Source organism: Streptomyces sp. cg36 (assembly GCF_041080675.1).
Taxonomy (GTDB): Bacteria; Actinomycetota; Actinomycetes; order Streptomycetales; family Streptomycetaceae; genus Streptomyces.
In genome coordinates this window covers 2,557,630-2,670,924 of sequence record NZ_CP163520.1, presented here as the reverse complement: position 1 = coordinate 2,670,924, position 113,295 = coordinate 2,557,630, and the positions used below count along the sequence as shown (strand labels likewise).

Annotated in this window: 103 protein-coding genes and 1 tRNA gene (2 of these 104 cut by a window edge); 59 read left to right on the top strand and 45 right to left on the bottom strand. The window is 72.4% G+C overall.

Translation table 11 applies throughout. From position 1 onward, the window contains the following. On the bottom strand, positions 1-400 hold the 5' portion of the coding sequence (locus tag AB5J87_RS11730; protein ID WP_369376385.1) for a spermidine synthase. Its footprint begins 287 nt before the window's first position; only the first 400 of its 687 coding nucleotides appear in the window; it begins with the start codon at positions 398-400; the stop codon falls past the left edge of the window. Positions 401-1,023: 623 nt separating this feature from the next. Between AB5J87_RS11730 and AB5J87_RS11725 the strand changes: the two genes are divergently transcribed. Continuing rightward, complete coding sequence (locus tag AB5J87_RS11725; protein ID WP_369376384.1) at positions 1,024-1,725, top strand: rhomboid-like protein; 702 nt, start codon at positions 1,024-1,026, stop codon at positions 1,723-1,725. Here AB5J87_RS11725 and AB5J87_RS11720 read toward each other — a convergent pair. After that, a complete protein-coding gene (locus AB5J87_RS11720; protein WP_369376383.1) occupies positions 1,684-2,238 on the bottom strand; it encodes a hypothetical protein in 555 nt (184 codons plus the stop codon). The two genes, AB5J87_RS11725 and AB5J87_RS11720, sit on opposite strands and share 42 nt — an antisense overlap. Further along, a complete protein-coding gene (locus AB5J87_RS11715) occupies positions 2,235-2,942 on the bottom strand; it encodes a GNAT family N-acetyltransferase (RefSeq protein WP_369376382.1) in 708 nt (235 codons plus the stop codon). The genes AB5J87_RS11720 and AB5J87_RS11715 overlap by 4 nt, the downstream gene beginning before the upstream one ends. Before the next feature lie 160 nt (positions 2,943-3,102). Between AB5J87_RS11715 and lon the strand changes: the two genes are divergently transcribed. Beyond that, positions 3,103-5,550, top strand: coding sequence for an endopeptidase La (gene lon, locus AB5J87_RS11710; RefSeq protein ID WP_369376379.1), 2,448 nt, complete (start codon positions 3,103-3,105; stop codon positions 5,548-5,550). A gap of 31 nt (positions 5,551-5,581) precedes the next feature. On the opposite strand, the gene AB5J87_RS11705 is transcribed toward lon, so the two are convergent. Both AB5J87_RS11705 and AB5J87_RS11700 read right to left on the bottom strand, forming a co-directional pair. After that, positions 5,582-6,373, bottom strand: a complete 792-nt coding sequence (locus tag AB5J87_RS11705; RefSeq protein ID WP_369376377.1) for a serine protease — start codon at positions 6,371-6,373, stop codon at positions 5,582-5,584. 158 nt (positions 6,374-6,531) lie between these two features. Further along, on the bottom strand, positions 6,532-7,368 hold the full coding sequence (locus AB5J87_RS11700) for a lysozyme (protein ID WP_369376375.1): 837 nt from the start codon (positions 7,366-7,368) through the stop codon (positions 6,532-6,534). 555 nt (positions 7,369-7,923) lie between these two features. Here AB5J87_RS11700 and AB5J87_RS11695 point away from each other — a divergent pair. Next, positions 7,924-10,677 (top strand): M4 family metallopeptidase, encoded by a 2,754-nt coding sequence (locus AB5J87_RS11695; protein ID WP_369383481.1) that lies wholly within the window; start codon positions 7,924-7,926, stop codon positions 10,675-10,677. A 112-nt stretch (positions 10,678-10,789) separates the two neighbouring features. Further along, complete coding sequence (locus AB5J87_RS11690) at positions 10,790-11,266, top strand: MarR family winged helix-turn-helix transcriptional regulator (protein WP_369376374.1); 477 nt, start codon at positions 10,790-10,792, stop codon at positions 11,264-11,266. Here AB5J87_RS11690 and AB5J87_RS11685 read toward each other — a convergent pair. Further along, positions 11,251-12,036: a hypothetical protein gene (locus tag AB5J87_RS11685; protein WP_369376372.1), complete on the bottom strand. Its 786-nt coding sequence runs from the start codon at positions 12,034-12,036 to the stop codon at positions 11,251-11,253. The genes AB5J87_RS11690 and AB5J87_RS11685 overlap by 16 nt on opposite strands. Before the next feature lie 378 nt (positions 12,037-12,414). Between AB5J87_RS11685 and AB5J87_RS11680 the strand changes: the two genes are divergently transcribed. From AB5J87_RS11680 to AB5J87_RS11660, 5 genes are all read left to right on the top strand, one after another. Next, complete coding sequence (locus AB5J87_RS11680; RefSeq protein ID WP_369376371.1) at positions 12,415-15,147, top strand: nitrate- and nitrite sensing domain-containing protein; 2,733 nt, start codon at positions 12,415-12,417, stop codon at positions 15,145-15,147. Beyond that, positions 15,144-15,629 carry a roadblock/LC7 domain-containing protein gene (locus AB5J87_RS11675; RefSeq protein WP_369376370.1) on the top strand — a complete coding sequence of 162 codons (486 nt, stop codon included), beginning with the start codon at positions 15,144-15,146 and terminating at the stop codon, positions 15,627-15,629. Before AB5J87_RS11680 ends, AB5J87_RS11675 begins: the two co-directional genes overlap by 4 nt. Further along, complete coding sequence (locus AB5J87_RS11670; protein WP_369376369.1) at positions 15,626-16,024, top strand: DUF742 domain-containing protein; 399 nt, start codon at positions 15,626-15,628, stop codon at positions 16,022-16,024. The genes AB5J87_RS11675 and AB5J87_RS11670 overlap by 4 nt, the downstream gene beginning before the upstream one ends. Beyond that, entirely contained in the window at positions 16,005-16,640 is a 636-nt protein-coding gene (locus AB5J87_RS11665) for an ATP/GTP-binding protein (RefSeq protein ID WP_369376368.1), read from the top strand. Before AB5J87_RS11670 ends, AB5J87_RS11665 begins: the two co-directional genes overlap by 20 nt. Positions 16,641-16,708: 68 nt before the next feature. Continuing rightward, on the top strand, positions 16,709-17,968 hold the full coding sequence (locus tag AB5J87_RS11660) for a styrene monooxygenase/indole monooxygenase family protein (RefSeq protein ID WP_369376367.1): 1,260 nt from the start codon (positions 16,709-16,711) through the stop codon (positions 17,966-17,968). Positions 17,969-18,000: 32 nt separating this feature from the next. Here the strand turns inward: AB5J87_RS11660 and AB5J87_RS11655 are convergent, their stop codons facing one another. The 5 genes from AB5J87_RS11655 to AB5J87_RS11635 all read right to left on the bottom strand — a co-directional run bounded on the left by AB5J87_RS11655 (position 18,001) and on the right by AB5J87_RS11635 (position 23,647). Then, positions 18,001-19,137 carry an NlpC/P60 family protein gene (locus tag AB5J87_RS11655; protein ID WP_369376365.1) on the bottom strand — a complete coding sequence of 379 codons (1,137 nt, stop codon included), beginning with the start codon at positions 19,135-19,137 and terminating at the stop codon, positions 18,001-18,003. A gap of 145 nt (positions 19,138-19,282) precedes the next feature. Beyond that, positions 19,283-21,541 (bottom strand): PQQ-binding-like beta-propeller repeat protein, encoded by a 2,259-nt coding sequence (locus AB5J87_RS11650; RefSeq protein ID WP_369376364.1) that lies wholly within the window; start codon positions 21,539-21,541, stop codon positions 19,283-19,285. Positions 21,542-21,600: 59 nt separating this feature from the next. Beyond that, positions 21,601-21,870, bottom strand: coding sequence for a hypothetical protein (locus AB5J87_RS11645; protein WP_369376362.1), 270 nt, complete (start codon positions 21,868-21,870; stop codon positions 21,601-21,603). A gap of 39 nt (positions 21,871-21,909) precedes the next feature. Further along, positions 21,910-22,635: a TetR/AcrR family transcriptional regulator gene (locus tag AB5J87_RS11640; RefSeq protein WP_369376360.1), complete on the bottom strand. Its 726-nt coding sequence runs from the start codon at positions 22,633-22,635 to the stop codon at positions 21,910-21,912. An 82-nt stretch (positions 22,636-22,717) separates the two neighbouring features. Continuing rightward, a complete protein-coding gene (locus tag AB5J87_RS11635) occupies positions 22,718-23,647 on the bottom strand; it encodes a diiron oxygenase (protein ID WP_369376359.1) in 930 nt (309 codons plus the stop codon). Positions 23,648-23,874: 227 nt separating this feature from the next. Here AB5J87_RS11635 and AB5J87_RS11630 point away from each other — a divergent pair, with 227 nt between their 5' ends. Beyond that, positions 23,875-24,981, top strand: a complete 1,107-nt coding sequence (locus AB5J87_RS11630) for a ferritin-like domain-containing protein (protein WP_369376358.1) — start codon at positions 23,875-23,877, stop codon at positions 24,979-24,981. A 103-nt stretch (positions 24,982-25,084) separates the two neighbouring features. Here AB5J87_RS11630 and AB5J87_RS11625 read toward each other — a convergent pair whose 3' ends face one another. From AB5J87_RS11625 to AB5J87_RS11595, 7 genes are all read right to left on the bottom strand, one after another. Further along, positions 25,085-26,536: a penicillin-binding transpeptidase domain-containing protein gene (locus tag AB5J87_RS11625; protein ID WP_369376357.1), complete on the bottom strand. Its 1,452-nt coding sequence runs from the start codon at positions 26,534-26,536 to the stop codon at positions 25,085-25,087. After that, positions 26,533-27,912, bottom strand: a complete 1,380-nt coding sequence (locus AB5J87_RS11620; protein WP_369376356.1) for an FtsW/RodA/SpoVE family cell cycle protein — start codon at positions 27,910-27,912, stop codon at positions 26,533-26,535. The genes AB5J87_RS11625 and AB5J87_RS11620 overlap by 4 nt, the downstream gene beginning before the upstream one ends. Positions 27,913-28,066: 154 nt before the next feature. Next, positions 28,067-28,408: an SH3 domain-containing protein gene (locus AB5J87_RS11615; RefSeq protein ID WP_369376355.1), complete on the bottom strand. Its 342-nt coding sequence runs from the start codon at positions 28,406-28,408 to the stop codon at positions 28,067-28,069. Between the two features lie 156 nt (positions 28,409-28,564). Then, entirely contained in the window at positions 28,565-29,848 is a 1,284-nt protein-coding gene (locus tag AB5J87_RS11610) for an ATP-binding protein (protein WP_369376354.1), read from the bottom strand. After that, positions 29,845-30,579 carry a hypothetical protein gene (locus tag AB5J87_RS11605; RefSeq protein ID WP_369376353.1) on the bottom strand — a complete coding sequence of 245 codons (735 nt, stop codon included), beginning with the start codon at positions 30,577-30,579 and terminating at the stop codon, positions 29,845-29,847. The genes AB5J87_RS11610 and AB5J87_RS11605 overlap by 4 nt, the downstream gene beginning before the upstream one ends. 86 nt (positions 30,580-30,665) lie before the next feature. After that, complete coding sequence (locus tag AB5J87_RS11600) at positions 30,666-31,316, bottom strand: class F sortase (RefSeq protein WP_369376352.1); 651 nt, start codon at positions 31,314-31,316, stop codon at positions 30,666-30,668. Between the two features lie 79 nt (positions 31,317-31,395). Next, the gene (locus AB5J87_RS11595; RefSeq protein WP_369376350.1) at positions 31,396-31,707 is read right to left on the bottom strand and encodes a zinc-ribbon domain-containing protein; all 312 of its coding nucleotides are present in this window, start codon (positions 31,705-31,707) and stop codon (positions 31,396-31,398) included. Positions 31,708-31,814: 107 nt separating this feature from the next. Between AB5J87_RS11595 and AB5J87_RS11590 the strand changes: the two genes are divergently transcribed. Beyond that, positions 31,815-32,612, top strand: coding sequence for a nuclease-related domain-containing protein (locus tag AB5J87_RS11590; RefSeq protein WP_369376349.1), 798 nt, complete (start codon positions 31,815-31,817; stop codon positions 32,610-32,612). Between the two features lie 205 nt (positions 32,613-32,817). On the opposite strand, the gene AB5J87_RS11585 is transcribed toward AB5J87_RS11590, so the two are convergent. Further along, positions 32,818-33,714, bottom strand: a complete 897-nt coding sequence (locus AB5J87_RS11585) for an ATP-dependent DNA ligase (RefSeq protein ID WP_369376347.1) — start codon at positions 33,712-33,714, stop codon at positions 32,818-32,820. After that, a complete protein-coding gene (ligD, locus tag AB5J87_RS11580) occupies positions 33,711-34,595 on the bottom strand; it encodes a non-homologous end-joining DNA ligase (protein WP_369376345.1) in 885 nt (294 codons plus the stop codon). The genes AB5J87_RS11585 and ligD overlap by 4 nt, the downstream gene beginning before the upstream one ends. Before the next feature lie 40 nt (positions 34,596-34,635). Here ligD and AB5J87_RS11575 point away from each other — a divergent pair, with 40 nt between their 5' ends. After that, positions 34,636-35,787: a Ku protein gene (locus AB5J87_RS11575; RefSeq protein WP_369376343.1), complete on the top strand. Its 1,152-nt coding sequence runs from the start codon at positions 34,636-34,638 to the stop codon at positions 35,785-35,787. A gap of 56 nt (positions 35,788-35,843) precedes the next feature. Here the strand turns inward: AB5J87_RS11575 and AB5J87_RS11570 are convergent, their stop codons facing one another. The 5 genes from AB5J87_RS11570 to AB5J87_RS11550 all read right to left on the bottom strand — a co-directional run bounded on the left by AB5J87_RS11570 (position 35,844) and on the right by AB5J87_RS11550 (position 41,393). Further along, complete coding sequence (locus tag AB5J87_RS11570) at positions 35,844-37,604, bottom strand: MFS transporter (RefSeq protein ID WP_369376342.1); 1,761 nt, start codon at positions 37,602-37,604, stop codon at positions 35,844-35,846. 330 nt (positions 37,605-37,934) lie between these two features. Then, complete coding sequence (locus AB5J87_RS11565) at positions 37,935-38,477, bottom strand: cupin domain-containing protein (RefSeq protein WP_369376341.1); 543 nt, start codon at positions 38,475-38,477, stop codon at positions 37,935-37,937. A 364-nt stretch (positions 38,478-38,841) separates the two neighbouring features. After that, on the bottom strand, positions 38,842-40,056 hold the full coding sequence (locus AB5J87_RS11560; protein WP_369376340.1) for an FAD-dependent oxidoreductase: 1,215 nt from the start codon (positions 40,054-40,056) through the stop codon (positions 38,842-38,844). A gap of 172 nt (positions 40,057-40,228) precedes the next feature. Continuing rightward, complete coding sequence (locus AB5J87_RS11555; protein WP_369376339.1) at positions 40,229-40,684, bottom strand: carboxymuconolactone decarboxylase family protein; 456 nt, start codon at positions 40,682-40,684, stop codon at positions 40,229-40,231. A gap of 139 nt (positions 40,685-40,823) precedes the next feature. Further along, a complete protein-coding gene (locus AB5J87_RS11550) occupies positions 40,824-41,393 on the bottom strand; it encodes a hypothetical protein (protein ID WP_369376338.1) in 570 nt (189 codons plus the stop codon). 224 nt (positions 41,394-41,617) lie between these two features. On the opposite strand from AB5J87_RS11550, the gene AB5J87_RS11545 reads away from it, so the two are divergent. The 7 genes from AB5J87_RS11545 to AB5J87_RS11515 all read left to right on the top strand — a co-directional run bounded on the left by AB5J87_RS11545 (position 41,618) and on the right by AB5J87_RS11515 (position 48,230). Further along, positions 41,618-41,806 (top strand): hypothetical protein, encoded by a 189-nt coding sequence (locus AB5J87_RS11545; protein ID WP_369376336.1) that lies wholly within the window; start codon positions 41,618-41,620, stop codon positions 41,804-41,806. Then, positions 41,803-41,892 carry a K(+)-transporting ATPase subunit F gene (gene kdpF, locus AB5J87_RS11540; RefSeq protein WP_055544543.1) on the top strand — a complete coding sequence of 30 codons (90 nt, stop codon included), beginning with the start codon at positions 41,803-41,805 and terminating at the stop codon, positions 41,890-41,892. Before AB5J87_RS11545 ends, kdpF begins: the two co-directional genes overlap by 4 nt. Before the next feature lie 8 nt (positions 41,893-41,900). Then, the gene (kdpA, locus tag AB5J87_RS11535; protein WP_369376335.1) at positions 41,901-43,565 is read left to right on the top strand and encodes a potassium-transporting ATPase subunit KdpA; all 1,665 of its coding nucleotides are present in this window, start codon (positions 41,901-41,903) and stop codon (positions 43,563-43,565) included. Continuing rightward, on the top strand, positions 43,562-45,685 hold the full coding sequence (kdpB, locus tag AB5J87_RS11530) for a potassium-transporting ATPase subunit KdpB (RefSeq protein ID WP_369376333.1): 2,124 nt from the start codon (positions 43,562-43,564) through the stop codon (positions 45,683-45,685). The genes kdpA and kdpB overlap by 4 nt, the downstream gene beginning before the upstream one ends. A gap of 6 nt (positions 45,686-45,691) precedes the next feature. After that, a complete protein-coding gene (locus AB5J87_RS11525; protein WP_369376331.1) occupies positions 45,692-46,375 on the top strand; it encodes a potassium-transporting ATPase subunit C in 684 nt (227 codons plus the stop codon). Positions 46,376-46,671: 296 nt separating this feature from the next. After that, positions 46,672-47,427 carry a response regulator gene (locus AB5J87_RS11520; protein WP_369376330.1) on the top strand — a complete coding sequence of 252 codons (756 nt, stop codon included), beginning with the start codon at positions 46,672-46,674 and terminating at the stop codon, positions 47,425-47,427. 350 nt (positions 47,428-47,777) lie between these two features. Beyond that, complete coding sequence (locus AB5J87_RS11515; protein WP_369376329.1) at positions 47,778-48,230, top strand: nucleoside deaminase; 453 nt, start codon at positions 47,778-47,780, stop codon at positions 48,228-48,230. Between the two features lie 420 nt (positions 48,231-48,650). Here AB5J87_RS11515 and AB5J87_RS11510 read toward each other — a convergent pair. Continuing rightward, positions 48,651-48,722: transfer RNA gene (locus AB5J87_RS11510), tRNA-Arg, on the bottom strand. Between the two features lie 167 nt (positions 48,723-48,889). On the opposite strand from AB5J87_RS11510, the gene AB5J87_RS11505 reads away from it, so the two are divergent. The 25 genes from AB5J87_RS11505 to AB5J87_RS11385 all read left to right on the top strand — a co-directional run bounded on the left by AB5J87_RS11505 (position 48,890) and on the right by AB5J87_RS11385 (position 75,425). After that, positions 48,890-49,318 (top strand): response regulator, encoded by a 429-nt coding sequence (locus AB5J87_RS11505; protein ID WP_369383480.1) that lies wholly within the window; start codon positions 48,890-48,892, stop codon positions 49,316-49,318. A gap of 539 nt (positions 49,319-49,857) precedes the next feature. After that, positions 49,858-51,066 (top strand): ArgS-related anticodon-binding protein NrtL, encoded by a 1,209-nt coding sequence (nrtL, locus tag AB5J87_RS11500; RefSeq protein ID WP_369376328.1) that lies wholly within the window; start codon positions 49,858-49,860, stop codon positions 51,064-51,066. A 36-nt stretch (positions 51,067-51,102) separates the two neighbouring features. After that, positions 51,103-52,494, top strand: coding sequence for a diaminopimelate decarboxylase (gene lysA / locus AB5J87_RS11495; RefSeq protein ID WP_369376326.1), 1,392 nt, complete (start codon positions 51,103-51,105; stop codon positions 52,492-52,494). A 133-nt stretch (positions 52,495-52,627) separates the two neighbouring features. Further along, entirely contained in the window at positions 52,628-53,971 is a 1,344-nt protein-coding gene (locus AB5J87_RS11490) for a homoserine dehydrogenase (RefSeq protein ID WP_369376325.1), read from the top strand. Between the two features lie 6 nt (positions 53,972-53,977). Next, complete coding sequence (thrC, locus tag AB5J87_RS11485) at positions 53,978-55,036, top strand: threonine synthase (protein WP_369376324.1); 1,059 nt, start codon at positions 53,978-53,980, stop codon at positions 55,034-55,036. A gap of 279 nt (positions 55,037-55,315) precedes the next feature. Then, on the top strand, positions 55,316-56,233 hold the full coding sequence (thrB, locus tag AB5J87_RS11480; protein WP_369376322.1) for a homoserine kinase: 918 nt from the start codon (positions 55,316-55,318) through the stop codon (positions 56,231-56,233). A gap of 401 nt (positions 56,234-56,634) precedes the next feature. Next, positions 56,635-58,632, top strand: coding sequence for a transcription termination factor Rho (gene rho, locus AB5J87_RS11475; protein ID WP_369376321.1), 1,998 nt, complete (start codon positions 56,635-56,637; stop codon positions 58,630-58,632). Between the two features lie 222 nt (positions 58,633-58,854). Beyond that, positions 58,855-59,970: an LCP family protein gene (locus tag AB5J87_RS11470; protein ID WP_369376320.1), complete on the top strand. Its 1,116-nt coding sequence runs from the start codon at positions 58,855-58,857 to the stop codon at positions 59,968-59,970. A gap of 161 nt (positions 59,971-60,131) precedes the next feature. Beyond that, on the top strand, positions 60,132-60,353 hold the full coding sequence (gene rpmE / locus AB5J87_RS11465; protein WP_369376318.1) for a 50S ribosomal protein L31: 222 nt from the start codon (positions 60,132-60,134) through the stop codon (positions 60,351-60,353). Between the two features lie 144 nt (positions 60,354-60,497). After that, positions 60,498-61,577, top strand: coding sequence for a peptide chain release factor 1 (gene prfA, locus AB5J87_RS11460; protein WP_369376317.1), 1,080 nt, complete (start codon positions 60,498-60,500; stop codon positions 61,575-61,577). A 74-nt stretch (positions 61,578-61,651) separates the two neighbouring features. Further along, positions 61,652-62,533 (top strand): peptide chain release factor N(5)-glutamine methyltransferase, encoded by an 882-nt coding sequence (prmC, locus tag AB5J87_RS11455; protein WP_369376316.1) that lies wholly within the window; start codon positions 61,652-61,654, stop codon positions 62,531-62,533. Positions 62,534-62,589: 56 nt separating this feature from the next. Further along, entirely contained in the window at positions 62,590-63,237 is a 648-nt protein-coding gene (locus AB5J87_RS11450) for an L-threonylcarbamoyladenylate synthase (protein ID WP_369376315.1), read from the top strand. Continuing rightward, the gene (locus AB5J87_RS11445) at positions 63,234-63,884 is read left to right on the top strand and encodes a protein-tyrosine-phosphatase (protein ID WP_369376313.1); all 651 of its coding nucleotides are present in this window, start codon (positions 63,234-63,236) and stop codon (positions 63,882-63,884) included. Before AB5J87_RS11450 ends, AB5J87_RS11445 begins: the two co-directional genes overlap by 4 nt. A 167-nt stretch (positions 63,885-64,051) precedes the next feature. After that, positions 64,052-65,326: a serine hydroxymethyltransferase gene (gene glyA, locus AB5J87_RS11440; RefSeq protein WP_369376311.1), complete on the top strand. Its 1,275-nt coding sequence runs from the start codon at positions 64,052-64,054 to the stop codon at positions 65,324-65,326. A 93-nt stretch (positions 65,327-65,419) separates the two neighbouring features. Continuing rightward, positions 65,420-66,766 carry an MraY family glycosyltransferase gene (locus tag AB5J87_RS11435; RefSeq protein ID WP_369383479.1) on the top strand — a complete coding sequence of 449 codons (1,347 nt, stop codon included), beginning with the start codon at positions 65,420-65,422 and terminating at the stop codon, positions 66,764-66,766. Positions 66,767-67,027: 261 nt separating this feature from the next. Next, positions 67,028-67,462 carry a hypothetical protein gene (locus AB5J87_RS11430; RefSeq protein WP_369376310.1) on the top strand — a complete coding sequence of 145 codons (435 nt, stop codon included), beginning with the start codon at positions 67,028-67,030 and terminating at the stop codon, positions 67,460-67,462. A 273-nt stretch (positions 67,463-67,735) separates the two neighbouring features. Beyond that, positions 67,736-68,506 (top strand): F0F1 ATP synthase subunit A, encoded by a 771-nt coding sequence (gene atpB, locus AB5J87_RS11425; protein ID WP_369383477.1) that lies wholly within the window; start codon positions 67,736-67,738, stop codon positions 68,504-68,506. A gap of 78 nt (positions 68,507-68,584) precedes the next feature. Continuing rightward, positions 68,585-68,821 carry an ATP synthase F0 subunit C gene (gene atpE / locus AB5J87_RS11420; protein ID WP_067163944.1) on the top strand — a complete coding sequence of 79 codons (237 nt, stop codon included), beginning with the start codon at positions 68,585-68,587 and terminating at the stop codon, positions 68,819-68,821. Positions 68,822-68,859: 38 nt separating this feature from the next. Then, positions 68,860-69,417 (top strand): F0F1 ATP synthase subunit B, encoded by a 558-nt coding sequence (locus AB5J87_RS11415; RefSeq protein ID WP_369376308.1) that lies wholly within the window; start codon positions 68,860-68,862, stop codon positions 69,415-69,417. Then, positions 69,414-70,229 (top strand): F0F1 ATP synthase subunit delta, encoded by an 816-nt coding sequence (locus tag AB5J87_RS11410; protein WP_369376307.1) that lies wholly within the window; start codon positions 69,414-69,416, stop codon positions 70,227-70,229. The genes AB5J87_RS11415 and AB5J87_RS11410 overlap by 4 nt, the downstream gene beginning before the upstream one ends. Before the next feature lie 140 nt (positions 70,230-70,369). After that, positions 70,370-71,962, top strand: coding sequence for a F0F1 ATP synthase subunit alpha (gene atpA, locus AB5J87_RS11405; RefSeq protein WP_369376306.1), 1,593 nt, complete (start codon positions 70,370-70,372; stop codon positions 71,960-71,962). A 20-nt stretch (positions 71,963-71,982) separates the two neighbouring features. Then, positions 71,983-72,903, top strand: coding sequence for a F0F1 ATP synthase subunit gamma (locus tag AB5J87_RS11400; RefSeq protein ID WP_369376304.1), 921 nt, complete (start codon positions 71,983-71,985; stop codon positions 72,901-72,903). Beyond that, on the top strand, positions 72,903-74,345 hold the full coding sequence (gene atpD, locus AB5J87_RS11395; protein WP_369376302.1) for a F0F1 ATP synthase subunit beta: 1,443 nt from the start codon (positions 72,903-72,905) through the stop codon (positions 74,343-74,345). Before AB5J87_RS11400 ends, atpD begins: the two co-directional genes overlap by 1 nt. Before the next feature lie 120 nt (positions 74,346-74,465). After that, entirely contained in the window at positions 74,466-74,840 is a 375-nt protein-coding gene (locus AB5J87_RS11390) for a F0F1 ATP synthase subunit epsilon (RefSeq protein ID WP_369376301.1), read from the top strand. A gap of 138 nt (positions 74,841-74,978) precedes the next feature. After that, entirely contained in the window at positions 74,979-75,425 is a 447-nt protein-coding gene (locus AB5J87_RS11385; protein WP_369376300.1) for a DUF2550 domain-containing protein, read from the top strand. 201 nt (positions 75,426-75,626) lie between these two features. Here the strand turns inward: AB5J87_RS11385 and AB5J87_RS11380 are convergent, their stop codons facing one another. The 3 genes from AB5J87_RS11380 to AB5J87_RS11370 all read right to left on the bottom strand — a co-directional run bounded on the left by AB5J87_RS11380 (position 75,627) and on the right by AB5J87_RS11370 (position 79,467). Further along, positions 75,627-77,486, bottom strand: a complete 1,860-nt coding sequence (locus AB5J87_RS11380) for a glycosyl hydrolase family 18 protein (protein ID WP_369376299.1) — start codon at positions 77,484-77,486, stop codon at positions 75,627-75,629. A gap of 173 nt (positions 77,487-77,659) precedes the next feature. Continuing rightward, complete coding sequence (locus tag AB5J87_RS11375) at positions 77,660-78,304, bottom strand: response regulator (RefSeq protein ID WP_369376298.1); 645 nt, start codon at positions 78,302-78,304, stop codon at positions 77,660-77,662. Then, complete coding sequence (locus AB5J87_RS11370) at positions 78,301-79,467, bottom strand: sensor histidine kinase (protein ID WP_369383476.1); 1,167 nt, start codon at positions 79,465-79,467, stop codon at positions 78,301-78,303. The genes AB5J87_RS11375 and AB5J87_RS11370 overlap by 4 nt, the downstream gene beginning before the upstream one ends. Before the next feature lie 220 nt (positions 79,468-79,687). Between AB5J87_RS11370 and AB5J87_RS11365 the strand changes: the two genes are divergently transcribed. After that, complete coding sequence (locus AB5J87_RS11365) at positions 79,688-80,239, top strand: hypothetical protein (RefSeq protein ID WP_369376297.1); 552 nt, start codon at positions 79,688-79,690, stop codon at positions 80,237-80,239. A gap of 81 nt (positions 80,240-80,320) precedes the next feature. On the opposite strand, the gene AB5J87_RS11360 is transcribed toward AB5J87_RS11365, so the two are convergent. After that, complete coding sequence (locus tag AB5J87_RS11360; RefSeq protein WP_369376295.1) at positions 80,321-80,893, bottom strand: cob(I)yrinic acid a,c-diamide adenosyltransferase; 573 nt, start codon at positions 80,891-80,893, stop codon at positions 80,321-80,323. Positions 80,894-81,064: 171 nt separating this feature from the next. Here AB5J87_RS11360 and AB5J87_RS11355 point away from each other — a divergent pair, with 171 nt between their 5' ends. The 3 genes from AB5J87_RS11355 to AB5J87_RS11345 all read left to right on the top strand — a co-directional run bounded on the left by AB5J87_RS11355 (position 81,065) and on the right by AB5J87_RS11345 (position 85,312). Next, positions 81,065-81,913 (top strand): 3-hydroxyacyl-CoA dehydrogenase family protein, encoded by an 849-nt coding sequence (locus AB5J87_RS11355; RefSeq protein WP_369376293.1) that lies wholly within the window; start codon positions 81,065-81,067, stop codon positions 81,911-81,913. A gap of 160 nt (positions 81,914-82,073) precedes the next feature. Then, entirely contained in the window at positions 82,074-82,397 is a 324-nt protein-coding gene (locus AB5J87_RS11350) for an STAS domain-containing protein (RefSeq protein WP_067163978.1), read from the top strand. A 356-nt stretch (positions 82,398-82,753) separates the two neighbouring features. Beyond that, positions 82,754-85,312: an ATP-binding protein gene (locus AB5J87_RS11345; RefSeq protein ID WP_369376292.1), complete on the top strand. Its 2,559-nt coding sequence runs from the start codon at positions 82,754-82,756 to the stop codon at positions 85,310-85,312. 198 nt (positions 85,313-85,510) lie between these two features. Here AB5J87_RS11345 and nucS read toward each other — a convergent pair whose 3' ends face one another. Next, a complete protein-coding gene (nucS, locus tag AB5J87_RS11340) occupies positions 85,511-86,182 on the bottom strand; it encodes an endonuclease NucS (protein ID WP_369376291.1) in 672 nt (223 codons plus the stop codon). 215 nt (positions 86,183-86,397) lie between these two features. Here nucS and AB5J87_RS11335 point away from each other — a divergent pair, with 215 nt between their 5' ends. Continuing rightward, entirely contained in the window at positions 86,398-86,790 is a 393-nt protein-coding gene (locus tag AB5J87_RS11335) for an SCO5389 family protein (protein WP_369376290.1), read from the top strand. Positions 86,791-86,901: 111 nt separating this feature from the next. On the opposite strand, the gene AB5J87_RS11330 is transcribed toward AB5J87_RS11335, so the two are convergent. Then, entirely contained in the window at positions 86,902-87,933 is a 1,032-nt protein-coding gene (locus AB5J87_RS11330; protein ID WP_369376289.1) for an LLM class flavin-dependent oxidoreductase, read from the bottom strand. Between the two features lie 215 nt (positions 87,934-88,148). Between AB5J87_RS11330 and AB5J87_RS11325 the strand changes: the two genes are divergently transcribed. Further along, positions 88,149-88,475: an ATP/GTP-binding protein gene (locus AB5J87_RS11325; RefSeq protein ID WP_369376287.1), complete on the top strand. Its 327-nt coding sequence runs from the start codon at positions 88,149-88,151 to the stop codon at positions 88,473-88,475. 19 nt (positions 88,476-88,494) lie between these two features. On the opposite strand, the gene AB5J87_RS11320 is transcribed toward AB5J87_RS11325, so the two are convergent. From AB5J87_RS11320 to mce, 7 genes are all read right to left on the bottom strand, one after another. Further along, positions 88,495-89,331 carry an ABC transporter permease gene (locus AB5J87_RS11320; protein WP_369376286.1) on the bottom strand — a complete coding sequence of 279 codons (837 nt, stop codon included), beginning with the start codon at positions 89,329-89,331 and terminating at the stop codon, positions 88,495-88,497. After that, positions 89,328-90,545 (bottom strand): ATP-binding cassette domain-containing protein, encoded by a 1,218-nt coding sequence (locus AB5J87_RS11315; protein WP_369376285.1) that lies wholly within the window; start codon positions 90,543-90,545, stop codon positions 89,328-89,330. Before AB5J87_RS11315 ends, AB5J87_RS11320 begins: the two co-directional genes overlap by 4 nt. A 189-nt stretch (positions 90,546-90,734) precedes the next feature. Continuing rightward, positions 90,735-91,514, bottom strand: coding sequence for an ABC transporter permease (locus AB5J87_RS11310; protein ID WP_369376283.1), 780 nt, complete (start codon positions 91,512-91,514; stop codon positions 90,735-90,737). 1 nt (position 91,515) lies between these two features. After that, entirely contained in the window at positions 91,516-92,523 is a 1,008-nt protein-coding gene (locus tag AB5J87_RS11305; protein WP_369376282.1) for an ABC transporter ATP-binding protein, read from the bottom strand. Positions 92,524-92,627: 104 nt separating this feature from the next. Further along, positions 92,628-93,566: a cellulose-binding protein gene (locus tag AB5J87_RS11300; RefSeq protein ID WP_369376280.1), complete on the bottom strand. Its 939-nt coding sequence runs from the start codon at positions 93,564-93,566 to the stop codon at positions 92,628-92,630. Positions 93,567-93,680: 114 nt separating this feature from the next. Further along, complete coding sequence (scy, locus tag AB5J87_RS11295; protein ID WP_369376279.1) at positions 93,681-97,919, bottom strand: polarized growth protein Scy; 4,239 nt, start codon at positions 97,917-97,919, stop codon at positions 93,681-93,683. Positions 97,920-98,118: 199 nt separating this feature from the next. Next, positions 98,119-98,547 carry a methylmalonyl-CoA epimerase gene (gene mce, locus AB5J87_RS11290; protein WP_369376277.1) on the bottom strand — a complete coding sequence of 143 codons (429 nt, stop codon included), beginning with the start codon at positions 98,545-98,547 and terminating at the stop codon, positions 98,119-98,121. A 136-nt stretch (positions 98,548-98,683) separates the two neighbouring features. Here mce and AB5J87_RS11285 point away from each other — a divergent pair, with 136 nt between their 5' ends. Together AB5J87_RS11285 and meaB are read left to right on the top strand one after the other, a co-directional pair. Beyond that, positions 98,684-99,886, top strand: a complete 1,203-nt coding sequence (locus tag AB5J87_RS11285) for an acetyl-CoA C-acetyltransferase (RefSeq protein ID WP_369376276.1) — start codon at positions 98,684-98,686, stop codon at positions 99,884-99,886. 53 nt (positions 99,887-99,939) lie between these two features. Beyond that, the gene (gene meaB, locus AB5J87_RS11280; protein ID WP_369376275.1) at positions 99,940-100,896 is read left to right on the top strand and encodes a methylmalonyl Co-A mutase-associated GTPase MeaB; all 957 of its coding nucleotides are present in this window, start codon (positions 99,940-99,942) and stop codon (positions 100,894-100,896) included. A gap of 160 nt (positions 100,897-101,056) precedes the next feature. Here the strand turns inward: meaB and AB5J87_RS11275 are convergent, their stop codons facing one another. The 4 genes from AB5J87_RS11275 to AB5J87_RS11260 form a co-directional block, all read right to left on the bottom strand. Then, complete coding sequence (locus AB5J87_RS11275) at positions 101,057-101,533, bottom strand: MarR family winged helix-turn-helix transcriptional regulator (protein ID WP_369376274.1); 477 nt, start codon at positions 101,531-101,533, stop codon at positions 101,057-101,059. 135 nt (positions 101,534-101,668) lie between these two features. After that, the gene (locus tag AB5J87_RS11270) at positions 101,669-102,424 is read right to left on the bottom strand and encodes an AIM24 family protein (protein ID WP_369383474.1); all 756 of its coding nucleotides are present in this window, start codon (positions 102,422-102,424) and stop codon (positions 101,669-101,671) included. A 38-nt stretch (positions 102,425-102,462) separates the two neighbouring features. Continuing rightward, positions 102,463-103,113, bottom strand: coding sequence for an AIM24 family protein (locus AB5J87_RS11265; protein WP_369376273.1), 651 nt, complete (start codon positions 103,111-103,113; stop codon positions 102,463-102,465). Further along, complete coding sequence (locus AB5J87_RS11260; protein ID WP_369376272.1) at positions 103,113-103,751, bottom strand: AIM24 family protein; 639 nt, start codon at positions 103,749-103,751, stop codon at positions 103,113-103,115. The genes AB5J87_RS11265 and AB5J87_RS11260 overlap by 1 nt, the downstream gene beginning before the upstream one ends. A gap of 168 nt (positions 103,752-103,919) precedes the next feature. Between AB5J87_RS11260 and AB5J87_RS11255 the strand changes: the two genes are divergently transcribed. The 4 genes from AB5J87_RS11255 (at position 103,920) to AB5J87_RS11240 (ending at position 108,497) form a co-directional block, all read left to right on the top strand. After that, complete coding sequence (locus AB5J87_RS11255; RefSeq protein WP_369376270.1) at positions 103,920-104,264, top strand: DUF3817 domain-containing protein; 345 nt, start codon at positions 103,920-103,922, stop codon at positions 104,262-104,264. Next, a complete protein-coding gene (locus AB5J87_RS11250; protein ID WP_137993290.1) occupies positions 104,261-104,554 on the top strand; it encodes an MTH1187 family thiamine-binding protein in 294 nt (97 codons plus the stop codon). Before AB5J87_RS11255 ends, AB5J87_RS11250 begins: the two co-directional genes overlap by 4 nt. A 193-nt stretch (positions 104,555-104,747) precedes the next feature. Beyond that, complete coding sequence (locus AB5J87_RS11245) at positions 104,748-106,538, top strand: glycosyltransferase family 2 protein (protein ID WP_369376269.1); 1,791 nt, start codon at positions 104,748-104,750, stop codon at positions 106,536-106,538. A gap of 3 nt (positions 106,539-106,541) precedes the next feature. After that, entirely contained in the window at positions 106,542-108,497 is a 1,956-nt protein-coding gene (locus tag AB5J87_RS11240; RefSeq protein WP_369376268.1) for a galactose oxidase-like domain-containing protein, read from the top strand. Positions 108,498-108,554: 57 nt separating this feature from the next. Here AB5J87_RS11240 and AB5J87_RS11235 read toward each other — a convergent pair whose 3' ends face one another. After that, positions 108,555-109,595 (bottom strand): glycoside hydrolase family 6 protein, encoded by a 1,041-nt coding sequence (locus AB5J87_RS11235; RefSeq protein WP_369376267.1) that lies wholly within the window; start codon positions 109,593-109,595, stop codon positions 108,555-108,557. Positions 109,596-109,757: 162 nt separating this feature from the next. Between AB5J87_RS11235 and AB5J87_RS11230 the strand changes: the two genes are divergently transcribed. The 3 genes from AB5J87_RS11230 (at position 109,758) to AB5J87_RS11220 (ending at position 112,629) form a co-directional block, all read left to right on the top strand. After that, positions 109,758-110,267 carry a MarR family winged helix-turn-helix transcriptional regulator gene (locus tag AB5J87_RS11230; RefSeq protein WP_369376265.1) on the top strand — a complete coding sequence of 170 codons (510 nt, stop codon included), beginning with the start codon at positions 109,758-109,760 and terminating at the stop codon, positions 110,265-110,267. 248 nt (positions 110,268-110,515) lie between these two features. Further along, the gene (locus AB5J87_RS11225) at positions 110,516-110,854 is read left to right on the top strand and encodes a DUF3817 domain-containing protein (RefSeq protein WP_369376264.1); all 339 of its coding nucleotides are present in this window, start codon (positions 110,516-110,518) and stop codon (positions 110,852-110,854) included. A 74-nt stretch (positions 110,855-110,928) separates the two neighbouring features. Further along, on the top strand, positions 110,929-112,629 hold the full coding sequence (locus tag AB5J87_RS11220; protein WP_369376263.1) for a methylmalonyl-CoA mutase: 1,701 nt from the start codon (positions 110,929-110,931) through the stop codon (positions 112,627-112,629). A 288-nt stretch (positions 112,630-112,917) separates the two neighbouring features. On the opposite strand, the gene AB5J87_RS11215 is transcribed toward AB5J87_RS11220, so the two are convergent. After that, on the bottom strand, positions 112,918-113,295 hold the 3' portion of the coding sequence (locus AB5J87_RS11215; RefSeq protein ID WP_369376262.1) for a sensor histidine kinase. Its footprint extends 999 nt past the window's final position; the window shows 378 of its 1,377 coding nt (coding positions 1,000-1,377); its start codon lies beyond the right edge, outside the window; it ends in the stop codon at positions 112,918-112,920.

The following is a 113,295-nucleotide window of genomic DNA, read 5'->3' as shown; positions in this document are numbered from 1 at the left end:
ACGCCACCAGATCGGTGTGCAGGACCTCGGTGCGCGGGTCGGCCAGGGCGGCCCCGGCGAGGTGGGCGAGGGGGCCCGAGCGGTGCCAGTCGATGATGGCCAACTCGCGTTCCACGACGGCGATCCGGCCCCACCGCCCGTCGGCGGCGGCGTGCGCCAGCGAGAAGCCGACGCCCAGTCCGCCGATGAGCACCGAGGGCCGCTCGCGGCCGGCCGGCAGCGCCTCGTGCGCGGCGTCCACCAGGAGCCGCTCCGAGCGGCCGTCGGAGGTGTCCATCAGGAACGTGCCGTTGGCGATGATCTCGAAGTCGGGGCCGCGCCGCCGCAGCACGACCTCTCCGGACGGTCCCTCGCGCCGGTCGAGCACGACCGGTCCGGCGATCGGGTCGGCGATGGACATCCGGTGGCCTCCTCGGAAGCGGAGCGGGACGCTCGACGCCGACGCGCGCTCCACGTGGAAGGTTGTCCGGTGTGGCGCAAGTCATAGACGTGGCGGGGAGCGTTCGCAGAGGGTGAGCGTTGTACAAGGGAAGCGTAAGCAGCACGGCCGGGGGATCACCGGCGCGGCGTGGTGATTCCGGGTGCGGGCGGGCCCGGTGAAAGGGGCCTGAACCGGTGCACCCTGAACAGACGCGGGACACGGCCGGGCTGCTCGGCGGCATCCCGGGCCCACGGCCGACGGCCGATCCGATCACGGCCCGAGGGGCGGACATGGCGACGCCGCCGGACGGGGAGCAGGCCGGGAGCGCGGTGGACGACGAACGCCCGACGGCGGCTCAGCCGACACGGAAGACGGCCGCTCGGCCGGTGCGGGAGAAGGCGGCTCGGCCAGTGCCGGAGTCGGCCGCTCAGCCGCTTCGCGAGACTGCTGTCCGGCCGGTGCCGGAGACGCCTGTCCGGCCGGTACGGGAGACGGCCGCTCGGCCGGTACCGGAGTCGGTCGGCCAGCCGGTACCGGAGTCGGTTGTCCGGTCGGTGCCGGAGACGCCTGTCCGGCCGGCACGGGAGACGGCCACTCGGCCGGTGCGGGAGTGGTCGCGTCGGGCCTTCGAGCTGCTGCCGACGCCCACCGGCACCCCCTTCACCTTCGGCTACACCCTGCTGCTGCTCGGCACCTCGCTCTACATGGAGCTCGGCGACCCGGACACGGTCCGCACACTGATCGAGGGCTCCAGCACCGACGTCCAGCACCTCACCCGCACCCCGGTCCTGGTGCTGCTCGCCAGCGCGCTGTGGATCGCGGGCGGCATCTCCTCGCCGTGGGCGGTCGGCTTCGTCTTCATCCTCACCGCGCTGGAGCGCCGCGTGGGCGGGGTGCGCACGGCCGGGGTGTTCCTGGCCGGGCACGTGCTGGCGACGCTGGCCACCGAGGTGCCGGTCGGCGTCTCCGTACTGGCCGGGAGGCTGCCGGACTCCTCGCTGCACCGGCTGGACTACGGCATCAGCTTCGGTCTGATGGCCAGCCTGGGCGCGCTCGCCGGGCTGCTGCCCCGGCCCGCGCGCTGGTCGCTGCTGGCCGTGATGGTGTTCCTGCTGGGCCAGGACCTGCTGGACATGGTGGACCCGCTGGCCAGTTGGGGCCATCCGCTGGCGCTGCTGGTCGGCGTGGCGAGCTGGCCGCTGCTGCGCCGGGCCGAGGCGGGCCGGGCGCGGATCCGCCGCGCGGCCGTGCCCGCGGTGGCGTCAGCGGTACCCGACGGGCAGGTCGGCGGATACGTCCCGTAGCGCCTGCGGGCGGTGCATCTCGTCGACCAGGACGACGTGCCCGTCGTAGGTGTACTGGTACATGAACGCGTCCGCCACCGGCCGCCCGGTCGGGCTCGGCGGCAGGGCCGCGAAGCCGGCGGCCTTCAGATGGCCGCGCAGCCGGTCCAGGGCGGCGGCGTCGAGGCGGCCCCCGGCGGTGCTCCCGTCGCGCTTCTTCGTGGTGTACGTGCCGTCCTGGCGCACCACGATCTCGTCGTGGCGCCCCGCGAACCCGCCGCTGATCACCACCTTCAGCAGCTGCTCCTTCGGCGCCCCGGTGGGGGCCGTGGCCGGGGCGGACGGCGTGGCCGTGGCGGGCGGGCCGCTGTCGGCCGGGCCCGACGGCGTACCGCTGATCTGGGCGGAGTTGCCGGTCCGCGACGGGGAGGCGCTGTCCGCCGAGGAGTCGGCGGAGTCGCAGCCCGCCGCCGCCAGCAGGGCGGCGAGCAGCAGCAGGCCGGTCGTCGCGCGGTGGGTGACCTTGGGGCTCATGCTCCCGAGGATGCCGGACGGGACGGATCGAAGTACAGGCTCGCCATGGGGGAACGCGTGGTCCAGCCGAGCGATCCGTACAGCGCCCGGCCGTCCGGGGTGCCCACCAGGACGGCCGTCTCGGCCCCGGCGGCCAGGGCGCCGTTCTGCAGGGTGCGCATGACCAGGCTGCCCAGGCCGCGGCGGCGGTGCTCGGGCGCGGTCTCGATCTGGTCGGCGACGGCGGTGGCGCCGGTGGGCGCGAGCTGGCCGCGCGCCGCGAAGTGGCCCGCCCCGGTGCGCACCAGGACGCGCAGCACCCCGCCGGTGGTCCAGCTGGTCAGGGTGTAGCCGGCCGGGACGGCGGGGTCGGGCGCCGGGGCGAGCGGGAGCGTCATGAGGTAGCCGGGCTCGTCCAGGTGCCAGCCGGGGCCGAGCCACGGCAGGACGGTCGCTTCGTCGGCGAAGAGCTTGAGCCAGGTGTGGGGTGCGGTGGTCGCCGCCACGATCTTGCGGACCGAGGTCTCGTCGGGCTCGGGCAGTACGTGCCGGCTCACCTGCCTGACCTGGCCGACGTCGACGGTCCAGCCCCAGGGCTCGGCGACCGGGCGGGCGGCGCCCCGGGAGACGATCCAGCCCTCGATCCACGCCTCGACGGTCGCGGCCACCGAGCCGGTGGCGGTGTCGGCGGCCCCGGCCGCGGCGTTCTCCGTGACGTTCCCCATCGCGTTCCCCTCTCGCGCTGCACTGATGTGCGTAATAGTCCATCTGGCATTGAGACTCTTACAAGAGATGATCGCTCAGAGCGAACAGCCCGCGGGGAACATTCCTGGGCTCACATGCATTGAGTCGGCATAGCTCAACTTGACTGCCGAAGGGGAGATCATGGCTCACTCGTCCGCACCGCTCACCCTGCCTGTGCTGCCGCTCGACGACGAGGTCGTGCTGCCCGGGATGGTCGTGCCGCTGGACCTGTCCGACACCGAGGTGCGGGCCGCCGTCGAGGCCGCCCAGGCGGCCGTCCGGGCCGAGGGCGCCTCGGCCGGCAAGCCCAGGGTGCTGCTCGTCCCGCGCATCGACGGGGCCTACGCGGCGACCGGCGTGCTCGGCACCGTCGAGCAGGTCGGCCGCCTCTCCGACGGCGACCCCGGCGCGCTCATCCGGGGCGTGGCCCGGGTGCGCATCGGCGCCGGCACCACCGGCCCCGGCGCCGCCCTGTGGGTCGAGGGCACCCGGGTCGAGGAGACCGTGCCCGACCCTTCCGCGAGCTCTCCACTCCGTTCGAGCGGAGGCCCCAACCCCGGCCAGGTCGCCGAACTGGTCAAGGAGTACAAGGCGCTCGCCACCGAGTGGCTGAAGAAGCGCGGCGCCTGGCAGGTGGTGGACCGGGTCCAGCAGATCGAGGGCGTCTCGGCCCTCGCCGACAACTCGGGGTACGCGCCGTTCCTCACCACCGCCCAGAAGGTCGCCCTCCTGGAGACCGTCGACCCGGTCGCCCGTCTCAGGCTCGCCATCGAGCAGCTGCGCGAGCACCTGGCCGAGCAGGAAGTGGCCGAGTCCATCGCCAAGGACGTGCAGGAGGGCGTGGACAAGCAGCAGCGCGAGTTCCTGCTGCGCCGCCAGCTGGACGCCGTGCGCAAGGAGCTGCGCGAGATCAACGGCGAGGCGGAGGGCGAGGAGTCCGACGACTACCGGGCCCGGGTGGAGGCCGCCGACCTGCCGGAGAAGGTCCGCGAGGCGGCCCTCAAGGAGGTCGAGAAGCTGGAGCGCTCCAGCGACCAGTCCCCCGAGGGCGCCTGGATCCGCACCTGGCTGGACACCGTCCTGGAGCTGCCGTGGAACGAGCGGAGCGAGGACGTCTACGACATCGGGGGCGCCCGAGCGGTCCTGGACGCCGAGCACGCGGGCCTGGAGGACGTGAAGCAGCGGATCACCGAGTACCTGGCGGTGCGCAAGCGGCGCGCCGACCGCGGTCTCGGCGTGGTCGGCGGGCGGCGCGGGGGTGCGGTGCTCGCCCTGGTCGGCCCGCCCGGCGTCGGCAAGACCAGCCTCGGCGAGTCCGTGGCCCACGCCATGGGCCGCAAGTTCGTCCGGGTCGCCCTCGGCGGCGTCCGCGACGAGGCCGAGATCCGCGGCCACCGGCGTACGTACGTGGGCGCGCTGCCCGGCCGGATCGTGCGGGCGGTCAAGGAGGCCGGGTCGATGAACCCGGTGGTGCTGCTCGACGAGATCGACAAGATCGGCTCGGACTTCCGGGGCGACCCGGCCGCGGCCCTGCTCGAAGTCCTCGACCCGGCGCAGAACCACACCTTCCGCGACCACTACCTGGAGGTCGAGCTCGATCTGAGCGACGTCGTCTTCCTGGCCACGGCCAATGTGCTGGAGGCCATCCCGGAGGCGCTCCTGGACCGTATGGAGCTGGTCCGCCTGGACGGCTACACCGAGGACGAGAAGGTCGTCATCGCCCGCGACCACCTGCTCCCGCGCCAGCTGGAGCGGGCCGGGCTCGACGGCGGCGAGGTGGCCCTGGCGGAGGGCGCGCTGCGCAGGCTGGCGGGGGAGTACACCCGCGAGGCGGGCGTGCGGAACCTGGAGCGTTCGCTGGCCCGGCTGCTGCGCAAGGTCGCGGCCCAGGCCGAGACCGGGGAGCGCGAGCTGCCCGCCACCGTCGGCGCGGACGACCTGCGCGCGCTGATCGGGCGCCCGCACCACGTCCCGGAGTCCGCCCAGGACCCGGCCGAGCGGCGCACCTCGGTGCCCGGGGTGGCCACCGGGCTCGCGGTCACCGGCGCGGGCGGTGACGTGCTGTTCGTGGAGGCGTCGCTGGCCGACCCGGAGACGGGCGCGGCCGGGCTGACCCTCACCGGTCAGCTGGGTGACGTGATGAAGGAGTCGGCGCGGATCGCGCTGAGCTTCCTGCGCTCGCACGGCGCCGAGCTGGAGCTGCCGGTGGCCGACCTCAAGGACCGGGGCGTGCACGTCCACTTCCCGGCGGGCGCGGTCCCCAAGGACGGCCCGAGCGCCGGAATCACCCTGGTGACGGCCCTGTCCTCGCTGCTCAGCGGGCGGCTGGTGCGCACCGACGTGGCGATGACCGGCGAGGTCTCGCTGACCGGCCGGGTGCTGCCGATCGGCGGCCTCAAGCAGAAGCTGCTGGCCGCGCACCGGGCGGGCATCACCACGGTGGTGATCCCCAAGCGGAACGAGCCGGACCTGGACGACGTGCCCGCCGAGGTCCTGGAGAAGCTGTCGGTCCACCCGGTCAGCGACGTCCGCCAGGTCCTGGAGATCGCCCTGGCCCCGGCGGAGCTGGCGGTGCCGGTCGCGGCGTGAGCGGGAGCGGCACGGGAGGGCCGCGCGGGCGTCACGCCCGCGCGGCCCGTTCGTACAGCCCCCGGGCGTGCGCGTCGAAGAGGACGGCGGTGGAGGCGACGTCCGTGTCGCCGCCGCTGAGCACGCCGATGAGCTGCCCCAGCCGGCCGGGCCCCCGGTAGTCGGCGAGCCAGGGGCTGCCGCTGGTGCCGGACCAGAACCCGGCGCAGTCGATCCGCACGTCGCCCGGCTGGTCGGTGTCCGGGCGGGTGTCGGTGGTGCAGGTGATGGCCCGGTTCTCCGGGTTGTGGTCCTCGGCCGGATAGCCGACGACGGTCACGCGCCGGCGCGGCCCCGAGCTCCAGTCGGGGTCGGCGGCCCCCACCACGCTCTGCACGCTGCGGCCCCGGGCGTCCGGCTCCAGGGTGAGGAAGGCGTAGTCGTAGGAGTCGTCGCCGTCGTCGGACCACTTCTTGTCGACCTGGACGGCCTTCACCTTCCAGGTCCCGTACGGGTAGGAGCCCTTCACCGCGCCGGAGAAGCCGGGGGCGAACTCCATCGAGCCGACCGTGCCGGAGTCCGCGCAGTGGGCGGCGGTCGCCACCACGTTGCCCCGGGGGCTGGCGACGACGCTGGCGGTGCACCAGTGCTTGTCGCCGTCGACCAGGACGCCGACCGAGGGGAGCCCGGCGGTCGCGGCGGCCGAGGTCTGCGGGGCGGGCGCGGGCGGCACCTCGTCGGCGATGTCCGGCTGGGGCGCGGACACGGCGGGTCCGGCGCAGCCGGTCGCCAGGGCCAGCAACCCGGTGGCGGAGACCCGCAGCACCTTTCGCAGCACGCGCATGGCGACCATCTTGTCGTACGGCGCGACGGAAAGCGTCCAGGCCCCCGGTGCGCGTCGGCGCGCCGGGGGCCCGGACCGGGGCAGGGTCTGTCCGGCGGGTCTGGCCGCCGTCGAAGTGCCGGCCCCCCGCGTCCCGGACAAGACCCGCCGGACACGTCCTAGCCGTTGGCCAGGGCCTGGAGCCGGTCGTAGGCCCCGTTGAACCGGGAGTGGTCGCCCACCGTCGGGCCGGACGAGGTGTACTGCCACATCGTGTAGTAGCCCCACCCGGCGGGCAGCGCGCCCGGGTCGGTGTTGTAGCGGGCGATCCACAGCGGGTTGGTGGCGCCGAAGGCGGCGGAGTTGCCGGTGCACTGGGTCCACCAGCTGGTGGCGGTGTAGATGACCGCGTCCCGGCCGGTGCGGGCGCGGTAGCGGTTCACGAAGTCGCGGATCCAGTTGACCATCTGGGCCTGGGAGAGCCCGTAGCAGGCGGCGCCGTAGGGGTTCCACTCGATGTCGAGCGCGCCGGGCAGGGTGCGCCCGTCGCGCGACCAGCCGCCGCCGTGGTCGGCGAAGTAGTCGGCCTGGGCGGCGCCGCTCGTGGTGTCCGGCGTCGCGAAGTGGTACGCGCCCCGGATCATGCCCACGTCGTACGAGCCGTTGTACTGCTGGGCGAAGTACGGGTTGGTGTAGTACGTGCCCTCGGTGGCCTTCGCATAGGCCCATCTGACCCCGCTGTTCCACAGCGTGGACCAGGCGACGTTCCCGTTGTGGCTGCTGGTGTCGACGCCTTCGGTCTGGACGGCCTTGGTGCCCGCGGGCGGGCCGCCCCGGCCGTCGTGGGCGACGACGCCCATGCCCATGGCGGCGGTGCCGCGGGCGGGGGGCCGGACGGGGGTGGGGGCCGCGCCGGAGGTGCCGGGCGAGGCGAGCAGCAGGGCGAGGGCCGAGAGGAGGATTCCGGCCGCGGCGAGGGGACCGCGGCGGGCCGTTCCGGGTCTGTGTGCAGGCATTGCGTGCCTCCGAAAGGCGGGGTGGGGGGAGGTGCTGACACAGTGACATGTCGTTGTGGACATGTCATAAGACAAAAGCTACGCACGTAGACCGTGACGCGAAAGCCATTCTGGAACTGCCATTGGCCCAGCCCTCTGGCGGCGCGCCGGGGGCGGTCGCGAGCTGCGCCGACGGCCGGGCCGCGGCCGGAACTTTCAGTGCGCGCCGCCGCCCGCCGCCGCCCGTCCGCGCCGATCCGGCCAACCCGCTCGGCCCCGCACGGCGTCCCGCCTCGCCCCGCACGTCGTGATCACGCCACCGCGCCCCTCTCAACGCACCCGCCCCATTGAGGAGTTCGGATGGAGCCGGGTTGCATGGTCATGACCAGTCGGTGTGCGACCCGTGGAGGAATCACCTTGCGCAAGCCCAGAGCAGGCACGACCCGAGCGGACACGAACACGGCGGCGAGCGAGGCGGGCGGCGGGCGGAGGGCCAGGACCCGGACGGCCGGATCGCCCGCCCGGGGAGCCGGGGCCGCCGCGCTCCTCGGCGCCGCGGCGCTGCTCGGCACCGCGATACCCGCGGCCCAGGCCGCACCCCCGGCGCAGGCGCCCGCCGCCGAGGTGATCCCCGGCACCGGCACCGAGACGCCGTCCCTCGTCGACGGCCTGCGCGAGAGCGCCGACGCCGGGGCCGCCCCGGCCGACGCGGCCCGCGCCCACCTCGCCGCCGAGAAGGGCCGCTACCGCATCGCCGCCCCGGCCCGCGACCTCGCCCCCGTACAGACCCTGAAGCAGGGCGACGAGGAGACCGTGCGGCTCCAGCAGAAGCACCGCGGGGTCGAGGTGCTCGGCGGGCAGTACGTGGTGCGGATGGAGAAGAAGGACGGGCGGCGGGTCGTCACCGGCACCTCCGGCAAGTACTTCACCGGGCTGACCGCCCCCACCACCGCGACCGTGGCCGAGGACCTCGCCGTGCGGCGGGCCGTCTCCTCCGTCGCGGCCCGGCTCGGCGGCGCCACCCTGGGCAAGAAGGACGTGCGGCGCGCCGAGGGCGCCAAGTCCGCCGCGGCGGCCTCGCTCAGCGGCCGGGCGGACGGGCTGGTCGTGATCCCGCGCGGTCCGGGCGTCCTCACCTACCGGGTCACCGTGCGCGGCACCGAGCCGGGCACCGGACGGCCCGTCCTCCAGGACGTGTTCGTGGACGCGCGCGCGGGCTTCCCCGTCCTCCAGTACAGCCTGATCCGGACGATGACCCCGCAGCGGGCACCGGCCGGGACCGCGGACGGGGCCGCGCCGGGGGCCGACGGGCGCCCGGCACCGGCCGCCACCACCCACCCCGGCACCAGCGGCACCGGCGTCAAGTACGGCGGCGCCCAGGTGCCGCTGAACATCTACTACGACGACGCGGCGAAGCAGTACAGCCTGATCGACTACGCGCGCATGGCCGCCACCAGCAAGAACACCCTGCACACCTGGGACGCGCGGGCGGTCGACGTCGACGACGCCTCGGGGCGCTGGCCCGACGGGCTCAAGGAGTTCACCAGCGCCGGCCCCGACTACAGCGGCGACGCCACCGAGTCGGGCGCGGTCGACGCGCACTGGGCGGCCGGGCAGGTCTACGACTACTACAAGAACGTGCACGGCCGGGACAGCCTGGACGGGCGCGGCATGACCATCAACTCGCTGGTCGGCGTCACCTACGGGGGCGGCCCGTTCGTCAACGCCTTCTGGGACGGCCAGAAGATGGTCTACGGGGCCGGGGACGACCAGTACAAGACGCTCTCCGCCGACCTCGACGTGGTCGGCCACGAGATGACCCACGGGGTGGTCGAGAACACCGCCGACCTGGTCTACGCGGGCCAGTCCGGCGCCCTCAACGAGGCGCTGGCCGACTACTTCGGCAACGCCATCGACGTCACCGCCAGCGGGACGCGGATGGACGACCCGGACTCCGGGCTCCTCGGCGAGGACCTCTGCCGCACCGCCAAGCCCCGCGAGTGCGCCTTCCGCGACCTCAACGACGGGCGCACCACGGCCAAGGACTACCTCGGGGTCTCCTTCGGCACCGACAACGGCGGCGTCCACCTCAACTCCACGATCTTCTCCGGCGCCCTGTGGGACATCCGCCAGGACCTCGACCCCAAGGACCCCTTCCTCGCGGACCGGCTGGTCTACAAGGCGCTCTCCACGTACATGACCCCGCTCGACGGCTACACCGAGGCCCGCAACGCGATCGTGGCGGCGGCCAAGGACCTCAAGCTGTCGGCGAAGCAGCTGAACACCGTCAAGCGCTCCTTCAACGCCCACGGCATCGTGCCCGGCTGGGAGAACGCGCTGGGCGTCGACTCCGACCGGCTCTTCGGCAAGCTCAACATCGCCGGTACGGGCACGGCGGCGGGCGGCGGCTGGTGGGCCACCTCCAAGTCCAACGACGACGGCACCGAGGCGTACTCGGTCTACGCGGGCCGGGTCGACGGCCGGGGCGCGGCCAGGCTGATCAGCCCCAACGACGGCCGCTACCACGTGTACCCGGCCACCGACGGCAAGACGGTGGTGTGGGCCGCGTTCGGGACGAGCAGCGTCGACATCCTCTCCCGCCCGGTCACCGGCGGGCCGGTCAGGACGCTCTACACCTCGACCACCAACGTGCAGAACCTGCACGTGGAGAACGGGACGGTGGTCTTCGAGACCTTCGACCCGTTCGGCGGGCGCCACGTCGGATTCCTCAAGCCGGGCGACCGCGAGCCGACCTGGGTGGACGGCGGCAAGTACTACCTGGGCACCGCGCTGCCCTCGCTGAAGGACGGGAAGATCGCGTACGCCAAGCTCTACCCGGGCGAGAACGACTACCGCATCGGCACCGAGACGTACGACCTGGCCACCGGTGCCACGCACCTGGCCCAGCAGCTCGGTGAGCCGCAGGCGGTCGGGCAGACCGGGATCAACGGCAAGAACGTGTTCTGGCTGGCCGACGAGAACACCGCCGACCAGGGACAGATGGCGGTGCGCCGGGCCGGGCTCGACGGCACCGGCGCCAAGGACATCAGCGCCGAGTCCGGCAGCGCCGCGCTCATCCCGTTCGACCTGACCGCCTCGGACGACGCGGTCACCGTGAACACCCTGCTCCCCGACATCCAGTACCGCAATGAGACCCTGCCCAAGCTGTGGCAGCTCAGCACCGACGGCAGCCGCAAGGAGCGGCTCTCCTGCAACCGCGGCGAGCAGCTGTACCCGTCGGCGGCGGCCGGGCGCCAGGTGGTCTGGCTGGACGGCACCACCGGCTACACCGACCTGGTCACCCGGGAGCGTCCGGCCGGCACCTGCTGAACGCGCGACCGCCCGTGCCCCGTAATTGAGCCAAAGGGCCCCCGGCACCCGGTGCCGGGGGCTCCGGCCCACAGGGGACTGGGAAATACTGTCCCGTCGGGACAGCCGTGGGATGGGAGCAGATGTGCACGGTCCGGACCAGGAGTTCCTCGCACTCGAACGCGAGCTGGCGGTGTTCCTCCGGCGCGCCCGCGCGTCCTCGGGGGAGATGGCCAGGGCGGTCCACCCGGAGCTGGAGGCCGCGGCCTACGGGCTCTTCGTGCGGCTGGAGGAGGGCGGACCGCAGCGGGCCACCGAGCTCGCCGGGTACTTCGGCGTGGGCAAGGCGACCATGAGCCGCCAGCTGCGGGCCCTGGAGGACCTGGGGCTGGTGGCCCGCGAGCCGGACCCGGCCGACGGGCGCGCCTCGCTGGTCCGCCTCACCGGCGAGGGGCTGGACCGCTTCCGCCGGGTCCGGGACGCCCGCCGCGCCCAGTACGTCACCAAGCTCGCCGACTGGGACCGCGCGGAGGTCGCGGAACTGGCCCGGCTGCTGCACCAGTTGAACGCGCGGGCGGACATGAAGGAGCCGGGTCAGAGCTCCACGTAGACGGCGGTGGCGTCGTCGTGCGTCTTGCCGCGGCCCAGGTGGCGGCGGCCGGTGTCGGCGAGCTCCAGCTCCCGCACCCGGTCGAGCAGCCCCTGCGGCCCGGCCTTGCGCACCAGCGCCAGGCACCCCGCCCAGTCGCCCTCGTGGAACTTCTCCACCCAGCGGGTGGCGCCGTCGGTGAGCGCGGCCAGCGCCCGCACCTCCCCGGCCGGGGTGCGCCCGGTGACGGCCCGCGCGGCCACGGCGGGGTCCGCGGCGGCGGTGAAGAAGCCGCCCTCCTTGTTGCGGGCCAGCGCGTCGGCCACCTCGTCGCTGACCAGCGAGGAGCGGGGCACCCGGTCCAGCCGGTCGTCCAGGACCGCCCGCACCACGTCGTCGGGGGATTCGAGCAGCAGCGCCGAGTCCGAGAGCACCAGGTGCTCCACCGCCTCCTCGTCCCAGCGCGCCAGGACCACGGTGGCCTGCGGGGTGCGGGGGTGAGAAAGGTCACATGTGCCGCGGTGGGCGTCGGCGGTGCGCCTGATGGACTCGGCGAGGATCCCGGTCAGCGGTATGTCGCGCCGCGAACCGGACAGTTCGGCCAGGGCGCCGCCCAGGCGCGCGGTGAACCAGGGTACGTCGTGCACACAGTCGCCGTTGCCGGGCGGCGGGGTGACCCCGTCGAGCACCACCAGCGTCCCGCCCCGTCCGGCCGCGGGCAGCGCGGTCGCGGCCCAGTCCTCGTTGGGGCGGGCGGGGTCACCGGGGGCCGTGGCGAGTTCGATGCGCATGCGGCCAGTCTGCACGACGGCTCCACAGGGCCTCCATGGCCGCCGAATTGGACTGGACCAGTGCTCCCGACTGGCGTTCCGTCAGGGGCGCGCGGGCCTCGGGGAAGCTGTGGGCGGGCATCCTGCCAAAGCCCGCGCGGAAGTTCCAACCGGCCCCGCACGGGAGCGGGGGCGGGCATTCCGCGGGAGTTGAAGGTCAACTCCTGAGTGTTGTTCACTCGTTCGGGTGGCGGGGTGGATGTTGCATGCCTCCTTCCCAAAACCACTGGAATGGTCGGAAGCCGCGCAGGGGTGAGAGGCGTCGCACAGGACGCGGGAGACGCATGATGGGTCGTCACCTCGGCTTCATGGGTGGACGAGTCAGGATTGAGAGCACCGGTGCAGAAGAAGCGGCCTCGGGGCAAGGGCGGCGCAGCAGCCGAGGGCGCCGGGGGCGCCAAGGACGCCGTGGGCACTGAGGGCGCCGCAGCCACCGTGCGGGTGCGCCGCCGGCTGGTGGCCGGGGTCGCCGTCGTCTCGCTGACCGTGCTCGGCGCGGGCGCCCCCGCCCTGCTGACCGCCTCCTCCGACCTCAACGACTCGCAGAACCTGGTCACCCTCGCCGAGCTCGACCAGCAGGCCGTCACCCTGGCCCACGCGCTGGCCGACGAGCGCGACGACGTCACCGCGTACATCGCGGCCGGCCGCGACCCGCGCGCCGGCGGCGGGCTCAAGGAGCGCGCCACCCGGGTCGACCGGCGCATCGACGAGATGCGCGACACCGCCCCCGCCGCCCTCGGCCGCGACCTCGCGGGCGTGCCGTCCGTGCGCCGCACCGCCCTCACCGGCAAGGGCACCGCCCTGGAGGCGCACCGCACCTACTCCGACGTCATCGCCAAGCTCCTCGGCCTCGCCGACGAACTGGCCGACCGGACGCCGCCGCGCGCCGCCGGGATCACCCGCGCCCCCGCCGACCTCGGCCGCGCCGTCGAGCAGGCGTCCGCCACCCGGGGGCTGCTGGTCGCCGCGCTCTCGGTCCCGTCGAAGTCCACCACCCCGGTCTACGACGCGCTGACCGGGCGGTACGTCGTCAAGGACGCGCCCGACAGCGACGAGGCGCGCACCCGGGACGCGCTGAGCGCCGCCGGGCAGCAGGCCCGGGTGCGCGAGCAGGCGGCGCTGGCCGACTTCGACCAGGCGGCCCCGGCCGCCGCCCGCGAGAAGCTCTCCACCACGGTCACCGGACCCGAGGTGGACGCGGCCGAGCGCTATCTGGCCCGCCTCACCGACCAGCCCCAACTCAGCGCCTCCGACCGCAAGTTGGGCGCCGACAAGGTCGCCGCCGCGCTCAGCGCGCGGATCGAGCGGATGCGCGGCACCGAGTCGGCGCTCGCCACCGCCCAGGTCAAGTCGTTCGAGTCGCTGCGCGACGACGACGTCACCGATCTGGAGATCAAGGTCGCGCTGCTCGGCGCGCTGCTGCTGATCGCCGTCGGCGTCTGTGCCGCCAGTGCCCGCAGCCTCACCCACCCGCTGGCCGTGCTGCGGCGCGGCGCGGCCCGGGTCGCCCAGGCGCCCGAGACCGAGGAGCCGGTCGGCTACACGGGCCGGGCGCGGGAGTTCGCCGAGGTCGTCCGCTCCTTCAACACCCTGCACGGCCGGGTCCGCGAGCTCGGCGCCCGCGCGGACGCCCTGGGCGCGGAGCTGGACGGCGCCCGCTCGGGCCAGGCCGCCCTCGCCGCCGAACGGGCCCAGCTCGCCGACTCCGTACGGGAGTTGACCGCGCAGCTGGAGCGGGCGCGCGGCACCGTGCAGCACACCTTCGTCAACCTCGGGCTGCGCAGCCTCGGCCTGGTCGAGCGCCAGCTGGGCATCATCGAGGGCCTGGAGGAGCGCGAGCAGGACCCGGACCAGCTCGCCACCCTCTTCAAGCTCGACCACATGGCCACCGTGATCCGCCGCCACGGCGAGAACCTGCTGGTCCTCGCGGGCGCCGAGCACCACCACAACCACCCGGGCCCGGTCCCGCTCGTCGACGTCCTGCGGGCCGCCGTCAGCGAGATCGAGCGGTACGAGCGGGTCGTCATCCAGGCCATCCCGCCGCACGCCCAGGTCGCCGGGTTCGCCGCCGACGACCTCAGCCACCTGATCGCCGAACTGCTGGAGAACGCCACCTCGTTCTCGCCGCCGGACGCCCAGGTGCAGCTCTCCGGCTGGCAGCTGGAGAACGGCGAGGTCATGCTCTCCGTCCAGGACGAGGGCATCGGCATCGGCCCGGCCCGGCGCACCGAGCTGAACATCCGGCTCGCCGACCCGTCCGGCCACGAGCCGGGGGAGCCCGGCACCGACGCGGGCGGCCTCGGACTGCACGTGGCCGCGCTGCTGGCCCGGCGCCACGGCGTGCGGATCGAGCTGCGCGAGCAGAAGCAGGGCGGGGTGGCGGCCGTGGTCGTGCTGCCCGAGCCGATCCTGCCCGCGACGCCCCCGGCCGTCCCCGCGCACCCGGTGCCGGTGGCGGGGGACGCGCCCCGGTTCACGCTCCCGGGCGCGCTGGCGGAGGCGAACTCCAACCGGCTGCCCGAGCGGACCGAGCGCACCGCGCAGATCCCGCTGCCCGTACGGCCGGAGGCGGCGCAGCCGGAGCCGGAGCCGCAGTCCGCACCGGAGGCCCGGCCCGAGCCCGCGCCGGAGCCGCGCACCCCGAGGCAGCGCACGCCGGAACCGGACGCGCACGAGCGGATCGACGAGCCGACGTTCGAGATGCGGCTGCCGGACCCGGAGCGCGCGCCGAGGCCCGCGCCCGTGGCGGACCCGGAGCCGGTGGCGGAGCCCGGGGCGGCGCCCGCGGTGGTGGCGCCCGAGGGGGAGCCCACCGTGCCCGCCCAGCGGCTCACCGACAAGGGGTTGCCCAAGCGCACCCCGAAGGTCGTCCGGGCGGGCGCCGCCGCGCCCGCCCCGCGCAAGGGCGGCGCCGAGGCCGCCGACGCGCTGCGCCGCAGGCTCGGCGGGTTCCAGCGGGGCGCCCTGGAGGGGCGCCGGGACGCCGAGAGCGAGATCCAGGAAGCGCACGGCGAAGAGAAGAAGGCATCCAGGCCACAGACGGGGGAGACAGTCGAGGAGGCACGCAGTTGACTGCGACCGGCACCGGCACGTTCGGACTGAGCAGCGAAGCCCGCAATCTGCACTGGCTGTTGCGGAATCTCGTCGAGGAGGTGCCCGGGCTGCTGTCCGTCGCGGTCGTCTCGTCGGACGGCCTGCTGCTGCTCTCGTCCGACCCGGACCAGCGGCAGAACCGTACGGCACCGCGCACCGAGGGCCCGCGCGGCTCCAGCGCCGACCTCGCCACCATCGTCTCGGGCATCGGCAGCCTCACCCACGGCGCCGCGCTCCTGATGGACGGCGGCGGCGTCAAACAGACCATGGTCGCGATGGACCGGGGCAGCGTCTTCGTGATGGCGATCAGCGACGGCTCGCTCCTCGGTGTGCACGCCACACCGGACTGCGACATGACGGTCGTCGCGTACCACATGGCGCTCTTCGTCGGACGCGCCGGACATGTGCTCACCCCCGAACTCCGCAGCGAGCTGCGCCAGTCGATGGAGGCCGTCCAGTGACCTCGTCCGCCCCGAAACTCCCGATACGCGGCGCGGGCGCGAAGGCCGCGCGGGTCCGCCCGTACTCCCTGACCGGCGGACGCACCCGCTTCGGGCACGTGCTGCTGGTCGAGACGTTCGTGGCGGCCATCGAGGCGCCCGAGGAGCGCAAGGCGCTCGGCGGCTCGCCGCTGCGGATGATGCCGGAGATGCGGGCCATCGTGGAGGTCTGCCGGGCCATGCGCACGGTCGCGGAGATCTCCGCGCTGCTGCGGATGCCGCTGGGCGTCGTCCGGGTGCTGCTCAGCGACCTGGCCGACCAGGGAAGGATCCGCGTCTACGGGACGGGGCACGGCTCCGGCCGGCCCGACCGCGCACTGCTCGAAAGGGTCATGAGTGGACTCCGCCGCCTCTGAACTCCTGGCGCCCGAGGCGCTCGCGGCGGCCGACGAGCCGCTCCAGCCCTGGCAGCGGGACCGCACCCGGGCGCCCATCGCCACCAAGGTGGTGGTCGCGGGCGGCTTCGGCGTGGGCAAGACGACCTTCGTCTCCTCGGTCTCCGAGATCACCCCGCTGCAGACCGAGGCGGTGATGACCCAGGCCAGCGAGACCACGGACGACCTCACCGCCACCCCGGAGAAGAACACCACCACGGTGGCCATGGACTTCGGCCGCGTCACGCTCGACGACGACCTCGTCCTGTACGTGTTCGGCACGCCCGGCCAGCAGCGGTTCTGGTTCATGTGGGACGACATCGTGCGCGGGGCGATCGGCGCGGTGGTGCTGGCCGACACCCGCCGCCTGTCCGACTGCTTCCCGGCCCTCGACTACTTCGAGAGCTGCGACCTGCCGTACGTCGTGGCGGTCAACCACTTCGAGGGCACCGAGTCGTTCGAGCCCGAGGACGTCCGGGAGGCGCTCACGGTGGCGGAGCACATCCCCGTCGTGATCATGGACGCGCGGGACCGGATCTCGGTGGTCGAGTCGCTGCTGAGCCTGGTCGGGCACGCGCTGGCGGCGCTGCCCGAGTAATCCGTCACCACCCGCCGCACCCGCCCACCCGCGTCCACGCGTACGCACACGTATCGGAGAAAGCTCGCATGCGGAGAATCCTGATAGTCGGAGCCGGGCAGTCCGGACTCCAGCTGGCCCTCGGACTCCAGTCGAAGGGGTACGAGGTCACCCTGATGTCCAACCGCACCGCCGACGAGATCCGGTCCGGCCGGGTCATGTCGACGCAGTGCATGTTCCACACCGCGCTCCAGCACGAGCGGGACCTGGGCCTGAACTTCTGGGAGTCGCAGGCGCCGCGCATCGAGGGCGTCGGCGTCTCGGTGGCCGCCCCCGACTCCTCCCGCGCCGTCGACTGGGTCGGCCGCCTGGACGGGTTCGCGCAGTCGGTCGACCAGCGGGTCAAGATGGCGGGCTGGATGGAGACGTTCGCCCAGCGCGGCGGTCAGCTGGTCATCCACGGCGCGGCCGTCTCCGACCTGGACTTCTTCGCCCGCACCTACGACCTGGTGCTGGTGTCGGCGGGCAAGGGCGAGCTGGTCTCGATGTTCGCCCGCGACGCCGCGCGCTCCCCGTACGCCGAGCCGCAGCGGGCGCTCGCCGTGGCGTACGTGCACGGGCTCCAGCCGCGCCCGGAGCACCCCGACTTCGACGCGGTGCGCTGCAACCTGGTGCCCGGGGTCGGCGAGCTGTTCGTGATGCCGACGCTGACCACCTCGGGCCGGGCGGACATCCTCTTCTGGGAGGGCGTGCCCGGCGGCCCGCTGGACGTCTTCCAGGGCGTGAGCGACCCGGGCGAGCACCTCTCGCTGACCCTGGAGCTGATGGAGCGCTTCACGCCGTGGGAGTACGCGCGCGCCACCAAGGTCGAACTCACCGACGCGGGCGGCACCCTGGCGGGCCGGTACGCGCCCACCGTCCGCAACCCCGTCGGCCGGCTGCCCGGCGGCGGCCTGGTCCTGGGCGTGGCCGACGTGGTCGTCGCCAATGACCCGATCACCGGCCAGGGCTCCAACTCGGCCTCCAAGTGCGCCGCTTCCTACCTCGCGTCGATCGAGGAGCACGGGGACGGCGCGTTCGACGAGGCGTGGATGCACGCCACCTTCGAGCGCTACTGGGAGACGGCCGGGCCGGTCGTGAAGTGGACCAACGCCATGCTCGGGGTGCCGCCGGAGCACGTCCTGCAGCTGATCGGCGCGGCGGGCGGCCTCCAGCCGGTCGCCGACCGCTTCGCCAACGGCTTCGACGACCCGGCCGACTTCGAGAACTTCTTCTTCGAGGAGGAGAAGGCGAAGGCGTACCTGGCGGAGGTCGCCGAGGCGGCCGGGGCCCAGCCCTCCGACGCCTGACGACCCGCACCCGTCACCCGCCCCTCCCGCGCCTAGACCTCCGGCGCGGTCTCCGTGTCGTTGCCGGTGTCCGGGCCGTCGCCCGTCGCGCCCGGCGGGAGCTTCGGGGGGCGGTAGGTGCTCAGCGGTCCGGCCGTCGGGTCCGGGCGGACCGCGCCGAGCAGCGGGTTGGCGGCGATCGGGGAGACCTTGACGCGGGCCCCCGGGCGGGGCGCCTGCACGACCAGACCGTCGCCCAGGTACATCGCCACGTGCGTGGCCTTCGGGAAGTACACCACCAGGTCCCCCGGCCGCAGCGACCGCAGCGGCACCCGGGGCAGCTCGGCCCACTGCTCCTGGCTGGTGCGCGGGATGGCGCGGCCCGCGTGCGCCCACGCCTGGGAGGTGAGGCCCGAGCAGTCGTAGGAGCCCGGCCCCTCGGCCCCCCAGACGTACGGCTTGCCGAGCTGGCCCACCGCGTACCGCAGGGCCTGCTCGCCCTCCTCGGACGGTGCCCGCACCCCGCTGAGCGCCCCCGTCGCCAGCAGCTCCCGCTGGGCCTTCGCGGTGCCCTCGCCCTCCAGCCGGGCGAGCTCGGCCAGCTGGTCCAGGCTCAGCGAGGCGAGCAGGCCCTCCACGTCCTTCAGCCGCGCCCGCACCTCGTCCCGCGCCGTGCGCTGCCGCGCGGCCAGCACCGTCTGCTCGTCCAGCGCCTTGCGGGCCGCCCGCGCCAGCCCGTCGGCCTGCTGCTCGCTGCGGGCCAGCCGCGCCAGGGTCACCCGGCGCTCGTCGGCCGCGCGGCGCAGCAGATGGCCCTGGTCGAGCGCCCCCTGCGGATCCCGGGCCAGCAACAGCTGGAGGTACGTGGAGAGTTCGGAGCGGCCCTGGTACTGCTCGCGCGCCAGCCGGCCGGCCGCCCGGCGGCTCTCGGCCAGCGCGGTGCGCGCCCGGGCGAGACCGGCCGCCACCTTCTTCTCGTCGGCCCGGCGCACCTTGAGCCGCTCCTCGGCCGCGTTGTACGTCTCGGACGCCTCCTCGGCCTGCCGGTAGAGCGTCTGCAACTGCGTCAGCAGCGTGGCGACCGAGCCGTCGGGCGGAGCGGGCGCGGCGTGCGCCGCCGGGACGGCCGACACCAGCGCCGCCACCACGAGCGCGGTCGCGCACACCGAGCGCGGAGTTCTGTCTGACACGTGCTCACCTCCGGTCGGATGGTGGCACGGTGAAACGGGGGAAAGCCTGCGGAGATGGATGAACGGTGCAAATCCGTCCCCCGTACGGAGGCAGCCCGGTGAGGCCGCTTGCGTCCGCCGCCGCGACCTGCTGCCGGGGCCCGCCCTACGCGACCGGCAGCGCGTACAGCGTCGTCCCGTGCCACACCACCACGGTGTCGGCGCCCGCCACCACGGCCCGGTAGACGCCCCGGTCGGGCGAGGTCTCCTTGGTGCCCGCGTCCTGGAACTTCCACAGCCGCTCGCCGGAGGCCGCGTCGAACGCCGTGACCTGGAACGGGTCGAGCGCCAGGACCGTACGGCCGGAGGCGCTCACCGTCGCGCGGGTGTCCACCGGGCCGGTCAGCGCCAGGTCCGTGGCGCCCACCCACCGCTCCTTGCCGTCCGCCGTGTCGAGCGCGGCCAGCCGGGTGCCGTTGTCCGGCGCGTACACCACGCCCTTGCCCGGCTCGGGCGTCGCGTAGAGCGTGCGGCCCTTGCCGCGCTGCCAGCGCTGGGCGGTGGAGGCGAGGTCGAACGCCTGGAGGCCGCCGCCCGCCGTGGTGAGCAGGGTGCCCTCGGCCGTGAGCGCCGCCGCGTCGTCGGGCAGCACCGCGCCGTACGAGCGGGCCCACAGCTCCTTGCCGGTCTTCGGGTCGAGCGCGAAGAACTGCGCGAGCACCTGCTTGGCGCCCTTGGGCGGGCTGGGCGCGGCCCGCCGGGCCACGAGCTGCCCGCCGTACAGGGTGGCCCACTCGTACGTCTCGCCCCGGCCGAGCCCCCGGCGCCACAGCAGGGTGCGGGTCGCGATGTCGTACGCGTACAGCGAGGTCTCCCTGCCCGCCGTCGCCGTGAACCACACCGTGGTGGCGTCGTGCGCGCGGATCTGCGGGGAGCCGAGGCCCGGCGCCAGCGAGCCGTACGCCACCTGCTGACGCACCGCGCCGTCCGCCACCGCGAACCAGACGAAGCCGGTGGGGCCCGCGCCGAACGCCACCCCCGGCCCGGCGGGCTGGAGCTGGGCGAGCCCGGCGAGCTCCGGCCGGTTCCACCGCTGGACGCCGGAGGCCAGGTCGACGCCGGTCGGGGAGGCGCCGGGGACCACCAGGACCGGGCCCTGGGCGAGCGGGGTGCCGAGCAGCCGGCCGCCGGGCACCGCGTACCCCCAGCGCGCCACCGGCGGCGCTCCGGGCACCGGGCGCGGGCGGGCGGCGGGCTTGGCGTCGGCCACCGGCTCGGCGCCCTTGGCGTCGTCCCCGGTGAACGCCAGCACCCCGGCCGCGCCCACCGCGAGCCCGGCCGCGGCGGCGAGCCCGGCCGTCAGCAGCGAGCGCCGGTCGGCGGCGAACCGGGGTCCGGGCACCCGCGCCGGCGCGGTGAAGGACGGTCGCGGGGGAGCGGTGGGAGGCGCGGCGGGCGCGGGCGGCGGGGCGGGCGCGGGCAGCGGAGCCCCGCCCGCCGGGAGCGGCACCCGGTCGGACACCGGAGCCGCGGCGCCCGGCAACTCCCCGGCCCGCGCGGCCCGTTCGGCGATCGCCGCCGCCACGCGCGGCGGCAGCCAGTCGCCGGAGACCGGGGCGAGGCCGCCGGGCACCAGCTCGGCGGCCACCTCGGCCGGCGTCGGGCGCGTCCCCGGGGTCTTGGCCAGACAGCGGCCGAGCAGCGGGCGCAGCGCGGCCGGGACCGGGGTGAGTTCGGGGACGGAGTGCGCGATGCGGTGGGCGGCGGCGTCGGCCGGGCCCGAGTCGAACGGGCCCGCGCCGCCCGCCGCGTAGGTGAGCAGCATGCCCAGCATGAACACGTCGGCGGCGGGCCCCGGCCGCTCCCCGGCGACCTGCTCCGGCGTCAGATAGCCGACCGTCACCCCGAGCCGGCCGCCCTCCCCGGCGCTCGCCGCACCGGCGGCGCCCAGCACGCCGAACGCGGTCACCAGCGGCCCCTCGGCGGTCAGCAGCACGACATCGGGGGCCAGGCCCTGGAACGCCTCGCCGGTCACCGCGTGCGCCCGCTCCAGGGTGCCGGCGAGCGCCGCGCCCAGGGTGCGCACGGCCGCCTCGGGCAGCGGGCCCGCCAGGGCGACCGCCTCGGCGAGGGTCAGCGCGGCCGTGAACGGGGTGGCCAGCCACGGCAGCCACTCCTCCGGGCCGGTCGCGAGGACCGGCGCCACCCACGGCCCGGCGAGCCGCTCGGCGGCCAGCGCCTCGGCGCGGAAGCGGCTGCGGAAGGCGGGCAGCGCGGCCAGATCGGGGCGGGCGGCGGTGACGCAGACGCCCCGCCCGTCCGCCCCGTGGGCGAGGTAGACGCGGGCGGTGCCGGTCTCGCGCAGTCTGGCCCGCATCCGGTACGGACCGAGCTCGCGCGGTTCCTCGGCGGTCAGCGCCTCCATGGTTCAACTCCCCCTGCGGCACGGCGTGGACCAGCGAGCCTATCGCGCCACGGGGGCCGCTACGCGCGCGGCCAGGGCTTGCTCCACGGCCAGCGGCGCGGCTCGCGGCCCTCGGGGGCGTAGGTGTACTTCCAGCCACGCGGCAGCCCGAGCCGCCTGCTGTGCCCGGCGGGCTCCAGCCGGTAGGCGTGGACGGTCGGCGGGCCGCCGTCGGCGTCCGGGACCGGGACCTCGTACCACTGGGGCGGCTTGCCCGTGGGGCCGATCAGGACGGGCAGGACGCGCCCGTCGAGGGGCCCGCCGACAAAGAGGGTGTTCTCGCTCTGCACGCCTTCAGTGTCACACCCGTACGCCGCACCGCGCGCGCGTCACAGCAGGTGGGCGGTGTCGGTGAGCAGCGGGAGCACCCGGCGGGCGAGCAGTCCGGCCGGGCCGTCGGCCGGTTCCATGGCGAGCGCCGCGCGCACCACGGCCGCCGCCTGCGGGTCGGTGGCGGCCGTCGCGGTGAGCAGCGCGACCAGGTGGTCCACCAGCCAGTCCCGCAGTTCGGGCAGCGGCGGCTGCTTCTCCTCGTCGAGCCAGATGAGGGAGGCGGCCTCGACGGCGGCGATCCAGGTGCGCACCATCAGCCGCAGCCGGGGGCCGGGCGCACGGACCTCCAGGTGGAGCAGGATCTGCTCGGCGGCGGCCCGGCGCACCTCGTCGACTATCGCGGTGGTGCGGGAGGTCTCGGCGACGCTGCCGCCCTGGAGCAGCGCGGAGAACCCGGCGTCGTGCTCGTCGACGAAGGCGAGGTAGCGGTCCAGGGCGCGGGTCAGGCGCTGGGTGAGCGGACCCGACTGCGGCTGGGCGAAGCACTGCTCCAGCTCGTCGGCGGCGGACCGCAGCGCCGCCTCGTACAACTGCTGCTTGCCGCCCGGGAAGTAGCGGTAGACCAGCGGGCGCGAGACCCCGGCGGTCTCGGCGACGTCGTCCAGCGAGACGTCCTCGGGCGCCCGGTGCGCGAAGAGCGACAGCGCCGCGCCGAGGAGCTGGGTGCGGCGCTCCTCGACGCTGAGCCTGCGGTACGCGGGGGTGGCGGCCGGAGAGGTCATACGGGCAGCGTAATCCCCGTACCGGCGCTTGAACCCGGCACATGCGCGCGGTTGGCCGGGAGTGGGGGGCACGCGGCGGCGCTCAGGCCAGCAGCCCGGAGCTCCGCCACAGGCGCCGGCCCACGCCCTGCAGCACGCCTATGTCGTCCAGGAAGTCGGTGAGCCGGCGGGCGCCGTTCTGCATCACCTCGCGGCGGTGGCCGCTCGCCTTGACCTGGGCGACGGCCTCGTGGCGGTCCAGGCCCACGTTCTCGTACACCTTGGGGTTGACGAAGCAGATGGAGAAGACGCGGGCCGCCTGGCCGCAGCTGACCCGGGTCAGCTCGCGCTCCCAGGAGGGGGCGGTGACCATCTGGCGGCGCAACTCCTCGCGCGCGTACCGGACATGGCGGGCCTCCTCCACGACGTGGATGCGGGTGACGCCGCGCATCAGGGTCTGCACCCGGTCGTCCGGGAAGGTGAGGCGCTGCATCCAGTCCAGGATCTCCTCGCCGAGCAGCGTCGCCGCGAACGAGCCGGGGGTGGTCGAGACGGTCTTCAGGACGCGCGCGAGGTTGTGGTAGAGCCGGGGGACGGGGTAGTCGGGGGAGCCGCTCTTCTTGATCATGCGGGCGAACATCATCGAGTGGCGGCACTCGTCCGCGATCTCGGTGAGGGCGTAGCGCACGTGGTTGCTGGTGACGGACTTGTCGTAGATGTGCCGCACCAGCAGCTGCATGAGGATGATCTCGAACCAGATGCCGAGCGAGCCGAGCGAGGCCGCCTCGTGGCGGGACAGCTCCTGGCGCTGCTCCTCGGACATCTTCCGCCACAGCGGGGTGTCGTAGAGGGAGAGCAGCTCCGGCGGCCAGAACCACTTGCCGTCCTCGAACGGCGCCGCCCAGTCGAGTTCCTTGTCGGGGTCGAAGGAGTGCTTGGCGGACGACGCGAGGAGCCGCTCGGCGACCTCCTCGCGGCCCCTGAGCAGGCCGAGCGCGTCGCGCAGCAGTTCGCTTTCGGTGACGGTCGTCATGGCTGGTGGCACCTCGGGTGGGGTCGGTTCCGGCCGGTCCGCGACCGGCCGGGGCGGTCTCCCGGCGGGAGTTACCGGCGGTCGCCTCTTATGAGACTGCTTGTCAGCAAGCTCGTCAATCCCTTGGGACCGACTTGTTGACCCGGCGTCTACCAACGTGTGAGCCTGCCAGGGAACCGGCGGTGTAACGGGCAGTCAGGTGTTACCGCGAGGCGAAGGAGCCGCACGTGTCGACGCAGGACCTGTATGTGAACGGCCCGCACGATCCCCTCTGGACGGTCCCGGCGACCGGGGCCGCCCGCTTCAGCTGGGAGTACGACGACGGCAGAGAACGTCTCCTCGCCCTCTACCAGAAGGGCAAGGACAAGCAGTGGGACGGTGCCAAGCGCATCGACTGGGCCCTGGAGGTCGACCCGTACGACCCGCTGGGCACCCCCGACGAGGCCATGACCCTCTACGGCACCCGCTACTGGTCCAGGATGACCGAGAAGGACAAGGGCGAGCTGCGCAAGCACTACACCGCGTGGCAGTTCAGCCAGTTCCTCCACGGCGAGCAGGGCGCGATGGTGTGCGCGGCGCGGATCGTGGAGTCGGTGCCGGACCTGGACGCCAAGTTCTACTCCGCCACCCAGACCATGGACGAGGCCCGGCACGCCGAGATCTACGGCCGGTTCCTGCACGAGAAGATCGGGATGCTCTACCCGGTCAACGACAACCTCCAGAGCCTGCTGGGCGACACCCTGCGCGACTCCCGCTGGGACATGCCCTACCTCGGCATGCAGGTCCTCATCGAGGGGCTCGCGCTCGCCGCGTTCGGCATGATCCGCGACACCACCGACAAGCCGCTGCCCAAGCAGATCCTCGCGTACGTGATGCAGGACGAGGCCCGGCACGTGGCCTTCGGGCGGATGGCCCTGCGCGACTACTACAAGCAGCTCGGCGACGCGGAGCTGCGCGAGCGCGAGGAATTCGTCATCGAGGGCTGCTACTTGATGCGCGACCGGCTGCGCGGGGTGGAGGTGCTGGAGAACTTCGGCGTCCCCAAGGCGGAGGCCGAGCGGTTCTCGGAGCAGAACGAGTTCCTGCACCTGTTCCGCAAGCTCCTGTTCAGCCGGATCGTCCCCTGTGTCAAGGACATCGGCCTGTGGGGCAAGCGCCTCCAGCAGGCCTACGTGGACATGGGCGTACTCGAACTGGGCGACTCCAACCTCGACCTGCTGATGGCCGAGGACGAGGAGATCGCCGAGCGCCTGGACCGCGAGCGGTTCGCCGAGGAGGAGACGGCGCGGGTGGCGGAGGTGGAGGCGGCGATCGCCCAGGGGGCGGCGGGCTGAGCCCGGCGGCGGCGCGCGGCCACCGCGCCGCGGGCCGTCCCGAGGGGGCGGCCCGGCAGGCCCGTTGGCGCCTTGCCGCCCCCGGTCGGCCCTACGGGACCGGTCAGCCCTTCAGCGCGGCCTCCATCACCGCCTTCGCGAGGGGGGCCGCGTCGCCGCCGCCGCTGATGTCGGCGCGGTTGGCCTCGGCGTCCTCGACCACCACCGCCACCGCCACGGCGGGCTGTCCCGCGTCGGGGGCCTGCGCCCAGGAGATGAACCAGGCGTAGGGCAGGCCGCGGTTGCCGACGCCGTTCTGGGCCGTGCCGGTCTTGCCGCCGACCCGGACGCCGGGGATCGCCGCGTTGGTGCCGGTGCCCTTCTCCACCACGTCCACCATCAGCTGCTGGAGCCGGACGGCGGTCGCCGGGCTCATCGCCTGGCCGTAGTCGTGGTGGTCCGGCTGGGCGACCGTGGTGCCGCGCCGGTCGGTGGAGCGCTCGACCAGATAGGGGCGGCGCAGCTCGCCGCCGTTGGCGACGGCCGCCGCCACCATCGCCATCTGCAGCGGGGTCGCCGTGGTGTCGAACTGGCCGATGGAGGAGAGCGCCAGCTGGTCGGGGCCCATCCTGGTGTCGAAGTTGGACTTGGCGACGGCGGACGGGATCCGCAGCCGGGGGTCGTTGAAGCCGAACCGGCCGACCGCCTCCAGCATCCCGGCGAGCCCCACCTTCACCCCCAGGTGCGCCATCACCGAGTTGCAGGAGACCACCACCGCGTAGGCGAGGGAGGCGTTGGCGCAGCCGCTCGCCTCGTTGGGCAGCGCGGTGCTGGTGCCCGGCAGGACGTACGGGTCGGGCGCGGTGGTCGGCGCGTCGGCGTCGGTGACGGCGCCCGCGTCCAGCGCCGCCGCCGCCGTCACGATCTTGAAGGTGGAGCCCGGGGGATAGGTCTGCCGGATCGCCCGGTTCAGCATCGGCTGGCGGGGATCCGCGTTCAGCGCCGACCAGGCGTCCTTCACCGCCCGCCCGGTCCCCGACAGCCGCCCCGGATCGTAGGAGGGGCTGCTGACCAGGGCCAGGACGCGGCCGGTGGACGGCTCCACGGCGGCGACCGCGCCCCGCCGCCCGGCGAGCCCGTCGAACGCGGCCCGCTGCACGCCCGCCCGGATGGTGGTGACCGCGTCCCCGCCCGGCTGGCGCTTGCGGGTGAGGCCGCCCCACAGCGGGGCGAGCAGGGGGGAGGTGCCGGACAGGACGGGGTCCTCGGCGCCCTCGACCAGCGACGCCCCGTACACCTGGGAGGCGTAGCCGGTCACCGGCGCGTACAGCGGGCCCTCGGTGTACGTGCGCTCGTACCGCAGCGCCTGCCCGCTGTCCCGGGAGCCGGTGACCGCGTCCCCGTCCACCAGGATGTCGCCGCGCGGCTGCTCGTAACGGGCCAGCAGGGTGCGGCGGTTGGCGGAGTTGGCGTTGAGCGCGTCGGCCTGGAAGACCTGGACGCGGGCCGCGTTGACGAGCAGCGCCGCCAGCAGGAGCAGGGCCAGGGCGGCGGCCCGGCGGATGCAGCGGGTCATCGGCTCTCCGTCCGAACGGGTACGGGCGCCCCGGCCGCGACGGCCGGCAGCGGGGCCCGGGCGCGGTCGCTGACCCGGATCAGCAGCGCCACGATGATCCAGTTGGTGACCACCGAGGAGCCGCCCTGGGCCAGGAACGGCATGGCCATGCCGGTCAGCGGGATCAGCCCGGTCACCCCGCCCGCGATCACGAACACCTGGAGGGCGAGGATCGAGGCGAGCCCCACCGCGAGCAGCCGCCCGAAGGGGTCGGTCAGCGCCAGCCCGGTCCGGTAGCCGCGCGCGATCAGCAGCGCGTACAGCAGGAACACGGCGGTCAGCCCCGCCAGGCCCAGCTCCTCGCCCGCCGTCGCCAGGATGAAGTCGGACTTGGCGGCGAACCCGATGAGGACGGAGTGGCCGGAGCCGAGACCGGTGCCGAACATGCCGCCCGCCGCGAAGGCGAAGAGCGACTGGGCCAGCTGGCCGGGGCCCTGGCCCGCTTCGATGGAGGCGAACGGGTGCAGCCAGTCCTCCACCCGGCCGTGCACATGCGGCTCGAACGAGCCGACCGCCGCCGCGCCGACCGCCGCCAGCAGCAGCCCGACCGCGATCCAGCCGGTGCGGCCGGTCGCCACGTACAGCATCACCACGAACAGGCCGAAGAAGAGCAGCGAGGTGCCCAGGTCGCGCTCCAGGACCAGTACGCCGACGCTGAGCAGCCAGATGGCCGCGATCGGGCCGAGCACCCGGCCGGTGGGCAGTTGCAGCCGCCACACCCGGCGGCCGGTATACGCCAGCGCGTTGCGGTTGGCCGCCAGATAGGCGGCGAAGAACAGCGCGAAGAGGATCTTGGCGAACTCGGCGGGCTGGAAGGAGAGCCCGCCCAGCCGGATCCAGATGCGGGCGCCGTTGACGGCGGGGAAGAGGACCGGCGCGACCATCAGGGCCAGCGCGGTGGCGGCGCACAGGTACGCGTACCGCTGGAGCACCCGGTGGTCGCGCACGGCCACCACGACCGCGATGAACAGGCCGACGCCGATCGTGGACCAGAGCAGCTGGGCGGAGGCGGCCCGGGTGTGCGGGGTCTCCAGGTCGAGCCGGTGGATCAGGACCAGGCCGAGCCCGTTGAGCAGGACCGCGATGGGCAGCAGCAGCGGGTCGGCGTAGGGGGCGCGGCGCCGGACCGCGAGATGGGCGAGCAGGGCGAGCAGCGCCAGCCCGGCGCCGTGGCGCAGCGCGTCGCGCGGCAGGGCGCCGCTCCTGGCGAGGCCGACCTCGGCGTATCCGTACCCCGCCACCAGCAGGGCGCCGACGAGCAGGGAGAGTTCGACGCCCCGGCGCCGGGGGAGCCGGAGGGCGGGCGGGGGCTCGTCCGCCGCCGTCGGTGCGGTCATGGACCGCAACGTAGCAAGCCGAGGCCCTTGTGTCCCTTTATGTCATAGTGTGCCGAGAAGTGGGGCTTTTGGCGGACCGTCATTCGCGGCCCCCGAGGAGTTCACGTCCGCGAAGACGTGGCTCCCCGGGGGATGCGCGGGGCGGGCCCGCGGCTCAGCACCAGCGCGGCGCCGCGCCGATGTTGTCGATGAAGGCCGCCGACGCCCAGGCCCAGGTGCCGTCCTCCAGGAGGTACCAGAGGTAGTTGCCCTCGACGCGCTCGCCGCGGGTCTTGCAGAAGATGTGCACGATCGACCCGTACCGCGCGATGCCCACCACCCGGCTGCCGCGGGTCGGCTTGTCCCGCAGCAGCAGGCCCGACTTGGCCGTCACCCGGCCCTTGTAGTCGTTGTGGGCGGACTCCTCGGCGGCGGCGGGACCGGCCGCCGCGAGCGCGGTGACGGTCGTGGCGGCCAGGACGAGGCCGAGCAGGGCGCGGGGGGAGCGGTGCGGCATGGGTGCCTCCTGGGGAAGTGGAGGACCGTGGGGGACGGCCCTTGGCTCGCCCCTCCGACGCTAGGTTCGCTCCTTGACGTACGCAAAGCGCTACGAGGGGGGAGTGCCGCCGGACGGGGGACGGCGGCGGGCCCGCGCCTCCCGCACCGGCCCGCCCTACGCCGGGCCGGGCTCCTCCGCGGCGCCTGACGAACCGTCGGCGTCCCGGTACTCCGGAAGGGTCAGCCAGGCGATCGCGCCGCCGTCCGGCGCGTTGGCGAACCGCAGCCGCGCCCCGAGCACCGCCGCCTGGCCGACCGCGATGGTCAGTCCGAGGCCGTGGCCCTTGCTGCCGCCCTCGGTGCGGAAGCGCTGCGGGCCGTGGTCCAGCAGGTACGCCGGGAAGCCGGCGCCGTGGTCCCGCACGGTCACCACCGGGCCGTCCACGGTCAGTTCGACCGGGGCGGCGCCGTGCTTGTGCGCGTTGCCGACGAGATTGGCCAGCACCCGCTCCAGACGCCGCTTGTCGGTCTCCACACAGGCGTCGCGGACCACCACGACCCGGGCCCCGGTCCCCGACCCGCGCACCACCCGCTCCACCAGCGGGCCCAGGTACTCCAGGTCCAGGTCGACGGTCTCGCTGCCCGCCTCCAGCCGGGAGATCTCCAGCAGGTCCTCGGTGAGCGAGCGCATCGCGCGCACCCGGTCGCGCACCAGCTCCGCGGGCCGCCCCTCGGGCAGCAGTTCGGCCGCCGCGTGCAGCCCGGTGAGCGGGGTGCGCAGCTCGTGCGCCACGTCCGCGGTGAAGCGCTGCTCGCTCAGCAGCTTGTTCTGGAGCGTCCCGGCCATGGTGTCGAGCGCCCCGGCGACCGTGGCCACCTCGTCCTGCGGGCGCGAGGGGTCCTTGGCCCGGGGGTCGTCGACCCGGGCGTCCAGGTCGCCCGCGCCGATCCGGCGGGCCACCGTGGCCGTCTGGTGCAGCCGCCGGGTGACCCGGGTGACGCCGAGGACGCCGACCAGCAGGGTGGCGCCGATGGCGAGGATGGACGAGCCGAGGATCGCCTGGTCCAGGCCGTTGATGGTGCGGGCGCCCTGGCTGTAGTCGATGGTGGCGGCTATCGCCCGCCCGTCCGCCGGGCCCGCCGCCCACATGGTGGGGCGCCCGCGCGCGTCGTCGGCGACGAGCGTGCCGCGCTGGCCGGAGACGGCGAGGGCGCGCAGCGACGGCGGCAGGCCCGTGAGGTCGACGCCGGTGCCGGGCGGCAGCGGCTCGCCCGCCTCGTAGGCGCGGGTGACCTCGGTGAGCCGGTCCAGGGCCTTGTCGCGGGCCTGGCCGACCGTCTGCCGGGTCACCGATACGTGGACGAGCACGCCGAGGAGCGCCGCGAGCGCGCAGCACATGACGGTGATGAAGACGGCGGCCTTCCAGGTGAGCGTCGCCGTCCAGCGGGGCCGCCTCATCGCCGGCCCGCCGAGGAGCTGGGGCGCGGGTGCGGGGCGGGCTTGGCGGAGCCCTGCGGCTCCACCCGGATGATCTCGTCGCGGGTCGGCAGCATCGCGCGCTGGTGGCCGTCCCAGGACCAGGCCGTGCGGTACTCGTAGCCGGGGATGCCCGCCGAGACCGAGTGCAGGATGATGTCCCGCCCGGCCAGCTCCACGCCGATGAGCTGGTCGGAGGTGGACATGATCCGGACCAGGCCGCCCTTGTCGGGCATGTAGCAGCGCACGGCCAGCTGCTGCTCGGGCATCTTGATGCCGAGGATCAGATCGTCCCTGCCGTCGCCGGTCACATCGCGGTAGTACGCCTTGAGCACCGGGCAGGCCCTGGGCTTCGACCCGCACTGATTCAACTGGCGAACCGTTTCCTCATAGAGTCCGTCGGCCCCGGTGTACTGATCGGGGTGGGCCCGCACCTCCGCCTGGACCACCGCCACCGGGTCCAGCCGGTGCACGTCGTCGCCGGGCACCTTCACCCCGGGCACCCGTTCCGTCTGGGTCTCGCCGTAGTCCAGCGGAGTGGTGGTCGGCTTGGGCAGATCGGGCCAGAGGTGGACCGGGCCGATCGCCGTGGGCGTCGCCCCGGCGCCCTCCAGGCCGCCCGCGTTGCCGCAGCCGCACAGCAGCCCGGACAGCGCGGCGGCCCCGGCGGCCAGCAGCAGGGCCGCGCGGGCGGGTCGGCGGTGGCGGGTCAAGGTGCTCCTGTCGTGCGGGCGGTTCCGTGCGGCCCGGGCCGCACGGCCCCGGGCCTGTGTCCCCCGGCTGCCGCCGGGCCTGCGAGCTACTTCGCCTTCATCAGATCCGCGTAGAAAATGATGTTGGCCGAACGGTGGCCGTTCCTGATCGGGCCTCCGCAGGTGATGAGGCGGAGTTCCGGACGGTCGGTCTTCCCATAAACCTTATTCGTTGGGAAGTCGGTTTTGTCCACTTGCTGAATTTCGCGGATCTTGAATACGGCCGTGGAGCCGTCCGCGCGGCCGACCTCGATCACATCCCCCACGTGCATCTTCTTCACCTCGCGCAGCAGCGCGGGACCCTTCGCCGTGTCGTAGTGCGCGACGATCACCGAAGCACCCCGCTCGCCCGGCGTGACGCTGCCGGTGTACCAGCCCGCCAGCTCCGCCTTGTCGACCGGCGGCACCTGGAGCTCCTGCTGGTCGTCGAGCCCGAGGCGCAGCACCGGACTCGCGTCGACCCCCGCCGACGGGATGACCACCCGGGTCGGCTCGGCGGCCTTCAGCGGACCCACCTGCTGGCGGGCCTGGGGGGTGGCCGTGGCGTTCCGCACGTTCACGTCCGGGGCCTTGGCGCCGGACGAGGAGCCGGAGCCGCACGCCAGCAGGCCGCCGCCGAGCGCCAGCGTGAGCGCGGAGGCGGCCGCGAGCCGCGCCGCGCGGCGCGGGCGGGGACGGGAGGGCGGGGAAACGGTCATGTCCACCACCGTAGGCGGCGGGTGTTGCGGACCCTTCCCGGATCTGTAACAGCTCCCCACATGCCCCGTCACCGGGCCATCACCGCTGGTAGGGGTTGTGCCCCTGGGCCTGGACCGGCTGCTGGTGGCCCGGCTGCGGCTGCCCCGGCTGCGGCCCGGCGGCCATCGCGAGCAGCTGCTCGGCCTGCTCCTTGGCGATCTGCTGCTCCAGCCCGCAGAACGTGCACTGCGTACGGAACTTCGTGGACACCGGGAAGAGCGGGACGAAGAACAGCGTGAACTTGGTGACGTACTTGCGCAGCCCGTGCGCGGCCGGGTTGCCGCAGTTCTGGCAGACGAGCGTCATCATGGCCAGCTGGTACAGATATCCCTTGGTGCCCCATATGAGCATCGGACTTCCCCTCCCGAGGCAAAGCGCGTGTGAGGCACGCACTATACGAGCCGCGATATTGCCCTGCGCGGGCGGTGCTGGTCCCATGGTCGTGGGGGTGATGCGGGATGTCGGGACTGCGGGTGACACCGGTCCACCGGCACGGCCGGGCACGGCTGTACGTGAGTCTTGCGGACGGGACGAACGCCGCCTGGTACGACAGGGAGAGCGGGCGGGTCAGCCTGCTCATCGAGGAGCGCCGGGAGGAGGTCCTCGCGGCGCTCGCGCCGTTCGTGACCGGTGACGTCAGCGTGGGCCCGCCCCCCGTGCCGACCGCCGCCGACCTGGCCCGGCTCTCCCTGCACCCGGACGACGACCTCGCCCCCAACCGGCCCGGCGAGGCGCTCCTGGCCGCCCTGGAGCGCCACGGCGAGCAGCGCCGCTTCCGCCAGGACCCGCGCCGCGCCGAGCTCGCCGCGCACGAGCGGGTGGGGGCTCAGCTGGACGCGCTGGAAGGGGCCGGGTGGCGGGTGCTGCACTCGGTGCCGCTGCCCGGGGAGGCCCGGCTCGACCACCTGCTGATCGGCCCGGCGGGCGTGCTGACCGTCCGTACGGTGGCCGCGGCCCGCCACCGGGTCCGGCTGGCCGACCCGCTGGTCACGGTCGGCCGCGCGGCCCCCCAGCCCCTGCTGCGCCGGGCCCGCCACGACGCCGAACGCGCCTCGCTGGCGCTCACGGCGGGCGTGCGGCCCCTGGTGGTGCTGGCCGGGGCGGACCGGGTCGACGGGGCCGGGCCGCACGACGTCCGGGTGGTGCGGGACACCGGACTCGCGGAGCTGGGGCGCCTCGGCGGCGTACTGAAGCCGGGCGACATCGAGGGCCTGTACTGGACGGCCCGCGACCGCAGGACGTGGCTGAAGGCGTGAGGTCCCGCGCGGGCGGACGCGACGAGGGGACGGCCTCCGGGCCGAGCCGGTCGCGGCGGGGTCGCGCGCGGACGGACGCGCACGCGCCCGGGCCGGGGTTCGCCGGTCCCGCGCGGGCACGGTCCCGCGCGGGCACGGTCCCGCGCGGGCACGGTCCCGCGCGGGCACGGGGTGTGCCGGACCCGCGCGCGGGCCCGCCCCCGGCTCAGGGCTCGCCCGGCCGCAGGCGCAGCACCGTCGTCACCGGGTGCCGCACCGTCCCGCGCTCCACCTCCGCCAGCAGCCGGCCCGGCTCCACCGGTACGTACGCCACCTCGCCCCAGCCCGGGGCGATCGCGGTGGGGGAGCCGGGCGCGGGGCGCAGTCCGGCCCGGCCCGCCTCCGCCCGCAGCGCCGGGGTGAGCGGGCTGGACACCGCCACCGCGTCGTCGCCCGGCAGGACCAGCACCAGCGCGGCCGGGCGCCGGGCCGGGCCCACGAACCCCACCACCGCCGCCTCCCAGGTGTCGGTGTGCCGCAGCTTGCGCCACAGCCGGGTGCCGCCCCGGTAGGGGGAGTCCGCGCGCTTGGCCACCAGCCCCTCGATACCGCTCGCGGGCAGGGTCTCGTACCAGGTGAGGGCCGTTTCCACGGAGTCCGTCGACGGCACCGGCTGGAGCGGCGGGCCGAGCGCGCCGAGCAGGGCCAGCAGCCGCGCGCGCCGCTCCTCGTACGGCCGGGCCCGTACGTCCTCGTCCCGGTCGGCCAGCACGTCGAAGGCGGCGTAGGAGGCGGGCAGCCGCTCGGCCAGCGGCCGGGCGCGGGCGGGAGTGGCCGCCGCCCGCCGCTGCACCGCCGCGAAGTCCGTGCGGCCCCCGGTCCACACCACCACCTCCCCGTCCAGCACGCACCCGGCGGGCACCGCGAGGGCCGCCGCCACCAGGTCCGGGAACGCGGCCGTCACGATCCGCCCGGACCGGGCCTGGAGCACCACCGCGCCGGCCTCCCGGAAGACCAGCATCCGGTGGCCGTCGAACTTCGGCTCGTACCTCCAGCCCGGCCCGCGCGGCAGCTCCCGCACCGACCGGGCCAGCGCCACCCGCACCGGCGGCCGGAGCGTCACGGCAGCCGCCCCGCCCGGTTGAGGTTGATCAGCGGGCCGAGCAGATCGCCGTCCCGGGCCAGCCTCGGCCCGATGTCACCCAGGAGGAACACCAGGTCGGAGGGGGAGCGGCAGCCCCCCACCTCGTCCCAGGACACGGGGGCGGACACGGTCGGGCGCTCCCTGGCCCGCAGGGTGTAGGGCGCCGCCGTCGTCTTCGCCGCCGAGTTCTGGCTGTGGTCGACGAACACCTTGCCGGGCCGCAGGTCGCGCGCCATGCGGTGGGTGACCAGCTCCGGCAGCGCGGCCTCGGCCTCCCGGGCCAGCGCCTTGGCGTACCGGGAGACGTGCTCGGAGGCGGTGGGCTCCAGCGGGACCAGCAGGTGCAGCCCCTTGGAGCCGGAGGTCTTGGCGTAGGCGTGCAGCCCGTCCGCCGTCAGCCGCTCCCGCAGCCACCCGGCCACCGCGCAGCACTCCACCACGCTCGCCGGGGCCCCCGGGTCGAGGTCGAAGACCATCCGGTCGGCCCGTGCGGGCGCCCCGGCCCGCCACTGCGGGGTGTGGAACTCCACCACCAGGTTGGCCGCCCACATCAGGGTCGCGAGGTCCGGGACCGTCACCTGGCGGGCCGCGCTGTCCCCGGAGCGCGGCACCGGGGCCGTCTTCACCCAGGAGGGCGTGCCGGGCGGCGGGTTCTTGGTGAAGAAGAGCTGACCTGCGGGGCCGTCCGGATAGCGCAGGAAGGACACCGGGCGGTCGTGCAGATGGGCCAGGAGGGCGCCCGCGACGGAGGCGTAGTAGTGCAGGACCTCGCCCTTGGTGGTGCCGGTCGCCGGATAGAGGACCTTCTCCAGCCGGGAGAGCGCGATCCGCCGCCCCTCCACCCAGGTGATCGGCGTCATAGGATGAGAATCCCACTATTCCTGGCGAAAAGGATGAAGCGTGCGATCCATATGGAACGGTGCGATCTCCTTCGGGCTGGTCAGCATCCCGATCAAGCTCGTGAACGCCACCGAGAGCCACTCGATCTCGTTCCGCCAGATCCACACGGCGGACGGCGGCCGGGTCCGCTACCGCAAGGTGTGCGAGCTCGACGGCGAGGAGCTGGACGCCGCGGAGATCGGCAAGGCGTACGAGGACGCCGACGGCTCGCTGATCCCGATCACCGACCAGGACCTGGCCGCACTGCCGCTGCCCACCGCCAGGACCATCGAGATCGTCGCCTTCGTCCCGGCCGACTCCATCGACCCGCTCCAGATCGACGCGGCGTACTACCTGAGCGCCAACGGGGTGCCGGCCGCCAAGCCGTACACCCTGCTCAGGGAGGCGCTCAAGCGCAGCCGGAAGGTGGCCGTCGCCAAGTTCGCGCTGCGCGGCCGGGAGCGGCTCGGGATGCTGCGGGTGGTGGACGACGTCATCGCGATGCACGGGCTGCTGTGGCCGGACGAGATCCGCGCCCCCGAGGGCGTCGCCCCCGACACCGACGTACGGGTGCGCGACGCCGAACTCGACCTGGCCGACGCCCTGATGGACACGCTCGGCGAGGTCGACGTGGAGTCGCTGCACGACGACTACCGGGAGGCGGTGGAGGCGCTGATCGCCTCCAAGGCGGACGGCGCGCTGCCCCCGGCCGAGGCTCCGGCGGCGGCGGGCGGCGGCCAGGTCATCGATCTGATGGCGGCGCTGGAGAGCAGTGTGCGCGCGGCCCGGCGGGCGCGCGGCGAGGAGGCGGAACCGGCGGAGGCCACCGAGGCGGAGGTCACCGAGCTGAAGCCGCGCGGGACCGCCGCGAAGAAGGGGGCGAAGGCGCCCGCGAAGACGGCCAAGTCCGCCAAGTCGGCCCCGAAGTCCGCCACTTCACCGGCGAAGGCGCGGTCGAGGACGCGGACGGCGGGGTCCGGGACCACGGCCACCAAGACCACCTCCACCAGGAGCGCACCGGCCGGGGCGACGGCCGGGGCCACCGCCAAGTCCACCTCCGCCGCCAAGAAGTCGGCCGCCTCCCCGAAGGCGTCCGGGGCGAAGAAGTCCACCGCCACGACGGCGAAGAAGACGGCCAAGAAGGCGGCTCCCCGCAAGCGCGCCTCGGCCTGAAGGGCCGCGGCGCTCCCGCGGGGAGCCGGGTCGGAGCGGTCGTGGGACCCGCCCCGTCAGGCGCTGCCGCTGCGGGCCACCGGCTCGCCGAGCGCCGCGAGTTCGGCGTCCAGGTCGCGCGCGTGCACCTCGCGGGGCAGCGCGAACATGCCGAGCGCCACCAGGACCAGGATGCCGACCCCGTACCAGAGGCTGAGGTCGAAGCTCTTGACGAAGTTGTGGCTCACCGCCGCCTGGCCCTGCTTGGTCAGGATCGGCTGGACCTTGTCCGCGCCCGGGACCGAGGAGGGCAGGCAGCTGGCCGGGACCTTGGTCGGGTCGGACTCGGCGGAGCGGTCGTGCACACAGGCCCGGAAGCCCTTGACGATGTCGTCGACGCCGTTCGCCGGGACCCCGGCGGCCACCAGCTCCTGGCGCAGCTGCGGCGTCACCTTGTCCACGCCGTGGCCGGAGTCGCTGGAGAGGTGGCCGAAGAAGAGCACCCCGACCAGGGCGACGCCGAGCGCCATGCCGACCTGCTGGGTGGTGCCGAGCAGACCGGAGGCCGAACCCGCGTCCTTGGCGGGCACCTTGGTGAGGATCGCGTCGATCATCGGCGCCACCACCAGGCCGAAGCCGAAGCCGGTGACCACCAGCGGCGCGATCATCTGCCAGGACGGGATGCCCGGTCCGTAGTGGTGGGCGACGAGGATGTACGCGGCGAAGCCCAGCGCGTTCAGGAGCGCCCCGCCGATCAGGGTGAGGCGGCCGATGCGCGGGGTGAACACCTCGACCGCGAGGCCGGAGCCGGCCGCGGCACCGACGGCGAAGGCCGCGCCCGTCAGACCGGCGCGCATCGGCGACCAGCCCAGACCCAGCTGCATGTACAGCGTCCACACCAGGAAGAAGCCGCCCAGCGCGATCCAGAACAGCGTCCACACCAGCATGCCCGCGGTGAACGCCCGCTCCTTGAAGAGGCTGAGCACCACCAGCGGCGATCCCACGGTCCGGGTGCGGTGGCGCTCGAAGGCGACGAGGATGCCGAAGACCACGACGGAGCCCGCCATCAGCGCGTACGTCCAGGCCGGCCAGCCCAGGGTGCGGCCCTCGGCGAGCGGATAGACCAGCATCAGGATGCCGGAGACGGCGATGACCACGCCGATGGGATCGAGCTTGGGCGCGGCGGCCGACTTGGACTCGCCCACGTAGAACCAGGCGGCGATCAGCGCGCCGATGCCGACCGGGATGTTGACCAGGAAGATCGGGCGCCACTCCAGGTCGGCGATGTTCGCGTCGACCAGCACGCCGCCCACGATCAGGCCCGCCACGGACGCGGAGCCGAGGACGCCGCCCCAGATGCCGAGCACCTTGCCGCGCTCCTCGGACGGGAACGTGACGTGGATGATCGCCAGGATCTGCGGGACCATCAGACCGGCCATGGCGCCCTGGAAGAACCGCGCGCCGATCAGCATGCCGGGCCCGCTCGCCACACCGCACAGCGTCGAGGCGATGGTGAAGCCCGCCACGCCGATCAGGAACATCTTCTTGCGGCCGTAGATGTCCCCGAGCCGGCCGCCGGTGATCAGCAGGGCCGCGAAGCCCAGCACGTACCCGGCCACGACCCATTCGATCTGGGTGTAGTCGGCGTGCAGGTCCTTCTGGATGCTCGGGATGACGACGTTGACGATGGTCACGTCGAGCATGTCCATGAACCCGGCGACCAGGACGATGATGAGGGCGAGCCAGCGGCGCGGGTCGAGCGTCGGCGCTTCGCCGGACGCGTCCCCCGCACGGCTTCCGCCGGGCGTGTCGGCTCCGGCGTGCGTGTCGTGAGTCATGGCGTTTCTACCTCTGGCCGATCGTGGTGACCGAGGCCGTCCCAGCCCGGTCGTGACGGATGGAGCGTGAAGGGATGCGTGCCATTCGTGGATCTCCTTGCCGTGGCGGCAGGAAAAAGTGCGTCACCAGGAAGACGAGGCAGGGCTGAGGGGTGTGACTTCTGGCAGGTCAGCCCGTGTCCGCCCGGGTCAGCCCGGGGGCACGCCGGCTCTCCCGCGCGGCGCGTGGCGAGGACCGCGCGGGGGCAGGCGGCAGCCCCGCCCGGCTGGATCGGCCTCGCGGGGCGGGGAGGGGGTGCGGGCGCCGGGTCCCGGTGGGGCCCGGACCGCCTAGGAGACGGGCTGGCCGGTGTGCTCGGCGAGGAGCCGCTGGGCCTCGGCGTCGGCCTGGCCCGCGGGGACGAGGACGCCCTCCGGGGTGAGGCGCAGCGGCTCGGTGCCCGCCATCCGCCAGTCGAACTTGGCGGCCAGCTCGAACAGGTCGGACTGGATCAGCGGGCCGCCCTTCTCGTGCTCGGCGGCGAGCGCGGTCGGGTGGTACAGCTCGTAGCCGCCCGGCAGGTGCAGGGTCAGGAAGTGGCAGCCGCCGGAGAGGGTGGTCGACCAGGTGTGCTCGGTGCCCTTGGAGATGTGCGCCATCCCGCCGGGGCCGAGCGTGGTCACCTCGCCGTCGATGTACATGACGAGCGTGCCCTCCAGGACGAAGTACGTCTCGTCGGACTCGGCGTGCGTGTGCAGCGGCGGTCCGGGCGTCGCGGCGGCTATCTCGCCTTCCACGAGGGCGGCGGCCCCTTCGGTGGCGCCGCTCGGCAGGACGATTTCAAAGCCGCGGCGGCCGGCGGGGCGGTCCTCGGGGAGGATGATGGTCGTCATGAATGCCTCTCTGGCTTGAATTCGTATCAAGGCGTTATGGGTTTAGCACGGGACGGCGGGTGCGGGTCAAGCATCGCTCAACTTGCCCGCCGGGCAGGGCTCCAGCGGCGCTCAGGTCTTTGGACGGCCGCTGAACTGGGGCTGTGGCAATCCTGTGTGCGACCCCGGGAATTCCGCAGTTGCACACTTGTGGATATCCATGGTTGCCGGGTCAACGAAATTGTCGGGAGTGTGTGGAGGGGCAAAGAAAAAGACACGGACCCGTTATGGTCCGTGTCCTTTTCCGGTACCTCTTCTTCCGGTAGCCCTTCCGCCGCCCCGGCCCCTTCCGGTGCCTCCCGCGCGGGCAGCGGGCGCCGGGTCCTCAGTGCCGCTCGGGGATCCGTACGTGCTCGGGGCGCGGCCCGTACCCGATCATCCGGGCGATCAGCATGCGCAGCGGCCGTACGTGCTCGGCGACCGCCAGGAAGCGCGGCGGCTTGGACTCGCGGGTGCCGTGCAGCGTCGGCGCGATCAGCTGGTTCTGCAGCAGGATCTGCATCCGCTGGATCGCCACGGCCGGGGGCAGCCGCCGCCGCTGCACCGCCGCCAGGTGCTCGGTGCCCACCACGCCCCGCCGCAGCGGCTCGGCCAGCAGATTGGCGGCGGCCACCGCGTCCTGGACCGCCACGTTGATCCCGAACCCGCCGACCGGCGACATCGCGTGCGCCGCGTCGCCGATGAAGAGCAGGCCCGGCCGGTACCAGCGCCGCAGCCGCTCGACGCGCACCTCCAGCATCCGGGCGTCCGAGAACTCGATCTTGTCCGGCCGGTCGCCCATCCACGGCAGCAGCTCGCGCACGCTCGCGCGCAGCGACTCGATGCCCTCGGCCCGCAGCTCCGCGTACCGGCCCTTGGGGATGACATAGGCGAACTGCCAGTACGTGTCCCGGCAGATCCCGATGAGCAGGCCCTGCTTGCCCATGCGGATGAAGGTGTCGGTCGGGTCGCTCTCCTCGCGCGGGATGCGGAACCACAGGTCGTCCATCGGCGCCCCGAACGCCTGCGGCACCAGCCCGGCCGGGCGGCGCAGGACCGAGTCGCGGCCGTCGGCGGCGACGGTGAGCACCGCGCGCAGCTCGTGCTCGCCGTCGGCGTCCCGGTAGCGCACGCCCTCGGCCCGGTCGCCCGCCCGGATCAGACCGTGCACCTCCGCGCCCATCTTCAGATGGAAGTGCGGGTACTTGGCGGCCTCCTCGGCCAGCAGGCTGAGGAAGTCCCACTGCGGCACGAACGCGATGTACGGGTAGGTGCCCGACAGCAGGCGCTGGTCGGCGACGAGCACGTCACGGGTGTCGGTGACCATGTTGATCCCCGGCGTGGTGCGGTGCGGAAGCGCCAGGAACCGTTCGGCCAGGCCGAGTTCGGCCAGCACGTCGAGGGTGGAGGGGTGGATCGTGTCGCCCCGGAAGTCCCGCAGGAAGTCCTGGTGCTTCTCCAGGACGGTGACCTCGATGCCCGCCCGGGCCAGCAGCAGGCCCAGCATGGCGCCGGCCGGACCGCCTCCGACAATGCAGCAGGTGGTTGTCTCGGTTCCCATTCGTGCCACCTCGGCGTCGCGCAGTGATGTGTCCTGATTCGATCCCGGCGAGCATGCCCCACGGGTGCACCCGGTGCCAAGGTCGTTCGGGACCGGACGCGGGGTCAGTTTCCGTATGCCGGAAGAGAATTGACGCATGCTCAGGGGAATCCGACGGAGCGGGAGGCTCCGTTCACCAGGTCTGGCCGCCCTGCTGGCGGGTGGCCGCGTTCAGCCGGTTGTAGAAGTTGCTCACGCCTATCCACAGCACGAGCGCCGCCAGCGGCTTCTCGTCGTAGTGGCGGGCCGCCTCGGACCAGACGTGGTCGGGGACCGGCTCGTCGCGGTCGTTGAGGCGGGTGACGGACTCGGTGAGGGCGAGCGCGGCCCGCTCGGCGTCCGTGAAGTACGGCGTCTCGCGCCAGGCGGCCACCGCGAACAGGCGCTCCGCGCTCTCGCCGCCCTTCATCGCGTACCGGGTGCCCGAGTCGACGCAGGCGCTGCATCCGTTGATCTGGCTGGCGCGCAGATGGACGAGGTGCATCGTGGTGGCGGGGACTCCGGCGCTGTGGGTCGCCTTCTGCAGTCCGCGAACGGCCTCCATCGCCCCCGGGACGAGCGTCGCCGGGCTCGGCATCCGTGCTTCCATGGCTGTACTCCTGGCTGCCACTCGGTCGGTGGCGTGGACTGCGACTGTCATGGAGTTGACGAAACCGGACAGAAAAGTGTGACGCGCACGTGGACAGCCCGGCGTGTCGCCCCGCCCGGCCCGCCCCGGGGCCCGGGGATCACTCCAGCCCCGACACCCGGAACACGGCGAGAGCGCTCTCGCGCTCGACCCGGGCCGAGACCTGGCGCAGCGCCGTCTCCCCGCAGCGCAGGGTGGCGCGCGCCACGCTCGTACGGGCGTCGGCGTCCAGGACGTGCCACAGCGGCGGGTTCGCCACCAGGACGCGGGGGTCGAGCTCGGCCCGGCCGCCGTCCGCGTCGCGCAGGACGAGGCGCCGGCTCACCCCGTCCGACCAGCGCACCGAAACCAGCCGGTCGGTGCGGACGCGCCGGGTGCGCAGCAGCCCGCGCACGGTCAGCAGGCCGGGCCCGGCCGAGACCCGCACCGGCCACAGCACCACCAGCAGCAGCCCGGCCAGCCCCGCCCACAGCACGCCCCGCCAGGGGGTGAGGGTGCCCGCGCCGAAGTCGATCAGCAGCAGCAGACCCAGCAGGGTGCCCGCGCAGCCGCACGCCGAGCGCGCCTCACCCGCCCAGGTGCGGTCGTGGGCGGCGGCCGAGGGCGGCCGGGCGGTCAGGGCGGCACTGCCCGCCGCGGTACGGGGGGTCCGTCGTCCCATGGCTCTCATGCCCGTGAAGCTAGGCGCGCGGCCCGCCCGCCCCGGCGCTCGTTGACGAACCGTTGACGGCGCCCGGTGAGTCTTGACGGCGGCCATATGCGTTTCCGCACGCGGCCCTGACGCGGCGGCCCCGCCGGGGCCCGCCGGGAGCCCGGCACCGGCGGAATTCGGCTGCGGGCCGGTATCGGCCGAGCCGCGCGTATGAAAGGCGTCAAGGACCAGCCGGGAGCCGTATGGGGGCCGTCAACGGCGCGTGCGGAGCGCGCAACGGGGGGTTTGCTCTGAGGGTCCGCTCATTTCCGGCTCGATTCCGGGCCTTTCCGTTTCAGGAGTTCGCGATGGCCGACGTGGCCTTCGTCGTCACCACGCTCGCGGTTTTCGCGTTGGTGGCGCTCATTGCCAAGGGGGTGGCGAAGCTGTGACTGCCGAGAACATCGTCGGTCTGATCGTGGCCGTCGCCCTGCTGGGTTACCTCGTCCTCGCCCTCGTGTTCCCGGAGAGGTTCTGAGTCCCGCGATGTCTCCCGTTCTCTCCGGTGTGCTCCAGTTCGCCGCGCTGGCCGCGGCCCTGGCGCTCTCCTACCGTCCGCTGGGCGACTACATGGCCCGCGTCTACTCCTCCGACAAGCATCTGCGGGTCGAGAAGTGGATTTACAAGGCCGTGGGTGCCAACCCGAACACCGAGATGCGCTGGCCCGCGTATCTGCGCGGAGTGCTCGCGTTCTCGGTGGTGAGCGTCCTCTTCCTGTATCTGCTCCAGCGCCTGCAGGGGCATCTGCCGGGCTCGCTGGGCTTCGTGTCGATCCCGCCGGACCAGGCGTTCAACACGGCGGCCTCGTTCGTGGCGAACACCAACTGGCAGTCGTACTCGGGCGAGCAGTCGATGGGCCACATCGTGCAGACCGGTGGTCTGGCGGTGCAGAACTTCGTGTCGGCCGCCGTCGGCATCGCCGTCGCGGTCGCCCTCGTACGCGGCTTCGCCCGCTCCCGCACCGGTGAGCTGGGCAACTTCTGGTCCGACCTGGTGCGCGGCACCGTCCGCATCCTGCTGCCGATCTCGGTGGTCGGCGCGCTGGTCCTGGTCGCCTGCGGCGCCATCCAGAACTTCGCCGGGATCCATGAGGTGGGCCAGTTCATGGGCGGCTCGCAGCAGTGGAACGGCGGGGCGGTGGCCTCGCAGGAGGTCATCAAGGAGCTGGGCACGAACGGCGGCGGTTACTTCAACGCCAACTCGGCCCACCCGTTCGAGAACCCCAACGGGATCTCGAACCTGTTCGAGATCTTCCTGATCCTGGTGATCCCGTTCGCGCTGACCCGCACGTTCGGAAAGATGGTCGGGAGCGTCAAGCAGGGGTACGCGATCCTGGCGACGATGGTCACCATCTGGGTCGGGTTCACGGCGTTGATGATGTGGACCGAATTCGCCCACCACGGACCCGCGTTCGATGTGGCGGGCGGCGCGATGGAAGGAAAGGAGACTCGCTTCGGCATCAGCGGCTCCGCGATCTTCTCGGTCGCCACCACGCTGACGTCCACGGGCGCGGTCAACTCCTTCCACGACTCGTACACCGGCTTCGGCGGCGGAATCCAGCTCCTGGGGATGCAGCTGGGCGAGATCGCGCCGGGTGGTACCGGTTCGGGTCTGTACGGAATGCTGGTCATGGCGATCATCGCGGTGTTCATCGCGGGTCTGATGGTCGGCCGTACGCCGGAGTACCTGGGCAAGAAGATCGGCACGCGCGAGATCAAGTTCGCGGCCTGCTACATCCTGATCACCCCGGCGCTGGTGCTGGTGTTCACGGCGATCGCGATGTCCCTGGACTCGACCGGCGCTTCGATGACGAACTCGGGGGCGCACGGTTTCTCCGAGGTGCTGTACGCGTACACCTCGGGCGCCAACAACAACGGCTCCGCCTTCGGCGGGCTGAACGCCAACACCGAGTGGTTCAACACCTCCATCGGACTGGCGATGCTGCTGGGCCGGTTCCTGCCGATGGTGTTCGTGCTGGCGCTGGCGGGCTCGCTGGCGGAGCAGAAGCCGATCCCGGAGACGGCGGGCACGCTGCGCACCAACAAGCCGCTGTTCACGGGCCTGTTGGTGGGCACGATCCTGATCGTCACCGGTCTGACCTACTTCCCGGCGCTCGCGCTGGGCCCGCTGGCGGAGGGGCTGGCGTCATGAGCACTGAACTGAAGCAACAGGACGCGGCCCCGACCCGGGCACCGCACAGCGACGTACCCTCCGGGCACAAGCCCGAGGGCGGCAAGGTCGGCGGGGGTCTGTTCGACCCGAAGCAGCTGGTCAGGTCGTTCCCGGACGCGGTCAGGAAGCTCGACCCGCGGGTGATGGTCAAGTCGCCCGTCATGTTCGTGGTGGAGATCGGCTCGGTGCTGACCACGGTCCTCGCGGTCAAGGACCCGGGGAACTGGTTCGGCTGGGCGATCGCGGGCTGGCTCTGGCTGACCACGATCTTCGCCAACCTGGCGGAGGCGGTCGCGGAGGGCCGGGGCAAGGCGCAGGCCGACACCCTGCGCAAGGCCAAGACCGACACGGTGGCCCGGCGCCTGTCCGAGGACGGCCGTACGGAGGAGCGCGTACCGGGGACGGAGCTGCGCATCGGCGACCTGGTGGTCTGCGAGGCGGGCGACGTCATCCCCGGCGACGGTGACGTGGTCGAGGGCGTCGCGTCCGTCGACGAGTCGGCGATCACGGGTGAGTCCGCTCCCGTCATCCGCGAGTCCGGCGGCGACCGGAGCGCGGTGACGGGCGGCACGAAGGTCCTGTCGGACCGGGTCGTCATCAAGATCACGACGAAGCCGGGCGAGACGTTCATCGACCGGATGATCAACCTGGTCGAGGGCGCGGCACGGCAGAAGACGCCGAACGAGATCGCCCTGAACATCCTGCTGGCCTCGCTGACGATCGTGTTCCTGCTGGCGGTCGTCACGCTCCAGCCGTTCGCGAAGTACGCGGGCGCCGAGCAGTCCATGATCGTGCTGGCCGCACTCCTCGTGTGCCTGATCCCGACCACGATCGGGGCGCTGCTCTCGGCGATCGGCATCGCGGGCATGGACCGCCTGGTCCAGCGCAACGTCCTGGCGATGTCGGGCCGGGCGGTGGAGGCGGCCGGTGACGTCTCCACGCTGCTGCTCGACAAGACCGGCACCATCACCCTGGGCAACCGCCAGGCGTCCGAGTTCGTGCCCGTAGCCGGGACGACCGAGGCAGAGGTGGCGGACGCCGCCCAGCTCTCCTCGCTGGCCGACGAGACGCCCGAGGGGCGCTCGATCGTGGTCCTGGCGAAGGAGAAGTACGGGCTGCGCGAGCGCCACCAGGGCGAGCTGAGCGGCGCGGAGTGGATCGCGTTCACGGCGCAGACCCGGATGTCGGGCGTGGACGTGGACGGCCGCAAGGTCCGCAAGGGGGCCACGGGTTCGGTGGTCGCCTGGGTGAAGGAGCGGGGCGGCAGTGTCTCGGAGGATGCCCAGGCGCTCACCGACCGGATTTCCCAGGCTGGTGGCACGCCGCTGCTGGTGGCTGTGGAGGACATGGACGGGGCGCGGGTCCTGGGGGTGATCCACCTCAAGGACGTGGTCAAGGAGGGCATGCGCGAGCGGTTCGACGAGCTGCGCCGGATGGGCATCAAGACGGTCATGATCACGGGTGACAACCCGCTGACCGCGAAGGCCATCGCCGAGGAGGCCGGCGTCGACGACTTCCTCGCCGAGGCCACGCCCGAGGACAAGATGGCGCTGATCAAGCGGGAGCAGGCGGGCGGCAAGCTGGTCGCGATGACGGGCGACGGCACCAACGACGCCCCCGCGCTCGCCCAGGCCGACGTCGGCGTCGCGATGAACACCGGCACGTCGGCCGCCAAGGAGGCCGGCAACATGGTCGACCTCGACTCCAACCCGACCAAGCTCATCGAGATCGTCGAGATCGGCAAGCAGCTCCTGATCACCCGAGGCGCGCTGACCACGTTCTCGATCGCCAACGACGTGGCGAAGTACTTCGCGATCATCCCGGCGATGTTCGCGGTGGTCTACCCGGGCCTGGACAAGCTCAACATCATGAGCCTGCACAGCCCCGAATCGGCGATCCTGTCCGCCGTCATCTTCAACGCGCTGATCATCATCGCCCTCGTCCCCCTCGCCCTGAAGGGCGTCCAGTACAAGCCCACCAGCGCCGACAAGATGCTCCGCCGCAACCTCGGCATCTACGGCCTCGGCGGCCTCGTCGCGCCCTTCATCGGCATCAAGCTCATCGACCTCCTCATCTCCCTCATCCCCGGAATCGGCTGAGACACCATGAACAACTCCCTGGGAAACACCGCCCGCCTGCTCGGCGCCGGCCTTCGTGCGCTCCTGGTCCTCACTCTGGTGACCGGGGTCATCTACCCGCTGGTCGTGACCGGCATCGCCCAGGCGGCGTTCGGCGGCAAGGCGAACGGATCGGAGGTCAAGTCCGATGGGAAGGTGGTCGGTTCGGAGCTGATCGGGCAGCGCTACGACCTGCCGAAGAAGAACCCCGACGACGCCGAGGAGGCGGCCCGCCCGGACCTGCACTGGTTCCAGCCGCGCCCCTCGGGCGGCCTCGGCTCCAACAAGGCCAACGGCGTCAACACCCAGTACGACCTGCTGGTGTCGGGCGCGACCAACCTGTCCGGCGACAACGAGAAGCTGATCCAGCAGATCAAGGACGCCAAGGCAGCCGTGGTCAAGGACAACTCCACCCCCACGTACAAGGTGAACCCCTCCGACGTCCCCGCCGACGCGGTCACCTCCTCCGGCTCCGGCCTCGACCCCGACATCTCGCCCAAGTACGCGAAGCTCCAGATCCACCGCGTCGCCGAGGTGAACGGGCTGCCGGTGGCGAAGGTGGAGAAGCTGGTCGACGACAACACCACAGGCCGCGTACTCGGCTTCATCGGCGAACCGAGGGTGAACGTCCTGAAGCTGAACATCGCGCTGAAGGGGCTTGTGGGGGAGTGAGGGGGTTAGGGGGCGGGGGTCGCCGGTCGCCGGGACGGGACGGGGCCTTGGGACGGCCCGGGGCCACGGGGGCCCCGGGCCGCCCCGGGGGGCGTTCCTCGGCCCGGCCGGGGGGCGGGGATGCGGCTCGGCCCGGGGGCGGGGATGTGATCCGGCTCAGGGGTCGGGGCGGGGATGTGGCCCGGCCCGGGGGTGGGGGCGCGGGCAGGCCGCCGGGGCGGGGGGGCGGGCGGCCCGAGGGCAACTCCATGGGCGGGCCCCTGGCCGGGCCCGCGGCGACGAGAAGGGACGGCCCGATGACCCGGGTGCTGGTGGTGGAGGACGAACCGCAGCTCGTACGGGCGCTGGAGATCAACCTCAGAGCGCGCAAGTACGAGGTGGAGGCGGCCCCCGACGGCGAGACGGCCCTCGGCCTCGCCGCCGCCCACCCGCCGGACGCGGTGCTCCTGGACCTGGGCCTGCCGGACATGGACGGCCTCGATGTGATGCGGACGCTGCGCCGCTGGTCGCGGGTGCCGATCCTGGTGGTCTCGGCCCGCAACACCTCCGACGAGAAGGTGGCGGCGCTGGACGCGGGCGCGGACGACTACATCACCAAGCCGTTCAGCATGGCGGAGCTGCTGGCGAGGCTGCGGGCGGCGACCCGCAGGGGGGAGGAGGGGAGTACGGGGACCGGCCGGGCGGAGGCGGGGGCGGCGGGTCTGATGGGGGCGGCCGGGCAGGGGGACCTGGCGGGTCACGGGGTGGGCCCGGCGATGGTGGAGACGCCCACCTTCACCCTGGACCTCCTGGCGAAGAAGGCGACGCGTGACGGCGCGCCGGTACGGCTGACGCCCACGGAGTGGCACCTGCTGGAAACCCTGGTGCGCCACCGGGGCCACCTGGTCACCCAGCGCCAGCTCCTCCAGGAGGTCTGGGGCCCGACCTACCGCACGCAGAGCAACTACCTGCGCGTCTACATGGCCCAGCTCCGCCGCAAACTGGAGGCTGACCCGTCCCACCCGAGATACCTGGTGACGGCGCCGGGAATGGGCTACCGGTTCGAGGTGTGAGGGGGAGGGGCGGACCGTAGAGTGGTCCAAAACGGTGAATAACGGCACGAAGTGGCACGTGTACGCGTACGCGCGGGCGTGCACTGGGCACGCACCCACGCCCTGTGCCGCACCCCCTTCCCCAGGAAGAAGAGGCCCATGTCGAAGCGAGGCAACAAGCGACGCGCCCGGAAGAAGAAGAGCGCGAACCACGGGAAGCGGCCGAACTCGTAGGGGGCGGGGCCGCGGCGGGAGGGACGCGGGGCAGGCCGGGCAGCGGCCGGGCGGTGACGTTCTGAGGCCCTGATGCCGCGGTCCACGGCCCCTGGTCCGTGATGCGGTGAAGGGCCGTATGCGCCCAGAATGGCGTCATGGAACTGGCGGCAGCACGCGCACTGCTCCCCGCGGCGGTACAGGAGGCGCGAGCCGGTCGGGCCGAGGGCGGAATCCCGATCGGCGCGGCGCTGTACGCGGCGAACGGCGAACTCCTCGGCCGGGGCCACAACCGCCGCGTCCAGGACGGCGATCCGACGATGCACGCGGAAACGGCGGCGTTCCGAGCGGCGGGCCGCCGCCGCACCTACCGCGACACCACGATGGTGACGACGCTCTCCCCCTGCTGGTACTGCAGCGGCCTGATCCGCCAGTTCAACATCCCCAGGGTGGTGATCGGCGAGGCGACAACGTTCGGGGGCGGACACGAGTGGCTGGCGGAGTGCGGGGTGGAGGTGGTGGTGCTGGGGGATGCGGAGTGCGTGGCGATGATGCGCGAATTCATCTCTGGGCGGCCGGAGTTGTGGGGGGAGGACATCGGGGAGGGGTGATCCCCGGAAGGCGAGGGGCTTTGCGTAACTGCACGTCACGCGCTGGAAGCGGTATGGACATGACCGCCTGTACGCGAATTACGAGGTCGCACGCGCCGACGTGCAAAGTTTGCACCCAAGCTCCTTACTCGGCATGAGAGTCAAGCCGGCCGGGGAGATGGGACACCCAGGACCGCCCCGGAGGTACGTCCCGACTGCGTGAGCCCCGGGGGGATCCGGGGCTTTTGTCATGCGGGGCGCGCACTCGCAGGGGCCCGAAACGTGCCCCTGCGAGTGCGCCGACACCCTCCAACATCATCACGTCATTGCAACGTGATCACTGTCATGCAGCCGCTCGCGCTGGCGTCTACCTGCACACGCAAGAAGACCCCGCACCCAGCGAAGTGGCTGGTGGCGGGGTCTTTAGGCACCTACTAGAGGTGCCCCCGGCAGGATTCGAACCTGCGCACACGGCTCCGGAGGCCGTTGCTCTATCCCCTGAGCTACGGGGGCGTTCGCCGTCGTTCTTGGCGACGGGTAGAACCCTACCAGCTCCGGCGGGGTGGCTGTGAACAGGGATTTCCGGTGGTCGGCGGGGGCTGGGTCCCCCGCAGGGGGCGGAAGTGGGGAAAACCCGGACGCGGTGGCGTTCGCGGACCTAACCTCAAGATGTGTCAGGCGTGTCCGGCCGGGTGCTTGTTGTCGACGACAACAAGGTCATCCGGCAGCTGATCAGGGTCAACCTCGAGCTGGAGGGCTTCGAGGTCGTGACCGCGGCCGATGGTGCCGAGTGTCTGGAAGTGGTGCACCGGGTCTGTCCGGATGTCATCACCCTGGACGTCGTGATGCCACGGCTCGACGGTCTGCGTACGGCCGCGCGCCTGCGGGCCGACGCCCGTACGCGGGCGCTGCCGCTCGCGATCATCAGTGCCTGTACGCAGTACGAGGTGGAGACCGGGCTCGCCGCGGGCGTGGACGCGTTCCTGGCCAAGCCCTTCGAGCCGGCCGAGCTCGTCAAGGTCGTACGGCAGCTGATGTACCGGGAGGCTCCGCCGTCCGCCGACGGCAACAGGCAGTCCGGACATGCAGGGCGGACGGCCGGACGGTAGCCGCGTGGGGTGCCGGCGGCATCGGGCTCGCCCGTATCCCGGCCGAGGGCCACTTGCCGCCGCACCCGCCCCGCACCTCGCAGAGGGCCACTGCCGTAGTGCCCGCCCCGCACCCCGGCTCAGGGCCACTGCCCGCAGCTCCCGTCCTGCATCCCGGCCGACGGCCGCCGCTGTGGTGCTCGCCTGGTACTCGGCCGAAGGCCACCGCCGCACCCGCCCCGCACCTCGCAGAGGGCCGCCGCCGTAATACCCGCCGCCCCCGGCCGGAGGCCACCTCCGCAGTGCCCGCCCCGCCGCCCCCGGCCGGAGGCCACCTCCGCAGTGCCCGCCCCGCCGCCCCCGGCCGGAGGCCACCTCCGCAGTGCCCGCCCCGCCACCCCCCGGCCGAAGGCCACCTCCGCAGTGCCCCCGGCTCCCTGCGGGCTGCCGTCGCCGCGAGCCCCCGCCGCCCCACCCCACCGCCCGCGCCGGAGGCACCCCCCGCCCACATGCCGAAACCAGTTCGCCGACCCACCCCCCCTCTCCCATACGCTTGGCCCGTGACCCCCGCAGAGCTCTCCCTTGCCGTCGTGCGTGCCGTGCGCGGTGCCGTTGACGCGGGTGTGCTGCGGGTCGACGTGCCCCGGGACGTCAAGGTGGAGCGGACCCGGCCGGGGGGCGCGGGGGAGTACGCCAGTGGGGTCGCCCTCAAGCTCGCCGCCGCCGCCGGGCTCGCGCCCCGTGCCGTCGCCGAGGATCTGCGCGGGCGGCTCGCCGGTACTCCGGGGCTCGCCCGCGTCGACATCAGCGGGCCCGGGTTCCTGAACTTCACGCTCGACGCCGCGCCCGCCCGGGACGAGCTCGTACGGCGGGTGCTCGCGCAAGGGCGGGAGTACGGGTACGGGCGCGCCCTCGCCGGGCAGCACTTCGACTTCGCCCCCGTCACCGAGCCCCGGGCCCTCGTCGTCACCTCCGTCGTCGTGGAGCTCCTGCAGTCACAGGGCGCCACCGCCGCGATCGGTCCGCACGGCGGCGAGCGGCTGCATGTGCTGCCGGATCCGTACGGGGTGGAGTCGGAGTCGGAGGCGGAGTCGGACATGGGCCTGGACCCGGAGCCGGACCTGGACCTGAAGTGGGAGCGGGACCCCGTGCCCCCGGCCGCCACCCCCGCCCCGGGAACCTCCGCCCCGGACGCGCCGGGCACCCCCGCCCCCGGCGCACCCAGCACACCGGCACCCGGCACCCCCAGCACCCCGGCCCCCACCGCCCCCCTCCCCGCCCTCACCGGCCCCTCCGCCGCCCGCTGGGCCTACCTTCGGGCCGCCGCGCACGATCGGCCCGCCCGTGCGGACGAGCTGCTCTCCCAGCGCGACGGCAACCCCTACTTCCGGGTGCGGTACGCGTACTCCCGTACGCGGGCCCTCACCCGTAACGCCCGTGACCTCGGGTTCAGCGGTGAACCCGGTGATCTGGGGGACGGCGTGGGACACCCGCTCCAGCGGGTGTCCCACGCCCCCCTCCTCGCCCTCCTCGCCGACCACCCCGGCGTCCTGCTCGGGGCCGCCCGGCTGCGGGCGCCCGACCGGGTCGCGCGGCAGCTCGAAGCCGTGGCCGACGCCGTGCTGGACACCCAGCACGGCGTGCTGCCCGTCGGGGACGAGAAACCCTCGGCCGCCCACCGTGCCCGGCTCGCGCTCGCCGAAGCCGCCGGGGCGGTGCTCGCCGGTGGCCTGTCCCTGTTCGGCATCGACGCCCCTGAATTCCTGTGAACTCGCAAGAGTCGTAAGAGTTGTGAGAGTGACAGCATGAGCCGTTCCGCCCACCCCGCCGGGCCCCGTCACGCCGATGTCCTTCCCGAGGGGCACTACTCGGCGCCGCCCGCGGACCTCAACTCCCTTGATCCGAAGGTCTGGTCGCGGACCGTCGAGCGCGACGAGGACGGCCGCGTCCGCGTGGGCGGCCTCGATGTCGCCGCGCTGGCCGAGGAGTTCGGCACCCCCGCCTACTTCCTGGACGAGGCCGACTTCCGGGCCCGCTGCCGCGCCTGGGCCGACGCCTTCGGCGAGGACGCCGACGTCTTCTACGCCGGAAAGGCGTTCCTCTCGCGCGCCGTCGTGCGCTGGCTGCACGAGGAGGGGCTCAACCTGGACGTGTGCTCCGGCACCGAGCTCGCCACCGCCCTGCTGGCCGGGATGCCCGCCGAGCGGATCGCCCTGCACGGCAACAACAAGTCCGAGGAGGAGATCCGGCGGGCCGTGGAGGCGGGCGTCGGGCGGATCGTGCTCGACTCCTTCCAGGAGATCGCCCGGGTCGCCCACATCGCCCAGGAGCTCGGCAGGCGCCAGCGCGTCCAGATCCGGGTGACCGTGGGCGTCGAGGCGCACACCCACGAGTTCATCGCCACCGCCCACGAGGACCAGAAGTTCGGGATCGCGCTCGCGGGCGGGCAGGCCGCCGAGGCCGTGCGCCGGGCGCTGAAGCTCGACGGCCTGGAGCTGATCGGGATCCACTCCCACATCGGGTCGCAGATCTTCGACATGGCCGGGTTCGAGGTGTCCGCCCGCCGGGTGGTCCAGCTGCTCGCCGCCGTACGCGACGAGCACGGGGTCGAGCTGCCCGAGATCGACCTCGGCGGCGGCCTCGGCATCGCGTACACCTCCGACGACGACCCGCGCGAGCCGCACGAGATCGCCGGGGCGCTCAACGAGATCGTCACCCGCGAGTGCGAGGCCGCCGGACTGCGCACGCCGCGCATCTCCGTCGAGCCGGGGCGCGCCATCGTGGGGCCGAGCGCTTTCACGCTCTACGAGGTCGGCACGATCAAGCCGCTGGACGGGCTGCGGACCTATGTCAGCGTCGACGGCGGAATGTCGGACAATATTCGTACCGCTCTCTATGACGCCGAATACTCGGTGGCTCTCGTCTCGCGGACTTCGGACGCGGAACCGATGCTGGTACGGGTCGTCGGCAAGCACTGTGAGAGCGGTGACATCGTGGTGCGGGACGCGTTCCTGCCGGCCGATCTCGCGCCCGGTGACCTGATCGCGGTGCCGGCCACCGGGGCGTACTGCCGCTCCATGGCCAGCAACTACAACCACGCGCTCCGCCCGCCCGTCGTGGCGGTGCGCGACGGCGGTGCGCGGGTGATCGTCCGGCGCGAGACCGAGGAAGACCTTCTTCGGCTCGATGTCGGCTGAACCGGCGAATCCGTCGGTCCGATGAATAGATAATGGAATATCTGTCTCAGGATCCGGACGAGGGCGGGAAACCCCCGTCCGGTGAGTGAGACTGGATCGCATTCAAGCTGGTAGAAGGAAACGAGGTCGGATGATGCGTACGCGTCCGCTTAAAGTGGCGCTGCTGGGCTGTGGAGTGGTCGGCTCAGAGGTGGCGCGCATCATGACGACGCACGCCGACGACCTCACGGCGCGCATCGGCGCGCCCGTGGAGCTCGCCGGCGTCGCCGTGCGCCGGCCGTCCAAGGTGCGCGCGGGCATCGACCCCGACCTCGTCACCACCGACGCCACCGCGCTGGTCAAACGCGGTGACATCGACGTCGTCATCGAGGTCATCGGCGGCATCGAGCCCGCCCGCACCCTCATCACCACCGCCTTCGAGCACGGCGCCTCCGTCGTCTCCGCCAACAAGGCGCTGCTCGCCCAGGACGGCGCCGCGCTGCACGCCGCCGCCGACGAGCACGGCCGGGACCTGTACTACGAGGCGGCCGTCGCCGGGGCGATCCCGCTGATCCGGCCGCTGCGCGAGTCGCTGGCCGGGGACAAGGTCAACCGGGTGCTCGGCATCGTCAACGGCACGACCAACTTCATCCTCGACAAGATGGACTCCACCGGCGCCGGCTACCAGGAGGCCCTCGACGAGGCCACCGCCCTGGGGTACGCCGAGGCCGACCCGACCGCCGACGTCGAGGGCTTCGACGCCGCCGCCAAGGCCGCCATCCTGGCCGGGATCGCCTTCCACACCCGGGTGCGGCTCGACGACGTCTACCGCGAGGGCATGACCGAGGTGACCGCCGCCGACTTCGCCTCCGCGAAGGAGATGGGCTGCACCATCAAGCTGCTCGCCATCTGCGAGCGCGCCGCCGACGGCGGGTCCGTCACCGCGCGCGTGCACCCGGCGATGATCCCGCTCGACCACCCGCTGGCGTCCGTGCGCGGCGCCTACAACGCGGTGTTCGTCGAGGCCGAGGCCGCCGGACAGCTGATGTTCTACGGGCCGGGCGCGGGCGGCGCGCCGACCGCCTCCGCCGTCCTCGGCGATCTGGTGGCGGTCTGCCGCAACAAGCTCGGCGAGTCCACCGGACCCGGTGAGTCCGCGTACACCCGGCTGCCCGTGAGCCCCATGGGCGACGTGGTCACGCGGTACCACATCAGCCTCGACGTGGCCGACAAACCGGGTGTCCTGGCCCAGGTCGCGACGGTGTTCGCGGAGCACGGGGTCAGCATCGACACCGTCCGCCAGCAGAGCAGGAATTCAAGCAGCGGTGACGCGGTCGCCGTCGAGCAGGGTGGTGGGCGACGGGAGGGCGGCGAGGCGTCCCTCGTCGTCGTCACCCATCGCGCCGCTGATTCGGCCCTCACCGGGACCGTGGACGCGCTGCGCCAACTCGACACCGTGCGGGGTGTCGCCAGCATCATGCGTGTTGAAGGGGAGTAACGAGCAATGACCCACCAGTGGCGCGGAATCATCGAGGAGTACCGGGACCGGCTCCCCGTCTCCGCTACGACCCCGGTCGTCACCCTCCGCGAGGGCGGTACGCCGCTCGTGCCCGCGCAGGTGCTCTCCGAGCGCACCGGCTGCGAGGTGCACCTCAAGGTCGAGGGGGCCAACCCGACGGGCTCCTTCAAGGACCGCGGGATGACCATGGCCATCACCCGGGCCAAGGAGGAGGGCGCGAAGGCGGTCATCTGCGCCTCCACGGGCAACACCTCCGCCTCCGCCGCCGCCTACGCGGTGCGCGCCGGGATGGTCTGTGCCGTGCTCGTGCCGCAGGGCAAGATCGCGCTCGGCAAGATGGGTCAGGCGCTGGTCCACGGTGCCAAGATCCTCCAGGTCGACGGCAACTTCGACGACTGCCTCACGCTGGCGCGCAACCTCTCGGACAACTACCCGGTGGCGCTGGTCAATTCGGTCAACCCGGTCCGCATCGAGGGCCAGAAGACCGCCGCGTTCGAGATCGTGGACGCGCTCGGCGACGCCCCCGACATCCATGTGCTGCCGGTGGGCAACGCGGGCAACATCACCGCGTACTGGCGGGGGTACCGGGAGTACGCGGCGGACGGGGTGTCCTCCCGCACGCCCCGCATGTGGGGCTTCCAGGCGTCCGGTTCGGCGCCGATCGTGCGCGGCGAGGTGGTCAAGGACCCGTCGACGATCGCCACCGCGATCCGCATCGGCAACCCCGCCTCCTGGGAGTTCGCGCTGGCCGCGCGGGACGAATCCGGCGGCGCCATCGACGAGGTGACGGACCGTGAGATCCTGCGCGCCTACCGGCTGCTCGCCGCCCAGGAGGGCGTCTTCGTGGAGCCCGCCTCGGCCGCCTCGGTCGCCGGTCTGCTGAAGGCCGCCGAGCAGGGGCTGGTGGACCCGGGCCAGAAGATCGTGTGCACGGTCACCGGAAACGGTCTGAAGGACCCGGACTGGGCCGTCGCGGGCGCTCCGCAGCCGGTCACCGTCCCGGTGGACGCGGCGACTGCGGCCCAGCGCCTCGGGCTCGTCTAGCCGGCCCCTCGGGGCCGGTGACCGGTGTCCGGACGGCCCGGTCCGGACACCGACCGGTACGGAAACCCGTACAACTCGGTACGTAGGGGCACAGGGGGCTCGCGACACGCATCGTGCGCCTCCTGTGCGCCCTATGTCGCCACGGAACCTTCCTTCGATAGGCTGTACCCAACCCGCCCCGCCGCATATGCCGCGGTGCAGTTGCCCATGTGGCCGTCGGGTTCCTGGGTACCTCTTCGAAAATCCCGCAGCAGTCTCACAAGGAGAGTCATCAGAGCGATGGCCGGTCCCGCATTCCGCGCCGCCGCCGTACGGGTGCGCGTCCCCGCCACCAGTGCCAACCTCGGCCCGGGCTTCGACTCCCTCGGCCTGTCACTGGGGCTCTACGACGACGTGGTCGTCCGTGTCGCCGACTCCGGCCTGCACGTCGACATCGCGGGCGAGGGCGCCCAGACGCTGCCCCGCGACGAGAGCCACCTCCTCGTACGCTCGCTGCGCACCGCGTTCGACCTGCTCGGCGGGCAGCCGCGCGGACTTGAGGTCGTCTGCGCCAACCGCATCCCGCACGGCCGGGGCCTCGGCTCCTCCTCGGCGGCCATCTGCGCCGGCATCGTGGCCGCCCGCGCGGTGACCATAGGCGGCGACGCGAAGCTCGACGACGCGGCCCTGCTCGAACTCGCCACCGAGATCGAGGGACACCCCGACAACGTCGCCGCGTGCCTGCTCGGCGGTTTCACGCTCTCCTGGATGGAGGGGGGCGCGGCGCGGGCCCTCAGGATGGATCCCGCGGATTCCATCGTTCCGGTGGTCTTCGTGCCCGGCCGGCCGGTGCTGACGGAGACCGCCCGGGGGCTGCTGCCGCGGACCGTCCCGCACGTGGACGCGGCGGCCAACGCCGGACGTGCCGCACTGCTCGTGGAGGCGCTCACCCGGCGCCCCGAGCTGCTGCTGCCGGCCACCGAGGACCGGCTCCACCAGGAATACCGGGCACCGGCGATGCCCGAGAGCGTGGCGCTGGTCAACCGACTGCGGGCGGACGGCGTCCCCGCGGTCATCTCCGGCGCGGGCCCCACGGTCCTCGCGCTGGTCGAGGACGGTGCGGCCGACAAGGTCGCACGACTGGCGGGCGACGGGTGGGCCGCGAACCGGCTCCGCCTCGACGCCTCGGGCGCGAGCGTCCTGCCACTGGGCTCCTAGGGGCCCGCCGGGCGGGACGCGCGGCTTGCCGGTGATTGAGAGGGGGAATGTTTGTTGGATCCGGTAGTGTTAACCTCAAGTCTGCATCGGTCGTCTTTGTGGCGCGGTGCTTCGTGTCCCCTTCAGGGACCGCCATTCTTCCGGGAGCCTCCCAAACCGCCAGTGCAGCCTGCCTGAGCAGTTTCCGAGCACGCTCCGGAACCGGCACGACACCCCCCGCTTTTCCCAGGGGGCCGAGTAGGGGAACTCGGGCCGGACCCCACGCACGTTCATCTTTCCGCCGCACGCGGCGGACCACCGCCCCGGCACGGTCAGTGACCCCAGGTCACGGGCCATGTTCGGACAGCACAACCGGTCGCCGAGCCAGACAGGCCGACGTCCGCTCCAGGGAAGGACCCTTCGTGAGCGACACCACCGATCTGATGGGCGTGACTGCCGACGCTTCCGTCGACAACGCCGCGCCCGCCGCAGGTGCTGCCTCGGGCACCACCTCACGGCGCCGCCGCTCCGGCACCGGCCTCGACGGCATGGTCCTGGCCGAGCTGCAGCAGGTCGCGTCCGGCCTCGGCATCAGGGGCACCGCGCGCATGCGCAAGAGCCAGCTGATCGAGGTCATCAAGGAGGCGCAGTCCGGCTCCGCCTCCGCGGCCCCGGCCAAGGGCGCCGACGCGGCCGAGACCAAGCCGAAGCGCCGCGCCACCTCCAAGGCCCGTACGGGTGACGAGGCCGAGGCCAAGGCCACCGCCCAGCAGCAGATCGAGATCCCCGGCCAGCCCTCGCCCAAGGTCTCCGACCAGGGCGGCGAGGAGCAGCCCGCGGGCGGCGAGCGCCGTCGCCGGCGGGCCACCGCGGCCGCCGGCTCCCCGGAGTCCGCGACCGCCGCCGCCGAGCCGCAGGGCGCCAAGGCCGACGCCAGGGCCGAGCAGAAGACCGAGGGCCAGGCGGAGAACAAGGCCGCCGAGGCGGTCGAGGGCGCCGAGGGCCGCCGGGACCGCCGGGACCGCGGCGAGCGCGGCGAGCGCCAGGGCCGTCAGCGCGGCGACCGCGACCGCGGTGAGCGGGGCGACCGCCGGGGCAAGGGCGGCGACGACCAGCAGGGCCAGCGCCAGCAGCGCCAGGGCGGCCAGGGCCAGCAGAACAACGGCCCGCAGGACGACTTCGACGACGAGGGCCGCCGTGGCCGCCGGGGCCGCTACCGCGACCGCCGGGGCCGTCGTGGCGGGCGCGACGAGTTCGGCGCCGAGCCGCAGGTCAACGACGACGACGTGCTGATCCCCGTCGCGGGCATCCTGGACATCCTCGACAACTACGCGTTCATCCGGACCTCCGGCTACCTGCCGGGCCCGAACGACGTGTACGTCTCGCTGGCCCAGGTCCGCAAGAACGGTCTGCGCAAGGGTGACCACGTCACCGGCGCCGTGCGCCAGCCGAAGGAGGGCGAGCGCCGCGAGAAGTTCAACGCGCTGGTCCGCCTGGACTCGGCCAACGGCATGGCGGCCGACTCCGGCCGGGGCCGCCCCGAGTTCAACAAGCTCACCCCGCTCTACCCGCAGGACCGGCTCCGCCTGGAGACCGACCCGGGCGTGCTGACCACGCGGATCATCGACCTCGTGTCGCCGATCGGCAAGGGCCAGCGCGGTCTGATCGTGGCCCCGCCGAAGACCGGCAAGACCATGATCATGCAGGCGATCGCCAACGCGATCACGCACAACAACCCCGAGTGCCACCTGATGGTCGTCCTGGTCGACGAGCGTCCGGAAGAGGTCACCGACATGCAGCGGTCGGTCAAGGGCGAGGTCATCTCCTCGACCTTCGACCGTCCGGCCGAGGACCACACCACCGTCGCGGAGCTCGCCATCGAGCGCGCCAAGCGTCTGGTGGAGCTCGGCCACGACGTGGTCGTGCTGCTCGACTCGATCACCCGTCTGGGCCGTGCGTACAACCTGGCGGCCCCGGCCTCCGGGCGCATCCTCTCCGGTGGTGTCGACTCGACGGCGCTCTACCCGCCCAAGCGCTTCTTCGGCGCCGCGCGCAACATCGAGGACGGCGGCTCGCTGACCATCCTCGCCACCGCGCTCGTGGAGACCGGCTCGCGCATGGACGAGGTGATCTTCGAGGAGTTCAAGGGCACCGGCAACATGGAGCTCAAGCTCGACCGCAAGCTCGCCGACAAGCGCATCTTCCCGGCGGTGGACGTGGACGCGTCCGGCACCCGCAAGGAAGAGATCCTGCTCGGCAGCGACGAGCTCGCGGTGGTCTGGAAGCTGCGCCGGGTGCTGCACGCGCTCGACCAGCAGCAGGCGATCGAGCTCCTCCTGGACAAGATGAAGCAGACGAAGTCGAACGCCGAGTTCCTGCTCCAGATCCAGAAGACCACCCCGGGCAACGGCAACGACTAGTCACCGCCGCGACCTGCGCGAACGCCCTCGGCACCTCGGTGCCGGGGGCGTTTTCGCGTACCCGGGGCGCGGAGACCTTCGCCACAGCGCGAGGGCGCTCTCACAGGGTTCTTAGAACCCTGTGCAACCCTTTTTGATGCTCTTCCGTCTGACAAGTGTCGACAAACCGTGCCTGAGAGGCAGGGCGGGGGGTACCCAGGAGCTGCGAGGACTGAGGAGAACATGACCGACCGGAGTGACAGCGACAGCGCCCGAATATCCGGCGGTGGCCGGGGCAGGCGCCGCAGGCGTCCGACCGCGCGCCGCCGTGCCGTGAAGATAGCCGCGTGGTCCGCGGCGGGCGTCGTGCTGGCCGGCGGGGCCGGCCTCGGGTACGTGTACTTCAAGCTGAACGGCAACATCAAGGGCGTCGACATCAACGCCCAGCTCGGCACCGACCGCCCCCAGGACGTCGACAACGGGTCGATGGACATCCTGGTGCTCGGTTCCGACTCGCGGGCCGGCGCCAACAAGGCGTACGGCAAGGACGAGGGCGGCGCCCGCTCCGACACCGCGATGATCATCCATGTGTACGAGGGCCACAAGACGGCCAGTGTCGTCTCCATCCCGCGCGACACCCTGGTCACCCGGCCGTCCTGCCCCACCCCGGGCGGCGGCACCGACCCGGGCGGCAAGCGGCAGATGTTCAACACCGCGTACGAGGTCGGCGGGCCCGCCTGCGCGGTGAAGACCGTCGAGCAGATGTCCGGCATCCGGATGGACCACTACATCGAGGTCGACTTCACCGGCTTCAAGAAGCTCATCGACGAGCTCGGCGGGGTGCCCGTCACCACCGCGAAGCCGATCAAGGACACCAAGAGCCACCTCGACCTGCCGGCCGGCAAGCACACCCTCAACGGCGAGCAGGCCCTCGGCCTGGTCCGCACCCGGCACGGCGTCGGCGACGGCTCGGACCTCGGCCGCATCCAGCTCCAGCAGGCGTTCATCAAGGCGCTGATCGAGCGGATCAAGGGCGTCGGCGTCTTCAGCAGCCCCACCAAGCTCTACGGGCTCGCGGACGCGGCCACCAAGGCGATCACCACCGACTCCGACCTGAACTCGATCAACAAGCTGATCGGCTTCGGCAACGGTCTCAAGGGCCTCGGCTCCAACGACATCAAGATGGTCACCCTGCCGGTGATGTACGACCCGGCCGACCCCAACCGCGTACTGCCCCAGGAGGCCCAGGCCCGCCAGGTCTGGGACGCACTGGCCAAGGACCAGCCGATCCCGGCCTCCGCGACCAAGGATTCCGCGGGTGACAAGGGTGAGGCCGGAACCGTGGTTTCAACCGGCTGACCTGCGGTTTCGATCTGCCGGACGGGCCGTGGAATAGATCGGGGCGGTCCCCGGTTTTGGGAGATACGGCCAGTCCTGGCAGACTGGTACGTCGGCCCCGGTTCACGTGCGCGCAGTCCCGCGCGGACGACCCGGAGCCCTCCAGGAACATAGGAGACACCTTGAAGCGCGACATCCACCCCCAGTACGTCGAGACGCAGGTCAGCTGCACCTGTGGCGCGTCGTTCACCACCCGTAGCACCCTGGCCGAGGGCACCATCCGTGCCGAGGTCTGCTCCGAGTGCCACCCGTTCTACACGGGCAAGCAGAAGATCCTCGACACCGGTGGCCGCGTGGCCCGCTTCGAGGCCCGCTTCGGCAAGGCTGCTGCCGCCAAGAAGTAGCGAGCCACTGCGCCGGTCTTCGGCCGCCCCTCACGGGGTGGCCGGGGCCGGTGTTTTTACTTCTTGCCGGGGGTCCGGGGAGCGTCCCCCGGGAAGACACAGTGCCCTCTCCCGCAGCCACTTCACGAAAACCAGGAGCCCCCGATGTTCGAGGCGGTCGAGGAACTGATCGGCGAGCACGCCGATCTGGAGAAGAAGCTCGCCGACCCTTCGGTCCACGCCGATCAGGCGAACGCGCGCAAGCTGAACAAGCGCTACGCCGAGCTCACGCCGATCGTGGGGACCTACCGCTCCTGGAAGCAGGCCGGTGAGGACATCGAGACGGCCAAGGAGCTCGCGGCCGACGACCCGGACTTCGCGGCCGAGGTCAAGGAGCTGGACAAGCACCGCGAGGAGCTGACGGAGAAGCTGCGCCTCCTCCTCGTTCCGCGCGACCCCAGCGACGACAAGGACGTCCTCCTGGAGATCAAGGCGGGCGCGGGCGGCGACGAGTCGGCCCTGTTCGCCGGCGACCTGCTGCGGATGTACCTGCGCTACGCCGAGCGCGTCGGCTGGAAGACCGAGATCATCGACGCCACCGAGTCCGAGCTGGGCGGCTACAAGGACGTCCAGGTCGCCGTGAAGACCAAGGGCGGCCAGGGCGCCACCGAGCCCGGCCAGGGCGTCTGGGCGCGGCTGAAGTACGAGGGCGGGGTGCACCGCGTGCAGCGCGTGCCCGCCACCGAGTCGCAGGGCCGCATCCACACCTCCGCCGCCGGCGTGCTGGTCACGCCCGAGGCCGAGGAGGTCGACGTCGAGATCAACATGAACGACCTGCGCATCGACGTCTATCGCTCGTCGGGCCCCGGCGGCCAGTCCGTCAACACCACCGACTCGGCCGTCCGCATCACGCACCTGCCGACCGGTGTGGTCGCCTCCTGCCAGAACGAGAAGAGCCAGCTCCAGAACAAGGAGCAGGCCATGCGCATCCTGCGCTCGCGGCTGCTGGCCGCGGCCCAGGAGGCGGCCGAGCAGGAGGCCGCCGACGCCCGGCGCAGCCAGGTGCGTACCGTGGACCGGTCCGAGAAGATCCGCACGTACAACTTCCCGGAGAACCGCATCTCGGACCACCGGGTCGGCTTCAAGGCGTACAACTTGGACCAGGTGCTCGACGGCGACCTGGACGCGATGATCCAGGCGTGCGTCGACGCCGACTCCGCAGCCAAGCTCGCCGCGGCGAGCTGACCCACCCGTAAGACACCCCGCTTCCCCCGCCCTCCCAGCGGGTGGGGGAGGCCCAGCGCAGCCGGAGGACCAGCGTGCCGCAACATTCTGGGGGGCGAACCCCAGGCCCCCGCAGTGTGCTGCTCGCGGAGGTGGCCCAGGCCACCCAGCGGCTGGCCGACGCCGGCGTGCCCTCGCCGCGCTTCGACGCGGAGGAGCTCGCCGCGCACATCCACGGCGTCAAGCGGGGAGAGCTGCACCTGGTCAAGGACGCCGACTTCGACGCCCGGTACTGGGAGGCGGTGGCCCGCCGCGAGGCGCGCGAGCCGCTCCAGCACATCACCGGGCGGGCGTTCTTCCGCTATCTGGAGCTCCAGGTCGGCCCCGGCGTCTTCGTGCCGCGCCCCGAGACCGAGTCGGTCGTCGGCTGGGCCATAGACGCCGTGCGGGCCATGGACGTGGTCGAGCCGCTCATCGTCGACCTGTGCACCGGCTCCGGCGCGATCGCCCTCGCCATGGCCCAGGAGGTGCCCCGCTCGCGGGTGCACGCCGTGGAGCTGTCCGAGGACGCGCTGGACTGGACCCGCAAGAACGTCGAGGGCTCGCGCGTGGTGCTGCACCAGGGCGACGCCCTGACCGCGCTGCCCGAGCTCGACGGCCAGGTCGACCTGGTCATCTCCAACCCGCCGTACATCCCGCTCACCGAGTGGGAGTACGTGGCGCCCGAGGCCCGCGACCACGACCCCGAACTCGCCCTCTTCTCCGGCGAGGACGGCCTCGACACCATCCGCGGCATCGAGCGCACCGCCCACCGGCTGCTGCGCCCCGGCGGCCTGGTCGTCATCGAGCACGCCGACACCCAGGGCGGCCAGGTCCCGTGGATCTTCAACGAGGAGGCCGGCTGGGCGGACGCGGCCGACCACCCCGACCTCAACAACCGGCCGCGCTTCGCCACGGCCCGCAAGGCCCTGCCGTGACCTTGTCGACCCCTTCCCGCTCCAAGACCGCGTACGTGTACGAGGAGGCCCCTTAAATGGCTCGGCGATACGACTGCAACGACGCGACCGACCGCACGACCGGTCTGCGCGAGGCCGCCTCCGCCGTGCGCCGCGGCGAGCTCGTCGTCCTCCCGACGGACACCGTGTACGGCATCGGCGCCGACGCGTTCAGCTCCGAGGCCGTCGCGTCCCTGCTGGACGCCAAGGGCCGGGGCCGCAACATGCCCACGCCCGTGCTCATCGGCTCCCCGAACACGCTGCACGGCCTCGTCACCGACTTCTCCGAGCAGGCGTGGGAGCTGGTCGACGCGTTCTGGCCCGGCGCCCTGACCCTGGTCGCCAAGCACCAGCCGTCCCTCCAGTGGGACCTGGGCGACACCCGGGGCACGGTCGCCATCCGGATGCCGCTGCACCCGGTCGCCATCGAGCTGCTCACCGAGGTCGGCCCGATGGCCGTCTCCTCCGCCAACCTCACCGGCCACCCGTCGCCGGAGGACTGCGACGCCGCGCAGGACATGCTGGGCGACTCCGTCTCGGTCTACCTGGACGGCGGCCCCACCCCGGGCATCGTCCCGTCCTCGATCGTGGACGTCACGGGCAAGGTGCCGGTGCTGCTGCGCGCGGGCGCGCTCGACGCCGACGAGCTGCGCAAGGTGGTACCCGACCTCGAGGTGGCGAATTGACAGCCCCTGAGACGGGGCGTGGCATAGGCACCGGGCTCACCGGCACCACCTTCCGCATCCTCCACGTCAGCACCGGCAACGTGTGCCGCTCGCCCATCACCGAGCGGCTGACCCGGCATGCCCTGACGGACCGGCTGGGCGACCCCTTCACGGGCGGCCTGATCGTGGAGAGCGCGGGCACCTGGGGCCACGAGGGCGCCCCGATGGAGGCCAACGCGGCGGCGGTGCTCGCGGACTTCGGCGCGGACGCCACCGGCTTCACGGGGCGCGAGCTCCTGGACGAGCACGTCATCACCGCGGACCTGGTCCTCACCGCCACCCGCGACCACCGCGCCCAGGTCATCTCGATGGGCCACTCGGCGGGGCTGCGCACCTTCACGCTGAAGGAGTTCACCCGTCTGGTGCGCGCCATAGACCCCTCGACCCTGCCGGACGCCGCCGAGGACGGCATGGTCGAGCGCGCCCGCGCCCTGGTCCGGGCCGCCGCGGCGCTGCGCGGCTGGCTGCTCGCCCCGAGCGCGGAGGCGGACGAGGTGAACGACCCGTACGGGGCGCCGATCACCTTCTTCCGCTCCATCGGCGACGAGATCAACACCGCCCTGGAGCCCGTGGTGACGGCCCTGACGGGCGTGTCCGCGCCGCACTGAGGACCGGGCGGCCCGGGCCGCCCGGCGCCGCCGCGCGCGGCGGCCGGAGGCCCGGCGCGCGGGCTGTCCGGAACGGGCTGACGGGAATCCGCCGGGCGCACGCCCCCGCGGCGGCCTACATTGGAGGCGACGCCTCACACCGCCCCCTGTCAGGCCCGGAGACCCCGATGACGGTCACCACCGCAGCCGTGTCCGCCGCCCGGCGCAACGCCCCCGAGGGGGCGCTCGACGCCCTGCGGCGCCAGGATCCCGAGATCGCCGACGTGCTGTTCGGCGAGGCCGAGCGCCAGGCCACCTCGCTCCAGCTGATCGCGGCCGAGAACTTCACCTCGCCCGCCGTGCTCGCCGCCCTCGGCTCCCCGCTGAGCAACAAGTACGCCGAGGGCTACCCCGGCGCCCGCCACCACGGCGGCTGCGAGGTGGTGGACGTGGCCGAGCGGATCGCCGTGGACCGGGCCAAGGCGCTCTTCGGCGCCGAACACGCCAACGTGCAGCCGCACTCCGGCTCCTCGGCCGTGCTCGCCGCCTACGCCGCGCTCCTGCGGCCGGGGGACACCGTGCTCGCGATGGGGCTCCCGTACGGGGGACACCTCACGCACGGCTCGCCCGCCAACTTCTCCGGCCGCTGGTTCGACTTCGTCGGCTACGGCGTCGACCCGGAGAGCGGGCTCATCGACTACGAGGAGGTGGCCGCGCTCGCCGCACGGCACCGGCCCAAGGCGATCGTCTGCGGCTCGATCTGCTATCCGCGCCACCCCGAGTACGCGGTGTTCCGCGAGATCGCCGACTCGGTGGGCGCCTATCTGATCGCGGACGCGGCGCACCCGATGGGCCTGGTGGCCGGGGGAGCGGCGCCCAGCCCCGTCCCGTACGCGGACGTGGTGTGCGCGACCACCCACAAGGTGCTGCGCGGCCCGCGCGGCGGGATGCTGCTGTGCGGCGCGGAGCTGGCGGCCCGGATCGACCGGGCGGTCTTCCCGTTCACCCAGGGCGGCGCCCAGATGCACACCATCGCCGCCAAGGCCGTCGCGTTCGGGGAGGCGGCCACCCCCGGGTTCACCGGGTACGCCCATCAGGTGGTGGCCAATGCGCGGGTGCTGGCGGCCGGGCTCGCCGCCGAGGGGTTCACCGTCGTCACCGGCGGCACCGACACCCATCTGGTGCTGGCCGACCCGAGCCCCCTGGGTGCCGACGGAAGGGCCGCCAGGGGCCGTCTGGCGGGCGCGGGGCTGGTCCTGGACACCTGCGCCCTGCCGTACGACGAAGCGCGCGGCATCCGGCTCGGTACGGCCGCGCTGACCACCCAGGGAATGGGCGAGGCGGAGATGGCGCGGATCGCCGTGCTGTTCTCCGCGGCGCTCCGCGACGAGCACGCCGCCCGCGCCGAGGTGCGCGAACTGGCGGGCAGATTCCCGCCCTATCCGCACACTTATCCGCACTAGACGGGATTGGCTGCAACCATCTCGCGTACCCGCATGTCCTCAACCATGTGGTCGCGAAGCTAGTGTGTGGGGCTGAGATGGCCAGCGATACCTCTGGGGCAGCCCGTGCGTGAATACCTGCTGACGCTCTGCGTCACGGCCGCGGTGACCTACCTGCTCACCGGGCCGGTGCGGAAGTTCGCCATCGCGACCGGCGCGATGCCGGAGATCCGTGCCCGCGATGTGCACCGCGAGCCGACACCGCGGCTCGGCGGCATCGCCATGTTCGGCGGTCTGTGCGCCGGGCTGCTGGTCGCCGACCACCTCGACAGCCTCAACGGGGTCTTCGAGCGGTCCAACGAGCCGCGTGCGCTGCTCTCCGGCGCCGCCCTGATCTGGATCATCGGCGTCCTCGACGACAAGTTCGAGATCGACGCCCTGATCAAGCTCGGCGGCCAGATGATCGCCGCCGGTGTGATGGTCGTGCAGGGTCTGACGATCCTGTGGCTGCCGGTGCCGGGCATCGGCACCGTCTCGCTCACGTCCTGGCAGGGCACGCTGCTCACGGTCGCCCTGGTGGTGATCACCATCAACGCGGTGAACTTCGTGGACGGCCTGGACGGCCTGGCCGCCGGCATGGTCTGCATCGCCGCCGCGGCGTTCTTCATCTACGCGTACCGGATCTGGTTCGGCTACGGCATCGAGGCCGCGGCCCCGGCCACCCTCTTCGCCGCCATCCTGATGGGCATGTGCCTGGGCTTCCTGCCGCACAACATGCACCCCGCGCGGATCTTCATGGGCGACTCCGGGTCGATGCTGATCGGCCTGGTGCTCGCGGCGGGCGCGATCTCGATCACCGGGCAGGTCGACCCGGACTCGATGAACCTGTTCGTCGGCGGCGAGCGCGCGGCCACCCACGCGATGCTGCCGGTCTTCATCCCGCTGCTGCTGCCGCTGACGATCATCGCGCTGCCCATGGCCGACCTGGTGCTCGCCATCGTGCGCCGCACCTGGAAGGGCCAGTCGCCGTTCGCGGCCGACCGCGGGCACCTGCACCACCGGCTGCTGGAGATCGGCCACTCGCACAGCCGGGCCGTGCTGATCATGTACTTCTGGTCGGCGCTGCTCTCCTTCGGCGCGGTCGCCTACTCGGTGCACTCGGCGTCGATGTGGATCGTCTTCCTGGTCGTCGCGCTGAGCGCGGTCGGTCTGGTGCTGCTCCTGCTGCCGCGCTTCACGCCGCGCGCCCCGCGGTGGGCCGAGGCGTTCGTGCCGCCGCGCTACCGGCGCCGCGCACGGCTCGCCAGGGCGGCCGTGGGGGCGCAGGGGACGGGCGGGCCGGAGGGGACGGAGGAGGAGCGGGCGCCGGTCGGCGCGGGCGTCTCCGGCGTCAACGGAGCGACCGCCGTCGGCCCCCGTTCGCGCTTCCCCGACCGGCGGAAGACCGGTGCTTCACGCTGACGAATTGCCGCACCGGGTGCCAATACCAGACAAGTTGCCGCCCGTCTTGCACATGCGCGCGCGTTCACTCTCATGTGTGACGGGCAGCACACCACCATGGTAAAGACCTCATCAAATAGTTTGTGATACGGTTCACGAGACCCGGCAACAGAGCCGAAGGACCGTAGTGCGACGGCCCATTGGCCCGAGGGACCACCTCGGCCGGGGCCTACGCTCGTCCATGACGACACCCTGCCCCCACCAGTAAGCGGAGCTGCCGCCATGCCGTCCAACGACGCCCGCACACTCCTTCGTACCGCCGTACCCACCGCTGCCGCCGGCGCGATCGCCGTCGCCGTCAGCGCCGGGGTCGCCGGCGGCAAGGGAGCCATCGGCGCCGCCATCGCGACGGTCGTGGTCATCGCTTTCATGGGGATCGGGCTGCTCGTCCTGGAACGCACGGCAAGGAACCTGCCCCACCTGTTCCAGGGCATGGGGCTGATGCTGTACACGGCCCAGCTGCTGTTGCTCTTCGTCTTCGTCGCGGTCTTCAAGAACACGACGCTGTTCAACCCCCGGGCTTTCGCCGCCACGCTCGTCGCGCTGACCCTCGTCTGGATCGGCATGCAGGCGCGTGCGCACATGAAGGCCAAGATCCTTTACGTCGAGCCGGATTCGGAGGCTCAGAAGCCCGAGAAATCCGGGTCTTCGTCGTGAAAGGTAGGGGCGGAATAAATGCGAGTTCGAGACCCTGCTATCGTCCGGTGCCAACTGCGGCACTGCGGGCGCGGGCATCTCAGCTGACGCCTGCTCAATCGCGAGGCTTGATGCCCGACCGCCGCCCCATCATCCGTAACACCAGTCCAGTGCCGAACCGCGGCTGCGCGCCGCGCCGACACAACGAGGTTGCCGTACCTATGCGCCACGCTGAAGGAGCCCGCGGTGAGTGCTGACCAGACCCAGCTCGCCTTCGACTGGAACTGCCGCATCCTGTCTGACAACGGCTGTGGCTTTCCGGCTCCGGGCCTGCACTCCTTCCTCTTCAAGCCGCTCTTCACCGTTGGCGGCTATGAGTTCAACAAGGTGATGCTGCTCGCTCTCATCACCACGTTGCTCGTCAGCAGCTTCTTCTGGGTGGCCTTCGGCAAGGCCAAGGTGGTCCCGGGCAAGCTCCAGATGGTCGGCGAGGCCGGCTACGACTTCGTGCGCCGCAACATCGTGTACGAGACGCTGGGCAAGCGGGAGGGCGAGAAGTACGTCCCGCTGATGGTCTCGCTGTTCTTCTTCATCTGGATCATGAACATCTGGTCCGTGATCCCGCTGGCGCAGTTCCCGGTGTCCTCGGTCATCGCCTTCCCGATGGTGCTCGCCGCCCTCGTGTGGGTCGTCTGGGTGGGCCTGACCTTCAAGCGTCACGGGTTCGTCGGCGGTCTGAAGAACATCACCGGTTACGACAAGTCGCTCGGCGCGGTACTGCCGCTCGTGATGGTCATCGAGTTCCTCTCGAACCTCATCGTCCGGCCGTTCACGCACGCGGTGCGACTGTTCGCCAACATGTTCGCCGGTCACCTCATGCTGGTGATGTTCACGGTCGCCTCCTGGTACCTGATGAACAGCTACATGATCCCGGCCGCCGGTGTCTCGTTCGTCATGACCATCGTCATGATCCTCTTCGAGCTTTTCGTGCAGGCCGTCCAGGCGTACGTCTTCGTGCTGCTGGCCTGCTCGTACATCCAGGGCGCTCTGGCCGAGCACCACTGAGTCCTGGCCCGCCCCGCAAACCCACAGTCGTCCGGTGGCCAACCCCCACCGGTCCATGAAAGAGAAGGAAGAACTGGCATGTCCCAGATCCTCGCTGCCTCCGAAGTCACCGGCTCGCTCGGCTCGATCGGCTACGGCCTCGCCGCCATCGGCCCCGGCGTCGGCGTCGGCATCATCTTCGGTAACGGCACCCAGGCCATGGCCCGTCAGCCCGAGGCCGCCGGCCTGATCCGCGCCAACCAGATCCTGGGCTTCGCCTTCTGTGAGGCGCTCGCCCTCATCGGCATCGTTATGCCGTTCGTGTTCGGTAAGTAAGCACCTATTACTGACACACATCGACGAAAGGCACTGATGTGATCGCCAACCTGGCTGCACTGGCGGCCGAGGAAGAGCAGAACCCGCTCGTACCCGCGGGTCCCGAGCTGCTCATCGGCGCCATCGCCTTCGCCATCGTCTTCTTCGTCTTCGCCACGAAGCTGCTCCCGCGTATCAACAAGACGCTGGAGGAGCGCCGCGAAGCCATCGAGGGCGGTATCGAGAAGGCCGAGGCCGCGCAGACCGAGGCTCAGAGCGTGCTGGAGCAGTACAAGGCCCAGCTCGCCGAGGCCCGCCACGAGGCCGCCCGGCTGCGCCAGGAGGCGACCGAGCAGGGCACCGCGCTCATCCAGGAGATGAGGGCGGAAGGCCAGCGGCAGCGTGAGGAGATCATCGCTGCCGGTCACGCTCAGATCGAGGCCGACCGCAAGGCCGCCGCTCACTCGCTCCGTCAGGACGTGGGCAAGCTCGCCACCGACCTGGCCGGCAAGCTCGTCGGCGAGTCCCTGGAGGACCACGCCCGGCAGAGCCGCACCATCGACCGCTTCCTCGAGGGTCTCGAGGACAGCGCTTCGAAGGCCGAGGCCACGCGATGAACGGAGCGAGCCGCGAGGCACTGGCTGCCGCGCGCGAGCGGCTCGACGCGCTGATGGACCACACGTCCGTCGACGCGGCGAAGCTCGCCGAGGAGCTGGCCGCCGTCACCGCGCTGCTCGACCGCGAGGTGTCGCTGCGTCGGGTCCTCACCGACCCGGCGCAGCCCGCCGAGGCCAAGGCCGAGCTGGCCGGGCGCCTGCTCGGCGGCCAGGTCGGCGGCGAGACGACCGACCTGGTGAGCGGCATGGTCCGCTCCCGCTGGTCGCAGTCGCGTGACCTGGTGGACGCGCTGGAGGAGCTGGCGAACACCGCCGACTTCACCGCCGCGCAGAAGGCCGGCGCGCTGGACGACGTCGAGGACGAGCTGTTCCGGTTCGGCCGGATCATCGCCTCGGACACGGGTCTGCGCTCCGCGCTCACCAACCGCGCCGCCTCGGCCTCCGCCAAGGGCGAGCTGCTGCGCAGCCTGCTCGACGGCAAGGCGAACCCGGCCACCGCGCGACTGGTCGCACGGCTTGTGACCAAGCCGCGTGGACGTAGCCTGGAAGCGGGACTGGAGTCCCTCTCCAAGCTCGCCGCCGAGCGCCGGGAGCGCATGGTCGCGGTCGTCACGTCGGCCGTGCCGCTCACCGACGTACAGAAGCAGCGCCTCGGTGCCGCTCTGGCGAAGGTGTACGGCCGCCAGATGCACCTGAACCTCGACGTGGACCCCGCGGTCCTCGGCGGGATCACGGTGCGGGTGGGCGACGAGGTCATCGACGGCACCGTCGCGCAGCGTCTCGACGAGGCGAGCCGGCGGCTGGCCGGCTGACCTGCTCCGGCAGCGTCACCAACTCAACAAGCATCACCAGCGGCCCGGTTGGGCCGTGCAGAACTTGCAGAAGATTCCTGGGGGTCGCCCCCAGACCCCCAAAGAAACTTCGGGCCCAACAAGGAGAGCAGGGAACCCAGATGGCGGAGCTCACGATCCGGCCGGAGGAGATCCGGGACGCGCTGGAGACCTTTGTCCAGTCGTACCAGCCGGACGCGGCCTCGCGCGAGGAGGTCGGTACGGTCAGCGTTGCCGGCGACGGCATCGCGAAGGTGGAGGGCCTGCCCTCCGCCATGGCGAACGAGCTGCTGAAGTTCGAGGACGGCACCCTCGGTCTCGCCCTCAACCTCGAGGAGCGCGAGATCGGTGCGATCGTCCTCGGCGAGTTCAACGGGATCGAGGAGGGCCAGCCGGTGCAGCGCACCGGTGAGGTCCTCTCCGTAGGCGTCGGCGAGGGCTACCTCGGCCGCGTCGTCGACCCGCTCGGCAACCCGATCGACGGTCTCGGCGAGATCGCGACCGAGGGCCGCCGCGCCCTCGAACTGCAGGCCCCGGGCGTCATGGTCCGTAAGTCCGTGCACGAGCCCATGCAGACCGGCTACAAGGCCGTCGACGCGATGGTGCCGATCGGCCGCGGCCAGCGTCAGCTGATCATCGGTGACCGTCAGACCGGCAAGACCGCTCTTGCCGTCGACACGATCATCAACCAGCGCGACAACTGGCGCTCGGGCGACGTGAACAAGCAGGTCCGCTGCATCTACGTCGCCATCGGCCAGAAGGGCTCGACCATCGCGTCCGTGCGCGGCGCCCTGGAAGAGGCCGGCGCGCTCGAGTACACGACGATCGTCGCCGCCCCGGCGTCCGACCCGGCCGGCTTCAAGTACCTGGCGCCGTACACCGGTTCCGCCATCGGCCAGCACTGGATGTACGCCGGCAAGCACGTCCTGATCATCTTCGACGACCTGTCGAAGCAGGCCGACGCCTACCGCGCCGTGTCGCTGCTGCTGCGCCGCCCGCCGGGCCGCGAGGCGTACCCCGGCGACGTCTTCTACCTGCACTCGCGTCTGCTGGAGCGCTGCGCCAAGCTCTCCGACGACATGGGCGCCGGTTCGATGACCGGTCTGCCGATCGTCGAGACCAAGGCGAACGACGTGTCGGCGTTCATCCCGACCAACGTCATCTCCATCACCGACGGCCAGTGCTTCCTGGAGTCGGACCTCTTCAACGCCGGTCAGCGCCCCGCGCTGAACGTCGGTATCTCCGTCTCCCGAGTCGGTGGTTCCGCGCAGCACAAGGCGATGAAGCAGGTCTCCGGCCGTCTGCGCGTGGACCTCGCCCAGTACCGCGAGCTGGAGGCGTTCGCCGCCTTCGGTTCCGACCTGGACGCCGCGTCGAAGGCTTCGCTGGAGCGCGGCAAGCGCATGGTCGAGCTGCTGAAGCAGGGCCAGTACCAGCCGATGCCCGTCGAGGAGCAGGTCGTCTCCGTCTGGGCCGGCACCACCGGCAAGATGGACGACGTCCCGGTCAACGACATCCGTCGCTTCGAGGCCGAGCTGCTGGAGTACCTGCGCCGCGAGCGCAAGGAGCTCCTCACCTCGATCGCCGAGGGCGGCAAGATGTCGGACGACACGCTGCAGTCGGTCGCCGACGCGATCACGGCCTTCAAGCGGCAGTTCGAGACCTCGGACGGCAAGCTCCTGGGCGACGACGCGCCGGTCTCCATCAGCAAGTGACGACGGAAGGGACCTGACTCATGGGAGCGCAGCTCCGGGTCTACAAGCGTCGCATCCGTGCCGTCACGGCGACCAAGAAGATCACCAAGGCGATGGAGATGATCGCCGCCTCGCGCATCGTCAAGGCGCAGCGCAAGGTGGCGGCATCGATGCCGTACGCGACCGAGCTCACCCGCGCGGTGACGGCGGTGGCGACCGGCTCGAACACCAAGCACGCCCTGACCACCGAGGTCGAGGCGCCGACCCGCGCCGCGGTCCTGCTCATCACGAGCGACCGCGGTCTGGCCGGCGGCTACTCCTCGAACGCCATCAAGCAGGCGGAGCGGCTCACCGAGCGGCTGCGCGGCGAGGGCAAGGAGGTCGACGCGTACATCGTCGGCCGCAAGGGTGTCGCCTACTACGGGTTCCGTGAGCGCAAGGTCACGGACTCGTGGACCGGCTTCACCGACAGCCCGGCCTACGCCGACGCCAAGCGCGTCGCGGCGCCGCTGATCGAGGCCATCCAGACGGACACGGCCGAGGGTGGCGTCGACGAGCTGCACATCGTCTTCACGGAGTTCGTGTCGATGATGACGCAGAACGCGGTGGACGGCCGGATGCTGCCGCTCAGCCTCGACCAGGCTCAGGACGAGGAGACCGGCGCGAAGGGCGAAGTCCTTCCGCTGTTCGACTTCGAGCCGTCGGCGGAGGACGTTCTCGACGCCCTGCTGCCGCGCTACGTCGAGAGCCGCATCTACAACGCGCTGCTGCAGTCGGCCGCTTCCGAGCACGCCGCCCGCCGCCGCGCGATGAAGTCGGCCACCGACAACGCCGGGGATCTCATCAAGAGCCTCTCCCGGCTTGCCAACGCGGCCCGCCAGGCCGAAATCACCCAGGAAATCAGCGAGATCGTCGGTGGCGCCAGCGCCATGGCCGACGCGACCGCGGGGAGTGACAAGTAATGACGACCTCTGTTGAGACGGCCGCCGCCACGGGCCGCGTCGCCCGGGTCATCGGCCCGGTCGTCGACGTGGAGTTCCCCGTCGACGCGATGCCCGACATCTACAACGCGCTGACGGTCCAGGTCGCCGACCCGGCCGAGGACGGCGCGCTCAAGACGCTGACCCTGGAAGTCGCCCAGCACCTGGGCGACGGCCTGGTCCGCACCATCTCGATGCAGCCCACCGACGGTCTGGTCCGCCAGGCCCCGGTGACCGACACGGGCACGGGCATCACCGTCCCCGTCGGTGACTTCACCAAGGGCAAGGTGTTCAACACCCTGGGCGAGGTGCTCAACTACCCCGAGGCGAACGCCGAGGTCACCGAGCGCTGGCCGATCCACCGCAAGGCGCCCAACTTCGACGAGCTCGAGTCGAAGACCGAGATGTTCGAGACCGGCGTCAAGGTCATCGACCTCCTCACCCCGTACGTCAAGGGTGGAAAGATCGGTCTGTTCGGTGGTGCCGGTGTCGGCAAGACCGTTCTGATCCAGGAAATGATCTACCGCGTCGCCAACAACCACGACGGTGTGTCGGTGTTCGCGGGCGTCGGTGAGCGTACCCGTGAGGGCAACGACCTCATCGAGGAGATGGGCGACTCGGGCGTCATCGACAAGACCGCCCTGGTCTTCGGTCAGATGGACGAGCCGCCGGGCACGCGTCTGCGCGTCGCGCTGGCCGGTCTGACGATGGCGGAGTACTTCCGTGACGTCCAGAAGCAGGACGTCCTCTTCTTCATCGACAACATCTTCCGGTACACCCAGGCGGGTTCCGAGGTGTCGACCCTGCTCGGCCGCATGCCCTCCGCGGTGGGCTACCAGCCGAACCTGGCCGACGAGATGGGTCTCCTCCAGGAGCGCATCACCTCGACCCGTGGTCACTCGATCACCTCGATGCAGGCGATCTACGTCCCCGCGGACGACCTGACCGACCCGGCCCCGGCCACCACCTTCGCCCACCTCGACGCGACGACGGTTCTCTCCCGTCCGATCTCCGAGAAGGGCATCTACCCGGCCGTGGACCCGCTGGACTCCACGTCCCGCATCCTGGACCCCCGCTACATCGCGGCGGACCACTACGCGGCCGCGATGCGCGTCAAGGGGATCCTGCAGAAGTACAAGGACCTCCAGGACATCATCGCGATCCTCGGTATCGACGAGCTGGGCGAGGAGGACAAGCTCGTTGTCCACCGTGCCCGTCGCGTCGAGCGCTTCCTGTCGCAGAACACCCACGTCGCCAAGCAGTTCACCGGCGTGGACGGTTCGGACGTGCCGCTCGACGAGTCGATCACCGCGTTCAACGCCATCTGCGACGGTGAGTACGACCACTTCCCCGAGCAGGCGTTCTTCATGTGCGGTGGCATCGAGGACCTGAAGGCCAACGCGAAGGAGCTCGGCGTCTCCTGACGCCGGCCCCGGATCTGTGACGACGAGGGGGCGGGTGCGTCCCGCCCCCTCTCTCACGCCCACTAGACTTTGACCCAACACCCGGCAGCAACCGCCGGGTGGTGACCCGAGGAGCCCACCTTGGCTGCTGAGCTGCACGTCGAGCTCGTCGCCGCGGACCGCAGTGTCTGGTCCGGCGAGGCCACCCTGGTCGTCGCGCGCACCACGTCCGGCGACATCGGCGTCATGCCCGGTCACCAGCCGCTCCTCGGAGTGCTGGAGTCGGGCCCGGTGACCATCCGTACGAGCGAGGGGTCCACCGTCGTCGCCGCTGTGCACGGCGGGTTCATCTCGTTCGCGGACAACAAGCTCTCGCTGCTGGCGGAGATCGCGGAGCTCGCGGACGAGATCGACGTCCAGCGTGCCGAGCGTGCGCTGGAGAGCGCCAAGTCGGTCGAGGACGGCGCCGCCGAGCGCCGCGCCGAGGTCCGGCTGCGTACGGTGTCGGTGCGCTAGCGCCCCGACGAACAGTTGTGCCCTCAGCCGCGGCCGCTGGTCTGGAATTTTCCGGACCCGGCCGCGGCTGAGGCGATGCAGGCACAGTGAGACCGGGGCGATCCCCCGGCCCCGAATGGAGCGAGGAGGTCGGTGTAGATGACCCTCGTTCTGCTTGTGGGCGGCCTGGTCGTCGCGCTGGTACTGGTGGGACTCTTCGTCTTCGGTCTGCGCCGACGCCTGATCCAGCGTTCCGGCGGGACCTTCGACTGCAGTCTCCGCTGGGACGTGCCCGAGGGCGACGACACCAGTGGCAAGGGCTGGGTGTACGGAGTCGCGCGGTACAGCGGTGACCGCATCGAGTGGTTCCGCGTCTTCTCCTACGCGCCCCGGCCGCGGCGGCTCCTGGAGCGCTCGGCGATCGAGGTCGTGGCGCGGCGCAAGCCGGCGGGCGAGGAGGAGCTGGCGCTGCTGTCCGACGCGATCGTGCTCGGCTGTACGCACCGTGGTGTGCGGTTGGAGCTGGCGATGAGTGAGGACGCGCTGACCGGGTTCCTGGCGTGGCTGGAGGCGGCGCCGCCCGGCCAGCGGGTGAACGTGGCGTAGGTCTCTGCCCCGCCCCGCCCCTTCCCGAAAGCCTCCGGCGGAGGGTCGTTCGGCTGCGGACCGTGCTCGCTCCTCGCGCGGTTCCCCGCGCCCCTGGAATGCGCCCCTGCGGGGCGCCTCGTGGGGGCGCGGGGAACCGCGCGAACGGCCCCCACCGGCGGGCAAGCGGGGACGGGCCGCCTGCCCGGGGGGATTCGGGGGTTACCGCAACCCGGAGTCGATCGCCGAGATCAGCTCGCCGTTCGCCGTGTCACCGCTGAACTCCCAGAAGAACGCCCCCTTGAGGCCCTGGGACTTCACGTACGCCATCTTGCCCGCGATCGTGGACGGCGTGTCGTAGCTCCACCAGTTGCTCCCGCAGTGCGCGTACGCCGTGCCCGCGATCGTGCCGGTCACCGGGCAGGAGTTCTTGAGGACCTTGTAGTCCTCGATGCCCTGCTCGTAGGTGCCCGGCGCCGGCCCCGTCGCCGTGCCGCCCGGCGCGTCCTGCGTGACGCCGGTCCAGCCGCGGCCGTAGAACCCGATCCCGAGGTTGATCTTGCTCGCCGGGATCCCCTTGACCTTGTACTTCTGGATCGCCGCGTCCGTGTTGAAGCCCGCGATCGGGATGCCGTTGTACGAGGTGAGCGGGGAGTGCGGCGCCGTCGGCCCCTTCGCGTCCCAGGCACCGAAGAAGTCGTACGTCATCACGTTGTACCAGTCGACGTACTGCGCTGCTCCGGCGTAGTCGGCCTGGTCCATCTTGCCGTTGTCGGAGCCGTCGGCCGTCACGGCCGCCGTCACCAGGTTCGAGGAGCCGAACTTGGCGCGCAGCGCGGCCAGCAGGTTCTTCAGCGCGGCCTGGCCGCTGGTGTCGCAGGAGAGGCCGCAGGCGTTGGGGTACTCCCAGTCGATGTCGATGCCGTCGAAGACGTCGGCCCAGCGCGGGTCCTCGACCAGCGAGTAGCAGGAGTTGGCGAAGGCCGTCGGGTTGGCCGCCGCCGCCCCGAAGCCGCCGGACCAGGTCCAGCCGCCGAACGACCACAGCACCTTGATGTTCGGGTACTTCTTCTTCAGCTCGCGCAGCTGGTTGATGTTGCCCGCGACCGGCTGGTCCCAGGTATCGGCCGTGCCGTCGACGCTGGAGGAGGCGTCGTAGGTCTTCTGGTAGTCGGCGTAGGCGTCACCGATGGCGCACTGGCCGTTGGTGACGTTGCCGAAGGCGTAGTTGATGTGGGTCAGCTTGGCCGCCGAGCCCGAGGTGACGATGTTCTTCACCTGGTAGTTGCGCTGGTAGATGCCCCAGTCGGTGAAGTAGCCGAGCTTGACCGCGGAGCCCGGGCCGGGGTTGCCGCCGCCGCCCGTGGTGGTGACGGTGGCCGAGCCGGAGGAGGGCCCGGTCTGGTCGGCGGTGTCGCGCGCGGTCACGCTGTAGGTGTACGTCGTCCCGGCGGTCAGGCCCGAGTCGGTGTACGAGGTGCCGGTCACCGTGGCGATCTTCGCGGAGCCCCGGTAGACGTCGTAGTTCTTGATGCCCTTGTCGTCGGTGGCGGCGCTCCAGGACAGGCCGACCGAGGTGTCGGTGACGGAGCCCGCGGTCGGGGTGCCGGGCGCGGACGGCGGGCTGTCGCCGGGCGGGGTCGTACTCCCGTCGCAGGAGCCGCCGTTGAGCTTGCAGCCGGAGGGGGCGCCGGGGCCCGCGCCGTTGAAGCCGAAGGTGACGCTGGCGCCGGGCGCGAGACTGCCGTTCCACGCCTTGTTCTTGGCGGTCCAGTGGTTGACGTCATGGGTGACGTCGGCGTCCCAGAACGAGGTGACGGACGTGCCCGAGGGGTAGTCCCACTCCACCGTCCAGGAGCTGAGCGCGGTGGTGCCGGTGTTCTTGACGGTCCACTGGGCGCCGAAGCCGGAGCCCCAGTCCTGGGTCTTGACGTAGGTGGCGGTGGCCGAAGTCGCGGCCGACGCGGGGGAGGCGGCGGCCAGGCCGACCAGCGCGGCCAGCGGGAGGGCCAGCGCGGTCAGCGCCGCGGCGGCTCTCGTTCTGAAGCGGTTGCGGGTGCGGATGCGCGTTGCAGGACTCAAGGAAAGCTCCCGAGTGAGGTCCGAAGGGTGGGGGTGGGACCCTGCTCCGCCCGGTGAGCACACGGTGTCGTGGAGCAACACGGTGTCGTGGCACGCTCACACAGCAGTGCCGAGAGCGTAGGAAGGTCTGGACCAATCGTCAAGAGGTCCAGACCAGCGGCCGAAACCGTGGCTCAGAGCCCCAACTCCTGCGCCAGTACGGCCGCTTGGACCCGGCTGCGCAGCTCCAGCTTGCCGAGCAACCGGCTGACGTGCGTCTTCACCGTCGCCTCGGCCATCGAGAGCCGCACCGCCACCTCCGCGTTGGAGAGCCCCTCGCCCAGACACGACAGCACCTCGCTCTCCCGCCGGGTGAGCGCGTCCAGCGCGGCCGGCCGCTCCACCGGCCGCCGCGCCGCCGGTGCCGCGAACTCGGCGATCAGCCGCCGGGTCACCGCCGGGGCGATCAGGCCCTCGCCCGCCGCCACCGTCCGCACCGCCTCGATCAGCGCCCGGGCGTCGGTGTTCTTCAGCAGGAAACCGGCGGCCCCCGCCCGCAGCGCCCCGAAGACGTACTCGTCCAGGTCGAACGTGGTCAGCACCAATACGTCGGCGAGCCCCTCCGCGACCACCTGGCGGGTCGCCGCGACCCCGTCGAGGCGGGGCATCTGCACATCCATCAGCACCAGATCCGGCCGCAGTTCACGGGCCAGGCGCACCGCCTCCTCGCCGTCCACCGCCTCCCCGGCGACCTCGATGTCCGGGGCGCTGCCCAGGATCAGGACCAGTCCCGCCCGTACCGACGACTGGTCCTCCGCGACCAGTACCCGGATCGTCATGCCTGCGACTCGCTTTCCTGAAGGGGCAGTTCGGCCCGTACCCGCCAGATCTTCGTCCCGTCCCGCGCCGGTTCGGGCCCCGAGCTGAAGCTCCCGCCGAGCAGGACGGCCCGCTCCCGCATCCCCACCAGACCGGCCCCCGAGCCCGGCGCGCGCGGCTCCGGCCGGGCGCCGCCGTTCCCGTACGGGCTGGACACCTCGACCAGCAGCGCCCGCCCGGTGTGCGCCAGCGAGGCGGTGACCGTACCGGGGGAGGCGTGTTTGACGGCGTTGGTCAGCGACTCCTGGACGATCCGGTACGCGGCCAGCTCGATCGGGGCGGGCAGCGCGGCCCCCTCCGGCCGCCGGTCGTGGAGCGCGAAGTCGAGCCCGCCGGCGGCGCCGTTGGTACGGGCCTGGGCGATCAGCGCGTCCAGCGCGGCCAGGGTGGGCGCGGCGGCCGGTTCGGCGGTGGCGCCGCTGTCCCGCAGCAGCCCGATGAGACGGCGCATCTCGGCGAGCCCGTCCACGCTGTTCGTGCGGATCACGCCGAGCGCGGTGCGGGTGGTCGCCGGGTCGTCCAGACTGAGCGCGGCCGTGGCGTGGATGGCGATCGCCGAGAGATGGCCCGCGACCAGGTCGTGCAGCTCACGGGCCATCCGGGCGCGCTCGGCCACCACCGCCTGGGTGCGGTCCAGCTCGGCCAGCAGCGCGGTCTGCTCGGCCCGCAGGGTCGCCGCCTCGGCCGCGTCGCGGTGGTTGCGCACCAGGGCCCCCGTGGTGGCGGGCGCGAAGGAGATCACCGCCGTGATCACCCCGATGAGCAGCGCCTCCGGCTTGTGCAGCCAGGCCAGGAAGCCCAGCGCCACCGCCACCGAGATCAGCCCGGTGGTGATGGGGATGCGGCGGGCGGCGGCCGGAGTGCCGTACAGGACGGCCGCGTAGACCAGATCGGTGAACATCAGGACCGTGACCAGGCTGCCGGTCGTGAACTGGTCCGCCACCACCGCGAAGGTGCCCACGACCAGGGCGAACTGCGGCGCGGTCCGGCGCAGCAGCTCCAGGGCCGCCATCACTGTCAGCGGGACCAGCACCGCCGGGCCGCCGATCAGCCCGCCCTGGGTGCGCAGCCCCAGCGCCCAGCCGGTGACACCGCCGAGCAGGCCGACGGCGGCGATCGTCACATCGTGGTGGTGCGGGCGGGGAAAGCGGGTCACGTACCCATGAAACACCTGGTCGGGGGCGTGGGCTTCCCCGCATCGGCCCATTGCGGGCGCACCGGACTACATCGAAGGATGCAGTGCCGGTTCCTCACTGGCGACGACGATCGCGGCAGGTCGCGGGCCGACGCTGGAGACAGGTCCGGAAAACGAGGGGCCGGGCGGGTCGAGCAAGGGGAACACCGTGATCGTCACACTGATCGTCGTCTGCGAGGTCGGCTTCTGGGTGCTGCTGGCCGGCGGCCTGGCGCTGCGCTACTTCGCGAAGATGCCCCGGGCGTCGGTGGCCGTGCTGCTCTGCGAACCGCTGCTGGAGGCGCTGCTGCTGGTGGTCACCGTGATCGACCTCAAGAACGGCGCCGACCCGGACTGGAAGCACGGGCTCGCCGCCGTGTACATCGGCTTCTCGGTGGCGATGGGCCACTCCATGGTGAAGTGGGCCGACGCCCGGTTCGCCCACCGCTTCGCGGGCGGCCCGCCCCCGGCCAAGGCCCCGGCGGGCGGCGCGGCCCGCACGGCGTACGAGTGGCGGACGGCCGGGCGCTGGACGCTCGCCGCCGTCCTCGCGATCGCCCTGCTCCAGGCCGGGGTCTGGTATGTCGGCGGCGACGGCGACGTGAGCTCGCTGCGGATGTGGCAGCAGCGGATGCTGTGGCTGATCGGCATCAACCTGGTCATCGCGGTGAGCTACACGCTGTTCCCGAAGAAGGTGGAGGCGGCCCGCTCGCGCCGCTGACCGCTGACCGCTGACCGCTGACCGCCGGCCGGGCCCCGCCGCCCGACGCCCGCCGCCCGGCCGCCGTCCGTCGGCCGGGTGCTAGCGCTCGCCGCCCGGCACCCACAGCACGTCCCCGGTCTCCCCGTTGGCCGTGCGCGCCAGGATGAACAGCAGGTCCGAGAGGCGGTTGAGGTAGGTGGCGGTCAGCGGGTTCATCGTCTCGCCGTGCACCTCAAGGGCCGCCCAGGTGGACCGCTCGGCGCGGCGCACCACCGTGCACGCCTGGTGCAGCAGCGCCGCGCCCGGGGTGCCGCCGGGGAGGATGAAGCTGCGCAGCTTCTCCAGCCGCTCGTTGAAGCGGTCGCAGTCCTCCTCCAGCCGGTCCACATAGAACTGCTCGACCCGCAGCGGCGGGTACTTGGGGTCCGCCACCACCGGCGTCGACAGGTCCGCGCCCACGTCGAACAGGTCGTTCTGCACCCGGGTGAGGACCCGTACGACCTCCTCGTCGAGCCCGCCGAGCGCGATCGCCGTGCCGAGCACCGCGTTCGCCTCGTTCGCGTCCGCGTACGCCGAGATCCGCAGATCCGTCTTGGGGGTGCGGCTCATGTCGCCCAGCGCCGTGGTGCCCTTGTCGCCGGTGCGGGTGTAGATGCGCGTCAGATTGACCATGGGGCCAGCCTAATTGGGGCGAACGGACCCCCGGTGAGACCCCGCTCACCCGTCTTGGTGTGATGTCCGTCATCCGAGACGTGACGCGCATCTCTTACGGCTCCCAAGACGCCTCACGGCCGATAGCCTCCGCCGGAGAGCCGTATAGGTAAGCCGTCAAAGGGGTGTGAAGTGGCCAGGAAGCTCGCCGTCATCGGGGCCGGACTCATGGGTTCGGGCATCGCGCAGGTCTCCGCGCAGGCGGGCTGGGACGTGGTGCTGCGCGACGTCACCGATGAGGCGCTCACCCGGGGCACCGACGGCATCAGGGCTTCCTTCGACAAGTTCGTCGCCAAGGGCAGGCTGGCCGCCGAGGACGCGGAGGCCGCGCTCGCCCGCATCACCACCACGACCGACCTGGACGCCGCCGCCGACGTGGACATCGTCGTCGAGGCCGTCTTCGAGAAGCTGGAGGTCAAGCACGACATCTTCCGTACGCTCGACAAGATCGTGCGCCCGGACACCGTGCTGGCCTCCAACACCTCCGCCATCCCGATCACCAAGATCGCGGCGGCCACCGAGAACCCGGAGCGGGTCGTCGGCGTCCACTTCTTCTCGCCGGTCCCGATGATGCGGCTCTGCGAGCTGGTACGCGGCTACAAGACCAGCGACGAAACCCTGGCCACCGCACGGGAGTTCGCCGAGTCGGTCGGCAAGACCTGCATCGTCGTCAACCGCGACGTGGCGGGCTTCGTCACCACCCGGCTGATCTCGGCGCTGGTCGTCGAGGCGGCCAAGCTGTACGAGTCGGGCGTGGCCACCGCCGAGGACATCGACCTCGCCTGCAAGCTGGGCTTCGGCCACGCGATGGGCCCGCTGGCCACCGCCGACCTCACCGGCGTGGACATCCTGCTGCACGCCACGAGCAACATCTACACCGAGTCGCAGGACGAGAAGTTCGCCCCGCCGGAGCTGATGCGCCGGATGGTTGACGCCGGTGACATCGGCCGCAAGAGCGGGCAGGGCTTCTACAAGCACTGAACCGGCCCCCGTTCACCTCCCCCCGCTCCAGCGTCACTCCATGGGGTGAATTAGGTATCGGTTCGCTTACAGACGGCAACTTCACCGCGGTCTGTGCAGTCAGTTGGTGCAGTAAGAGACGACAGACAGACAGGTATACGGAGCACTCCGGGGAGTTCATATGCACATCAGGGGCGACCACGTCGAGCTGGTCGTCGGGGGCCGCCTCGACGTCCGCAGCGCGGCGGACGCCCGTACGGTCCTGCACTCGGCCGTCGACGACGGCGCCGGCGACCTGGTGCTCGACCTGACCGAACTGGACTCCTGGGACGCCACCGGTCTCGGCGTCATCATGGGCGCCCACCGGCGGGCCGGGCGCTGCGGACGGCGGCTGGTGCTGCGGGGCGTGCCGCCCCAGATGCAGCGGCTGCTGGTGGCGACCCGGCTGCACCGCATCCTCGCCATCGAGGGCGGCATCGCCGCGGAGGCACTGCCGCGCGTGTGAGCGCGCGGCGGGTGCCGAGCGCGGGGACGCGCGCGGTGCGCGGCGTACGCCTGCCGCGCGGAGTCCGGCGGGCGCCCGCGTCCCGGCTCATGACCTTCGTACGGCCGTCTTGAGCGGAGCCTGTGCGCAACTTGTGCGCGGGATGTGGAAGCCGGTCCTCCGCACGCAATCCTCACCGGACCGTGACGCTCTGGGCGGGTCGGCACCCCGCCCGTTCGGAGATACTGGGCGAAGGTTTAGGGTGCGGTCTCCCGCCGGTCGACATCCCTGCGGCGGGTACCGGACCAGAGCGACGGCGGAGTGCGTAGCGGCCGGGAGGGGCAAGGTTTCGCACGCGCATCTGGGGGGCTTTCACCATGGACCCGAAGGACAACCGGGGACCGGAAGAGTTCGACCACGAGCGGAACGGCTCGGACACCGCGGACCCGGGCACCAAGGGCCGGCCGCGCGACCGCGACGCCGCGGCCCCCGACCTCGGCCGCGAGAGCGGGCCGCGCACCACCGGCCCCGCCCGCACCGCACGGCTGGTCTGCGGCGACTTCCTGCTCACCGTCAACCCGGTCGACGGCAGCGAGATCGAGGCGTGCCCGCCCGGCGAGATACCCGGCCGCGCCCAGCGCCGCACCCCCGACGAGCGCGCCGAACGCGAACGCGCCCTGCGCCCGCCCGTACCCGCCGGACCCGCGGCCCCCGCCCCCGTACTCCTGGAGCGCGGCGAGGAGCGCGAGCGCCTGGTGCGGCTGCTCGGCCGGGGCCGCTCGGTACGGCTCACCGGACCCGCCGGAGCCGGGCGCACGATCCTGCTCGACGCCGTGGCCGGCGACTGCGCCCGGCTCGCGCCCGACGGCGTCGTCCGCCTCAACGGCCACCGCCGCACCCCCCAGGAACTCCTGCACGAGCTCTACGCCGCCGTCTACCGCACCCCCCTCCACCGCCCCGACCGGGCCGGACTCCTCGACCAGGTGCGGGAGATCGGGGCCGTCGTCCTCGTCGACGACCTGGAGTTCGGCGGCGCCGCCCTCGAAGAGCTGCTCGCCGCCGCCCCCGAGTGCGCCTTCCTCCTCGCCGCCACCCCCGAAGTGGCCTCGCCGCCCGCCGAGTCGCACCTCGAAGAGGTCTTCCTCGCCGGGCTCGGGCGCGGCGCCTCCCTGGAACTCCTGGAACAGGCCGTCGACCGGCCCCTCACCGACGAGGAGGCCAACTGGGCGGGCGACCTCTGGTTCGAGTCGGAGGGCCTGCCCCTGCGGTTCGCCCAGGCCGGGGCCCTGCTGCGGCAGCGCGACGCCCTGCGCGGCCACGGCCTGCCCCTCGACGAGTTCGGGCTGCCCGTGGAGGAGCCCGGCGACCTCTCCGTCTTCTCCGCCGAGGGCCGCGAGGTGCCGCTGCCCTCCCTCGGCGAGGGCGCCGCACCCGCCGCCCCGCTCGCCGCCCGGCTCAGCCCGGCCGCCCGGGAGACCCTGCGGTTCGCCGTCGCGCTCGGCGGCGAGGTCCCGCACCAGGCGCACCTGCCCGCGCTCATCGGCGACACCCACGCCGACGCGGCCCTCGGCGAACTCCTCGGCTGCTCCCTGCTCTCCCCGGCCGGGCCGCGCTACCGGCTCGCCGCGGGCGTCCTCGCCCAGCTGGAGGACGCGGGGTACGACGAGGGCGCCGACGAACGCGCGCACACCGCCGCCCAGCACTACGCCTGGTGGACCGGCCACCCCTCGGTGACCCCCGAACGGGCCGCCGCCGAGGCCGACTCGGTGCTCGCCGCCCTCGCCGCGCTGGTCCCCGGCGGCGACGCCGGGCACCCGGGCACGGCCGTCCGGCTCGCCCGCAGCGCGGCGCCCGCCTTCGCGGCCGGGCTGCACTGGGGCGCCTGGGAGCGGGCCCTGCGGATCGGCTCGGCCGCCGCCCGGCTCACCGGAGAGGTGGCCGAGGAGGCGTACTTCCACCACGAACTCGGCGTCCTCGCCCTCTGCGCCGGGAACGTCGACCGCGCCCGCGCCGAACTGGAGGCGTCCATCGGGCTCAAGGGCGCGCTCTCCGACAAGCGCGGCACGGTCGCCGGGCGCCGGGCCCTCGCCCTCGTCGAGGACCGCTCCGGCGGGCCCGTCGTCTCCGGCGGGCGCACCCCGGCGGGCGACGAGGTGCCCGCGGCCCGCTACGAGGAGTCCCAGTCCCCGCCCGCCGGGGTACCCGCGCCGCCCCCGCCGCGGCCGGACACCACCGCGACCCTGGTGACCCCGCGGGCGGCCACCGGGCCGGTCCGGCGCACCCTGTTCACCGGGACGCGCCGCAATCTGGTCGCGGCGGGCGCGGGGGCGCTGCTGGCGGCGGTCCTGGGCACGGTGGTCACGCTCGGCGCGACGTCGTCCGACGGCTCCGACTCGCCCGGCGACAAGGTCCGCCAGCAGCAGTCGGCCAACGAGGACGACGGCAGTGGGGGGCTTCCGGCGGACAGTCCGGGGACGCCGGGGGCCACGCACCGGTCCGGTGGTGGTCCGACGCGGCCGGGGCGCCCGCACTCGGCCACTCCGGGCACGGGCCCGTCGGCCCCGGACTCCCCGTCGTCGTCCGCGTCCTCCCCGGCCACGCCGTCGGGGAAGCCGTCCACGTCGCCGGGCAAGACCCCGACGAAGCCGCCGACGAAGCCGCCCACCAAGACGCCCACCGGGCCGCCCACGCCGTCCGGCAAGCCGTTGCCGTCGACGTCCCCGTCGGCCACCGGGGGGCCGACCACGTCCGGGCCCACCACCGGCGGGCCTTCCGCGGGCGGTGCGTCCTCCACCGGGGGGCAGAGTGGTGGGGAGACGACCACCTCGGGTGGGGCGTCCGCCGGGGGTACGGGTGGGACTTCGGGGGGTGGGGCGTCCGGTGCGGCGTCTTCGGGTGGGGCCAGTCCCAGTGGGGCGGCGTCGCCTACGGCGTAGGCCCCGCCCCGCCCCTTCCCGAAAGCCCTCGGGCGGGCGGCCGGTTCGTCGGCTGCGGGCCGGTGGGGGTCGGTCGCGCAGTTCCCCGCGCCCCTCAAACCCGATGCCGTCTGCGGGCCGTGGACGCTTCTCGCGCAGTTCCCCGCGCCCCTTCAGGGCCCGCCCGCCCCTTCAGGGGCGGGCGGAACTGGGCGGGGGCTAGAACAGGCGGAGCTTGTCGTCCTCGATTCCTCGCATGGCGTTGTAGTCGAGCACCACACAGCCGATGCCGCGGTCCGTCGCCAGTACGCGGGCCTGCGGCTTGATCTCCTGGGCCGCGAACACGCCCCGTACGGGCGCCAGGTGCGGGTCCCTGTTCAGCAGTTCGAGGTAGCGGGTCAGCTGCTCGACCCCGTCGATCTCGCCGCGCCGCTTGATCTCGACCGCGACGGTCGCCCCGTCGGCGTCCCGGCACAGGATGTCGACCGGCCCGATCGCCGTCGGGTACTCGCGGCGGATGAGGGTGTACCCCTCGCCGAGCGTCTCGATCCGGTCCGCGAGCAGCTCCTGGAGGTGCGCTTCCACGCCGTCCTTGATGAGACCCGGGTCCACGCCGAGCTCGTGCGAGGTGTCGTGGAGGATCTCCTCCATCGTGATGATGAGCTTCTCGCCCGCCTTGTTCACCACGGTCCAGACGCCCTCGTCGTCCCCGGTCCCCTCCTTGAGCGTGCAGGGCGGAGACATCCAGTTGAGGGGCTTGTACGCCCGGTCGTCCGCGTGGATGGAGACGCTGTTGTCCGCCTTCACGAGGATCAGCCGGGTGGCGGAGGGCAGATGGGCGGTGAGGCGGCCCGCGTAGTCGACGGAGCAGCGGGCGATGACGAGACGCATGGTCGGCAACGCTACTCGAATCCCCCCGCCGAACGCGATTCGTCCGGCAAAGCACTGTTCGTTATTGGCCGGTTACGTGCCAAGTACCTGTCGCAGCCCCCATGCCACCCCTACCGTATAAGCGGGACGTTGTCGGCCAAGCACGCTGCGTGGCCGACTTTGTTCCCCCGTCCCTGGCCGTAAGACCCCTTTTCGGGGTCGCGAGAGGAGAAACCATGTCGCTCGACGTCTCACCGGCCCTACTCGAACAGGCCGAGCGAGGCGAGGTCGACGAAGCGGATTTCGTCGACTGCGTCCGGACCTCCCTGCCGTACGCATGGGAGATGATCAGCTCGCTGGTGGCCCAGCTGAAGGTGGACGGCGGAGAGTTCGCCGACAACCAGACGCCGCCGCCGGACGAGCAGGCCCGCGGCCAGTTGCTGCGCGCGCTGGCGAGTGACGCCATCCGCGGTTCTCTTCAGCGGCACTTCGGTGTCCGCCTGGCGTTCCAGAACTGCCACCGTGTCGCGGTGTTCCCCCTGGACCCCTCCGTCGACGAGCGGCTCGCCCGCTTCACCTCGGTGCGGGGCCAGCTGCTCAACCAGTCGCCGGAGCTGCGGGACTGCTGACGCCTTCGCCGCCGCTCCGCATCGCGGGAGGTCCAACTGGTGCGGAGCGGGGGCCTCTTGCCGACCCGCCGTCGTGGTGAGCGCCCGTCCCCCTGCTCTCCGGGCCCACCCTCACCCCAGCAGCGGCAGCACCTCGGCGCCCAGCCGCCGTACGTTCTCCTCGGTCGCCGCCAGGTCGCCCGATCCCTCCACGAGGAAGGCGAAGCGCGTGATGCCCGTCTTCTCGGCCGTCCGGGCGATGCGGTCCGCCGCGAAGCGCGGTGGGCCCACCGGGTGGAGGTCGCAGAGCAGTTCCGTGTACGCCACCGGGTCGCGCATCGCGCGGTGGCGGCCGTCGACCGTCACATGCGCGTCCAGCCCCTGCTTCAGCCACCCCGGCATCGCCTTCAGGAGCGCCTCGGACGCCTGGGCGCGGTGGTCCCCGATCTGGGCGACCCCGGCCGACACGTGCGGCGCCGCGGCCACGGTCTCCGGTGCGATCCCGCAGGTCCGTGCGTGCGACCGCCACAGGGCGACCATCTCCGCCTTCTCGTCGTCCCCGCAGTGCATGCCGAGCAGCATCGGCAGCCCGCGCTCGGCGGCCAGCCGCACGCTGTTCGGCGAGGTGCAGGCCACGATGACCTCGGGGCCCGCCGGGCCGTCCGCCAGCAGCTCGTCGGGCCGGGGCACCACCGGGACCTCCCGGAAGGTGAACCGTTCGCCCAGGCTGGCGACGCGGGGCTCGGTGAGCCAGCGCAGCAGCAGGTCCAGGGACTCCGGGAAGCCCTCCTCGTACGCCCGCAGGCCCGAGCCGAAGACCTCCAGGTCGACCCACGGCCCGCCGCGGCCCACCCCGAGCGAGAACCGGCCGCCGGACGTCAGGTGCAGCAGCGCCGCCTGCTCGCCGAGCGCCACCGGGTGGGCGCTCGGCAGCACGCTCACCGCCGTCCCGACGCGGATCCGCCGGGTGCGCCCGAGCAGCAGCGCCGCCAGGGTCACCGCCGACGGGCACACCCCGTACGGAACGAAGTGGTGCTCGGCGAGCCAGACCGCGTCGAGGCCCGCCTCCTCGGCCACTTCCGCGGACCGCACCGCCCGGTGCAGCGCTTCCCCCGGCCCCTGACCCGGGAACTGGGCTGCCAGTACAAACGTTCCGACGCGCATCGCCTTCTGCCTCCTCGCGGCCGACGCGGCTCCCCCTGCTACCGGCAACAACGTCTGACAAGTGCCAAAGGCACGGCCCGGCACGAATTTCTTGCGATAGTCCGCTAAAAGTCCCCCGTACGAGTTACCGTCCCACGCCCGTGCGGGTCGGGTACCCGGGCCGGGTGGCCCTACGCTGGGAGCAGTCCGTCCGCCCGGCCCCGTGAGGTGTTTCCGTGTCCCCGCGCCGCAACCGCCCCAAGGGCGGCGACCAGCCGACCGAGTCCGCCGGCGCCGCGGGGGAGCGCTACGGCCTCCAGCGCAGCGAGACGTACCAGGACGAGGAGTGGTCCGTACGGCACGTCAGCGGCGCGAGCGCGGGCGGCAAGCGGTACCGCTGCCCGGGCTGCGACCAGGAGATCCCGGCCGGGGTCCCGCACGTGGTGGCGTGGCCGGAGTACGGCGGCGTGGACGACCGCCGCCACTGGCACAAGGCGTGCTGGAACGCGAAGGACCGCCGCACCAGCAGGGTGCAGCGGTCCAGGAACGCGCCGAGGTACTAGCAGGTACCGGGGGGCCGGGTCAGACGTCCCGGCTGTTCAGGGAGGCGAACGCGCCGCCGAGCGCCGCCGCCGTCACGGCCCCCAGGATCAGCAGCGGCGTCCAGCCGGTGGGGCCGGAGTCGCTCACCGAGGCGCCGTAGAAGACGGCCAGCTGGCTCGGGATCGAGTACTCGAACAGGGCCTGGCGCACCGAGTCCAGCGACTGCGCGAACATGAAGAGCGCGAGCACCAGCGGGAGCAGCACCACACCGATCATCACGGTGATGGCGCCCGCCGAGTGCCGGATCAGCGCGCCGATCGCCAGCGAGAGCAGTCCGAGCGTCGAGACGTACAGCGAGACGCCGACGGTCGCCTTGAACATCTCGCCGCCGCCGGGCGTCTCGCCGGTGGTGACCATCCCGCTCTGGAGCAGGGCCACCAGACCGGTCGTCACCAGCAGGATGACGAACGACAGCAGGAAGAAGACGAGCGACTTGGCGGCGAGGATCCGCGCCCGGCTGGGGCAGGCGGTCAGCGTCGTGCGGATCATGCCCGTGCCGTACTCGGAGGCGATGGTCAGCACGCCGAGCGTGATCACGCAGATGGAGCCGAGGAGCACGCCGTAGAAGCCCAGGCTGAGCACCGGGGTGTCCTTCATGTCGGCGCTGGAGGCGTTGACCGCGACGACCGTGAGCAGACCGATGCCGAGCACGAGCACGATCAGCACGCCCAGCGTCCACATGGTGGAGCGGACCGAGCGGATCTTGGTCCACTCGGAGGCGACCGCGTCGCCGAGGGTGGCGGGCCGCACCGGGATCGGCGAGGTGTACGTCCCGAGCGGCGCACCCGGTACGGGCTGCTGGTAGGGGCTGGTCATCGGGCGTCCTCGGGCTTGGTCAGGGAAGGGGCGGGCGGCTGCGCCGGGGGAGCGGCGGGGACGGCCGGGGGCGCGGCCGGGGCGGGCGCGGGCGCCTGCGCGGGCGCGGCGGGGGCCGGGTGCGCCGCCGGGGCCGCGTACGGGCCCGGGGCCGGGGCGTGCGGCGCCTGGCCCGGCGCCGGGGCGTACGGGTTCTGTCCGGGCGGCGGCGGGGCGTACCAGCCCTGCGTCGGCACCTCGGGAATGGCGGGCGGCGGCAGCCGGCCCGGCGCCACGGGCTGCATCAGCCCGGCCTTCTGGTCGCTGGTGGAGCGGTAGTCCACCGCGCCCTGGGTCATCCGCATGTACGCCTCCTCCAGCGACGCCTGGTGCGGCGAGAGCTCCCACAGGCGTACGTCCGCGCCGTGGGCGAGGTCGCTGATGCGCGGCAGCGCGAGGCCGGTCACCCGCAGGGCGCCGTCCGGCTCGGGCAGGACCTGGCCGCCGGCCTCGGTGAGGGCGGCCGTCAGCTTCTCGCGGCCGTCCGCCTCCGGGGTGCGCACGCGCGCGAAGTCGGCGGAGTTGTGCGAGATGAAGTCCTTGACGCTCATGTCGGCCAGCAGCTGGCCGCGGCCGATCACGATGAGGTGGTCGGCGGTCAGCGCCATCTCGCTCATCAGGTGCGAGGAGACGAAGACGGTCCGGCCCTCGGCGGCGAGCCGCTTCATCAGGTTGCGCACCCACAGGATGCCCTCGGGGTCGAGGCCGTTGACCGGCTCGTCGAAGAGCAGCACCTGGGGGTCGCCGAGGAGCGCGGCGGCGATGCCGAGCCGCTGGCCCATGCCGAGCGAGAAGCCCTTGGAGCGCTTGGCCGCGACCTCCTGGAGGCCGACGACACCGAGCACCTCGTCGACCCGGCGGGCCGGGATCCCGGAGAGCTGGGCGAGCGAGAGCAGGTGGTTGCGGGCGCTCCGGCCGCCGTGCACGGCCTTGGCGTCCAGCAGCGCGCCGACCTGGCGGGGCGCGTTGGGGAGCGTGCGGAAGGGGTGGCCGCCGATGGTGACGTGGCCGGCGGTGGGCTGGTCCAGGCCGAGGATCATGCGCATGGTCGTCGACTTGCCGGAGCCGTTGGGCCCCAGGAAGCCGGTGACGGCACCGGGCCGCACCTGGAAGGAAAGGTTGTACACGGCTGTCTTGGCGCCGTAGCGCTTCGTCAGGCCGACTGCCTCGATCATTCTCCAGCCCCATCGACGGTGTGGGTCGTCGGGGCGGTTGGCCGGCCGCTGCGGCCGGGGTGCCCCCGTATGAGTGAGGAGCTTATCCAGGACTTTACGGTTCCGGCGAAGCGAGGAGAGCGCCGATTCGTTACCTCTGGACGGTCACGGCCCTGCGTTCACGCAGGTCAAAGTGGTGTCGCCGAGTGGCTAGGCGTCGCGGTGGCGCAGTACGAGATAGCCTCCGGCGAGCGCCGCGATCACCCACAGTGACATGATCCCCAGGCCCGCCCAGGGCCCGTAGGGCGGCGGCTCGCTGTTCATCGCGTCCGGGACCACCTGCATGATCTTGGATCCGGCCTGGTCGGGGAAGTAGCGGGCCACCTTCTTGGCGCCCGGCACCGCCGACAGGATCTGCGAGACCAGGAAGAAGAACGGCATCAGGATGCCGAGCGAGAGCATCGAGCTGCGCAGCATGGTGGCCACGCCCATCGAGAAGAGCGCGATCAGCGCCATGTAGAGGCCCGCGCCGAAGACCGCCCGCAGCACGTTCGGCTCGCCGATGGAGGTGCGGTGCGGGCCGAGCAGCGCCTGGCCGAGGAAGAACGACAGGAAGCTGGTGGCCATGCCCACCGCCAGCGCCAGCCCGGTGGCCACCGCGAGCTTGGCGAACAGGAAGGTGGCGCGCTTCGGCACGGCGGCGAGCGAGGTGCGGATCATGCCCGAGCTGTACTCGGTGCCGACCACGAGCACGCCGAACACCACCATCGCCAGCTGGCCCAGCACCATCCCGGAGAAGCTGATCAAGGTGGGGTCGAAGGTGGCGCGCTCGGCGGGCTTGAGGTCGTCGAACTGCGACTTCATCAGCGCGCACAGCGCCGCGCTCACCGCGACCGTGACGACGAACGCGCTGACCAGGGTCCAGGAGGTGGAGGAGACCGTACGGATCTTGGTCCACTCGGACCGGAGGACGGCCGGCACGGCAGCCATGTCAGACCTCCTCGTGGGGCGCCGCCGCGCCCTCGGTGCGGGCCCGGTAGCTCGCCCCCCACTCGGGTGCGGCAGGGGTCTGCGGCGGCGGGGCGTAGCCGGTCTCCGAGTGCGCGTGGTACTCCACCGAACCGGCCGTCATCTGCATGAACGCCTCTTCCAGCGAAGCCTGCTGGCCGGAGAGCTCGTGCAGCACGATCTGGTGCTGAGCGGCCAGTTCGCCGAGCTTCTCGATCCGGCCGTTCTCGACCTCCAGCGCGCCGTCGGCGGTCTGGACCACTCCGATCCCGGCCCCGGCCAATACGTCGAGCAGGTGCTCCCACTGGGGGGAGCGGAGCCGTACGAAACTCCGCGAATTCTGCCGGATGAAATCCGCCATCGATGTATCGGCGAGCAGTCGGCCCTGCCCGATAACGATGAGGTGATCCGCCGTCAGCGCCATTTCGCTCATCAGATGAGACGAAACGAAGATCGTTCTGCCCTCCGCGGCCAGCGCTTTCATCAGATTCCGGATCCAGTGAATTCCCTCGGGGTCCAGACCATTGACGGGCTCGTCGAACATCAGGATCTCGGGATCGCCGAGCAGCGCGGAGGCGATTCCCAGCCGCTGCCCCATGCCCAGCGAGAAGCCCTTCGACTTCTTCCTCGCCACGGCCGTCAGACCCACCGTGTCCAGGACCTCCGCCACCCGCTGCTCCGGGATCCGGTTCGACTGGGCCAGGCAGAGCAGGTTGTTGTAGGCGCTGCGACCGCCGTGCATCGACTTGGCGTCGAGCAGCGCGCCGATGTACTTCAGCGGCTCGTCCAGGTCGCGGTAGTGCCGCCCGTCGATGCGCACGGTGCCGTCGGTCGGGTTGTCGAGATCGAGCATCATGCGCATGGTCGTGGACTTGCCGGCGCCGTTCGGGCCCAGGAAGCCGGTCACCACGCCCGGTCTGACCTGGAACGACAGATGGTCGACCGCGATCTTGGAACCGAAGCGCTTGGTGAGGCCCGCTAGCTCGATCATGTCGCCACGCTAAAGGCGGACAAAGCCCCCCGCCACTGGAGTGGCGGGGGGCTCTGGACCGTACGTACGCAGCCCACGGGGGAGAGGCTGCGGCGCCAACGGGACTAGCGGGACTGCTGCGCCGGGACGCCGCGGGAGACCGGCTCGTCGTCGACCGGCGAGCCGGCCGCCGCGACCGCCGCGCCCGTGAGGGTCGCCAGCATCTCGCGGACGTTGGTCAGCTGCGCGTTGATCGAGTCGCGGCGGTTGGTGAGCGCCGCCAGCTCGCGCTCGGATTCCGAACGGATGCGGTCGGCCTTGGCGTTGGCGTCGGCCACGATGTCCTCGGCCTGGCGCTGTGCCGTCTCCACCGTCTGACGGGCCCGGCGCTCCGCGTCCGTACGCAGCTTCTCGGCCTCCAGACGGAGCTGCTCGGCGCGGTGCTCGATCTCGGCGAGACGCTTCTCCGCCTTCGCCTGGCGCGAGGCCAGGTCGCGCTCCGACTGCTCGCGGCGCTTGGCGAGGTTCGTCTCGAAGTCGGCCGCCGCCTGCGCGGCCTTGGCGCGGGTCTCCTCGAAGAGGGCGTCCGCCTCCTCGCGCTTGGACTGCGCGTCCTTCTGCGCCTCGGAACGCAGCGTGGAGGCGTCACCCTTCGCCTTCTCGACGATGCGGACGCCCTCGTCCTCCGCCTTCGCCTTGCGCTCGGCGGCGAACGACTCCGCGTCGTTGCGCACCTGCTGGGCCGCCGACTCGGCCAGCTCGCGGTGCTGTTCGGCGGCCCGGCGGGCCTCCTCGCGCAGGTCCTTCGCCTCTTCCTCGGCGAGACGGAGGATCTTCTCGACCCGCGCGCCGAGTCCGGCGTACGACGGCTCCGCGTCGCTCACCTGGGCCTGGGCGTTCTGCGTTTCGAGGTGGAGCTCCTCGATGCGCTTTTCCAGAGAAGTGATCCGTGCCAGAGCGCTGTCACGGTCGGCGACGAGCTTGGTAATGCGGTCGTCCACCTGACCGCGGTCGTAACCACGCCGCACGAGCTCGAAGCCGAAGGGGGAGGAAGTGTCGCTCATGGGGTTCCTGTCGAATGAGACCGGTGAGGTGATAGGGGGAATCCTAGGGGCCCAGGCGGCGTGTCATCGAGCGTATGCCCGTTTGATCTGGAGAATGTCCAGCCTTTTGAGTGGCTAGCCCTCCGACGACTTGCCACTCGAACGGGTACCCCCGGCCGACGCACCCGCTCTGGCCGCCTCCTTGCCGCCCGCCTTGCCGCCGGAGGACGGAGCCTCGAAAGACTCCAACGCCTCAAGTACGTCCTGGACACGGGAGATCTCCGCATTGATGTCGGCACGGCGCCGGACCAGCACTTCGAGCTCGCGCTTGCCCTCGTCGACCGTGCTCCGCGCCTGCGCCTCCGCGTCGTCGCGCAGCTTCGTCGCCTCGCGGATCAGCTCGGCCTTCTTGGTCTCGGCCTCCTTGAGCAGCGACTCGGCGCGCTTGACCGCGGCGATCCGCACCTTGCTCGCCTCGGAGTTGGCGTCCGACAGCAGCTCCTTGGCCTTCGCCTCGGCCTCCGCCGTCTGCTCGGTCGCCGCCTTCACCAGCTTGTCGACGCGCTCCCCGGCCGTCTTCATCTGCTCGGCGCTCTCGCGCCGGGCCCGCTCGTGCAGTTCCTCGATGTCCGCCTCGGTGCGCGCCCGGACCTCTTCCGTGCGCTCCCTTATGGCGGTCGCGTCGGCGCGCGCCCCGGCCAGCAGCTCGTCCGCGTCCGTACGGGCCTTCTCCACCAGGGAGTTGCCCTCGACGGTCGACTCGGCGACGATCCGCTCGGCCTCCTTGCGGGCCGCGCCCACCATCGTGTCGGCCTGCTCCTCGGCCTGGGTGGCGGCGCGCAGCGCCTCCTCCTGCGCCTTGGCGACCAGGGTGTCGGCCTGCTCGGCCGCGTCCGCACGCCGCTTGGCCGCGGCCGTACGGGCCTCGTCCAGCAGCCGGTCCGCCTCCTCGCGGGCCTCGGTACGGGTCCGCTCCGCGGCCTCCTCGGTCTTGGCGCGGCTCTTCTCCGCCTCGGCCCGGATCCGCTCGGCGGCCTGCTGGGCCGAACCGACGGTCTCGGCGGCCTCGGCGCGCAGCCGCTCCGCCTCCGCGCCCGCGTCGGCCAGCACCTTCTCCGCCTCGGCGCCCGCCTCGGTGATGAGCTGGTCGGCCTGCTCGGCCGCGTCCGAACGGCGCTTGTCGGCCGCCTGGCGCGCCTCGTCGAGCAGCCGCTCCGACTCCGTGCGCGCCTCGGCCACCAGCTCCTCGGCCTGCTCACGGGCGGCGGCCACGGTCTGCTCGGCCTCGCCCGCCGCGGCGGCCAGGGCGGCGCTCGCGTCCGCCCGCGCCTCGGTGGTGACGAGCTCGGCGTAGGTGTCGGCCTCCGAAGTGGTGCGCTCGGCGCGCTCGCCCGCCTCGGCGAGGAGCCGGTCGTGCTCCGACTGGCCCTCGTCGCGCAGCCGCTGGGCCTCGGCGGTGAGGCGCTCGGCGGTCGCCGTCGACTCGGCGGCCAGCCGCTCCGCCTCGGTGGTGGCCTCGGACACCAGCCGCTCCGCCTCGGCGGTGGCCTCGGACACCAGCCGCTCGGCCTCGGCGCCCGACTCGGCGGCCAGCCGCTCCGCCTCCGCGCTCGCCTCGCCGACGAGCCGGTCGGCCTGGCTCGCGGCGTCGCTGCGGATGCGGTTGGCGTCCTCGCGGGCGTCGGCCCGGGTGCGCGCCGCGTCCTGCTCGGAGGAGGCCAGCGCGTCCGACGCGTCCGTGCGCATCCGCTGGGCGTACTCCGAGGCGTCCGAACGCGCCTTCTCCGCCTCGGCCATGGCGTCCGCCACGGTCCGCTCGGCCAGCGCCTTGGCGGCCTCCGCCTCCTCCTGGGCGCGGGCCCGCACCCGGGTGGCGTCCTCGGCGGCGCGCTCGCGCTCGGCGTACGCGTCGGCGCGGACCCGGTCCGCCTCCTCCTGCGCCTCGTTCCTGGTGCGCTCGGCCACGTGCTCGGCCGTCGAGCGCAGCCCGGCGATCTCCTGCTCGGCCTCCTCGCGCAGCCCCGACACCGAGTCCCGCACCTGCTGGGCGGTCTGCTCGGCGGCGGCGACCAGCTCGGTGGCGCGCCGGTCGGCCTCCTCGCCCAGCCGCTGCGCCTCGGCCTGCGCCTGAGCCACCCGCTTGCGGGCGGCGGCCAGCAGCTCCTCGCTCTGCTCACGGGCCTGCGCCCGCTCCGAACCGGCCTCCGCGCGCGCCGACTCCAGCGTCTGGTCGGCCTCCCGGCGGCGGCGCGCGGCCTCCTCCTGGGCGGCGGCGAGCGCCTCGGCGGCCTCGGCGCCCACCCGCTCGGCGGCGGCGGCGGCCTCGGCCCGCATCCGGTCGGCGGTCTCCTGTGCCTCGCCCTTGAGGCGCTCGGCCTCCGCGGCGGCCTCGGACCGCAGCCGTACGGCCGCGCCCTCCGCCTCGGCGCGGGCGGTCGAGGCGTCACCGGCGGCCTCGGTGCGCAGCCGCTCGGCCTCCTGCTCGGCCTGTGCCTGGAGCGTACGGACGCGCTCGGCGGCCTCGGTGCGCAGCCGCTCGGTCTCCTCGGCGGCCTCGCGCCGGATCCGCTCGCTTTCGGCCCGCGCCTCGGTCAGCGCCCGCTCGGCGGAGGCGTGCCGCTGCTCGGCCTCGGTGTGCAGCCGGGCCAGCTCGTCGGCGGCCTCGGCCTGGCGGGCGGCGACGGCCCGCTCGGTCTCCTCGCGCAGCTCGGCCGCGGCCCGCTCGGCGGCGGCCGTGACGGCCCCGGCCTGCTCCTCGGTCTCCTCGCGCAGCCGCTCGGCCTCGGCCCGGGTGCGCTCCAGGGTCTCCTCGGCCTGCTTGCGCAGGGTCGTGGCGCGCTCCATGGCCTCGCCGCGGACCCGCTCCGACTCGGCCCCGGCCGAGGTGCGCAGCTCCTCCGCGTCGGCCTTCGCCTTGGTCAGCAGCTCCTCGGCGGTCCTGGCCGCCTCCTCGATCTGCTGGACGCCCTCGCGGCGCGCCTCGCCCCGGATGCGCTCGCCCTCGGCGACCGCCTCGGCGCGCAGCTGCTCGGCCTCGCCGCGCAGCCGCCGCGCCTCCTCCTGGAGCTCGACCGTCTTGGCCCGGTACTCCTTGGTGTCGTCCTTGGCCGCGCCCTTGAGCTGGTCGGCCTGCTCCTCGGCCTGCGAGCGCAGCCGGTCGGCCTCGGCGTCGGCCTCGCGGCGGATCCGCTCGGCCTCCTCGGACGCCTTGCGGGTGGTCTCCTGGGCGTCCGCGGACGCCTTGGAGAGCATCTCCTCGGCGGAGCGGGCGGCCTTGGCGAGCTGGGCGGCGGTGTCCTCGGCCGCGCTGGTGCGGGCCTTCTCACCGGCCTCGGCGACCAGCCGCTCGGCCTCGGCGCGGGCGTCGGCGAGCGCCTGCTCGGCCTCCGCCTTGAGCGCCTCGGACTCCTTGGTGGCCTCGCCGACCAGACGGGCGATCTCGGTCCTGGCGGTACGGGTGCGCTGCTCGTTGGCGGACTCGGCGCCCGCGAGCTGCTTGGCCGCCGACTCCTTCGCCTCGGCCAGCGCCTTCTCGGCCTCGGCGCGCGCCTCGCGCAGCGCCGACTCGGCCTCCTGCATGCGCTGTTCGGCGGCCCGGCTCAGCTCGGCGGCCTGCTGGCGCGCCCGCTCGGACTCGGCGGTGGTGGAGGAGCGCAGCTGCTCGGCGTGGGCGGTGGCCTCCTGGGCCTGCGCGGAGGCGGCGCCCAGCATCCGCTCGGCGTCCTTGCGGGCGCGCAGCAGGGTCGCCTCGGCCTCGGCGCGGGCCGACTCGGCCTCGGCGCCCAGCCGTTGGCGGGTCTCCTCGGCGACCCGGGCGGCCTCGGTGCGGGCGGCGGCCAGCGCCGCCTCGCTCTCGGCGCGGGACTCCTCCAGCAGCCGGCGGGCCTGCGCCTCGGTGCGGGCGCGCAGCTGCTCGGCCCAGGCCACGTTCTCGTTGACGTGGGACTCGACGGTGGCGCGCCGCTCGGCCAGCTCCTGGTCGAGCCGCTGGCGGCGGGTGACCGCCTCCGTGTGCAGCTCGGCCTGGAGCCTGGCCTGGTGCTCGGCGTGCTCCTGGAGGATGCGCTGGGTCTGGGCGCGGGCGTCGCGCAGCTCGCGCTCGGCGTCGGTACGCAGCTGCTCGGCCTGCATCTGGGCGTTGCGCAGCAGCTGTTCGGCCTGGTAGCCGATGTCCGCGGCGTCGTAGGCAGGGCGGGCCGCGAGGTTGCGGCGCGCCTCGTGCAGCTTGGCGCGCAGCACCTCGACCTGGTAGCCGAGGTCCTCGGCGTGCTGGACGGCCTTCTCCCGCTCGGTCTTCAGCCGGTCCATCTCGGCCTCGAACCGCGAGAGGTGGTCGTCAGGCCGGTGGCTGTCCTGGCGTTCGTAGCCCCGCACTGCGCGGTCCCATCCTTCCCCGAGCTCTCCGAGCAGGGGATACCCCAACCCTGGTCGCGAACACTGCCCGTACGAGCACCGTCCGACGACGGACGGGCCCCCGGTGAATGGTGTCAGATCGACAAGGGGGCGTGGGTCCCAGGCCCCGACCCGACCCCGGCCCGGAAGGGCCCACTGTACCGGCCCGGGAATCCCGGGGTCAGTGCTCGGCCGCCGAGGTGACCAGTTCGGTCAGTACGCCGTGGCAGTCCTTGGGGTGCAGGAACGTGATCCGGGAGCCCATCGAGCCGGTCCGCGGCTCGTCGTAGAGGACCCGGACGCCCTTGTCGCGGACGGCCGCCGCGTCCCCGTCGACGTCGGCGGTGCCGAAGGCGATGTGGTGGACGCCCTCGCCGTTCTTGGCCAGCCACTTCCCGACCGCGGAGTCCTCCCGGGTGGGCTCCAGGAGCTGGAGGTAGGAGGCACCCCCGTCGGACGTATCGTTGATCTTGAGCATGGCCTCGCGTACGCCCTGCTCCTCGTTGATCTCGGAGTGGAACACCTCGAATCCGTACGTCGCACGATAGAACTCGACGGTCTTGTCGAGGTCGAAACAGGCGATCCCGATGTGGTCGATGCGCGTCAGCATGGGACCAGTGCAGCGCCCCGGGAGGTGGTTACGCAACGTGCGCGCGATCACACCGGCACCTTGGTGACGGCCCGCGTACCGCTCAGTACATTCAGGTAAACCCTCGTTCACTCCTCATCCCAAGGGGCCGTGCCTCATGTCTGGAACGACCGGTACCACTTCAGTGATCGTCGCGGGCGCCCGCACGCCCATGGGCCGGCTGCTCGGCTCGCTCAAGTCCTTCTCGGGCGCCGACCTCGGCGGGATCGCCATCAAGGCCGCGCTGGACCGGGCCGGCATCGGCGGCGACCAGGTGCAGTACGTGATCATGGGCCAGGTGCTCCAGGCGGGCGCGGGCCAGATCCCGGCGCGGCAGGCCGCCGTGAAGGCCGGCATCCCGATGAACGTGCCGGCGCTCACCATCAACAAGGTCTGCCTCTCGGGCCTGGACGCGATCGCGCTGGCCGACCAGCTGATCCGCGCCGGTGAGTTCGACGTGGTGGTCGCGGGCGGCCAGGAGTCGATGACCAACGCCCCGCACCTGCTGCCCAAGTCCCGCGAGGGCTACAAGTACGGCGCGATCGAGATGCTCGACGCGATGGCGCACGACGGTCTGACCGACGCCTTCGAGAACATCGCGATGGGCGAGTCCACCGAGAAGCACAACGCGCGCCTGGGCATCCGGCGCCCCGAGCAGGACGAGATCGCCGCGCTCTCCCACCAGCGCGCCGCCGCCGCCCAGAAGAACGGGCTCTTCGAGGCCGAGATCACCCCGGTCGAGATCCCGCAGCGCAAGGGCGAGCCGGTGCTCTTCGCCCAGGACGAGGGCATCCGCGCGGAGACCACCGCCGAGTCGCTGGGCAAGCTGCGCCCGGCGTTCGCCAAGGACGGCACGATCACGGCGGGCACCTCCTCGCAGATCTCCGACGGCGCGGCGGCGGTCGTGGTCATGTCCAGGGCCAAGGCCGAGGAGCTGGGCCTGGAGTGGATCGCGGAGATCGGCGCGCACGGCAACGTGGCGGGCCCGGACAACTCGCTCCAGTCGCAGCCCTCGAACGCGATCAGGCACGCCCTGTCGAAGGAGGGGCTCGGCGTCGACGACCTCGACCTCATCGAGATCAACGAGGCGTTCGCGGCGGTCGCGGTCCAGTCAATGAAGGACCTCGGCGTGTCCCCGGAAAAGGTGAACGTCAACGGTGGCGCCATCGCCCTGGGCCACCCCATCGGCATGTCCGGCGCGCGGGTCGTGCTGCACCTCGCCCTGGAGCTGAAGCGCCGCGGCGGCGGCACCGGCGCGGCGGCCCTGTGCGGCGGCGGCGGCCAGGGCGACGCCCTGATCATCCGCGTCCCCGGCAAGTAGCGGCCCGTCCGCGTACGTACGCACAGATCCGACACGCACTGAACGGAGCGGCAATGGTGGACGTCCCCGAGCTGGTGGCCCGTGCGAGGGAGGGCCGGCCGCGCGCGGTGGCCCGGCTGATCTCGCTGGTCGAGGGGGCGTCCCCGCAACTGCGCGAGGTGATGGCCGAGTTGGCCCCGCTGACCGGCGGGGCGTACGTGGTGGGGCTGACCGGTTCGCCGGGTGTCGGCAAGTCGACTTCCACCTCGGCGCTGGTCACCGCGTACCGCCGGGCCGGGAAGCGGGTCGGGGTGCTCGCCGTCGACCCCTCCTCGCCGTTCTCCGGCGGCGCCCTGCTCGGCGACCGCGTCCGGATGTCCGAGCACGCCTCCGACCCCGGCGTCTACATCCGCTCCATGGCCACCCGGGGCCATCTGGGCGGCCTCGCCTGGTCGGCCCCGCAGGCGATCCGGGTGCTGGACGCGGCGGGCTGCGACGTGATCCTGGTGGAGACGGTGGGCGTGGGCCAGTCCGAGGTGGAGATCGCCTCCCAGGCGGACACCTCGGTGGTGCTGCTGGCGCCCGGCATGGGCGACGGCATCCAGGCGGCCAAGGCCGGGATCCTGGAGATCGGCGACGTGTACGTGGTGAACAAGGCGGACCGGGACGGCGCGGACGCCACGGCCCGGGAGCTCAACCACATGCTGGGGCTCGGCGAGGCGCGCGGCCCGGGCGACTGGCGCCCGCCGATCGTCAAGACGGTGGCGGCCCGCTCCGAGGGCGTCGAGGAGCTCGTGGAGGCGCTGGAGAAGCACCGGGCGTGGATGGAGGAGCACGGGGTGCTGGCCGAGCGGCGGCTCTCGCGGGCGTCCCGCGAGGTGGAGACGATCGCGGTGACCGCCCTGCGGGAGCGGATCGGGGACCTGCGGGGCGACCGCCGCCTCGACGCGCTGGCGTCCCGCATCGTCGGCGGCGAGCTGGACCCCTACGCGGCGGCGGACGAACTGGTCCAGGGCCTGACGGGCGCCTAGCCCCGGCAGGCCAGGGGCTTCGCCCCGTCGCTGCGCGACCGGCCGCCACCGGCCCGCGGGTGAACACATGACGCGGAGTGCGGGGGCGGCCCCGCCCCGGGCCCGGGGCCAGGCCCCGGCGGAGCGGCTGGGGCCCCACGCGCCCCGCAGGGGCAACCCCTCAGAGCTTCCCGCGGTGCCCGCGCAGGTGTTCCGCGACCGGGGTCAGGGAGGCCCGCAGATCCGTCAGGGCGTCGCTCGACAGCAGATCGATGAAGTGCTTGCGCACCGACGCCACGTGGTGCGGCGCCACCTTCTCCATGGTCTCCACCCCCGCGTCCGTCAGCACGGCGAACAGCCCGCGCCGGTCGGACTCGCAGTTCTCCCGCCGCACGAGCCCCGCGTTCTCCATTCGCGTGATCTGGTGCGAGAGGCGGCTCTTGGACTGAAGGGTCGCGGCGGCGAGGTCGCTCATGCGCAGCCGCTGCCCCTCGGCCTCCGAGAGGTTGACCAGGATCTCGTAGTCGTTGTTGGTCAGGCCGAACGGCTGCAGGTCCTTTTCCATCTGGTGCGTCAGCATCCTGTTGACGTCCAGATAGGTACGCCAGGCGCACTGCTCGCTATCGGTCAGCCAGTTGGTGGCCGTCTCGGTCTCCATATGTGGATTCTACCTAAGAAGTTGAATTCTGAACGAAGCCTGGGAGTGTGACGCCCCGCACGCACAGGCACAAGGGTCGTGGTCAGCGCCCGGCAAGGGTGCACGCGTTCGACGTCACACTCCGCAGACTACCGCTCACAGGCCGAAGCGACGCTGGAGGTCACCGAGCTGGCCGGGAAGACGCGGTACCGAACCGCCCGCCCCGCCCGCCCCGGCCGGCGCCCCGCCGCCCGGAACGCCCGGTTCCGCGGGCACTTGCCCCGCTGTCTGCTCCGCCATCAGCACCTCGGTCGACTGGAGCAGCACGGTGCCCGCGCCCACGAACTCGAACTGGTGCTCCTCCCCGGAGGTGCCGCCGAGCCCGGTCAGTGACCGGATTCCGCCCAGCACGCCCGTCATGTAGCCGTGATCGTAGTGGTGGCAGGGCGACGGACAGTCGGCCCAGCCGACCAGCGCCTGCGGGTCCACCCGGATCGGCGGCTCCATGAACACCACCGGACCATTGGACGCCGCCACGAACTTCCCGGTTCCGATCAGCGTGAGGAAACCCGGCACGATCGACTGCTTCAGGGCCAGCGACGGCTGGTAGGCCAGCAGGTTCCCGGCCCGGATCGTCAGATTGCCGTCCTCCAGGTCGTAGCTGTTGACGTCGAAGGCGCGGTCGGCGAGGAGCATCTTGCCGGAGCCCTCGGCCACCACCCAGTCGCTGGCGTGCAGCGGCGAGTGGAAGCTGGTGCGCAGCAGCCGGTCCAGGCGTCCGTGGCCGATGCCGTTGAAGTCGATGCGCCCGTAGTAGGCGATCATCTTGCCCTTCTGCAGGAACCACTGGCTCGACTTGAGCTCCACGCAGAAGGTGTACTTGTTGACGTTGTCGTCGCACGGCAGCGTCATCGGGTCGAAGACCGCCGGGCCGCCCGGCTGCGCGATGCTCACAGCTTCTCCTCGGATGCCTGGACGTACACCGCGCCGCTGCCGGACAGTTCGAGCTGGAACGCCTCGCCCGAGCCCCGCCCGACCATGTCCCGCCAGCCCAGCGCCGTGGACAGCTTGTTGCGCACGTCGCCGTGGTGGGCCACGTACGCCTGCGGGTCGACGTGGACCGGGCGCTGCGGGGCGATCGGCAGCTCGACGACCCCGCCGTGCGCCATCACCGCGACCGCGCCGTGCCCCTTGAGCGTGGTGGTGAACAGGCCCTGGCCGGTCACCTGGCCCCGCACCATGCCCATCACGCCGCCCTGCGAGCCCATGAACATCGTGCCCTGCTGGAGCGTGCCGTCGAAGGCGAGCAGCCGGTCCGCCTCCACGTACAGGGTGTCCCCGGCGAGGTTGATCACCTGGATGTGGTGGCCGCCGTGGCCGAACATCACCGTGCCGCTGCCCTCGACCGTCATCAGGGGGGTGGCCTCGTTGGCCACCCGACGCCCGATCATCGACATGATGCCGCCCTGGCCGCCCTGGATGTTGGGCGTGAAGGACACCTCGCCCTTGTACGCGAGCATCGCGCCGCGCTGGCTGAACATCTTCTGGCCGGGGGCCACGGTGGCCTCGACCATCTTGGAGTTGATCTCCCGGAAGGGCATCAGATCTCCCCGCCGATCGTGTTGCGCTCGCTGGGCTGCACGTACACCAGGCCCTCGCCCTCGAAGCGGATCTGGAACGCCTCGCCCGAGCCCTCGCCCAGGAACGTGCGGAACGTCACCCCCGACTGGAAGTGCTGCTGCAGGCTGCCCTGGTGGGCGATGTAGGCGCCCGGGTCGACCGAGAGCGGGTACTGGGCGCTCACCCGCAGCACCACGGCCGGGCCGTCCGACATGATCGCCGCCTGGCCGTGGCCCTCGACGGTGGTCGTGAACAGGCCGTTGCCCTGGGTCGCGCCGCGCAGCCCGGTGAAGGTGGTGCCGGTGCGCAGGCCAGCGTCGGTGGCGAGCAGATTGCTGGCCTCGACGTAGAGCTTGTCGCCCTGGAGCGAGACGAGGTTGATCTCGGAGGCCCGGTCCGCGAAGTAGCAGGTGCCGTTGCCCTTCACCTCCATCACGGTCATGGACTCGCCGGTGAGGCGGCGGGTCACCATGCCGCGGATGCCCTCACCGCCGCCGGACATCTTCTTGAAGGCCATCTGGCCGTCGTAGGCGACCATCGAGCCGTTCTTCGCCTTGACGGCGTCCCCGGTCATGTCGACGGCCAGCACTTTGCTGCCTTGGAGTCGGAACGTTGCCACGGGCTGACGTTAGCGGCACCGGCTCCGCCCCGGCCAGGCCCCTGGCGCCCCGTCCGCCGCCCCCGACCCCGGACGGGATCACCGCACCGGCGGTGTCAGAATGGGGGAACGTTTGTGCTCGCGTTCACAAGCAACCGCCCAGTGACCCCTCCCACCGAAGGTGCCCCCGTGGACATCAAGACCGCATCCGCGTTCCACCGACTCCGGCTGGTCTCGGCCCCCGAGGCAGTCTCCTTCCTGCTGCTGCTCGTCTGCTCGGTGCTCAAGCGCACGACCGACGTCAACGCCGTCCCGGTGATGGGTGCGATCCACGGCATCCTCTTCATCCTCTACGTGATCTTCTGGGCGGACGCCTGGAACAAGGCCAAGTGGCCGGTGAAGACGGCCGCCCTCTTCTTCGTGCTCTCCGTGCTGCCGTTCGGCGGCTTCGTGGCCGAGCGCAAGCTCAAGCGCGAGGCCGAGGACGCCCTGATCGCCGCCCGCGCCCGCAAGGAAGGCGTGGTCGGAGCGTGATCGTCGCCTTCTCGGTCACCCCGCTGGGCGTCGGCGAGGACGTGGGGGAGTACGTCGCGGACGCCGTGCGCGTCGTGCGCGAGTCCGGTCTGCCGAACCGGACCGACGCCATGTTCACCTCCGTCGAAGGCGAGTGGGACGAGGTGATGGACGTGGTCAAGCGGGCCGTCGCCGCCGTGGAGGCCCGCGCCCCGCGCGTCTCGCTGGTCCTCAAGGCCGACGTCCGCCCGGGCGTCACCGACGGCCTCACCTCCAAGGTGGAGACGGTCGAGCGCCACCTCTCCGCCTGACTCCTCGTCGCCGGCCCGCCTCCGAGCCCCCGGCCGCCCCGCGCGGCGCCGGGGGCTCCGCCGTGTCCGGCCCCCGGTGAACGGCCGCACTCCTCCCGTACGAGAACCGCTCACTCGGAGTACTCCAGTCGACACGCCGAAGAATCTCCACTTTTGTGGGGATATCTAACTGCTCGATCAGCTGGAGGGCACAGTGCGGTCGGAGAGTACGTCGGAGACCTACGACTACGAGAGTCACAGTCGTCTGGCCGGGCCGCTCACGGAGCCGGACCCCAACGGCTACCGGGTGCGCTACCGGAGCCTGCTCTCCAACGAGCCCCGCCGAATACGCGCCGTCCTGCTGATGACGCTGGCACCCGTGCTCACCGCGATCCTGCTGGTCTACCTCGTCTGGCCGACCCACTGGGTGGAGCGCGAGGGCGGCGACGAGTGGCTGGTCGGCCTGGACGTCGCGATGCTCGTCGCCATCGGGCTGATCGAGCTGTTCATGGTCGTCAACGTGGTCTCCATCGCCCACGCCACGATGGTCGCCCGCGACCCGGTCCCCGTGGTCCCCGAGCCCGGCACCCGGGTCGCCTTCCTCACCACGTACGTGCCCGGCAAGGAGCCCATGGCCATGGTCCGGGCCACCCTGGAGGGCGCGGTCCGCGTCCACCACACGGGCCCGCTGGACGTCTGGCTGCTGGACGAGGGCGACGACGAGGCGGTGCGGGCGCTCTGCGAGGAGCTGGGGGTGCGGCACTTCACCCGCCGCGGCGTCCCCGAGTGGAACCGCAAGAAGGGCCCGCACAAGGCCCGCACCAAGCACGGCAACTACAACGCCTGGCTCGCCATGCACGGCGACGCCTACGACTACTTCGCCTCGGTCGACACCGACCACGTGCCGCTCCCCGAGTTCCTGGAGCGGATGATGGGCTACTTCCGCGACCCCGACGTCGCCTTCGTGGTCGGCCCGCAGGTCTACGGGAACTACCACTCGCCCGTCACCAAGGCCGCCGAGTCCCAGCAGTTCCTCTTCCACGCGCTGATCCAGCGGGCCGGCAACCGCTACCGCGCCCCCATGTTCGTCGGCACCAACAACGTCGTGCGGATCACCGCGCTGCGCCAGGTCGGCGGGCTCTACGACTCGATCACCGAGGACATGGCCACCGGCTTCGAGCTGCACCGCCGCAAGAACCCGCGGACCGGGCACTACTGGCGGTCGGTCTACACCCCGGACGTGCTGGCCGTCGGCGAGGGCCCGGAGTCCTGGACCGACTTCTTCACCCAGCAGATGCGCTGGTCGCGCGGTACGTACGAGACGCTCCTGAAGCAGTACTGGAAGGCTCTGTTCCGGGTCCCGCCCGGGCGGCTCCTCTCGTACACCCTGATGCTCGTCTACTACCCGATGACCGCCGTCAACTGGCTGCTCGGCATCGTCTCCTGCGTCCTGTTCCTCTGGTTCGGCGCCTCCGGCACCCAGGTCTCGGCCTCCGTCTGGCTGATGCTCTACAGCGACGCCGCCGCCCTCCAGATCGGGCTCTACCTCTGGAACCGGCGCCACAACGTCTCGCCGCACGAGCCGCAGGGCTCCGGCGGGCTCGCCGGAATGGGGATGTCCGCGCTCTCCGCGCCCATCTACCTCAAGTCGCTCGGCTCGGCCGTGCTGCGCACCCGGGGGCGGTTCGTGGTCACCCCCAAGGGCGGCGAGGCCAGCCCCGACCGGCTCTGGACCTTCCGGATCCATCTGTTCTGGGCCGCCGTCCTGGTGGCCTCGCTCGCCGCCTCCGTGCACTACGGCCACACCCACGTGGCCATGCGCACCTGGGCCGTCCTCGCCCTCGCCATCGCGCTCGCCCCGGTCGCCGTCTGGTCCGCGACCGTCGTGCGCGAGCGCGCCGCGCGGAAACGGGACGCCCTGGCCCTCGCCGACGCCGAGGCGGCCCTCGCCGCAGACGCCCCGGCGGCCACCGCACCCGCCGCCACCCCCACCGGAGGGAACTGACCCATGCGCTACCGCCCCTCCCCCCGGATGAAGAAGACGGCCCTCGGCGGCGGTGCCGTCGTGCTGCTGGCCGGGCTGAACGCCCCCGCCGCGGTCTCCTTCGCCGAGGAGCAGTACCACGCGTACCAGATCCGCCAGCCCGACTACATGCGCAAGTACGGCGCCTGGGACACCGTCGACATCCCCTCCGAGTACCGCACCAACGCGATCCACGCGGCCCTGCTGCACACCGGCAAGGTGCTGATCATCGCGGGCTCCGGCAACAAGCAGGAGAAGTTCGACGCGGGCTCCTTCGACACCGTGCTGTGGAACCCCAAGGACAACAGCTTCAAGAAGATCCCCACCCCCGAGGACTTCTTCTGCTCGGGCCACGCCCAGCTTCCCGACGGCCGTCTCCTGGTCGCGGGCGGCACCGCCCGCTACGAGGTGCTGGACGCCCAGGTCAAACGGGCCGGCGGCGGGATGCGGGTGAAGAACGAGAACCCGGACAAGGCCGTCACCATCAAGAAGGGCACCAAGTTCCGCTCGCCCTCCGGCGTCGAGTACGCCGCCAAGTTCGACGTCACCGTGCCCCGGGCCAAGCGCGAGTTCGAGGTGAGCTACTACGCCACCGGCCAGATGCGGCCCTGGAAGACCAAGGTCACCGCCGCCGAGGCCCGGGTCTTCGTGGAGGCCGTCGCCGAGGGCCCCCGGTCGGTGGCCAAGGACCAGGCCCAGTACGAGATCGAGGGCCTGACCGGCGCCGACGCCGACAACACGTACGGGCTCGCCGAGAAGATCACCATGGACAAGCAGGACTTCCAGGGGATCCGGGCGGCCTACGAGTTCGACCCCCGGGCGGAGAAGTACATCCCGGTCGCCCCGATGCGGGAGGCCCGCTGGTACCCGACGCTCACCACCCTCAAGGACGGCCGGGTGCTCGCGGTCTCCGGGCTCGACGACGTCGGCACGATCCTGGCGGGCGACAACGAGATCTACGACCCGAAGACCAAGAAGTGGTCCAAGGGGCCGTTCCGCTACTTCCCCACCTATCCGTCGCTCTTCCTCACCAAGAGCGGCAAGCTCTTCTACTCCGGCGCCAACGCGGGCTACGGGCCCGCCGACAAGGGCCGCGAGCCGGGTCTGTGGGACGTCGCCACCAACACCTTCACCAAGCTGGGCGGCCTCGGCGACGGCGACCAGACCGAGACGGCCAGTTCGCTGCTGCTACCGCCCGCCCAGGACCAGCGGTTCATGCTGCTGGGCGGCGGCGGGGTCGGCGAGTCGGAGAAGTCCACGCCGCGCACCGCGCTGATCGACCTCAAGCAGGACAGCCCCGCGTTCAAGAAGGGACCCGAGCTGCCGCAGGGCACCCGCTACCTCAACAGCGTGATCCTGCCCGACGACTCCGTCTTCACCAGCGGCGGCTCCGAGGACTACCGGGGCCGCGGCGCCAGCAACATCCTCCGGGCCCAGTTCTACGACCCCGCGCACAACGCCTTCCGCGAGGCCGCCGACCCCACGGTCGGCCGCAACTACCACTCCGAGGCGCTGCTGCTGCCCGACGGCCGGGTCGCCACCTTCGGCTCCGACTCGCTCTTCGGCGACAAGGACAACACCAAGCTCGGCAAGTTCGAGCAGCGCATGGAGATCTACACCCCGCCCTACCTCTACCGGGACAAGGAGAAGCGCCCGGTGCTGGGCGACGGCCCGCAGGCGGTCGGCCAGGACCGGCGCGCCACCTTCCGCACCCAGCACCCGGAGCGGATCGCCAAGGCCCGGCTGATGCGGCCCAGCGCCGTCACCCACACCACCGACGTCGAGCAGCGCTCCATCGACCTGCGGCTGACCAAGGACGCGCACTCGGTGACGGTCGAGGTGCCGCGCGACAAGGCGCTGGTGCCGCCCGGCTGGTACATGGTCTTCGTCACGGACACCGAGGGCACCCCGTCCGAGGCCAAGTGGCTGCTGGTCGACTGAGCCGCCCGCACCCCCGCCCGGCCGTGGTCCGGGCCGCGGCACCCGCCGTGGTCCGGGCTACGGCTTGGCGCGCTTGGCGAGCCCCAGGGCGTACTCCGGCCACCAGGAGCCGGCCGCCGGGCCGCCCCGGCAGGTGCCGTCGGAGTCGCCGGGCCGCTTGATCCACAGGTACGCGTCGAGCAGCGGCTGCCCGGTGTTCAGGGTCGGCGGCGTGCCGAGCGCGCGGCCCGGCGGATTGCACCACGCCTGGTTGCGGTCGTCGAGCAGCGGGCCCGCGCCGTTGCGGCTGGTGTCGATGACGAAGTGCTTGCCGCCCAGCCCCTGGGCGACCCTGGTGCCGTACGCGCGCACCGAGTCGTCGGTCTGGAAGTTGGAGACGTTCAGCGCGAACCCGTCGGCGCGGGCCACCCCGGCCCGGGTCAGCGGCTCGACCAGCTTGGCCGGGTCCGGGATCCAGGCCGGGTTGCCCGCGTCCAGGTACACCTTGGTGTTGGGCAGCTTCTTGAAGCGGTCGAGCGCCTCGTTGAGCAGCTGGTAGCGCTGGTCCCAGTGGTCGGGGGTGGTGCAGCCGTCGACCATGTGGGCCACCGCGTCCGGCTCCAGGACCACGATGGCCCGGGCGTCGCCGATCGCCTCGGCGAACCTGCCGAACCAGGTGCGGTACGTGTCGCTGTCCGCGGCGCCGCCCGCCGAGAGCCCGCCGCAGTCGCGGTGCGGGATGTTGTAGGCCACGAGCAGTACCGTGCGCTGCTCCTTGGCGGCCCCGGCCACCGCCCGCCCGATGCCCGGCCCCGGGTCGTCCCAGGCGGGCCAGTCCGCCATCGGCCGGTCCGCGATCCGGCGCAGCGCCTCGGCGTCGGCGGTGCGGCCCTGGGCCGTCCAGATCTTGATCTGCTTGGCGGCGCTGCTGTCCGGGTCGACCCAGAACGGCCCGCCGGGCGCGGGGGCGGCGCCGTCGCCCGAGCGGCCCTGGACGGCGGGCGCCGGGCCGGAGTCCGGCCCGCTGGAGCCCCCGCAGCCGGCCGTGGCGGTCAGCAGCAGGGCGGCGAGCAGGACGCGGTGCCGGGCGGTTCCACGGCGGGGGGCGGGCCGGGGCATACGGCTCCCTGGGGTCACCGGGCGTACACAGGACGCCGAGAATCGTGACATAACGGTCACTCTTCGCAGGGGACCGCCATGCCGGGCATGTGGCGGGCGGGTGAACGGACCGAACTTCGAGACGGGGCTGACCGGCATATGACCAGTCGGTAAGGTCGACGCGTGCCCAAGCCCCTCAGCCTCCCGTTCGACCCCATCGCCCGCGCCGACGAGCTCTGGCAGCAGCGCTGGGGGCCGGTGCCCTCGATGGGGGCGATCACCTCGATCATGCGCGCGCACCAGATCCTGCTCGCCGAGGTCGACGCGGTCGTCAAGCCGTACGGGCTGACCTTCGCCCGGTACGAGGCGCTGGTGCTGCTCACCTTCTCCAAGGCGGGCGAGTTGCCGATGTCCAAGATCGGCGAGCGGCTGATGGTCCACCCGACCTCGGTCACCAACACGGTGGACCGGCTGGTCCGCTCCGGCCTCGTCGACAAGCGCCCCAACCCGAACGACGGACGGGGCACGCTCGCGTCCATCACCGACAAGGGCCGCGAGGTCGTCGAGAACGCGACGCGGGACCTGATGGCGATGGACTTCGGGCTCGGGGCGTACGACGCGGAGGAGTGCGGGGAGATCTTCGCGCTGCTGCGGCCCCTTCGGGTTGCCGCGCGCGACTTCGAGGACGAGTAGGGCGTGCGCCTCGCCGTGGTGTGCCGGGTGCGGGTTGCCGTGGGCCGGTCGCGCAGTTCCCCGCGCCCCCGAGTGGGCCCTGCGGGCCCATGCGGTGACGTGTAGGGCCTTGCTGCCGTGGGCCGGGTGCGGGTGGTTGCGGGCTGGTCGCGCCGTTCCCCGCGCCCCTCAAAGGGCCCTGCGGGGCCGTTCTGGGGTGCGGTAGGGCGGCGCAAGATCGGGTCCGGGGGGCCGTTACGCTCGTAGGCATGAAAAAGAGCGTGCTGACCCGGTACCGGGCGATGGCCTACATCACGGGTGTCCTCCTCGTCCTGCTGACCCTCGGCGTGGTCGCCAAGTACCTGCTGGACATGGACGGCGCGGCGGACTTCACCAAGGTCGTCGGCATCGCCCACGGCTGGCTGTACGTGCTGTACCTCGTCTTCGCCTTCGACCTCGGCTCCAAGGCGAAGTGGCCGGTCGGCAAGCAGCTGTGGGTGCTCCTCGCGGGCACGATTCCCACCGCCGCCTTCTTCGTCGAGCGCAAGGTCTCCCGCGAGGTCGAGGCCCTGGTCGCGGACCCGGCGCCGGCCACCGCCCAGGCGTAACCCCCACCGCCCGCGGAGAACCGCGGGCGGTCGGCCATCGACATTTACTAGGACGTCCTAGTAAATTCGAAGGCATGGACGCTGACGCCATCGAGGAGGGCCGCCGACGCTGGCAGGCCCGTTACGACAAGGCCCGCAAGCGGGACGCGGACTTCACCACGCTCTCCGGGGACCCGGTCGACCCGGTCTACGGCCCCCGCCCCGGCGACACCTACGAGGGCTTCGAGCGGATCGGCTGGCCCGGTGAGTACCCGTACACGCGCGGGCTCCACCCGACCGGCTACCGGGGCCGGACCTGGACCATCCGGCAGTTCGCCGGGTTCGGCAACGCCGAGCAGACCAACGAGCGCTACAAGATGATCCTCGCGGCGGGCGGCGGCGGCCTCTCCGTCGCCTTCGACATGCCGACCCTGATGGGCCGCGACTCCGACGACCCGCGCTCGCTGGGCGAGGTCGGCCACTGCGGCGTGGCCATCGACTCGGCCGCCGACATGGAGGTCCTCTTCAAGGACATCCCGCTCGGCGACGTCACCACGTCGATGACGATCAGCGGACCCGCCGTACCGGCGTTCTGCATGTACCTGGTGGCCGCCGAGCGCCAGGGCGTCGACCCGGCCGTCCTCAACGGCACGCTCCAGACCGACATCTTCAAGGAGTACATCGCGCAGAAGGAGTGGCTCTTCCAGCCCGAGCCGCACCTGCGCCTCATCGGCGACCTGATGGAGCACTGCGCCCGGGGCATCCCGGCGTACAAGCCGCTCTCGGTCTCCGGCTACCACATCCGCGAGGCCGGGGCGACGGCCGCGCAGGAGCTGGCGTACACGCTGGCGGACGGCTTCGGCTACGTCGAGCTGGGCCTGTCGCGCGGCCTCGACGTGGACGTCTTCGCGCCCGGCCTGTCCTTCTTCTTCGACGCGCACCTCGACTTCTTCGAGGAGATCGCCAAGTTCCGCGCCGCCCGCCGGATCTGGGCGCGCTGGATGAAGGAGGTGTACGGGGCGAAGACCGACAAGGCGCAGTGGCTGCGCTTCCACACCCAGACGGCCGGTGTCTCGCTGACCGCCCAGCAGCCGTACAACAACGTCGTGCGGACGGCGGTCGAGGCGCTCTCCGCGATCCTCGGCGGCACGAACTCGCTGCACACCAACGCCCTCGACGAGACGCTGGCCCTGCCCAGCGAGCAGGCCGCCGAGATCGCGCTGCGCACCCAGCAGGTGATCATGGAGGAGACGGGCGTGGTCAACGTGGCCGACCCGCTCGGCGGCTCCTGGTACGTGGAGCAGCTCACCGACCGCATCGAGGCGGAGGCCGAGAAGATCTTCGACCAGATCAAGGAGCGCGGGACCCGGGCGCACCCCGACGGGCAGCACCCGATCGGCCCGATCACCTCGGGCATCCTGCGCGGCATCGAGGACGGCTGGTTCACCGGCGAGATCGCCGAGTCGGCGTTCCAGTACCAGCAGGCCCTGGAGAAGGGCGAGAAGCGGGTCGTCGGCGTCAACGTGCACCACGGCTCGGTCACCGGCGACCTGGAGATCCTGCGGGTCAGCCACGAGGTGGAGCGCGACCAGGTCCGCGTCCTGGCCGACCGCAAGGCGGCGCGGGACGAGGCCCGGGTGCGGTCCGCCCTGGACGCGATGCTCGCCGCCGCGCGCGACGGCTCGAACATGATCGCCCCGATGCTGGACGCGGTGCGGGCGGAGGCGACGCTGGGAGAGATCTGCGGGGTGCTGCGCGACGAGTGGGGCATCTACACGGAGCCGGCCGGCTTCTAGCACCCCGGGCCGCCACCCGCCTGCGGACCGTGCAAGCCGACCGCACAGTTCCCCGCGCCCCCCGGTGGCCAGGGGCGCGGGGAACGGCGCGAGAAGCGAGCACGGTCCGCAGGCGAAGGCGGGTTTCGAAGGGGCGCGGGGAACTGCGCGAGAAGCGAGCACGGTCCGCAGGCGAAGGCAAGGGCCGCCCGCCCAAGGGCTCAAGGGAAGGGGCGGGGTGGGGAACAGAAGAGGCGGCCAACCCCGCACGGCCCGCACCCGAAACCCCCCGCACAGCCGGACCGTGGGCTACCCGGCCCACGAAACCCGGAACTCCGCACCCCCACCCACCGCATTCCGCACGGACAGCTCCGCCCCATGCGCCCGAGCGATCTGCCGCGCCATGGCGAGCCCCAGCCCCGACCCCGGCAACGCCCGAGCCCGATCGGCCCGGTAGAACCGGTCGAAGACGTACGGGAGGTCCTCCTCCGCGATCCCGGGCCCGTGATCCCGTACCGTCAACTCCCGGGCGGACAGCACCACTTCCACCTCCGCCCCCGCCGGACTGAACTTCGCCGCGTTGTCCAGCAGGTTGGAGAGCAGCCGGGCGAGACGGGCCGGAACCCCCGGCAGCGTGGCGGACGCGTCCACCAGATCGAGCCGGAACGGGGTGGCCGGCCAGTGCGC

Excerpts from the sequence above, each read along its gene's own strand:
- AB5J87_RS11720 (WP_369376383.1), bottom strand. The coding sequence starts at position 2,238 with ATGAGCCCCAAGGTCACCCACCGCGCGACGACCGGCCTGCTGCTGCTC.
- AB5J87_RS11715 (WP_369376382.1), bottom strand. The coding sequence starts at position 2,942 with ATGGGGAACGTCACGGAGAACGCCGCGGCCGGGGCCGCCGACACCGCC.
- lon (WP_369376379.1), top strand. The coding sequence starts at position 3,103 with ATGGCTCACTCGTCCGCACCGCTCACCCTGCCTGTGCTGCCGCTCGAC.
- AB5J87_RS11705 (WP_369376377.1), bottom strand. The coding sequence starts at position 6,373 with ATGCGCGTGCTGCGAAAGGTGCTGCGGGTCTCCGCCACCGGGTTGCTG.
- AB5J87_RS11700 (WP_369376375.1), bottom strand. The coding sequence starts at position 7,368 with ATGCCTGCACACAGACCCGGAACGGCCCGCCGCGGTCCCCTCGCCGCG.
- AB5J87_RS11690 (WP_369376374.1), top strand. The coding sequence starts at position 10,790 with ATGGGAGCAGATGTGCACGGTCCGGACCAGGAGTTCCTCGCACTCGAA.
- AB5J87_RS11685 (WP_369376372.1), bottom strand. The coding sequence starts at position 12,036 with ATGCGCATCGAACTCGCCACGGCCCCCGGTGACCCCGCCCGCCCCAAC.
- AB5J87_RS11660 (WP_369376367.1), top strand. The coding sequence starts at position 16,709 with ATGCGGAGAATCCTGATAGTCGGAGCCGGGCAGTCCGGACTCCAGCTG.
- AB5J87_RS11650 (WP_369376364.1), bottom strand. The coding sequence starts at position 21,541 with ATGGAGGCGCTGACCGCCGAGGAACCGCGCGAGCTCGGTCCGTACCGG.
- AB5J87_RS11640 (WP_369376360.1), bottom strand. The coding sequence starts at position 22,635 with ATGACCTCTCCGGCCGCCACCCCCGCGTACCGCAGGCTCAGCGTCGAG.
- AB5J87_RS11635 (WP_369376359.1), bottom strand. The coding sequence starts at position 23,647 with ATGACGACCGTCACCGAAAGCGAACTGCTGCGCGACGCGCTCGGCCTG.
- AB5J87_RS11625 (WP_369376357.1), bottom strand. The coding sequence starts at position 26,536 with ATGACCCGCTGCATCCGCCGGGCCGCCGCCCTGGCCCTGCTCCTGCTG.
- AB5J87_RS11620 (WP_369376356.1), bottom strand. The coding sequence starts at position 27,912 with ATGACCGCACCGACGGCGGCGGACGAGCCCCCGCCCGCCCTCCGGCTC.
- AB5J87_RS11615 (WP_369376355.1), bottom strand. The coding sequence starts at position 28,408 with ATGCCGCACCGCTCCCCCCGCGCCCTGCTCGGCCTCGTCCTGGCCGCC.
- AB5J87_RS11610 (WP_369376354.1), bottom strand. The coding sequence starts at position 29,848 with ATGAGGCGGCCCCGCTGGACGGCGACGCTCACCTGGAAGGCCGCCGTC.
- AB5J87_RS11600 (WP_369376352.1), bottom strand. The coding sequence starts at position 31,316 with ATGACCGTTTCCCCGCCCTCCCGTCCCCGCCCGCGCCGCGCGGCGCGG.
- AB5J87_RS11595 (WP_369376350.1), bottom strand. The coding sequence starts at position 31,707 with ATGCTCATATGGGGCACCAAGGGATATCTGTACCAGCTGGCCATGATG.
- AB5J87_RS11590 (WP_369376349.1), top strand. The coding sequence starts at position 31,815 with ATGTCGGGACTGCGGGTGACACCGGTCCACCGGCACGGCCGGGCACGG.
- ligD (WP_369376345.1), bottom strand. The coding sequence starts at position 34,595 with ATGACGCCGATCACCTGGGTGGAGGGGCGGCGGATCGCGCTCTCCCGG.
- AB5J87_RS11570 (WP_369376342.1), bottom strand. The coding sequence starts at position 37,604 with ATGACTCACGACACGCACGCCGGAGCCGACACGCCCGGCGGAAGCCGT.
- AB5J87_RS11565 (WP_369376341.1), bottom strand. The coding sequence starts at position 38,477 with ATGACGACCATCATCCTCCCCGAGGACCGCCCCGCCGGCCGCCGCGGC.
- AB5J87_RS11560 (WP_369376340.1), bottom strand. The coding sequence starts at position 40,056 with ATGGGAACCGAGACAACCACCTGCTGCATTGTCGGAGGCGGTCCGGCC.
- AB5J87_RS11555 (WP_369376339.1), bottom strand. The coding sequence starts at position 40,684 with ATGGAAGCACGGATGCCGAGCCCGGCGACGCTCGTCCCGGGGGCGATG.
- AB5J87_RS11550 (WP_369376338.1), bottom strand. The coding sequence starts at position 41,393 with ATGAGAGCCATGGGACGACGGACCCCCCGTACCGCGGCGGGCAGTGCC.
- AB5J87_RS11545 (WP_369376336.1), top strand. The coding sequence starts at position 41,618 with ATGGGGGCCGTCAACGGCGCGTGCGGAGCGCGCAACGGGGGGTTTGCT.
- kdpA (WP_369376335.1), top strand. The coding sequence starts at position 41,901 with ATGTCTCCCGTTCTCTCCGGTGTGCTCCAGTTCGCCGCGCTGGCCGCG.
- kdpB (WP_369376333.1), top strand. The coding sequence starts at position 43,562 with ATGAGCACTGAACTGAAGCAACAGGACGCGGCCCCGACCCGGGCACCG.
- AB5J87_RS11525 (WP_369376331.1), top strand. The coding sequence starts at position 45,692 with ATGAACAACTCCCTGGGAAACACCGCCCGCCTGCTCGGCGCCGGCCTT.
- AB5J87_RS11520 (WP_369376330.1), top strand. The coding sequence starts at position 46,672 with ATGACCCGGGTGCTGGTGGTGGAGGACGAACCGCAGCTCGTACGGGCG.
- AB5J87_RS11515 (WP_369376329.1), top strand. The coding sequence starts at position 47,778 with ATGGAACTGGCGGCAGCACGCGCACTGCTCCCCGCGGCGGTACAGGAG.
- lysA (WP_369376326.1), top strand. The coding sequence starts at position 51,103 with ATGAGCCGTTCCGCCCACCCCGCCGGGCCCCGTCACGCCGATGTCCTT.
- AB5J87_RS11490 (WP_369376325.1), top strand. The coding sequence starts at position 52,628 with ATGCGTACGCGTCCGCTTAAAGTGGCGCTGCTGGGCTGTGGAGTGGTC.
- thrC (WP_369376324.1), top strand. The coding sequence starts at position 53,978 with ATGACCCACCAGTGGCGCGGAATCATCGAGGAGTACCGGGACCGGCTC.
- thrB (WP_369376322.1), top strand. The coding sequence starts at position 55,316 with ATGGCCGGTCCCGCATTCCGCGCCGCCGCCGTACGGGTGCGCGTCCCC.
- AB5J87_RS11470 (WP_369376320.1), top strand. The coding sequence starts at position 58,855 with ATGACCGACCGGAGTGACAGCGACAGCGCCCGAATATCCGGCGGTGGC.
- prfA (WP_369376317.1), top strand. The coding sequence starts at position 60,498 with ATGTTCGAGGCGGTCGAGGAACTGATCGGCGAGCACGCCGATCTGGAG.
- AB5J87_RS11450 (WP_369376315.1), top strand. The coding sequence starts at position 62,590 with ATGGCTCGGCGATACGACTGCAACGACGCGACCGACCGCACGACCGGT.
- glyA (WP_369376311.1), top strand. The coding sequence starts at position 64,052 with ATGACGGTCACCACCGCAGCCGTGTCCGCCGCCCGGCGCAACGCCCCC.
- AB5J87_RS11430 (WP_369376310.1), top strand. The coding sequence starts at position 67,028 with ATGCCGTCCAACGACGCCCGCACACTCCTTCGTACCGCCGTACCCACC.
- atpE (WP_067163944.1), top strand. The coding sequence starts at position 68,585 with ATGTCCCAGATCCTCGCTGCCTCCGAAGTCACCGGCTCGCTCGGCTCG.
- AB5J87_RS11410 (WP_369376307.1), top strand. The coding sequence starts at position 69,414 with ATGAACGGAGCGAGCCGCGAGGCACTGGCTGCCGCGCGCGAGCGGCTC.
- atpA (WP_369376306.1), top strand. The coding sequence starts at position 70,370 with ATGGCGGAGCTCACGATCCGGCCGGAGGAGATCCGGGACGCGCTGGAG.
- AB5J87_RS11400 (WP_369376304.1), top strand. The coding sequence starts at position 71,983 with ATGGGAGCGCAGCTCCGGGTCTACAAGCGTCGCATCCGTGCCGTCACG.
- atpD (WP_369376302.1), top strand. The coding sequence starts at position 72,903 with ATGACGACCTCTGTTGAGACGGCCGCCGCCACGGGCCGCGTCGCCCGG.
- AB5J87_RS11385 (WP_369376300.1), top strand. The coding sequence starts at position 74,979 with ATGACCCTCGTTCTGCTTGTGGGCGGCCTGGTCGTCGCGCTGGTACTG.
- AB5J87_RS11375 (WP_369376298.1), bottom strand. The coding sequence starts at position 78,304 with ATGACGATCCGGGTACTGGTCGCGGAGGACCAGTCGTCGGTACGGGCG.
- AB5J87_RS11360 (WP_369376295.1), bottom strand. The coding sequence starts at position 80,893 with ATGGTCAATCTGACGCGCATCTACACCCGCACCGGCGACAAGGGCACC.
- AB5J87_RS11350 (WP_067163978.1), top strand. The coding sequence starts at position 82,074 with ATGCACATCAGGGGCGACCACGTCGAGCTGGTCGTCGGGGGCCGCCTC.
- AB5J87_RS11345 (WP_369376292.1), top strand. The coding sequence starts at position 82,754 with ATGGACCCGAAGGACAACCGGGGACCGGAAGAGTTCGACCACGAGCGG.
- nucS (WP_369376291.1), bottom strand. The coding sequence starts at position 86,182 with ATGCGTCTCGTCATCGCCCGCTGCTCCGTCGACTACGCGGGCCGCCTC.
- AB5J87_RS11335 (WP_369376290.1), top strand. The coding sequence starts at position 86,398 with ATGTCGCTCGACGTCTCACCGGCCCTACTCGAACAGGCCGAGCGAGGC.
- AB5J87_RS11330 (WP_369376289.1), bottom strand. The coding sequence starts at position 87,933 with ATGCGCGTCGGAACGTTTGTACTGGCAGCCCAGTTCCCGGGTCAGGGG.
- AB5J87_RS11320 (WP_369376286.1), bottom strand. The coding sequence starts at position 89,331 with ATGACCAGCCCCTACCAGCAGCCCGTACCGGGTGCGCCGCTCGGGACG.
- AB5J87_RS11315 (WP_369376285.1), bottom strand. The coding sequence starts at position 90,545 with ATGATCGAGGCAGTCGGCCTGACGAAGCGCTACGGCGCCAAGACAGCC.
- AB5J87_RS11310 (WP_369376283.1), bottom strand. The coding sequence starts at position 91,514 with ATGGCTGCCGTGCCGGCCGTCCTCCGGTCCGAGTGGACCAAGATCCGT.
- AB5J87_RS11305 (WP_369376282.1), bottom strand. The coding sequence starts at position 92,523 with ATGATCGAGCTAGCGGGCCTCACCAAGCGCTTCGGTTCCAAGATCGCG.
- AB5J87_RS11300 (WP_369376280.1), bottom strand. The coding sequence starts at position 93,566 with ATGAGCGACACTTCCTCCCCCTTCGGCTTCGAGCTCGTGCGGCGTGGT.
- mce (WP_369376277.1), bottom strand. The coding sequence starts at position 98,547 with ATGCTGACGCGCATCGACCACATCGGGATCGCCTGTTTCGACCTCGAC.
- AB5J87_RS11285 (WP_369376276.1), top strand. The coding sequence starts at position 98,684 with ATGTCTGGAACGACCGGTACCACTTCAGTGATCGTCGCGGGCGCCCGC.
- meaB (WP_369376275.1), top strand. The coding sequence starts at position 99,940 with ATGGTGGACGTCCCCGAGCTGGTGGCCCGTGCGAGGGAGGGCCGGCCG.
- AB5J87_RS11275 (WP_369376274.1), bottom strand. The coding sequence starts at position 101,533 with ATGGAGACCGAGACGGCCACCAACTGGCTGACCGATAGCGAGCAGTGC.
- AB5J87_RS11270 (WP_369383474.1), bottom strand. The coding sequence starts at position 102,424 with ATGACGCTGCCGTGCGACGACAACGTCAACAAGTACACCTTCTGCGTG.
- AB5J87_RS11265 (WP_369376273.1), bottom strand. The coding sequence starts at position 103,113 with ATGCCCTTCCGGGAGATCAACTCCAAGATGGTCGAGGCCACCGTGGCC.
- AB5J87_RS11240 (WP_369376268.1), top strand. The coding sequence starts at position 106,542 with ATGCGCTACCGCCCCTCCCCCCGGATGAAGAAGACGGCCCTCGGCGGC.
- AB5J87_RS11235 (WP_369376267.1), bottom strand. The coding sequence starts at position 109,595 with ATGCCCCGGCCCGCCCCCCGCCGTGGAACCGCCCGGCACCGCGTCCTG.
- AB5J87_RS11225 (WP_369376264.1), top strand. The coding sequence starts at position 110,516 with ATGAAAAAGAGCGTGCTGACCCGGTACCGGGCGATGGCCTACATCACG.
- AB5J87_RS11220 (WP_369376263.1), top strand. The coding sequence starts at position 110,929 with ATGGACGCTGACGCCATCGAGGAGGGCCGCCGACGCTGGCAGGCCCGT.